Below are 115,343 nucleotides of genomic sequence, written 5' to 3'. Positions count from 1 at the left end.
TCGTCCTCGTCCTGGCCCTGGGCGAACAGGAGGACCGAGAGCGCGACGACGGACGCCACGAGCAGCATCAGCGAGGAGAGCCGGTCAGCGACCAGGGCTATGCCGAGCGGGTTCCAGCCCCCCACCCAGAACGCGATCGCGCCGTCGGCGTCGGTGCGGAACATCAGGATGGCGGCGACCACCAAGACGGCGGTGAGGCTGAGGATCGAGACGGAACGCTGCAGCCGGGGCTTCTTGGGCAGCGCCAGCGCCAGCGCCGCTCCGAGCAGCGGCAGCAGCACCGGGAGGGTCAACAGGTTGATCATTCGCTCACCACCGCATCCTCGCCCGCGTCGGTGAACACGGTCTCCTCGTAGGACTCGGAGGCCTCGTCGAGGGCAGCGAGCTCTCGGATTCGGGCGTCCTCGAGGTCATCGGCCACCTCGTCGTTGCCGTGGAGCTGGAAGCTCCGGTAGGCCATGGTCAGCACGAAGGCCGCGGTCGCGAGCGTGATGACGATGGCGGTCAGCACCATCGCCTCGGGCAGGGCGTCGGCCATCTGGTCCTCGGGGGCGTCGCCGATGATCGGCGGGCCTCCGGAGCCGCCGGAGGCGACGAGGAACAGCAGGTTCACACCGTTGCTGGCGAGCATCACGCCCAGCAGGATGCGCGTCAACGAGCGCTCCAGCAGCAGGTAGACGCCGCACGCGACGAGGGTGCCTGCGAGGATGGCGAGGGTCAGGTTGGCGCTCATGCATTGCTCCTGCCACGGGCCGGGAGTGCCTTCGCCGAGAGCGGGAGCGGCGTGGGGGCGTCGTCGGTCTCCTGCTGGATGTCGATGCCGGAGCCGAGGCTGCGCACGAGGTCCAGCATGACGCCGACGACGACGAGGTAGACACCGATGTCGAAGAGCGTTGAACTGACAAGGTGCAGTTCGCCGAACAGCGGTACCTCGGCGCCCCACGGAGCCAGCCACACGTCGGGGCCCGGAAGGTTGAGGGTGAGCTCGTAGCTCTGCAGGACGACGCCACCGAAGAACAGGGGCGTGATCGCCGCGAGCAGCGCGAACAACAGGCCGGCGCCCAGCAGGCGCCCGGCGTCGAACGGGACCGCCTCGTCGAGCTCGTGGCGGCCGGCGGCCAGGTAACGCAGGAACAGCGCCATGCCGGCCACCAGCCCGCCCGCGAAGCCACCGCCCGGACGGTTGTGCCCGGCGAACAACAGGTAGACCGACACGACGAGCACGACGCCGAACAGTACGCGGACGATGACCTCGAACACGAGCGAGCGGACGGCAGGGTTGAGGGTCTGCCCGGCGCGTAGCCAGACGCCCGGCGACGAGTCCGCCTGGACCTCCTGGTCGCGCGCCTTCAGCGCGTCGGCGGTACTGGTGACCGTGCCGACCCGGGAGCGGAGGAAGATCAGCGAGGCGACGCCGATGGCCGCGATCACCAGCACGGAGATCTCGCCCAGGGTGTCCCAGGCTCGGATGTCCACGAGCGCGACGTTGACGATGTTCTTGCCGTAGCCGTACTCGTAGGCGGCCTCGGGCCACAGGTCGGAGATGGGCTCGGAGACGCGCGCCCCGATCCCCACCAGCGCGGTCAGGGTGACCGTCAGGCCGGCGAACACGGCCACAACGACGCGCCACCAGCGCGTGGAGGTCAACGGCCGGTTGGTGAAGTAACGCGGCATCTTGCGCAGCACGAGGATGAACACCACGAGCGTGACGGTCTCCACCAGCACCTGCGTGAGGGCGAGGTCGGGGGCCCCGTGCATCGCGAACATCAGGGCGACGCCGTAGCCGGTCACGCCGACGAGCAGCACGGCCCGGATCCGCCCGCGCGACCAAGCGGCGAGCACGCCGGCGGCGACCATGACGGCGGCGACCACCAACTGGGACCAGTTGTCGAAGATGCGGTAGGTGGGCCACACGCGGATCCGCAGCATGGCGTAGAAGGCAAGGCTCACGAGCGTGACGAGGATGGCGCCGAGATAGACCGAGAGGGAGCCGCTCTGCGAGCGGGCGGTGACCTCGACCGCTATCCGGTCCAGGCCGCGCAGGCTCTTGTGGTAGGTCTCCTCGGCGGTCCGGATCTTCGGGAACGTGGCCTGCACGGCCGAGATCTGCTCGCGGAAGACGAAGAACAGGAAGCCCAGCACCACGGCCAGGGCCGTCATCAACAGCGGCGTGCTGAGGCCGTGCCAGAGCGCGAGCCCGTGGCCCGGCACCCCGGTGCTGTGGGTGGCGGCGTAGGGGCGCAGCGCCTCGGTGATCGGCTCGCCGAGGAAGCCGGCGGCCAGTCCGAGGACGGCGAGCGCCACCGGGATGCCGAGCTTCAGCACCGCCGGCGACTTCCACTTCAGCTCGACGCCACCCTGCTTCGAGGCGAACGCACCCCACCACCAGCGCAGCGTGTAGGCCACCGTGACCACCGAGCCGAACACGACGGCGGCGGCGAAGGCCATCCCCGCGAGCGGGGTGACGACGCCGGCGTCGCCGAGCACGAGGTAGACCAGCGACTCGAAGGCCGCCTCCTTGGAGATGAAGCCGATGGTGGGCGGCAGCCCTGCCATGGACATCGCGGCCAGCGCCGCCGCGACGGCGAGCACCGGCGATCGGTAGAACACGCCGTTGAGTTGGTCGATGTCGCGGGTGCCCGCGGACTGGTCGATGATGCCGACGAACAGGAACAGGGACGACTTGAACAGCGCGTGGCTGATCACCACGCCCATTCCCGCCAGGGCTGCGGTCTGGGTCCCGAGCCCGACCAGCAGGATCATGAAGCCGAGCTGGCTGACGGTGCCGTAGGCCAGCAGCAGCTTGAGGTCCTTCTGCCGCAGCGCGCGGAGTCCTCCCAGCGTCATGGTCACCGAGCCGAGCAGCATGATCACGGGTCGCCAGCCGGGCACGGACGCGAACACGGGCGCCAGCAGCGCGACCAGGTAGACGCCCGCCTTCACCATGGCCGCGGCGTGCAGGTAGGCCGAGATCGGCGTCGGTGCCGCCATGGCGCCCGGGAGCCAGAAGTGGAATGGCACCATCGCGGACTTGCTGACGGCTCCCACCAGCATCGCGAGGATGCTCGCCGTGACGAGTGCCCCCGTCGGCGGGTCGGCGAGGATCTCCGAGATGGAGAAGGTGCCCGCCCGGTAACCCAGACCGATCATGCCGAGCAGCATGACCAGGCCGCCGAAGGTGGTGACGATCAGCGCGGTGTGGGCGGCGCCACGGTTGGCGCGACGGGTCGGGTCGTGGCCGATCAGGAGGTAGGACAGGACCGTGGTCAGTTCCCAGTAGACGTAGAGCACCACCAGGTCGTCGGCGGTCACCAGACCGAGCATCGCTCCGGCGAAGGCCAGCAGCAGCGCGGCGCTGCGGGCCGGGATCCGGGAGGAGAAGTAGAAGCGGCAGTAGACCAGCACCAGCGCGCCCACCCAGGACACGATCATGGCGAGGATCCACTGCAGGAGGCCGAGGCGGTGGGTGATGTTGACCCCGAGCGCGGGGATCCAGGAGATCTCCTCCACCACCACTCCCCCGGCGAGCACCGTCGGGGCGACGCTGACCAGCCAGACACCGGCGGCCAGGGGCGCCAGCGCGAGGACGTAGAAGGTGCGGGCCTTCAGCACGCGGGTGATCGCGGGCGTGAGCATGCTGAGGGCCGCATGGACAGCGATCAGCAGGAGCACCGGCGGATTCCCATCGTCGGTTCGGGCAAGGCGGGGTGGGTGGACGCGAACGCCCCGTTATGAACCTTATCGGGTCTGCCAACCCCGAACCGAGGGCGGAGCGACCGCCAATGTCACGGTCCGGTATCAATCCGCGCCCAACCCTTCCCACGGGTGCGCGCGCCGGATACGGTCAGGCTACAGTTTGAAGCGCTTCAAATGACCGGTACGCAGGGCGATCACAGGGGTTCCCCTACGGGCATGTTGAGGCAGGTACCACCGTTGCGGGGTAGCACCGGGGGCCAACAGCGAAAGGAAGTTCAGGATGAAGCAAGGGCGCTTGTTCGGCAAGATCATCGGTGCCGTGGCCGTGGTCAGCCTCGCACTGACCGCGTGCGGCGGCGAGACGGCGGATCCGGGGGACGCTGACACCGGAGCTCCCGCCGACGGCGGTGGCGGCGGCTACACGATCGCCATCGTCCCCAAGGACTCCACGAACCCGTGGTTCGTCCGGATGGAGACCGGCGTCAAGAAGTACGCCGAGGAGCACAGCGACCTCGAGGTCTTCCAGCGCGGCCCCGCCGAGACCGACGCCACCCAGCAGGCCCAGGTCATCCGTGACCTGATCGCCCAGCAGGTGGACGCCATCGGCGTCGTCCCGGTGGATCCGGGCGCGCTCGAGCCGGTGCTCAAGGAGGCCATGGACGCCGGCATCGTCGTCGTGACCCACGAGGGCGCCAGCCAGGAGAACACGATGTACGACATCGAGGCCTTCAACAACACCGACTACGGCGCCTTCATCATGGACAACCTCGCCGAGGCCATGGGCGAGGAGGGTGTCTACACCACGATGGTCGGCCACGTCACCAACGCCTCCCACAACGAGTGGGCCGACGGTGGCGTCGCGCGGGCCCAGGAGGCCTACCCGAACCTGACCCTCCTCGAGGAGAACCCTCGCGTCGAGTCCCAGGACGACGGCGAGACCGCCTACCAGCGCGCCAAGGAACTCCTCACCGCCTACCCGGACCTCAAGGGCATCATGGGCACCTCGTCCTTCGACGCACCCGGTGTGGCACGCGCCATCGAGGAGCTCGGCCTGCAGGGCGAGGTCTTCACTGCGGGCACCGGCATGCCGGCTGACAACAAGGAGATCCTCGAGAAGGGCCTCGTGCACGCGCTCACCCTGTGGGACCCGGCCGACGCCGGCTACGCCATGGCCGAGCTGGCACGCCTCATCCTCGAGGGCGAGGAGATCGGGAACGGCGTGGACCTGGGTGTCCCCGGATACGAGGACATGCAGTTCGCCGAGGGCAGCGACAAGGTGCTCGAGGGCGCCGGCTGGATCGTCATCAACGCGGACAACGTCGACGACTTCGGCTTCTGATCCCGCAGTGGCCGGCCGGGTCCCACGCCCGGCCGGCCGCCAACGGACGTCCAGGCGGGCGGCGGGGGCCCCTGGGTCTCCCGCCGCCCCACTCCCACCGATTCCTTAGGACTGCAGATGGCAGAAGAAAACGTCATCGCCGTGCGCGGCCTCACCAAGTCGTTCGCCGGGGTCAAGGCCCTTGACGGCATCGACCTCGAGATCCGCGCCGGCGAGATCCATTGTCTGGCCGGCGAGAACGGCTCCGGCAAGTCGACCCTCATCAAGATCATCTCGGGCGTCTACCAGCCCGACTCCGGAACCATCGAGATGGGCGGGCGGGTGCACCACAAGCTCACCCCCATCGAGGCGATCGGGAACGGCGTCCAGGTCATCTACCAGGACTTCTCGGTGTTCCCGAACCTCACCGTGATGGAGAACCTGGCTCTGACCACCGAACTCGCCGACAAGCGCCGGCTCGTGAACTGGCGCCGGTTCCGCAAGATCGCCGAGGAGGCGGTCTCCAAGATCAACTTCAAGGTGGACCTCGACGCCGTTGTGGGTGACCTCTCCGTGGCGGACAAGCAGCTCGTGGCAATCTCACGGGCCCTGATGAGCGACACGAAGCTGATCATCATGGACGAGCCCACCACCGCGCTCACCAACAAGGAGGTCGAGGCCCTGTTCCGGGTGATCCTGGACCTGCAGTCGCGCGGCATCGCCATCATGTTCGTCAGCCACAAGCTCGGCGAGGTCTTCGAGATCAGCGAGCGCTTCACCATCCTGCGCAACGGCAAGCAGGTCATCACCACCGTCCCCGACGAGCTCAACGAGAAGAAGTTCGCCGAGTACATGACCGGCCGCGACTTCGAGGAGACCGCCTTCACCGGCGACGACTCCATCGGCGAGCCCGTGCTGGAGGCATCCGGCCTCACCCTCGGCAACGCGTTCTCCGACGTCTCCTTCACCCTTCACAAGGGCGAGATCCTGGGCATCACGGGCCTGCTGGGTTCCGGCCGCACCGAGCTCGCGCTGTCGCTGTTCGGGGTGTTCCCGGCCGAGTCGGGCACCATCAGGGTCGGCGGTGAGCAGGTCCGGATCAACAGCATCGCCGACGCCATCGGCCACGGCATCGCCTACGTCCCCGAGGACCGCCTCACGGAGGGCCTCGCCCTCGAGCGCTCCATCGGGGACAACATCATCATCTCCGAGATCGACCGGCTCTCCGGTCCCCTCAACCTGGCGGACAAGCGCAAGCAGCGCGAGGCCGTCGACCGATGGGTCTCCGAGCTCAAGATCGCGACCCGCAACCCGAACAACCCGGTCAACACCCTCTCCGGCGGCAACCAGCAGCGAGTCGTGCTCGCGAAGTGGCTGGCCACCGAACCGGACGTCCTCATCCTGAACGGCCCCACGGTCGGCGTCGACATCGGCTCCAAGGCCGAGATCCACCGAATCCTGACCGAGCTGGCAGCTGCCGGCATGGGCATCATCGTGATCTCCGACGACATCGGTGAGCTGAAGCAGACGTGCGGCCGCGTGCTGCTGCTGAAGGAGGGCCGCATCGACGGCGAGGTTGACCCACGCACGCAGACCGAGGAGGAGCTTTCCGACATGATCACCGGTGGCCCGCTGGAAGTGGGGACCAACTGATGAAGCCGTTCCTGCAGAAACTGCTCCGCTCCAACGAGTTCTACCTGCTGCTGGTGATCCTCGTGGTCGCAGCCGTCATCGAGGTGCGCAGCGGCCAGTTCTTCACCGCCAACAACATCGTCAACCTCGCAAACGCGATGGTGGTGCCCGGCCTGTTCGCCGTCGGCACCTACATGGTGCTGGTCTCCGGAGGCATCGACGTCTCGTTCCCCGCCCTGGCCTCGCTGGCGGTCTACGCCGTGACGAGCGCTCTGGTGGACAACTCCTGGGCCGGTGGGCTCTGGCTCCCGTTCCTGCTCGTGGTGGCGCTCGGCGCCATCCTGGGCGCGTTCAACGGTGCCTTCGCGGCCCGCCTTGCCGTCCCGACGCTGATCATCACCCTGGGCACCGCCAACGTGTTCAAGGGCATCATGCAGGGGGCCCTCGGCAGCGTGCAGATCCCGACGCTGCCGCCGTCGATGGCCGAGTTCGGCCGTGCGAACCTGTTCGTGGCCACCAACCCCACCTCGGGGCTGACCTCCAGCATGCCGGTGTCCTTCCTGCTGCTGGTGGCGGTCGTGGCCGTGGCGTTCTTCGTCATGCGGTACACGATGTTCGGCCGCGGCGTCTACGCCATCGGCGGCGACGAGGTCTCGGCCGTGCGCGCCGGCTTCAAGGTCCGTCGCATCAAGTTCTGGCTCTACGTCATGGCCGGGGTGATCGCCGCGATCGCCGGTCTGGTGCGCACGTCGATGATGGGCCAGATGCACCCCACCAACCTGCTCGGCATGGAGATCATGGTGATCGCCGCCGTGGTGCTCGGTGGCACCGCCATCACCGGGGGTACCGGCAGCCTGACCGGCGTCATGCTCGGCACGCTGCTGATCGTCATGGTGCAGAACTCGATGATCCTCATCGGCGTTCCCACCTACTGGCAGCGCGTCGCGCTCGGCGTCCTGATCATCGTCGGCACCGGCATCTCCGCCGTACAGCTGACCAGACGTCGCAAGCGCAACCGGATCGTGGCGGCCTGAGAGGGGATTGGAACACATGACTACGACAACTACCCCTGACAAGCAGGGAATCGGCACCCGGTTCCTATCGCTCGCACGCACTGACGCACACGTCACCCGACTGGTGGTGATCCTGCTGGCGCTGCTGGTGATGTTCGCCGCCATCCGTCCCGGCAACTTCGCCAACAGCTACACCTGGATCTCCATGGCGGTCTCCTTCCCGGAGTTCGGCCTGATGGCACTGGGTGTGATGGTGTGCATGGTCACCGGTGGCATCGACCTCTCCGTGGTGGGCATCGCCAACCTCAGCTCCATCATCGCCGCGATGGTGATGCTGGCCCTGGCACCCGGCGGGAGCGGGACGGCCATCGGCGCCGCAATCGCCATCGCCCTCGTGGTGGGCGCCCTCGCCGGCATCCTGAACGGGATCCTGGTGGCGGTCGTCAAGATCCCCGCCATCCTCGCCACGCTCGGCACGCTGGAGCTGTTCATCGGCATCTCGATCGTCCTGACGGCCGGCAGCCCGATCTCCGGCCTGCCCCCCGAGTACAGCGCACTGATGGCCGCGCGCCTCGGCGGCGTCCTCCCGATGCAGTTCGTGGTGTTCCTGGTGGCGGTGGCCCTGGTCGCACTCATCATGGGCCGCACCACCTTCGGCACCAAGATCTACATGCTCGGCACCAACGCGACCAGCGCCAAGTTCAGCGGCCTCAACTCCGTCAGCCTGCTGATCCGCACCTACCTGTTCTCCGGGATCCTCTCCGCGATGGCAGGGCTCGTGATGCTGGCCAACTACAACTCGGCCAAGGCCGACTACGGCGTGGTCTACACGCTGCTGACCGTGCTCATCGTCGTCCTCGGCGGGGTGAACCCCAACGGGGGCAGCGGTCGACTGATCGGCGTCGTGCTGGCCATCGTGATCCTGCAGATCCTCTCGTCGGGGCTGAACCTCTTCCCGGAGATCAGCAACTTCTACCGGGACCTGATCTGGGGCGGCGTGCTGCTGCTGGTGATCGCCACCAGCGAGATCACGGCCAGGAATCCGTTCAAGCGCAAGCAGAAGGAGGTCTCGTGATGAGACTCGTCAAGGACAAGCAGGTGGTGGTGGCGGCGGACTTCGCCGGCTTCCCGCTCAAGGAGTACGTCAAGCGGCACCTGGAGAAGAAGGGCTGGGAGGTCACCGACCTGACACCCGACAAGGAGTCATCGCCCATGTACCACCGGGCGGGCTTCATGGTGGGCGCGCAGATCGCCGAGCGCGAGTTCGAGAAGGGCCTGCTGTTCTGCGGCAGTGGAATGGGCATCCACGTGGCTGCCAGCAAGTGCCCGCACGTGCACTCCGCCGTCGCCGAGAGCGTCGAGGCCGCACGTCGCGCCGCCACCGCCAACAACTGCAACGTGCTCGCGATGGGTGCGTTCTGGGCGGGTCCGCGTCTGGGCGCCGGCATGGCCGACGCCTTCCTGGAGAACTCGCTCGGTGACGGGTACGAGGACTGGGACGGCTTCTACGAGTACCACAAGCTCGGCTACGACGAGACCGAGCAGTTCGACTACGAGGCCTACAAGGCCAACGGCTTCGAGGTGGTGAACCCGGGCACGGTGGAGCTGGGCCCGGAGCCGGCGCGCGTCTCGTTCTGAGGCACACGACCCGACACGCCGCACCGATTCGTCGGAGAGGGGGCCCGTCCCCCCTCCCCCGGGTCCGTGCGGCGTGTCGGGTCCTTGCGTGAGTTGGCGGTTCAGCCGCCGGCACCCTCGGAGGCGGTGGCCGCGGGGCGGTCGGCGTCGCGCTCGGCCTCCTTGGCCTCCGGTATCAACAGGAGCGCCAGCACCACGACCAGCACGAGAACGGCAACGTTGATCAGGATGGTGCGGGTGCGGACGCCTGTCCTGGACTCGTGCACGATGGCTCCTTGCTCTGGCAGCCCGTCCAGGAGGAACGAGCATTCCGTGCGCCCCCGCGGTTTCACCCTAGCGTCGATCGCCCTCGTCGGAGCGGATTCAGAACTCCACCCCGATGTCGGCGACGACGACCCGCCCGCAGCGCCCGGACGCCGGCTGGGTGACATGGCAGGGCTTCAGTGCCGCGAACGTGACGGTCGTCGTCGCGTGGAACGACGGCGGCGACGAGTCCGCCAGCTGCCCCGAGTCGGCATCCAGCCCGCTGGGGAGGTCGACGCTGAGAACGCGGACGCCCCGGTCCTCGCACTCCCGGGCGAGACGCGCGACGTCGCCGCGCAGGCCGGGGCGGCCGCCGATGCCGAGGACGGCGTCGATGACCAGCGGCGAGTCCGCGAGGTGCGCGAGTGCGGCCTCCGCATCGAGCTCCACGACGCCGGCGGCGCGGGCGGCCGCCAGTCCCTCGGGGTGGGAACGCTCGGCGGTCAACCAGATGGAGACGGGGCGCACGACGGCGAGCGCGGCTGCGGCGAAGAGCCCATCGCCGCCGTTGTTGCCCGGCCCGACGGCCACCAGGACCGGCGCGGCGGCACCACCGGCCTCCTCGACGACGGCGGCGGCGGCGCGGGCCATGAGGTCGACGTCCGGGTTCGCGGCGAAGAAGCGCTCCTCCGCGGCACGCATCTGGTGGGCTGTGACGACTCTGTCCATGTCGCGGGTCAGTGGGCGGACCGCACCACGGCGTCGACGGCGCCGCTTGGGGCATCCTCCGTGTCGCCGGAGGGGATCAGCACGACGGCGGCGGCCATGACTGCGACGAGCATGATGACATTGCGGACCAAGGACTTGGCCTGCACACCGCGGGCAACGCTGCGGCGCTGCCGGGAATCATGCATGACGGCTCCTCGTTCATTCTCCAGATACCGGACCAGGTGGGCCGTCCTCCGTGCTGTCCGTGTTACGGAACAGACCTCGGTTGAGCACACACGGTAGCCAGTCGCAATTGCCCGCACAATAGCCGCTGCAAGACAAACGTATGGGGATTCGCGTCCTTTTTCCGGAAGCATGCCGAACCGGCCAATCCGATCCGGGCCAAAGAGAAATCCCCCGGCGGCGCATTTCTGCACCGCCGAGGGATCTGCCCTGTGCGCGAGAGAGGAGTTGAACCTCCACGTCCCGAAGGACACTGGCACCTGAAGCCAGCGCGTCTGCCATTCCGCCACTCGCGCAGTGGGTCACTTGACCCGACGAGAAACATTAGCACGCTCCACCGTGAGAAGCCCAATCGCACTACGCTGGGGGAAAGTTCCCCACAGAAGGAGGAATCAGATGGCTGACTGGCCACTCTGGGTCTGGGTCCTGATCGCAGTGATCGCCCTGATCATCATCGTCGCAATCATCTTTGGAACCAGGCGGACGGACGACGTCGATGCCGGAGGGCCGTTCGCCCGGGAGCAGCCCACGGACGTCGATCCGCTGACGCCACGAAGGGGCGTCGCCGCGGATCCGGTCACCGAGCCGGAGGCCTTCGAGCAGGAGCCGGTCGCGCCCGGACGTCGCGCGGACAAGAGCCTCGTGGACGAGGACGAGGAGACCCTCACGGGGCCCCTCGCCGTTCCGGCCGAGGCCGGCGCCGGCGTCTCGCAGGACACCCCATCGGCGACGCAGGCACCGTCGGACGACCTGCGCGCAGCACCGCAGCCCACCGAGGACTTCGCCGCCGAGGCGGCCACCGAGACCACCGACGGGTTGGGTGGGGCCACCAGGACGCCGGAGCAGGAGTGGACCGGAGACACTGCCGGCGACCCGCCGCCGCAGCGCCTCGAGGACAGCTACGTCCCGGAGGAACCGGTGGTGGCCGCGCCTGACGACAAGGCCACGGAGGAGCCCGAGGCGTATTACGAGACCCCGCAGGGCGACGACGGCACCGAGGTGGAGCCGGAGTCGGTGGCCGACGAGGGCCGCGCCGTCGAGGCAGTGCCGGAGACCGCCCCGGCGCCTGCCACCGAGTCCCCGCAGGAGCGACCCCTGCCGCCGGCCGACATCGGCAGCCCCGACGACAACGACCCGCCCGAGAAGGACTTCGTTCCGCCGAAGCACGCCGACGGCGCTGACTACGGTGACCCGGTCGGGGACGTGGACGCGGATGATAACGTTCCGCGCGACGACCTGGGCCGGCGTCTGGACCCGTACGGCAACCCGGTCGACTGATCATGGACGGCACCGTGCCCCGCTCCCCCAGGGACGGGGCACGGTGCCGTCGTCCGGACACGACAGCTGAGCTGCACCCCGCGTGCGGGACACTGTGCACGTCAAGCGCATCCCGAGGCTCACCCAGGCTAGGAGTGAAATGAGCAACAACACACCAGGCGGTCCCGCTGGCCCCGGTGACCCCGGCGGCCCCCGCGGCAGCCAGACCCCGCCCACCCAGGTGTTCCAGCAGGGGCAGAGCCACCCACAGCAGGGCGGGCGGCCACCGCAGGGGCAGGGATACCCCCCGCAAGGTGGGCAACAGGGATACCCGACGCAGGGCGGGCAGCCCAGCTACGGACCGCAGGGCGGCCAACCCGGCTACGGACCCCAGGGCGGCCAACCCGGCTACGGACCCCAAGGTGGCCAACCCGGCTACGGACCCCAAGGCGGCCAGCCCGGCTATGGACCCCAAGGCGGCCAACCCGGCTACGGACCCCAGGGCGGCTACCAGCAGCAGGGGTTCCAGGGCGGCGGCTACGGCCAGCCGCCCGGCCCCGGCTACCAGCAGGCACCCGAGGGCGGGGGCAAGAGCAACCTGCCCCTGATCATCGTGGCGATCGTGCTGGTGGCGGCGATCGCGGTCGCTGCCTGGTTCTTCTTCCTGCGCGGCGACGACGCGGACACCACGGACGCAACCCCGGACACCACCATCTCCGAGGGCGAGCCGCCCAGCGACGAGGGTGAGGACCCCGGTCAGGGTGCCACCACTCCCGCGGACGAGACGGACGAGCCGGACCCCGGCGCCACCACACCGGCAGAGGAGACGGAGGAGCCGACCTCCGACGCCACCACCCCCGCGGGTGATCCGGTGGAGACTGGCGAGCCGGGCGATCCGCCCGCCGACGCCGAGACCCCGATGATGCCCAGCACCGTCGGCGACTTCGAGTCGATGGGCTCCACCTCATCCGACTACGGCACCTACAGCAACCCGGACAGCGAGATCATCGCCGCGGTCTACTTCGGCGGCATCACGCCCGAGCAGGCCATGTCGGGCTCCACGGACGTGACCGAGCAGGGCGAGTTCCTCTGCGGGAAGTCCGGCGGCACGGACACCTGCGTGGCCGCCGCTTACGAGGGCGTGGTCATCCTCGCCGGTTCACCGACGGCGACGCTGGTCGAGTTCGGCACCGAGTTCCTCAGCCTCTGGAAGTAGCGGGACCCGGACGACGGGTGGGGTCGGCACGTGCCGGCCCCACCCGTCGCTGCTATTTCCAGGCGAACAGGAACTGATCCCCGAAACGCACCGTGGCCGGGATGGACAACTCTCCCCTTGCCACCGAGACGGCGCCGCCGCGGTAGTCGGCCCAGCAGACGGGCTCGTCGTCGGCGGGGCGGGGCAGACAGGCCCACTCACCGCTGGCCTCGAACTCCCGGCCCTCGATCTGCTCCTTGACGCTGGTCTCCTCCCAGGCCACCTGGACCACCGGTTCGCCGTCCGGGCCCTCGTAGGTGCCGGCGGTGGCATCGGGCTCGGTGGTCAGGCTCCAGCCGCCATCGACGCTCGCGGGCAGCGGGGGGAGCGGGATGACTTCGTCGGCGTCGCCGCCGAGGTTGAGCAGGACGACGGCGAGCACGCCGAGCAGGAACACGCCCAGCGCCGCCAGCAGCGGGACGATCGTCGTCGGCTTCTGGGGCCGTTCGGGTTCAGTCACGTCGACGACGATACCGCCGCCGACCCGTCACCTCTCCGACGGGCTCGCCCCGTCACAACCCGTTGGAAGCCAGGCCGAAGTCTGCGATGAGCCGTCGGTCACGCGGACGCGGATCGCGCAGCCGGACCATGCGCGGTCCGGTCCGGCCCGCACCCGTCGAAGATCACGAAACGGTCACAATGCGCCGCACCCCTTTCCAAAACCTGAATCATGTTTCAGTATTGGGTCTCAGGACATCGCCGACGAAGGAGTTGAAGCGTGTCGAAACTGAACCGGAGCGCAACGGACGCGCTCGAGGGCCTGCTGCACACCTACGCCGAACTCGAGTCCCGAATCGCGGCCATGGCGGCCGCGCTGACCGAGGCCGGCTACGGCCCCGGGGACCGGATCGCCACCGTGACCGGCAACTGCGCCACCCACGTCGTGCTGCTGTTCGCCTGCGCCCGGACCGGCATCGCCCTGGCCCCGCTGTCCTGGCGGCTGTCCGGCCCGGAGCTGGCCACGCAGCTGGCCATCGTCGACCCCGTCCTGGTGGTGCACCAGAGCGAGCTGGCCTCCCTGACCGGCTCGGCGACCGAACGACTGCCCGAGCCCCCGCCTTCGGTGCTCACCACCGAGCTCGAGGCCCGGGTACCGCGGCGCGCGCACCGCCTGCCCGCGCAGCTGCCGAGGGCGGCCCGCGACGACGACGCCCTCCTGGTGCTGTTCACCTCCGGCTCCTCGGGCGCACCCAAGGCGGCCGTGCTCACCCACTCCAACTGCTTCTGGACCAACCTGTCCATGTCCCGCACCGTGCCGCTGACGCACGACGACGTGGTGCTGTCGGTGATGCCGCAGTTCCACTCCGGCGGCTGGAACGTGCAGACCCTGCTGGCGCTCTGGGTGGGCGCCACCGTGGTGCTGGAGCGCCACTTCGACGCCCGCCGCACCCTGCGCCTGCTGACGGAGCGCCGCGTCACGGCCATGATGGCCGTGCCAACCCAGTACCACATGGTGGCCAGCTCGCCCGGGTTCGACGGCGCGGATCTGTCCTCCCTGCGGACCGCCGTCGTCGGCGGCGCCCCGATGCCGGCGCCGCTGCTGCGCACTTGGCACAACCGCGGCGTCGCACTGATCCAGGGCTACGGCCTCACTGAGGCCTCCCCCAACGTGCTGTGCCTGCCGGCGGACGAGGCCTACACCCACGCCGGCACCGCGGGGAAGCCGTACCCACACATCGACGTGGTCGTGGCCGACCCCGTCACCGGGGAGCACCTGGCCGGGGAGGCCGAGGGCGAACTGCTGGTCAGCGGTCCGGGCGTCTTCGCCGGCTACCTCGGGGACCCGGAGACCACGGCTGCACGGATGGCGAACGGGTGGCTCCGCACCGGCGACCTGGTCCGCCGCGATTCGGAGGGCTACTACACGATCCTCGAGCGCCTCGACGACCTGATCCTCGTCGGCGGGGAGAACGTGCACCCCAGCGAGGTCGAGCAGGTGCTGCTGCGCCACCCCGCCGTCGTGGCCTGCGGCGTGGTGGGGGTCTCCGACCCGGCGCGCGGCGAGGTGCCGTGGGCATGGGTCGTGCGCAAGGCCGACGTCCCCGTCGACGAGCAGGAGCTCGCCTCCCACTGCCGCCACAACCTGGCGGGCCACAAGGTGCCGCGTCGGTTCATCTGGGCCGACTCCCTGCCCACCGCCACCCTGAGCAAGGTGCAGCGGTCAGCTCTCCGGAAGGAGGCCGAGTCATGGCTCAGCGCACCGACGACCTGACCCAGCCGCAGCGTCCACCCACGCCGAAGGGTCGCAAGACCCGGCAGCGCATCGTCGACGCCGCCACGCAGGTGTTCGCCGAACTCGGATACCACGACGCCTCGATCGTGAAGATCACCGAGGGTGCCGGGATCGCGCTCGGCACGTTCTACCTCTACTTCGAGGGCAAGTTCGAGCTGTTCCGCGAAGTGGTCGAGGACCTCAACCACCGCGTCCGCCGGGCGATGTCCGAGGCCGGGACGGTGGCCCGCGGCCGCTCCGAGATCGAGCGGGCCGGTTTCCGCGCGTTCTTCGAGTTCTCCGCCCACCACCCAGAGCTCCACCGAATCATCCGCCAGGCGGAGTTCGTCGACCCCGGCGCGATGCGCCGCCACTACCAGCAGATCGCCGACGGCTACGTGCGCGGCCTCACCATCGCCCAGCGCAAGGGCGAGATCGGCGAGTTCGACCCCGAGGTCGCAGCCTGGGCCTTCATGGGCATGGGCGAGATCATGGCGATGCGCTGGCTCGTGTGGCCCGCCGACGACGGCGCCCCCACGGACCTGCCCGACCACGTCCTCGACCAGCTGATGCTGCTGGTCGACGGTGCGCTCAACCCGCGTGCCACCCGAGAACAGGAGCAGCGCAATGACTGACGCACTCGCCGGCCGCAAGGCCGTGGTCACCGGTGGCGCGAGCGGGATCGGCGCGGCCATCGCCACCCGCCTGGCCGCCGACGGCGCCCACGTCGTCGTCGCCGACCTCAACGAGGAGGCCGCAAGGGCGCACGCCTCCGAGATCGGAGGTGAGGCCTGGGCGGTGGACCTGTCCGACACCCGCGGCCTGGAGGACCTCCGCCTCGACGCCGACGTCCTGGTCAACTGCGCCGGCATCCAGCAGGTCTCCCCCATCGAGGAATTCGCCCCGGAGCGGTTCCGCCTGATCCTGCGCATCATGCTGGAGGCACCCTTCCTGCTCGTCCGGGCCGCACTGCCGCACATGTACGAGCGCGGGTGGGGACGGGTGGTCAACGTCTCCTCGGTGCACGGGCTGGTCGCCTCTCCGTAAAAGGCCGCCTACGTGTCCGCCAAGCACGGACTCGAGGGCCTGAGCAAGGTGACGGCGCTCGAGGGCGGCGCGCACGGCGTCAGCAGCGTCTGCATCAACCCCGGCTACGTCCGGACCCCGCTGGTCGAGAAGCAGGTGGCCGACCAGATGGCCGTGCACGGCCTGTCCGAGGCGGAGGTCACCGAGAAGGTGTTCCTGCAGATGCCCGCCCGCAAGGAGTTCGTCGAGCCCTCCGACATCGCGGCCCTGGCCTCCTTCCTCGCGGGCCCGCACGGCCACATGGCCACCGGCGCCAGCTACGTCATGGACGGGGGGGTGGACCGCGAGATGAGCACCTACGATCCCAGTCCCCCTGAGGTGCGGGGACGCAGTCGCCGCCTCGAAGGGCAGATGACCCCATGAGCACCTACACCACCTTCGACGCCCCGGGCCTGCTGCACGCCGGCATCTGGGAGCCCGCCGGCGAACCGGCCGGCACCCTCGTCGCGGTGCACGGCATCACGTCGTCCCACAAGGCCTGGGCGGCGCTCGCCCGGGAACTGCCGCAGTGGCGGATCATCGCGCCGGACCTGCGGGGTCGGGGCCTGAGCAACCACCTCGTCGGCCCGTACGGGATGTCGCGCCACGCCGACGACGTCGCCGCGCTGCTGGCGCACCTGGGGGTGGGGCGCGTGCTGCCGGTGGGGCACTCGATGGGCGCGTTCGTCTCCGTGGTGCTCGCGCACCGGCACCCACAGCTGATGGACCGCCTCGTGCTGGTCGACGGCGGGATCCCGCTGCAGCTGCCCGACGGCGTGGACCCGCAGGCGGGCGTCGAGGCAGTCCTGGGCCCGGCGGCCGAGCGACTGCAGCGCACCTATCCGTCGCTCGAGGCGTACGAGGCCGAGTGGCGCAGGCACCCGGCGATGGCCGAGTGGAACGACGACCTCAGCGCCTACGTCGCCTACGACCTCCACGGCGAGCCCCCTCGCATGCACGCCGCCACCCGGTACGGGGCGATGGCTGAGGACACCCTCGACGTGGCGGGCGAGGACACCGACCTCACCCGCGCACTGGACGCGATCGACCTGCCCGTCCTGCTGCTGCGCGCCGAGCGCGGCATGTTCGACCAGTCCGGCGGCCTCTACTCCGACGCGTGGCTCGACGGTTGGCGCGCGCGGGTGCCGTCGCTGACGGTGCGGGAGGTCCCCGGCGTGAACCACTACACGATCGCGATGCTCCCGCGCGGCGCCGCGGTGGTGGCCGACGCCGTCCGCGTCCCCGTGACCCAGTCGTCCTGACCCTGCTGCGAGGGTTGCCAGCGTGTAGCGTCGGGCCATGACCCTGCGCGTCGCGTTCGTCTCCATGCACACCTCCCCCGCCGAGCGGCCGGGAACGGCCGACGCCGGTGGCATGAACGTGCTCATCCACGCCCTGGCGACGGCGCTGGGTCAGCTGGACGTCCACGTCGAGTTCATCACGCGGCGCAGCCATCCCGACCAGCCCGACGCCGTCCCGTTCGCCGACGGCGTCGTCCTGCACCACATCACCGCCGGGCCGACGACGCCGCTGCCCAAGAGCGAGATCCACCACCACGTCGACGAGTTCCGCGCAGGCATGGCCCACCTCGGCCCGTTCGACCTGGTGCACTCCCACCACTGGATGTCCGGGGTCGCCGCCCTGCCGCTGGCACGCGAGTGGGGCGTGCCGCACGTGATGACGTTCCACTCCGTCGCCGCCCACCCCAACTCCTCCCTGCGCGATGGTGAACCGCCCGAGACCCCGGACCGGCTGCCCGGTGAGGTGATCTGCGCGGAGCAGTCCGACCTCGTGATCGCCGTGTCCCACCACGAGGCCGCCGTCGTGATCGGCCGCTGCAACGCGGACCCCGAGCGCGTGGTGATCGTCCGGCCCGGCGTCGACGTCGAGCTGTTCCAACCCGCCAGCGGTGCCGAGGACCACGTCCCGGGCCAACCCAACGTCTCCTGGACGCCGTCGCCGCGCGTGCGCCCCGGCTACGTCGTCTTCGCCGCCCGGCTGCAGCCGCTGAAGGGACCCGACGTCGCCATCCGGGCCCTCGCGGGCGTGCCGGAGGACGAGCGCCCGGACCTGGTCATGGTGGGCCAGACCTCGGCGGACTTCGCGGGCTACGAGCAGGAACTGCACGCGCTGGTCGCCGAACTGGGACTCACCGACCGCGTCACGTTCCTCCCCGGACAGGATCGCCCAGCCCTCGCCCGGGTCATCCGGCACGCGTCGGTGATGCTGGTGCCGTCGCACTCGGAGACGTTCGGGCTGATCGCCCTCGAGGCGTCGGCGTCCGGCGTCCCGGTACTCGCCGCGGCCGCCGGGGGCCTGACCGAGGCAATCTGCAACACCCACACCGGGCTGCTGGTCCCCACCCACGACGCGGACGACTGGGCGCGCGAGCTCACCGGCCTCCTCCGCGACGAAGACCTCCGCGCCAGGCTCGGTGCGACCGGCCGGCAGCGTGCCGAGGACATGACGTGGCCGATCGTCGCCGGGCGCACGCTGGCCGCCTACCGGAGGGTTCTCTGATTCACCGGGTCGACGGCAGGTCCTCAACGTAGGCTGAGCGGCATGGACATCGGGGGACGTTCAATCCGTTGGCTGCTCGCCGCCGCACTGATCGGCGGAGCGGCGGTGCTCGAGTCGGTCGCGGTCGCGCTCGTGTGGCGCCCCTGTGCGGGCCAAATGCTCAACGGCAGCATCCTCGTGGGAGGCGCGTACCCCACCGAGTTCACCGACGCCTGCCTGGCCGCCATGGACGGCGCGCACGTCTTCCCCCTGCTCGCCGCCGGCGAGGACTTCACGTGGGCAGCGGCGTCGGGGACCGCTTCGGCCGCGCTGCTGGCCTCGGCGTGGCTGCTGTTGCTGCCTGCGTTCGCGGTACGGGGCTGGACGTGGCTCATGACAGCGCTGCCGGCGCTGTCCACGCTCGGCGGTGTTGCCGCGGTTGCCGTGTGGTCCCTCGAGGGCAGCAGGGGTGGCTGGTCCACGGGCACCTGGCTGCTGCTGCTCGCCAACCTCTCGGTCCCGGTGGCGCTGCTGGCGCTCCGGCGGGCCGGCCTCGGGGGCACGGTGCTGGTCCGAGCCGCCGTCGTCGCCGTGGCCGCCGCCGCGCCCGGGGTCCTCAGCCGGATCGCGGAGTTCTACCTGTCGGTGATGCTGAGCGACGCCAACTGGGACACCCCGCCCGGCACGGGCTGGTTGACCGCCGCGTTCTGTTGCGCCGCCGCGGTCGGGACCGCCGTCGGTTGGTGGCGCTCCCGTGCGCGAGGGCCCGCCGGCTCGTACGCTGGTGGACAGCCCGAGCGCGAACCCGCACCGAGCTGAGTGCCCGACCACCGGAGGACAGTTGAGCAGGATCACCTTCGTCCACGCCCACCCCGACGACGAGACCATCGCCACCGGGGCCCTGATCGCCCAGCTCGTTGAACGGGGTCACGCAGTCTCCGTGCTGACTGCCACGCGCGGGGAGCTGGGCGACGTCGTGCCCGGGCCGCTGTCCCACCTCGCCGGCACCCCCGAGCTCGTGGCCCACCGCGAGAACGAGCTCGACGCAGCCCTCGCGACGCTGGGCGTGACCGAGCACGCGTTCCTCGGTGACCCGCCCGCCCGCGACGGCATCGGCTCGCGCCACTACCGCGACTCCGGGATGGCGTGGGTCAGCGAGGGCGTGGCCGGGCCCGCCGAGTCCTCGGACGAGCGCTCCTTCTGCGCCGCAGAGGAGGCCGACGTCGTGGCCGACATGATCGCCTGGCTGCGCCACGTCGACGCCGAACTGGTCATCACCTACGACGCCGACGGCGGCTACGGGCACCCCGACCACGTCCGCTGCCACCACCTGGCCCGCACCGCCGCCGACGTCCTCGCGCGCGAGTTCGCCGTCGTGGTCCACGAGCCCGGCGAGGACGTGTTGTGGCTCGACCTGGAGCGCCACCTGCCCGTCGTCATCAGGGCACTGGAGCAACACGCGTCGCAGGTGAGCGTTGATGGCACCACCCTCACGCACAGCGGCGGCCAGAGCGAGCCCGTGCGCACGTCGGTGGGGCTGCGCGGCGACACGGGAAGGATCAGCGCATGACTGGATACCGGCACGTCTTCTGGGACATGGGCGGCACCATCGTCAACACCTACCCCGGGCTGGACGCGATCCTCGCCGGCGTCGTCCGGGCCACTGGCCAACGCGTCAGTCCCGGCGACGTCGCGGCCGCCACCCGCGTCTCCACGGGACACGCCATCGGCACGCTCTCCGAGCGCTACGCCATCCCGGAGGCCGACTTCAGGCAGGCGGAGCGGGAGCTGAAGCAGCGGTGGCGCACCTCGCCGCCGCCGGCGATGCCCGGCGTAAAACAGGTGATGGATCGGGTGAGCGGCCTGAACCTCGTGGTCACCCACCGCGACCGCGCCAGCGCCACCTCCCTGCTCGAGGGACTCGGGATCACCGTCGACGACCTCGTCTGCACCGACGACGGCTTCCCCCGCAAGCCGGACCCGGCGATGTACTCCGAGCTGGTGCGAAGGCACGGGTTGGACGTGTCCGAGTGCGTCGGGATCGGCGACCGGCCCATCGACGCCGAGTCGGCTGCGTCCGCCGGCATGGCGACGGTGATGCTCACGACCCCCGGCGTCGAGGTCCCGGTCGCGGGCGACCACCAGATCGACGAGCTGACGGACCTGCTGGAGTTCCTGGCCTGAGGCCGTCGGTGGCTGGCGGCAGACTTTGCACCTTTCCATGCCCGGGCTGGGTGCTTGTGCTTTATTGAACTCCTCCACTACTCGGAAGGATCCCCGATGAATGCGGTCAACGAAATCCTGAACCGAATCCCCCTGGACCAGTTGGCGGGTGAACTCGGCACCGACGAGGCGACGGCCGAACAGGCGGCCCGCCAGGCAGTCGCAACGCTCATGGGCGGCATGCAGGCCAACGCGGCCAGCAGCCCGGCGGGCGAGGCCTCGCTGGCGGGCGCACTCGACCAGCACAGCTCGTCGCACTTCTACACCGACTCGCGGGTGGACCTGAACCAGGTGGACACCGCGGACGGCGAGAAGATCGTCTCCCACGTCCTCGGCAGCAGCGACGCCCCGCCGGCGGCGCTTGGCGGCCTGCTCGGCAACGAGCAGGTGGGCAAGCTGCTCCGGATGCTCGCGCCGATCGTGCTCGGCTACTTGGCGGGCAAGGTCACCAAGGGCGGCTTCGGCGACATCCTCGGTGGCGTCCTCGGCGGCGACCAGTCCGCAGGCCGCCAACAGACCGGCGGCGGGGGCGGGCTGGGCGACATCCTCGGCCAGATCCTCGGCGGGGGCGGCGGCGGGGCGACCACGACGGGCGAGTCCGTCCAGCAGGGTGAGAGTCCCTTCAACGTCCCGGACTCCGGCGGCTCCACCGACAAGTTCCCGACCGAGGAGTTCCCCACCGGTTCCGAGGAACCGCGGCGCCGGGCAGAGGAGAAGGAGGAGGGCGGCGGTGGCGTGCTGGGAGACATCCTGGGCGGCATCTTCGGCAAGAAGTGACCCTCCCCCAAAGGACTAGCTTTTGAGAATCATTCTCAGTAGTATCGAGCGCGGGGCGACCGGACGAATGCAGCCCGTCCGGTCGACCCCGCCACGTCAGGAGCACCAGTGAAGATCACCGTCGTGGGCGAGGCGAAGGCCTCATTCCAGCCCGAACTCGCCGTCGTCCACCTCAGCCTCGGGCACGAGTCCGGGGACCTTGACCGAGCGGTCGAGAAGGCCTCCGAACTCGCGGACGCCATGAACACCGAGTTCCAGAACCTGAGGGCCAAGGACCCGTGCCCGGTCACCGAGACGGTGCTGCTGGCACTGTCCACCCGCAGTTGGCGCCCCTACGCCCAGGACGGCAGCCAGCTGCCGTACCGGCACCGGGCGTCCAGCCGGGCGAAACTGACGTTCAACAATTTCCGGGAGCTCAGCGCCTTCATCGACACCTGGGGCCGTGAGGATGGCGTCAGCGTCGAGCGCGTGCGGTGGAAGCTCACCGACGAGCGCGAGGAGGCGGAGAAGTCCCGGGTCCTCGCCGACGCCGTCGCCAACGCCCGGGACAGGGCGGAGGTCCTCGCGGAGGCCGCCGGCGCCGGCGCCGTCACGTTCGTGGAGCTCTCCGACGCACCGTTCCCGGACTCCGGCGAGTCCCAGCCCATGGCGTTCGCAGCCGGGGCGATGGCCCGCGGCGCGGCCGGAGGGGGACGCGGCGAGGGCGTCGACCTGACGCCCGAGGACATCGAGGTGCACTCAACCGTGCACGCCCGCTTCACCACCGCCTGACCGTCACAAGGGCTTGGAGGCCAGCACCGCTCCCGCCTCGCGGAGCCAGCGCGCGGGCTCAGCCGACGCGACCTCCGGGGACCCCGCCAGGTCCGTGAGCGAGACCGCCGCGCGGAACCCGGAGGTGTCCGCGTCGTCACCGATCCGCCCGGCCACCAGCACGCACGGCACCCCGGCCTCGGCGGCGAGGGCGGCGACGTGGGCGGGCACCTTGCCCTTGGCGGACTGGGAGTCGTAGCCGCCCTCGCCGGTGACCACCAGGTCCGCGGACGCGATCGCCTCCCGCAGGCCCACCAGGTCTGCCACCTCCCGTGCGCCGGGGACCAGTTGGGCACCCCAGGCGAGCAACGCGAACCCGGTTCCCCCCGCGGCCCCGGCGCCGGGCTCGTAGAACGGCACCTGCATCAGCTTCGCCAGCCGCGCCAACCCTGCCTCCGCCCGTGCGACGCCGTCGGCGTCGAGACCCTTCTGCGGTCCGAACACCGCGGCGGCCCCGACCGGGCCGAGCAGGGGGTTGGTGACGTCGGTGAGTACCTTCACGCCCCCGACGGGTGGGCGTCTGACCCGGTCGAGGTGTGCCGAGGCGAGCCGCTCCAATCCGCGCGCGCCGGGCGCGACCGGTTCGCCGAAGTTGTCCGTGAACTCGCCGCCGAGCGCGCGCAGCATGCCGACGCCGCCGTCGGTGGAGGCGCTGGAGCCGATGCCGAGCAGCAGCCGCGAGACGCCGTGGTCGAGGGCCGCAGCGATGGCCTGCCCGAAGCCGGTGGTGTCGGCGTCGAGGCCGAGCCTGCGCTCGCCGAGCAGCTCGATCCCGGAGGTGGAGGCGAGCTCGACCACCGCGGTGCCGCGCGGGGCGTCGTCGGTCCCGGGCAGCAGCAGCCAGCTGGCCTCGACCGGGCCCCCCGCGGGACCGGTGACCCGGACCGGGTGCCGCTCGGCCCCCGCCACCGCAGTCGCGAACGCCTCGATCGTGCCCTCGCCGCCGTCGGCCATCGGCCGCAGCACGGCGTCGACGGCTCCAGCACTCCCCCAGCCGGCGGCCAGCGCGGCGACCGCGTCGGCCGCCGAGATGGTCCCCTTGAAGCTGTCGAGTGCGACGACGACAGACGGGCTCACAGCTCCACGCCGAGCCCGAGCTCGTCGATGCCCACTGCGCGGCCGGTCGCGAGCGACTGGTTGGCGGCCACGCCGACCGCGACCGCGCGCACACCGTCGAGGTAGCCGGCGGCGCGGCCGAGCGGATCGGGCCCGAGCCGAAGGTCGCGCCGGAAGACGTCCATCAGCAGGATCGCGTCACCACCGCCGTGGCCGCCGATGCCGGCGGGGATGGCGACGTCCCGGGCAGGCTCCCAGTGGCGCTGCACCAGCAGCCGCTCGCCCTCGGGGCGCGACGCCGTCGCGCCGGGGGCCTCGGGGTTGGCGGAGGCGTCCAGCACCACGCGTCCGTCGGGCGCGACCTCCACGGCGCCGCGCTCGACGACGGTGAGCTCCGCCCTTCCCTGCGTCCCGTTGACAGCCACGTTGTACCCCTCCCACGGGGAGTGGGCGTTCAGCGAGTACGACATCCGCGCTCCCCGTCGGTAGTCAACCACGAGCGCCATGTTGTCGTGGATGTCGATGCCAGGGGTGAACACGTCGCGGTCACGCAGGTACCCGTCGTGGTGCTCTGAGTCCAGGTAGAGGGCCTGCAGGCGGGGGTCGCGGGTGAGGTCGAGGGCCCACGGGTCACCGGTGACCCCGGTGCCCCGCTCCGGCCGCTCCCCCAGGCCCCGCTCGGCGGCGTTCTCGTCGCCGTAGAACTGCAGGCCGGCGGAGGCGAACACGCGCGCGGGCGCGTCGTCGAGCCACCAGTTGACCAGGTCGAAGTGGTGCGCCGCCTTGTGGATCAGGAGGCTGCCGGAGTTGCGCTGCCGGCGGTGCCAGCGGCGGAAGTAGTCGGCGCCGTGGACGGTGTCCAGGACCCATTCGAAGTGGACGCTGGTGGGGGTGCCGATGGCGCCGGAGGCGATCACCTCGCGCAGCGACGAGTTCCGGGGCGCGTAGCGGTAGTTGAAGGTCATCGTGAGGTCGCGGCCGGTGGCGGCCACTGACTCGATGATGGTGCGGCAGCCCTCGGCCGTGGTCGCCAGCGGCTTCTCGACGACGACGTCCACCCCGGCCGCCTGCGCCCGTGCCACCAGCTCGGCGTGGGTGAAGTCCGGTGTGGTGACCACGACGGCGTCCACCCGCTGCTCGGCGACCATGCGCTCGAGGTCCTCCGGCCCGTACTGCGGCAGGCCAGCCGGCCCTCCGAGGCCCAGGGCGGCCCCGGCCTCCGCGTCGTAGAAGTCCATCCGGCCCGGGTTGGTGTCGCACCAGGCGACGAGCTCGGCGACGTCGGCGTGGTCGCCGGTGATCGCCGTGACGTACATGCCGGCCCGGTGCCCGGTGCCGACGACGGCGAACCGGGTGCGCGGCCGCCCGGCCGGGACGTCGGCGAAGCTTGGCACCACGCCGGGCCCCCCGGTGGTCGACGAGGACGTCGACGGCCTGGGGGCGGTGGGGTTCTGGTCCGTGAGAGCTGGTTCTGTCATGGTTTCCCTGCAGTCGCTGGAAGGGGTTTCACACGCCTGACCCGGGAGCTCTGGGCCGGCTGCCACCAGCATAGCGGGAAGCGGTTTCCCGGGTGCTCGGAGTCCGGCAGAAAGGGAGGGTGCCCGACGCCGTCGGACACCCTCCCGCCCACCTGAGCGACCCGGTTCACCAGCCGGTGCTGCCCATCGACGGCTCGAGCGGCCAGTGGGAGTTGCGCACCGACGAGGCCGCGGAACGCAGCCGCTGCGCGGCCGTGGCGCGGGCGGCGTCCATGTCGGTGAGCGTCGCGAAGGCGATGGCCGCCACGAGGGCACCGACCACGGCGACCACGAGGCTCACGATCGCGACCACCAGTCCGGCGCCGCCGGACGGGATCGCCAGGACGAGTCCGACGATCGCCACCACGAGTCCGGCGATGGCGATGGCGAGGCTGATGACCGCCACGAGCACGCCTGTGAAGTAGCTGTCGTAGTCGCCCTTGAGATCGGTCATGATCTCGCAGATGTCCTCGACGGCGTCACGGAGGTTCTGCAACTTCGAGGGCAGGGCATGGACCGCGTTGCGGTAGCTCTGGGTGTTGCCCGACTCCCAGTCGTCGCCGTTGGGGCCCAGCTGGTCGTGCCCCACCGAGTCCGCGGCGGCCGCGAAGTCCACGGCGCAGTACTGCGGCGCGGTCGTGGACACCGCCTTGTAGTCGTTGATCTCGCGCAGGATCAGCTCGACGGTGGGGTCCACTTTCGGCGGGATCCGTCGGAACTCGCTGGAGGCCTCCTGCGCCTTGTTCAGGGCCCGGTCCTTGAGGAAGTCCGGGACGTACCACTGGCTGAAGATCTTGTCGACGGCGTCCTGGAGCGCGCCGTCGATCCTGCCGGCGGCGTCGGCCAGGTCCCGGCGGATCTCGCGGATCTTGTTCTCGATCTCGTCCGTGGTTGCGCTGCTCATCAGAGTCCCTCCTGCTCGATCAGTGCCAGGATCTGGGCCGCGTAGGCGGTGTTCTGCGACTCCATCACCAGGTAGTTGCTGCCCGTCGCCCCGATCGCGTCCGCGAGCGAGTCCAGGAGGTCTCCCCCGGCGTCGAGCGAGACCTTCGGCTCGTCCAGCACGGCCGAGCGCAGGTCGTCGTAGGCGGCCTTCACGTCCACCAGGTTGGTGTTGGAGCCGACGTTGAACGCGATGGCCTCGGTGTCGCCGTGGACCGACCGGACCGCTTCCTCCGCGTCCTCCAGGTTCCCCTTCTCCTGCGCGAACCAGTAGAGCTTGGTCCTCAGTTCCTCGAATCCCATGTGTCCCTCATCCCTGGTTGAAGTCGTTGCGGCGTGCGACGATCCCGGCCAACCGTTCGCGGAGTCCGCCCAGCTCACCGACGAACTCGTCCCTCGGGGCCTCGGCAGCCATGGCACGGAAGGCCGCGACGGCGTCCTGCTCGACGTCGGCGAGGTCGGCCTTGCGGAGCCATGGCTCGTCGACCTCGATCTTGTTGGGCACGCCGTTGATCGACTCGATCACGACGTGTCGGTGCCGGTCGCCCACCTCGACCGGTTCCTGCGGTTCGGGCGAGTACGTCGCCAGGCCCTGGAGCATCCTCGAGACGTCGCGTGCGAGGTCGAGCACGTCGTCGCGCAGTTCCCTCGGGTAGCGGACGTCGTCGGGGTCCCCGCCGGCCTCGACGGTGGCGACGCCGGCAGCGGCTGCAGCGTGCTGCTCGGCGTAGGCCAACAGCAGCGCGTAGCCGAAGTCCTCCAGCTCCACGACCCGCGACCACCGGTCAGCGATCGTGAGTCCGGACACGGATCCCGAGCGGTCGAACTCGAAGGTGAACACGCTGTCGGGGGCGGGGGCTTCAGACATGGGTTCCACGGTAACGGAACGTCGGTCCAGCCCCTCGTTGTGAGACGATCGGACGCGTGAGCGAGCGCAACCAGACCCGTGCCCTGTGGCTGATCCTGTACCTCGGCTGCGTGCTCGAGGGCTTCGCACTGGCCGCACTGCAGCTGCCGCTGCCGGAGGCGTTCGCCGGACTGGTGGGATCCATGTTCGCGCTGCTGGTGCTCCTGGGCGCCTTCGTGATCGGCGTCGCGGTGTGGCGGCTGTCCACCCTCGTCACGGGTGCCGCCACGACGGCGCGCTGGGTGTTCCTGACGGCCCTGGTGCTGGCCGGGATGGCGGCGTGGTTCGTCGCCCGGGTCCTGCGCCCGGAACAGTCGGAGTCCCTGTCCCTGGTGTTGTTCGTCCTGGGCCTCGGCGCGGTGCTGAGCACGGTCCTGGCGCTGGCTGCGAGGACGCTGGTGCACATCGTCGCGGCCAACCGGGGAGGCGTCAACCCCTCGCGGTGAGCGCGTCTCGCAGTCGGCCGCCGTGCTCGTCGAGTACCCGCGCGGCGTCTGCCGGTCCGAGGTCCGCGAGCAGCGCCAGCACGGCCCGCTTGACGCTCCAGCCATTGCGGTCGAGCGTCTCAGTGGCGGCCGCGACGTCGACGTCGGCCAGTTCGGAGACCATCCGGGCCGCCCGGGTCCTGAGCTTCTCGTTGCTGGCGCGCATGTCGACCATCCGGTTCCCGAAGACCTTGCCCGCTTTGATCATCGTGATCGTCGAGATCATGTTGAGCACCAGCTTGGTCGCGGTTCCGGCGCGCAGCCGCGTGGAGCCGGCCACCACCTCGGGCCCGACCACCACCTCGATCGGGAGGTCGGCAGCGGCCGAGATCTCGGCGTCGGCGTTGCAGCTGAGCGCAACCGTCGCCGCGCCCACCTCGCGGGCCCGGGCGAGCGCCCCCAGCACGTAGGGGGTGCGGCCGCTGGCGGCGATGCCCACGACGACGTCGGCCGCGGTGACGCCGATGCCGTCGAGGTCGGCGGCGCCCAGCTGCGCGCTGTCCTCCGCCCCCTCGGCGGCGTTGCGCAGCGCGTGCTCCCCGCCGGCGATGAGCCCCACCACCTGTTCGGGTCGGGTGTTGTAGGTGGGCGGGCACTCCGAGGCGTCCAGCACACCGAGCCTGCCGGAGGTGCCGGCGCCCAGGTAGACGATGCGGCCACCGTCGTTGAACCGGCGCGACACCTCCTCGATCGCCGCGGTGATCTGCGGGAGCGCCGCGGCGACGGCGTCCGTGACGCCGGCGTCGGCGTCGTTCATGACGCGCGCCAGCTCCGCGACGTCGCGGGTGTCGAGGTCTGCGAAGCGCGGGTCAACGCCCTCGGTGGCGAGGTTGTTCGGCAGTTCTGTCATGGCTCCATCCTCCCGTGTTTCGACGCCCCCCGCTGCCGCATGGACGCCGGATCCCGGACCGGCGGCCGTAGTGTGGCCCCATGGACGAGAAGCTCACCGAACAGGTGCTGCGGGCGGTTGAGCTGGTGCCACCGGGACGGCTCGTCTCCTACGGCGACGTCGCGGCCCTCGTCGGGACCGGCCCCCGGCAGGTGGGGGCCGTCATGGCCCGCGGCGGGCACGGGGTGCCGTGGTGGCGGGTGACGAACCATGCGGGCGATCTCCCCCTCCACCTGCAGGCCGAGGCTGCGGACCACTGGGCCGCGGAGGGCATCGCGCTGAAGCCGAACGGACGCGGTGCACGCATGGCCGCGTACCGGGCGGACCTGGCCGGGCTCGCCGCCGACTTCGAGGAGGCGACGGCGGACCTGGCCTCCGACTGACCAGGAACCGGGCGGTTCCAATTGTGCCGAAACCACCAAACTCCATTGAAGTGTTGGCTAGTGTCGCTCGAACGCGAACCAGCAACCGGCAGATCCCATGGGAACAGGTGGTCAAGCAGTGAGTCTCATCGACAGCAACCCCGATCTCAGGCCGAACAAGGCCGAGTTGGTCATATCCAAGGGATGGGTGCAGGGCGTCGCCCTCGTCCTCGTGTTCGGCTTCTTCGTCATGGGCTTCCTGGCCTACCGCACCTACTCCGACTCGATGCCGCTGCCGACCCGAGTCACCAGCGAGACGGGCGAGGAGGTGTTCACCGAGGCGGACATCACGTCCGGCCAGGAGATCTTCCTGAGCCGGGGCCTGCAGCAGTACGGCTCCATCGTCGGGCACGGCGCCTACCTCGGACCCGACTACACCGCCGAGTACCTGCGCCTGGCCAGCGAGCACGTGATCCAGTCCCTGACGGACCAGGGCGTCCAGGACCCGGCTCGCGCCACCGTCGAGCTGATGCGCACCAACCGGTACGATCCCGCATCGGGGGTGCTCGTGTTCACGCCGGAGCAGGTGAGCGCCTTCGAGGAGATCCGTGACTACTACGCGGACTTCTTCGGCACCGACACCACCGAGCACGGCCTGCTCCCATCGGTGATCACAGATCCCGATCAGATCCACGACCTGACGGCGTTCTTCGGCTGGACGGCGTGGGCGGCCTCCACTGACCGGCCCAACCAGGACTACTCCTACACCAACAACTGGCCGCCGGAGCCCCGCGTGGACAACCAGCCGACGGCGGACATCCTGGTGTGGTCGGCGATGTCGCTGATCGCGCTGCTCGCAGGCCTCGGCGCCCTGTTCGCGATCTACGGCCGCTGGAGCAAGAAGATCGGCTGGCACAGCAGCGAGGTGCCCAGCCTGGCGTTCAAGCAGCCCGGCCAGGTGGGCATCACCAAGGCGCAGAAGGCCACCGCGTGGTTCTTCCTCGTGGTGTCGCTGCTGTTCCTCGCGCAGGCCACGCTGGGAGGCGCCGTCGAGCACTACCGCGCTGAGCTGTCGAGCTTCTTCGGGCTGGACCTGGCGCAGTTGCTGCCGTTCAACCTCGCCCGCACCTGGCACGTGCAGCTGTCCCTGCTGTGGACGGCCGCCGCCTTCCTCGCGATCGCGATCTTCCTGGCACCGATCATCTCCGGCCGCGAGCCGAGGCGGCAGCACTGGCTGGCCTACGGGCTGCTCGGCGCGCTGGCCGTGGTGGTGCTCGGCACCGTCGTCGGCACAGCCATCAGCACCTTCGGGCCGGAGTGGGCGCGGGGCTCGATCTTCTTCGACCAGCAGTGGGAGTACCTGGACCTGCCCCGGTTCTGGCAGATCCTGCTGGTGGTGGGACTGTTCCTGTGGATCATCATCATCTACCGCGCCATCCGGTCCAGGCTGCGCTCCGAGTCCAAGTTCAACATGCCGTGGCTGTTCTTCTACGCCGGCCTGGCGATCCCCGCGTTCTACGCCGTCGGCCTGCTCGCGACCAACGACACCCACCTCACCGTCGCCGAGTTCTGGCGGTTCTGGGTGGTCCACCTCTGGGTGGAGGACTTCCTGGAGCTGTTCACCACCGTGATGGTGGCCTACATCTTCGTGATGCTCGGGGTGGTGCGACGCAAGATCGCCATCCAGATCATCTTCATGGACGTCATCCTGTACTCCGTGGGCGGCGTGATCGGCACCATGCACCACCTGTACTTCTCGGGCACCCCGGTGGAGCACATGGCGCTGGGTGCGTTCTTCTCGGCGCTCGAGGTGATCCCGCTGACGTTCCTGACGGTCGAGGCCTGGACCTTCCTGCAGCTCGGCGCCCGGCAGGAGTCGCGCAGCAGCGCACCGTTCCCGCACCGCTGGGCCGTGATGTTCCTGGTGGCCGTGGGCTTCTGGAACTTCGTGGGCGCGGGCGTGTTCGGCTTCCTGATCAACCTGCCGATCGTGTCCTACTACCAGATCGGCACCGCGCTGACCGCGAACCACGCCCACGGCTCGATGATGGGCGTCTACGGCATGATGGCCGTCGGCATGGCGCTGTTCGCGCTGCGCTACATCATCCCGCCGCAGAGGTGGCCGGAGAAGCTGGCCAGGTTCTCGTTCTGGTGCCTCAACATCGGGCTGGCCTGGATGGTGTTCGCCACCCTGCTGCCGCTCGGCGTGCTGCAGCTGTGGCACTCGGTCAACGAGGGCTACTTCGAGGCCCGCACGCTCGGCTACATCGCCACCCCCGGCAACGTGATCCTCGAGTGGCTGCGGATGCCCGGTGACGTGGTGTTCATCGCCGGCATCCTCCCGTTCGTCTGGATAGCCTGGCTCGGGGTGCGCCACGGCATCAAGCCCACCGTCACCACGATGGAGCCCGAGACGCTGTTCGTGATCGAGCACGAGGAGGCCCGGGAGGACCGCACCGGCCTGGTCGGCGTCTCGACCACAGGCACCGTCGCCACCGACGAGCTCCCGCCCAGCCGCTACGCCTCGGACCGCAGGCCGCCGGAGGATCCGCCGGGGGCCGGGTCGTGACCCCGGTCGAGCTCCCGGCCTGGCTGGGCGCGGGCTACGGGGTCGTGCTGCTGCTGGTCGCCTACGGCATCGACCGGTTGGCCCGACGCGCCCAGACCAGGCTGCAGGAGCAGCGCAGCGGCGGCTTCGTCTACCACGAGGACCACGACGCCTGGCTGTGCCCCGAGGACCAGTGGCTGTGGCCGAAGTCCTTCGACCCAGAGAACCGCGTGATGCGGTACCGGGGCAGCCCGACGGTGTGCAACTCGTGCCCGGTCAAGGACACCTGCACCTCCTCCGACGACGGGCGCGAGATGCGGCGGCTGGTGGACACTTGGCCCGCGTCCGAGTCGGCGCGGTTCCACCGTGGGATCGCGTGCGCAGTGACGGTGCTCGCGGTGACCTGGCCTGCGGTCACCGCCCTGACAGTGACGGGCTGGACGAGCCAGCTCCTGGTGCTCGCCACCGCGCTCCTGGTGGCGCTCGGCGCCGCGCCACTGTGGGCCCACCTGCGCCGCACCCCGGCCGATCCGAACGGCGCCGTCGTGCGCACCCTGGACGAGTCGCTGCAGGAGCGGGAGGTCGTCGCGGCGGCCGTGACCCGCCGTCGCACCACCTACGCCTCGGACAGGAGGAGCGAGAATGCCGACTGAAGTGATCCTGGTGATACTCGCCGTCGCCCTGCTGCTGGTGTTCGCCTTCGCGTCCATCCGCGTGGTGCGCGAGTACGAGCGTGTGGTGGCCTTCCGCCTGGGCCGACTCCGCGGCCCACTCGGCCCTGGGCTCGTGTTCATGTTCCCGTTCCTGGACAAGATGGTGCGGGTGGACCTGCGCGTGGTCACCCTGACCATCCCGCCGCAGGAGGTGATCACCAAGGACAACGTGACCGCCCGCGTCAACGCCGTCGTGATGTTCCGGGTGGTCGACCCCGTGCACTCGGTGATGTCGGTGGAGAACCACGCCGTCGCGACGTCGCAGTTCGCCCAGACCACTCTGCGCTCGGTCGTCGGTCGGGCGGACCTGGACACGCTCCTGGCCCACCGCGCGGACCTGAACGAGGACCTCGCGCAGTCCATCGCCCAGCAGACGGCGAAGTGGGGCGTAGAGGTGTCCGTGGTGGAGATCAAGGACGTGGAGATCCCGGAGATGATGCAGCGCGCCATGGCGCGGGAGGCGGAGGCCGAGCGGGAGCGCCGCGCCAAGGTGATCAGCGCCCACGGCGAGCTCCAGGCCTCCCAGGAGCTCCGCGACGCCGCCCTGACGCTGAGCGAGGCGCCCGCCTCGCTGCAGCTGCGCTATCTCCAGACCCTCCTGGAACTGGGCGCGGACCAGAACTCCACCGTCGTCTTCCCCCTCCCGATGGACATCATCGGCCCGCTCGTGAGGGCCGTGGAGCAGGTCACGTCCGCCCCGGAGGAGACCAAGCCCGCCGATCCCGTGCGCAAGCCCGGGCTGGCCGTCGTCGACCGTCCCCTGGAAGGTGATTCCCGATGAGCGAAACAGGAACTGACCAAGTCACGATCACCCCGGGCCGCCCAGTGCGGCTCGTGCCCACCGCGCCGGGGTTCTGGATGACCGTGCTCGGGGTCTGCATCGCCGCCCTCTCCCCCCTGCTGGGATTCCTGATCGGCACCATGTCCGGCAGGCCCGACGGGGAGGTCATCCTCGACCCGCTCTACTGGGGCCTGTTCGGCGGAGTGGTGATCGGAGGCATCGGCGTGCTCCTCGCCGTCCTGGGCGGGGTCCGGTTGTGGCGCGGAAGGCGAGCGGCCGAGGCCGACGCCGCGGCGGAAACGGCGGCCTGACATGGCCACCGGCGCCGCTTCGGCGGTCCAGGTCACCCGGACGGCGACCCCGCGCACGTTCGCCTCTGACGGGGTGGCGGACCGCTTCATGCGGCGGCTGTTCGGCATCACAACGATCGACGAGCGAAGTGGGCGCGGCGCACATCGCGCGTTCCGGATCTCGGTGTTCTTCTCCGGGATCCGCTGCCTGATCACCTACCTGCTGATCCCCGTGCTGGTGCCCGTGCTGAGCCTGGCGGGCTGGGTGGCGGCCCCGATCGGGCTGCTGCTGTGCGCGGTGGCCGTCGTCAACGGCGTCGTCAGCGTCCGCCGGTTCTGGCGGGCCGACCACCGGCAGCGCTGGATGTACACCATCTTCATGGGCGTGGTCTTCGTCGTCCTGGCCGTCGCCCTGTTCTCCGACCTGACCCGACTGGGGGCAATCGCATGAGCACCAACACCGAGACCGGCGAGTTCGACGTCGAGCAGTACCAGGCCGAGCACAAACCGCCGAGCGAGACCGAAAGCGCGTTCATCACCATCGCCATGTTCGGCGGTCTGGTGATCTTCGCGGTGGGCTGCTGGGCCCTCGGCGGCTGGGGCTGATCCCCAGCCCGGTCCCGCGCGGCGTCAGTGGCTGGACCGCAGCGCAGCAGGACGCGCGTCGGCGCCGCCGAAGTCCGCCACCCGGTCCCAGAACCAGTCCGCCACGCTGGGCGCGATCTCGACGTCACCGTCGGCGCTGCGCCGGTAGAGGGCACCGCGCGGGCCCTCGATCAGGTAGCTGCCGACGTCGTCGGTGAGCACCTGCAAGTAGTAGGAGCCGTCGGCGTCCCACTGGGGGAACGCCTCCGGGTCCCGCTCGATGGCGTCGTCCATGGCGGCGACCTCTGCGGCCGACAACAGCCGGAAGGTGTTGCCCTCGCCCCACAGAGCACCCGTCCCCGCCTGCTGGCCGTCGTGCCAGGCCGCGACCTCGGGGCTGCCGTGGGACTCCGCGGCGGTTCTCCGGTCCGCCGGCGGGTGCAGGGCTGCGCGCAAGGCGTCGGGGAGAAGATCGTCGAGGGCCGCCAGGGCGTCGGCGAGCGTGGTGCCCGCCTCCTTCGCACGCATGTGTCCCCAGGCCAGCTCCATCAGCCCCTGCTGCCGCAGCAGCTCGACGGTCACCTCGTGCTTCTCGAGCTGGGCCTGCACCGTCCGGGTCATCTTCAACAGCGACGGCGCAATCTCGTCGGTGGGGTCGGCCCGTAGGATGCCCAGCAGGTGCTGCTCGGCGTCGTCCAACCGGTACTCGTGGAGGTAGGCGTAGGCGAGCGCGTGGGTGAGGAACTCGTCCGCGGGGTTGGCCTCGAGCGCCCGCTGCGCGGCGTCCAGGAAGCGCGGCACGGGCGCGTAGGTCACCAACAGGAACAGCGCCCGATGGGTGTAGGCGTAGGGAAGCGAGTCGGGGTCGGTGCGGGCGCACATGTCGACGGCGTCGTCCATCCGCCGCCATCCGGTCTCGAGGTCGGTGGCCAGCGTCGTCGCGACGCCCAGCCGCATGTGGTCGTACCAGTCCTCCTGCTCGTGCCGGAGGACGACCTCGGCCCAGCGGAGCGCCTCGTCGTGGTCGCGCATGGTGATCGCGAGGTCCCGCAGCGCGCGGGCAGCGTTGACGAACTGCTGGTCCTGCCGCCCGGCGAGGTCGAGCAGGACCTCACGCGCGGCGTCGAACTCGTCGAGCGCCTCGTGGTGGCGCGCGAGCAGGATCCGCATCCCGCTGCGCTGGGGACTGGCGGCCAGGACCCGCAGCGCCAGCCGCGGGACCTCGGGATGGGTCGGCAGCGCCTCGTACAGTTCCCAGGCCAGGTCCGCCTCACGCTCCACGTGGTCCATCTCCTCGGTGCTCATCGCAACCCCTTCTTCACCCGGTAGGCGCGCAGCTGCTCGAACGTGCCGTCGTCGACGCCGTACTCCAGGACGGGTGCCACCTGGTCGAACCACGTCGTGGTCGACGGCGTGACCGTCGCCGCCGCCTGCAGCACCGACTCGGTGGTCACCGGGACGATCTCGCCCTTGGCCATCGAGGCCGCCATCGACTTCTGGAGCGCCACCTTCGCGACGTGGGCGACGTCAGCGCCGGAGAACCCATCGGTGGCCGCGGCCACCGCCAGCGGGTCGACCGCCGCGGGCCTGCCCTCGAGCGCACCGCGCAGGATCCCGGCGCGGGCCTCGGCATCGGGCGGCAGCACCAGCACGGTCTTGTCGATCCGGCCCGGCCGACGCAGCGCAGGATCGATGTCCCAAGGGCGGTTCGTGGCGGCCAGGAAGTACACACCGTCGTTGACGCTGGCCACGCCGTCGAGTTCCTCGAGCAGCTGGGTCACGATCATGCGGGTGGCCTGCGACCCGCCACCGCCGGAGCTGCGGCGCCCGCCAAGCGCGTCGAACTCGTCGAAGAAGATCACGCAGGGCGACGCGGCGCGGGCGTCGAGGAAGACGCTCTGGACGGCCTTCTCGCTGTCCCCCAGCCACTTGCTCAGCAGGTCGGCGAGGGTGACGTGGATGAACGCGGCCCCGAGGTCGCCGGCGATGGCCTTGGCGATGTAGGTCTTGCCGCAGCCGGGCGGCCCGTACATCAGCAGCGACCCGCCGGGTTTCTGGCCGAACGCGGCCGCCAGTTCGGGGTTGCGCAGGGGGAGCAGGAAGGTGGAGTCGAGGTGTTGCTTCACCTCGGCGAGCCCTGCGACGTCGGCGAGGGTGACGCTCGGGCGCTCGGCATCCCAGAGGCCCTGCGTGGCGGCAGGATCCCCTGGGTCGGCATCGGAGTCGGACTCGGCCGGGGCGGGCGTCGGGCGGGGGGGCGTCGCGGACCGCGGAGCCGGTGCGGACGGCGATGGCTCCGACGGCGGCACGACGGTCCCACCGCGGAGGCGGGCAGCCATCAGGCGGGCCCTCAGGACCCGCATCCGGGAGGGTTCACCGCCGGCGGCCTCGAGCTCGTCCAGCGCCACCGCGGCACGATCGGGGTCAGCCTGCAACAGCAGCGTGACGAAGTCCTCCCGAAGCGCCAGGTTCCGCGGGTCGGCCCGCACCTCGTTCTCGATCACGTCGAGGAAGTCCTCGTCACCGCTCATTCGCACTCACCCTCCAGATGCACTGCTGGAGAGTCTGGCACAAGCCCCAGTCACCGGACCGGGCCCGAGGTGCGGGGTCGGGGTCGGCGGGGACTACCGGGCGGCGCGGCGCGGACGACCGGGCACCGCCACCACGGCCAGGGCGGCGCACCCGAGTGCGGGCACCACCAGCGGCGTGAGTGCCCAGGTGAGGACGACGACGAACCCGGCGGTGGCCAGCAGGTAGGCGGCGCCGGCGACGTCGTCGCGGACGAGCCCGGGCAGCTGCCGCAGCGCAGACAGCCAGCCGCGCTCGGGCGTCCACCGCCCTGCGGCAGCGAGGAGCGCGACGGCGAGTGCCGCGAGCCCGACCCAGCCGATGACCTCGACCAGCGCGCCGCCGGGCAGGAACCCGGAGCGCGCCAGATCGATGTCCAGCAGCAGGAGCAGGCCCAACAGGACGGCCCCGATGCCGACGCCGGTGCCGGGGAGCGCCGCACGGCGCACGTCTTCCCAGAACAGTCGCATGCTCGCGTCCTCGGCGGCGACGAAGCGGCGCAGGTGGCGGACGCCCGCGGCCAACCCCACGGGGAGGGTCACCACCAGCAGTCCGACGAGGCTGACGAGCACGCCGGTGACGAGCACTTCGCCGAACAGCGCGAACGCACCCCTGGCACCGGGGTTGGCACCGGGATCCCAGCCCTCCGAAGCAGGGCCCGAGCCGCTGTCCTGGGCTCGCCGGGCGGCCCGCAGCTCGCGGCGGCGGGTCCGGTCCCTGGAGCGGGTCGTGGTGGACACAGCTACCCCTTCAGTCCCTGCGTGGCCACGCCGTCGACGAGGAAGCGCTGGAACACGATGAAGAAGATCAGCACCGGCACCAGGGCCACGAACGACGCGGTGACGGTGGCACCGTAGTCGCTGGTGGAGGTCTGGTCGTTGTAGAGGCGCAGCGCGATCGGGAGCGGGTAGTTCTCGGGGCTCGTGAGGTAGAGCAGCGGACCGAGGAAGTCGTTCCAGCTCCAGATGAACGCGAAGATCGCGCAGGTGATGAGCGCCGGTTTGATCAGCGGCAGGATCACCGACCAGAAGATCCGCGCGTGGCCCGCACCATCGATGCGGGCGGCCTCGTCCAACTCGCGGGGCATCTGGCGGACGAACTGCACCAGCAGGAACACGAAGAACGCCTCGGTGGCCAGGAACTTCGGCAGCACGAGCGGCCAGAAGGTGTCCACCATCCCGAGGTTGTTGAACAAGATGTACTGGGGGATGATCACCACGTGGAACGGCAGCAGGAGCGTTCCGATCATGGCCGTGAAGAAAATGGCCACGCCCCTGAACTGGATGCGGGCGAACGCGTATGCGGCCAGCGACGCGGAGAACAGGGTTCCCACCACGGCCAGCGAGGCGAGGATGAACGAGTTCAGGAAGAACCGCCACATCGGCACGCCGCCGATGCCCTCGGCCACCTTGAGGTAGTTGGCGATCGTGGGCGACTCTGGCAGCAGCCCGGGGTTCGAGCCGAACTCGGAGTTCGGCTTGAATGTGGAGACGAACAGCCACACCAGCGGGTAGAGCACGACGGCGGTCAGGACCAGCAGCACCAGCAGCCAGAGGGCGGTCTGCCAGGTCTTGCGCTTGACCCTGCGCTTCGGTGGGGCGGAGATGCCGGGTGTGATCGCGGTGTCGAGGACCTGCGAATCAGTTGAGGAGGTCATCGTGTGTCTCCCGAGTAGTGGACCCAGGAACGCTGCGTCCGGAAGAGGATGAAGGCGATGATGGCGACCACGACGAGCAGGGTCCAGGCCATCGCCGCGGCGTAGCCCATCTGACCGTCCGCGAAACCGCGCTTGTAGAGGTAGACGGTGATGAAGTTCGTCATGCCGGCAGGGCCGCCGGAGCCGCGGGAGATGATGTAGGCCGACGCGAACACCTGGAAGGCGCCGATCAGGCCGAGCAACAGGTTGAAGAAGATCACCGGGGAGAGCATCGGGACGGTGACCGCGCGGAACCTCGCCCACGCGCTGGCGCCGTCCATCTCTGCGGCCTCGTAGAGCTCCCGGGGGATCTGCTTGAGGCCGGCCAGGAAGATCACCATGGTGGCGCCGAACTGCCACACCGCGAGGATGATCAGCGCCGGGAGCACCAGGCTGGGGTTGCCCACCCAGCCGCCGAGGTTGATCCCGATGCTGCTGAGGAAGCCGTCGACCGGGCCGCTGCTGTTGAACATGGCACGCCACACGATGGCCACCGAGACCGAGCCGCCGATCAGCGACGGCGCGTAGAAGGCCGAGCGGAAGAACCCGGCGCCCTTGTCCCGGTAGTTCAGGAGCAGCGCCACGAGCAGCGCGGCGACCAGGGTGATGGGCGTGCCAACGAGCACGTAGATCAGCGTGATCTGGGCCGACTGGATGAACTGCGGGTCGTTGGTGAACAACCGCACGTAGTTGTCGAACCCGATCCAGGCCGGGGGCTGGAAGATGTTGTACCGCGTGAACGACAGGTACAGCGAGTAGATCATCGGGAGCAGGGTCAGCCCGAAGAATCCCAACATCCAGGGAAGAAGGAAGCCGTAGCCGGCCAGCGTTTCCTTGCGTTTGTGGGCGCGTTGCCCGGGGCGTTCGATCGCCGTGGTGCTCACTTGCTCTCCGTTTCGGTCATCCAGCAGGGACAGGGGTCCGGGCGAGACTCGCCCGGACCCCGGCCTTGTCTCACTGGTTGAGGACGACGTCCATCTCGGTGAAGAACTGGCTCACAGCGTCGTCGACGCTGAGGGTGCCGAAGTTCAGCTCCGTACCCAGGAGGCGGAACTTCTCCTCGAGGGTGCCGTATCCCACGATCGGGACCGGCGGGGCGTCACCGAGACGCTCCGAGATGGCCTCCTCGTGGGCTCGGATCTGCTCGCTGAGCGGATCGAGCTCGGCCGCCTCGAGAGCCGTGGTGGAGGCCGGCAGGCCGCGGTTGGTGCCGAAGATCTGGCCCGAGGCCGGCGAGTTGATGAGGAAGTCAACGAGCACTGCCGCCTCGTCCGGGTGTTCGGTGTTGGCGGCGATCACGTGCAGCATCGAGGGCTTCAGGTACAGGTCCTGCGAGCCGGGGACGGTCTCCGGCGGGGCGACGAGGCCGAGCTCGGTGTAGTCCTCACCCAGGTTGCCGAGGTAGCCGGCACCGAAGTTGTCCCAAGTCAGCTCGCTGGCGGTCAGGGCCGAGTCGAAGCCGGAGAGGGGGTAGACCTCCTCCAGTCGCTGCTGGCTGATGACGGCTCCGCTCTCGCGGAGCTCGGCACCCATCTCCCAGAAGGCCTTGAGGTCATCCTCGGTGAAGTTGGGCTGGCCGTCGTCGGAGAACAGGTCCTTGCCGTTGGCGCGCTGCATGATCTCGAAGTTCTGGATGCGGCCGGTGTAGTCCGTACCGCCGAAGACCTCGACGCCCGCGGCGGACGCGGCGTCGGTGACTTCCTTCATCCAGGCGTCGTAGTCCTCCCAGGAGCCGCCGCCCTCGTACGGCTCGACGCCGACCTGCTCGAGGAGCTTGGGGTTGAGGTACATGCCCCACGCGTTGGTGGAGGTGGGGATCGCGACGGTGGTGCCGCCGACGACGCCGATCGAGAGGATCTGGTCGGAGAGCGGCTCGGTGTCGATGGTGCTGCCGAGGTAGGGCTCGAGGTCCAGCAGCAGACCGTTCTCCGCGTACTGGCGGAGGTAGGAGTAGTCGAACTGCATCACGTCGGGCAGGCCACCGCCGGCGGCCTCGGTCTGGCGCTTCTCCCAGAACTCCGGGAAGCCCAGGAACGACACGTTGACCGTGATGTTCGGGTGTTCCTTGTTGAACTCGGCGATGACCTGGTTGTAGAGGTCCGCGCGGACGTCGTTGCCCCAGAACGCGAAGTCCAGCTCCACCGCCTCGCCCGAGTCGGTGCCCTGGGTGGTCTCGTCGGTTCCAGTGGTCTCATCGGTCCCCTGGGTGGCAGCCGTCTCCTGGTCCACGGGCTCCTCGGTGGTGGTGTCGCCACCGCCGCAACCCGCCAGCGCGAGTGCTGCGCTGCTGGCGAGTGCAATGACTCCCAGCGCCTTCTTCCTGCTGAACATCTTCGTCCTTCCTGTGCTTCTCATACCCTGTGTCCCCACCGAACAACCGTTGTCCCGGCGGGTACGCTGTCACCGGTCACGGGAAAGCGCTTTCGCCCAAAGTACCCCTCGCCGGGGCGTTGCGCAACCTTTTTTTGATTCGTTTCATTCCACGACTGATCGGAGCCTCGATGAGCACGAGCCGACGCATCCCGGCACCGCACTGGGCGACTGAGGCCTCACTTGGCATTTTCATCCACTGGGGCCCCTACTCGGTGCCCGCCTGGGCCGAGCCCACCGGCGCCTGGGGCGCGGTCGAGCCGGAGCACTGGTTCGCCCACAACGCGTACGCCGAGTGGTACGCCAACACCATCCGGATCCCGGGCTCCCCGGCCGCCGCCCACCACGCCGCCACCTACGGCGACGCTCCGTACGAGCACTTCCTGGACACCTGGGACCCGGTGCAGTTCGACCCGGAGGCCTGGGCCGAGGTCTTCGCGGCGGCCGGTGCGGACTACGTCGTGCCCGTCACCAAGCACCACGACGGGGTGGCGCTCTGGGACGCGCCGGGCGGCACCCCCTCCACCGTGCACCGCGGCCCGCGACGCGACCTCATCGGTCCGATCGCGGAGGCCGTCCGGGCGCGGGGCATGCGCTTCGGTGTCTACTACTCCGGGGGGCTCGACTGGGCGCACACGAACTTCCCGCCGATCCGGAGCATGGCCGACGTCGACGACCTACGCCCCAACGACCCCTCCTACGCCGCGCTCGCGACGGCCCACGTGCGCGACCTCGTCGACCGCTACCGACCCTCGGTGGTCTGGAACGACATCAACTGGCCCGACGCCGGCAAGCGGGACGGCTCCCTCGCGGAACTCCTCGCCCACTTCCGACGCGTGGTCCCCGACGGGCTGGTCAACGACCGCTGGGGCGCCGACGTGTGGGACTACCGGACCAGCGAGTACGCCCATGACGCCCACCACGAGAACGGCACCGGCTGGGAGCAGACCCGTGGCCTGGGATTCTCCTTCGGCCACAACCGGATGGAGGACGAGTCCCTGACCCTCACCCCACGAGGCCTGGCCGAGCTGTGGGCCGACATCGTCTCGCGCGGCGGCCGGCTCCTGCTCAACGTCGGCCCCGAAGCATCGGGTGCCATCCCGGAGGTCCAGTTGCGCACCCTGCGCGGCTTCGGCGAGTGGATGCGCCTGGTCAAGCCGTTCACGACGTCGCGCGGACCGGCCCCGGCGAACCCGGAGGCGTTGGGCTGGGAGCGGTCCTGGACGTCCGCGGGCCGACTCGTGACGATCACCGCCGACGATTCCACGCCGGCGTCGCTCGATGGCGATCGGATCGTGATCCCGCTGCCGCCGGCCTGACCGTCCGGGCTTGACCGCAGCGCAACAGTGTTGCGCAGGGCGCTGCAGACGACCCCCTCCGCGACAGTGTTGCGCGGGGGCCAGGCGCGGCACGCTCGAAGGGCTAGTCGGCGCCTATTTGAAACGAATCATGGGAAAGTTGGGAAAGCTCTGGCAAGCGCTTGCCGAAGGTGCGACGATGCCGGAATGACTCCAATTCCCCCAATGACGCGGAGAACCTTCGGAAGACTTGCAGGTCTCTCTGCCGTGGCCCTGGCCCCCATCACCGCACTCCCCCTCGACGCCCGCGCGGCCGAACCCCCCGCCGTCCGCGAGACCGACACCGAGATCATCGTCGACAACGGCGTGGTCATCCTGACGCTCAACAAGTCGAACGGTCGGGCGACGTCGCTCGTCCACGATGGCGTGAACGTGGTGGGCCGCGGCAACTACGACATGAACACCACCCGGGAGGGCTCCCGCCTGCCGCTGCCGCCCACCGACAACCACTACACGATCCGGCGAGAGCAGGACTTCGTCGACGTCGCCTTCCACCACTCGCCCTCCGGGGACATGCCGTGCTGGCTGATCCGCCACCACATCGTCCGCGCCGACGAGCCGGGCATCCACCTCGCCTACAGCTACGACCACCCCGCGGAGTTGCACGGCTTCCGCACGGACCAGCACCGCTACGTCTTCTACACCGCCGGCGACACGTTCACCCACGCCTCCGTCGCCGACGACGCCATCGGCGAGCCCTGGCGCGAGCACGCCGCACGGATGCCCACCGAGGGCGAACTCTCCCGGGCGCCCATGGTGATGGACGCCACCTACGACCTCGAAGGCACTGGCTCGTCCTACCCGCGCCGCTACTACACGAAGTACGACTGGGCGGTGTACATGCGCCACCACTCCCTCCACGGGTTGTACGGCAACGGGCACGGCATGTGGGCGGCGCTTCCCAACCTGGAGGCCTTCACCGGTGGTCCCGTGCGCCAGGACCTGATCCTGCACCAGACCTCCGGCGGTCCCGTCCTGCTGGTGGAGCCGCACGCCACCCACTACGGCGCACCGCCGGTGCGTGTCACCGCCGGGCAGGCCTGGCAGAAGACCTACGGCCCCTACTACGTCCATCTCAACAAGGGCGACGACCCCCGCGCACTGCGTCGCGAGGCGGAGCGGTGGGCACGGTGGGAGGCCCACGCCGCCTTCTACGACCGGCTGGCCGTGGAGGGGTGGAGCCCCAGTTCCGAGCGCTCCCGCGTCGGCGGCAAGGCGCACGTTCCGGACCATCCGCAGCTGAGGGGCGCCGTGGCGGTTCTGTCCGACAACAGGACCGATTTCCAGCGCTCGGTGCTCGGGTACAACTACTGGGCCGAGATCGGCAACGGCGGCCAGTTCGAGATCAACAACGTCCGACCGGGCACCTACCGGCTCACCATCCACGGCGACGGGATCTGGGGCGAGTACGTCATCGACGACGTCGTCGTCGGCGCCGGCCAGGACATCCGCCTCGGCCGGATGGTGTGGGAGCCCGAGGCCCACGGCCGCACGGTGTTCCAGATCGGCACCCCGAACCGCACCTCGGTGGAGTACCGAAACGGCGAGGCGTTCCGCCAGTACGGCCTCTGGAAGACCTTCCACGACGACTTCCCCGACGGGGTGACCTATACCGTCGGCGAGAGTGACGACAAGGACTGGAACTACATCCAGTACCAGCGGGCCTACGAGGTGGCCGCCCCTGAGGGCAGCGTGGTCCCTGCGGACACCGAGGGCATTCGCCTGTTCGACTTCGGCAGCGCCACCAGTCCGCTCGCCCCCGGTTATGAGCGCGTGGCCCACACCACCCTGTACACCGCGGGTGGCGGCTTCGGCCTGGACAAGGCGGTCAACTTCCGGGACCGCGGCGCGGACGGCGACCTGCGCAGCGACTTCACCGTCGGTTCCGGCTACACGTTCTCCGTGGACCTGCCCGACGGCGAGTACGAGGTGACCATCGTTTCCGGCGACGCCATTGCCTCGAACAAGTCCACCGCGTCGTTCAACGGCAGCGAGCCGGTGCCGCTCGTCGCGAGCGAGGGCGAGTACGCCGTGCACACCGCAACGGTCGCGGTCGACGCCGGGCGCCTCGATGTGCTCACAGGCGGCGATGGCCGGATCAACGCGCTGGAGATCATCTCAACCGCGGCCGAGGTGCCGCTGCTGGCGGGACTCTCCGTCGACGGCGCGGACCTGGTGCCGTCATTCAGCACGTTCCGCTCCGACTTCGCAGTGGACCTGCCACACGACAAGGCGACCCTGGTCGTCAACGCCACGGGACGCGGCGGGGCGACAGTCATGGTCAACGGGCAGGAAGTGGGCGACGAGGGCGTCACGGTGGCGCTGCAGGGACACCTCACGGTCGTCGAGGTGCTCGTCTCGGGCGATGGCGAGTCCTCCACGTATCGCATCCACGCCACGCGACAGGAGCACCCGTGGCGGATCCTGTTCGACGTGCCGTCGCGATACCGGTCGGGCAGCACCGCGACCCTCTCGGTCTGGTTGGCCGCCTGGTCGATGGGGTCGGCGTTGCCGGTGCCACCGGAGGAGAGCAACCTCACCATCCGGGTCAACGGCCAGCCGTTCGTGTGGGAGTTCCAGCCCGACGACGCTCGCGGCGCCACCTACCGCAGCGGCTGCGGCGGCCGGGTCTACCGCAACGAGATCACCTTCGACCCGGCGCTGCTCAAGCCGGAGGGCAACGAGATCACCCTCCAGATCAACGAGGGTGCGGAGCACCTGTGGAACGAGGCTGCCTACGACTCGATCCGGCTGGAGATCAGCTAGGCATGCAGCACCACGCCGGACGACGGAGACCACGATGACGTACCACCTTGCAGGCGACTCCACCGTCGCACCGATGACCGGAGACGGTCCGATGGCCGGATGGGGCCACTTCCTGCACGAATACGTGGACGCACCCGTGCGCAACCTGGCCTTCGGCGGCGCCACCACGGAGTCGTTCATCGCCTCGGGGTCCTGGGGCGAGCTCATCGCCGGAGCGGGACCCGGAGACACCGTGGTGATCCAGTTCGGGCACAACGACCAGAAGGAGCCCGACCTGCTCGGCTCCCGGGCCGGCTACACCGACCGCCTGCGGCGGTTCGTGGCCGAGACCCGGGAGCGGGGCGCCACCCCGGTGCTGTGCACTTCCTGCGAGCGCCGCTGGTTCGACGGCGGCGCCATCACCCCGACGCACGGCGACTACCCCAACGCGGTCCGCGACCTGGCCCACGAACTGGACACCGGCTTGGTCGACCTGAACGTGTTCACCACCTGGCTGTACGAGGACCTCGGCGACGAGGGCTCCCGCGGCCTGCTGTCCCACTACGCCCCGGGCGAGACGAGGGACTGGCCGGACGGCCTCGTCGACGACACGCACTTCCGGATCGAGGGGGCCCGCAAGGTCGCGTCCTTCGTCGCCCGTTCCCTGCGGGCCCTCGAGCGCCGCGACGGCGACCGCCCGGCCCGGGGCGCCGAAATCACCTGATCCCAAGGATTGAAACGTTTCTGCAGACCATTGTGGCGCGCACCCTGCGCGTGCAATGATGGGGCACGAACGCGGGAATACGCTTTCCGCAATCCGGTTTCCAACCGGCGCCCCACGGTCCGCAACGCTGCGGGCCCACCCCCTTCATGTCCAGAGCTGTCCCAGGAGGAAGAACCATGCGTTTGTTCCCGATAACAGAGACCCCACGCGGGGGCCGTAGCTGGCTCCGCGCCGGAGTGACCGCGTCCGTCGCCGCGGCGCTCGTGGCCACCATGTCCCCCGGCCTTCCGGCCGCAGCGGACCTGCCACCGGGCACGGACGGCGCCTGGCGGTTCGACTTCGGCACTGCCGCCAGCCCCGTCGCCGAGGGCTACCAGCAGGTGCTGACCTCGTCGCTCCACACGGCGGAGACCGGCTGGGGCGTCACGGTGGCCGAGGGCGTCTCGCTCTTCGACAGGGACCGCACGGGCAACCGCACACCTGCTGACCCGGTGGCGGAGGACTTCGTCGCGGGCACCGACTGGGGCTTCCTGCTGGATGGGATCCCCGTCGGGGAGTACGCCGTCACCCTCAGCATCGGGGACGCCCTGGCGGGCACCTCCGGCACCAACGCGACGATGACGTTGGAGGGCGTCGCACAGACGCGGATCACCACGGAGCGGGCCGGGACCACCACCGAGACCTTCACCACGGCCGTGCTGGACGGCCAGCTCACCGTCGGATTCACCGGCTCCGGGCTGGGCGCCTACGTCAACGGGCTGGTGGTCGAGCCGATCGTTCCCACCACGCCCTCCGACCTCGCCGTCCTCGGGACCAACTGGAACTCCGTGGACCTCACCTGGTCGGCCGCTGAGGGCGCGGCCCTCTACCGCGTCCTGCGCGCCGACGTCGTGGCCGACGCCACCGGTACGTTCGCCGAGATCGGCCAGACGGCCGAGACCGGCTTCTCCGACACCACCGTCGAGGTCGGCGGCTCCTACGCGTACGCACTGGAGTCGCTGGGCGCCTACGAGCAGGTGTCGCCCCGCAGCGCGGAGGTGCGCAGCGGCGTCATCCCGGCCCTCGCAGCTCCCGAGTCCCCGACCGACCTGGCCGTACTGCACGTGACCCAGGACGGCGTCAGCCTCGCGTGGTCGCCGGTGGCCAACGGCAGCGAGTACGTCGTCGAGCGCGCAGGCGCGGACGGAGTCTTCGGCCAGCTCGCCGTCGTCACCGCCCCCAACCACACCGACGCCGAGGCCGACACCTCCCAGCCGTGGTCCTACCGGGTGATCGCCCGAAACCAGGCCGGCAGCTCCGAGCCGACGGCACCCGTCGTCTCGACCGTCTACGTCGCACCGCCGGCACTCCCCGACGGCGACGTCGTCACCTTCGACTTCGGCCCGGGAGTCCTGGCCGACGACGCGCTCCTGGTCACGAGCTCCACGGCCTTCGACGAGGCTTGGGGCTACGGCTTCAGCACCGCCCCGACCACCGCCCCCGCCGACGTCGACCGCGGTGGCGCCGACGCCCTGCGCGCTGACTTCGTCGCCGCCTCCGGCAGCACCTTCGAGGTCGCGCTGGGTGCCGGTGACTACAACATCTCCTTGGTGGCCGGCGACCCCGACGCTGCCAGCGACATCGCCATCACCGCCGAGGGCATCGCGAAGGTGCAGCCCACCAGCCGCGCCGCGGGCGAGTTCCTCGAGATGGCGTTCCCGATCGCGCTGGTCGACGGCGTCCTGACCCTGCAGGTCGAGGGCGACGCCGCAGCCCTCAACGCGCTCACCATCACCCGCCAGAGCGAGCGCATGGCGGGCCCCGTCGACACCGTCTACCTCGCGGGTGACTCGACGGTGCAGACCTACGACGTCGGCTACGCACCGCAGGCCGGCTGGGGTCAGATGCTCGAGCGCTTCCTCAGCGACGACGTCGCCGTCAACAACCACGCCATCGGTGGCCGCAGCTCCAAGAACTTCATCACCCAGGGCCGCCTCGACGCCATCCTGCGCGAGATCCGCCCGGGCGACCACCTGTTCGTCCAGTTCGGCCACAACGACGCCACCCAGGGCGTCGACGACCGCTACGCCTCCCCCGAGGACTACAAGGAATACCTGCGCGTCTACGTCGAGGGTGCCCGCCAGCGGGGCGCGACCCCGGTTCTGGTGACGCCCGTGTCCCGCCGCAGCTTCGACGCCGAGACCGGCCTGTTCAACGTCAGCTTCCCCGACTACGTCGCCAAGATGACCGAGCTCGCCGTGGAGGAGGACGTGCTCCTGGTGGACCTCTCGGCCTCCAGCCGTGCCTTCCTCGACGAGATCGGACCGGAGGCGGCCAAGGCCGTGTTCCTCCACGTCGACCCGGGCATCTTCCCCAACCGACCCGCCGGGACCGTCGACGACACCCACTTCCAGGAGTACGGCGCCATCCAGATGGCCCGCCTGGTGGCGCAGGGCGTGGCCCAGCTCGACGACCCGCTGGCCGCCGAGGTGGTCGACGTCGCACCTCCCGCCGAGGTCCCAGTCGCACCCACCGGTCTGGTGGCCGGGTCGGTCTCCAACGCGGGGGCCCTGCTGAAGTGGGACGCCTCCCCCGGCGCCGACATCTACAAGATCTTCCGGCAAGACACCGCCGGCGGCGAGTGGGTGCTGGCCACCACGACCACCCAGCCCAGCGCCATCGTGCAGGGTCTCGAGGAGGGTCGGACGTACTCGTACCGCGTGGTCGCGGTGAACGGTCGGGGTGACTCCGAGCCCAGCGCCGTCGTCACCTTCACCACCAAGCAGGCGAGGTGGAAGTTCGACTTCCAGCTGGCCGGCAACCCCTTGATGCCGGGTTACACGGAGGTCAACCCCGACGACGCCCACGACCCTGCCGTCGGGTGGGGATTCGAGGTCCCGCTGCCGGCCAATGCCGGACGTGACCGCGGCGACGCGGGCGGTGCAGCCGACGAGATCCAGCGCGACTTCGTCCTGCCCGGTGACAGCAGCACCTTCCTGCTGGACGTCCCCAACGGGACCTACTCCGTCAAGACCTACTCGGGCGACTGGATCGGCAGTTCGCGGACCAACTTCGACCTCGAGGGCGTCTCCTTCGGCAGCGGGAACGCCGGCAGGGAGTCCGTCAACGAGACCGTCCGCGGCCCGGTGCTCGTCACCGACGGTCAGCTGACGATCCGGGTCCACGGTGCCGCATCCGGGACCCGCCTCAACGGCATCGAGGTGACCCCGCTGCTGCTCGGCCCGACCGGCCTCACGGTGACCGCGGTCGATCCCACCCCGTCGGCACCCGAGGTCTCCCTGGCCTGGGACGACGAGGACGATCTCACCTGGCGGGTGTTCCGCACGTCGCCGTTCGACCCGCAGCCGCAGTTCGTCGGAACCACCGAGGAGTCGGCGTTCACCGACACCGGGGCCCGCGTTGGCCTGACCTACGGCTACCACGTGACCGCGGTGGACGTGACCGGACTCGAGTCGGTGCCCTCCCAGACTGCGGAGGCGTCGCTGGTCGACGACTCGGTGCAGCCCCCGGCGGCACCGAGGAAGCTCGCCGTCACCGACATCCAGGAGCGCCAGCTCACGCTCGGGTGGAGCAAGGCGAAGGACGCGCTCTACTCCCTGGTGTTCCGCTCCGAGGAGGCTGGCACCCGGGGTGAGCTCGTCGGCATCGCCGACGCGAGCTCCTTCACCGACACCGATGTCCTGACCACCATCCCGTACTTCTACACGGTCGTCGCGGTCAATGCTGGCGGCCCCGGGGAGCCCTCGGGGCAGCTGGAGACCGAGGCCGTCACCACACTGCGGCGGCAGGCCGAGTACCTCGACCGCGCTCCGGTGGCCGTGAACGCCGATGGCGGCGTCCTGGTGAGCTGGAGGCTGCTCGGTGACGACCCGGAGGGAATCGGCTTCCACGTCTACCGCGACGGCGACCTCATCACCGCCGAGCCGGTGACCGACTCCACCAACCTGCTGGACGCGGACGGGACCCAGACCTCCACCTACGTGGTGGCACCCGTCGTCGACGGCAGGGAGACCACCCGCACGGACGCCGTCGGCGTCCAGGACGGCGCGCACCTCTCGGTGCCGCTGAACAAGCCGGCCGACGGCTACACCAAGGACGGCCAGCCCTACACCTACTCCGCCAACGACACCGGCGTCGGTGACCTCGACGGCGACGGCACCTACGAGTTGCTGGTCAAGTGGGACCCGTCGAACGCGCGTGACAACTCGCAGGCGGGCTACACCGGGAACGTGTACGTGGACGCCTACCGGCTCGACGGCACCAGGCTGTGGCGCATCGACCTCGGCGCCAACATCCGCGCCGGTGCCCACTACACCCAGTTCCAGGTCTTCGACTACGACGGTGACGGCCGCGCCGAGATCGTCATGAAGACCGCGGACGGCACAGTCGACGGCACGGGCCAGGTCATCGGCCGAGCCGGCGCGGACCATCGCAACAGCTCCGGCTACGTGCTGGTCGGCCCCGAGTACCTGACCGTCTTCGAAGGGGCCACCGGCGCCGCGATCGACACGGTCGAATACACGCCGCCGCGCGGGGACGTCGGCGCCTGGGGTGACACCTACGGCAACCGGGTGGATCGCTTCCTGGCCGGCACGGCCTACCTCGACGGGGAGACCCCCAGCGTGGTGTTCAGCCGTGGCTACTACACCCGAGCCGTCGTCGCGGCGTACGACTTCGACGGCACCTCGCTGGTGGAGCGCTGGGTGGTGGACTCCAACGATCCGGCGAACGCGGCGCTCTACGGGCAGGGCAACCACAACCTGTCCGTGGCGGACGTCGACGGCGACGCCAAGGACGAGATCGTCTTCGGCTCCGCGACCATCGACGACGACGGCCACGTCCTGTACTCCACGGGACTCGGCCACGGGGACGCGCTCCACCTCGGCGACTTCGATCCGGCCCGTCCCGGGCTGGAGGTGTTCGCGGCCCACGAGGACATGGGCGCCTCCGGCAACCTGGGCGCCACCATGCGCGACGCCGCAACGGGAGAGATCATCTGGTCCATCCCGGCGGCCAGGGACACCGGCCGTGCGGCCATGGGCGACGTCGATCCCCGCCACGCGGGGGCCGAGGGCTGGGCGATCGGCGGCGACGCCGCCTGGAACTCACCGGTCGGCCAGCTCGTCTCGGCAGGCGGCGACGTGATCACCGAGAACATCCCGCCGGCCAACTTCCTGGCCTGGTTCGACGGCGACCCCTTGCGGGAGGTCGTCGACCACGACTGGGACGAGGCCACCTCCACGGGCACACCGATGGTGGGCAAGTGGAACTGGGAGACCGAACAGGTCGACGTCATTCTCAGCGACCCGGGGGCGAGGTCCAACAACTCCACCAAGGGCACTCCCAACCTGCAGGCCGACCTCTTCGGCGACTGGCGGGAGGAGATCATCTGGCGCAGCGCGGACTCCACCGAACTGCGGATCTACTCCACCACCGACGAGACCGACCTGCGCATCCACACCCTGATGCACGACCCGGTCTACCGGCTCGGTGTCGCGTGGCAGAACACCTCCTACAACCAGCCGCCGCACACGAGCTTCTTCCTGGGCCACGGCATGGAGCTACCCCACGCGCCGCTGATCGACGTCGTCGGCGCCCCCGAGCCGGAGCTCCCGGCCTGGGACGCCTCCGTGGTCTACGACACGGGCGACACCGTCACGCACGACGGCTCCGTCCACGTCGCGCAGTGGTGGACGCAGGGTGTCGAGCCGGGCAGCACCAACACCGGCTCCTGGATGGAGCAGGGCGAGCTGGTGCCCGAGGCCGGCGACGGCGTCCGTGCCTGGACCTCGTCGTGGGTCTACACCGGCGGCCAGACCGTCGCCCACGACGGCCACCTGTGGAAGGCCAAGTGGTGGACCCGCAACCAGGAGCCGGGCGACCCGCACGGCCCGTGGCAAGACCTCGGCACCTACTGACCCCCCGCCGTTGCAGCGTGTCGAGACCCTCATCGGTCTCGACACGCTCGCTGCGCGAGCTACTCGACCAGCGGAACCCCTCCCCGTTGGTCGAGTAGCGGCGCGCGAGGAACGAGCCGCCGCGTGTCGAGACCCCCATCGGTCTCGATACGCTCGCTGCGCGACCTACTCGGCCAACGGAACCCCTCCCCGTTGGTCGAGTAGCGGCGCGCGAGGAACGAGCCGCCGCGTGTCGAGACCCCCCACAGGTCTCGGCACGCTCGCGCGCGAGCTACTCGGCCAACGGACCCCCTCCCCGTTGGTCGAGTAGCGGCGCGCGAGGAACGAGCCGCCGCGTGTCGAGACCCCCCACAGGTCTCGGCACGCTCGCGCGCGAGCTACTCGGCCAACGGACGGGTCAGGACTGGCGACCGATGCCGCGCAGGTCCGTCACGGGGCTCGCGAAACCGCGGCGGTGGGTGGGGTGGTGCGCGATGTCCTCGGGGGTGACGACGGCTCCGTCCGCGGCGGCGGAGGCGTAGATCGCAGCCACGAGCTCGAACGAGCGGGCCGGGTCCGCAGCCGTCGGCGGCAGGGGCTCACCCGCGATGAGGGCGTCGAAGACCTCGCGCAGCAGCGGCTCGTGGCCGCTGCGCTCCTCGGCACCGTCGGGCAGCGCCCAGGACTCGGCCTCATCCTCGAAGCCGGGCGCCGGGGTGATGCGCCAGTTCTCGTGGCCGTGGCCGTAGAGGTGGTCGACGGTGATGGTGGCCTTCTGCGTGTCGATGCGCAGTGAGCTGGTCTCGCGCGGGGAGACGGCGCTGGTGACCACCTGCGCCAGCACGCCGTCGGCGAAGGTGATGGTGGCGGTCGAGGCGTCCTCGGTCTGGGTCTCCCGGTCGAGTCGCCACAGGCGGGCCTGCACCCCGGTCCAGTCGCCCAGCAGGTACGACAAGAGGTCGAGCTGGTGAATGGCGTGCCCGAGGGTGGGGCCGCCGCCCTCGGTCTCCCACTTCCCGCGCCACGGCACGGCGAAGTAGTCCGCATTGCGGTACCAGAGGGTGTTGCACAGGGCAACGAGCGGTCGCCCCAGCGTGCCCTCGGCGAGCAGCCGGCGGAAGTGGGCCGTCGCCGTGCCGGTGCGCTGCTGGAACACGACCGCCAGTTCCCGCCCCGCCTCGGCCGCGGCCGAACGCATCTCGTCGAGCTCGTCGAGCGAAGGGGCGGGCGGCTTCTCCACGACGACGTGGGCGCTGGCCGCCAGGGCCGCAACGGCCTGCTCGCGGTGCACCACGGGAGGGGTGCAGATGTGCACGACGTCGGGGTGCTCGGCGGCCAGGAGTTCGTCGAGGGTCCCGTACACGGCGGGCTCACCCCACTGCTCGGCGAAGGCGGCGGCCGCCTCGCCGGAGAGGTCGGTCACGGCGACGAGCCGGGCATGGGGGTGGGCCTCGATGGCGCGAGCGTGGGCGTGGGAGATGGCGCCGGTGCCGACGATGGCACAGCGGAGCGTTTGAGTCATGGGTAAACGCTATCCGATCGTTGCCCGGGACGACAGAGGGCGTCCGCGCCGCGCTCCCAGCCGGAACCCACCCGCTGCAAGCGCTTTCCGATAGGCTCGCCACATGGCTGACGACCTCACCTCACGCTTCCAGATCGGCGAGTCCGACTTCCTCCTCGACGGGCAACCGCACCGCATCATCTCCGGCGCCATCCACTACCCGCGGGTACACCCGGAGCTGTGGCGCGACCGCATCCGCAAGGCGCGGCTGATGGGGCTCAACACCATCGAGACCTACGTCGCCTGGAACGCCCACGAGCCCGTCCGCGGGCAGTGGGACGCCAGCGGCCCGTTGGACCTCGGTCGATTCCTCGACATCGTCGCTGAGGAGGGGATGCACGCCATCGTCCGCCCCGGACCCTACGTCTGCGCGGAGTGGCACAACGGCGGCCTGCCGACGTGGCTGACGGCGGACCCGGACATGCGGCTGCGCTCCTCCGACCCCCGCTACCTCGAGGCCGTGACCTCCTACCTGGAGCGCGTGAACGAGATCCTCGCGCCGCGACAGATCGACCGTGGCGGCAGCGTCGTGCTGGTCCAGATCGAGAACGAGTACGGCGCATACGGCTCCGACAAGGCCTACTTGGGCGAGCTCATCCGCCTCACCCGCGCCGCCGGGATCACCGTACCGCTGACCCAGGTGGACCAGCCCATCGCGCACATGATGGAGGGCGGCGCGCACGAGGGCCTGCACAAGACGGGCTCCTTCGGCTCCCGGATCAGCGAACGCCTCGCCACCCTGCGCGAGCACCAGCCCACGGGCCCGCTGATGTGCATGGAGTTCTGGTGCGGCTGGTTCGACCACTGGGGCGAGAAGCACCACACGACGCCGGCCGAGGACTCCGCCCGCGACCTCGACGAGCTCCTGGCCGCCGGCGCCTCGGTCAACATCTACATGGTCCACGGCGGCACGAACTTCGGCCTGACCGCCGGCGCCAACGACTCGGGCCGCTACCTGCCCATGGTCACCAGCTACGACTACGACTCCCCCATCAGCGAGTCCGGCGACCTCACGCCCAAGTTCCACGCCTTCCGCGAGGTCATCGCCCGGCACGCCCCGGTGCCCGACGAGCCGCTCCCCGAGCCCCTCGCCGCGCCCGAGCTCTCTGTGGACCTCGACGCCGTGGCGGCTCCCCTGGAACTCGTCGCCTCGGACCGTGGCGAGTTCCCCTCGCCGCCGACCCTCGACGAACTCGGCCCCGACCTCGTCCTCGCCGAGTACCGGACCGCCGCCCCGAGCACCGCCGTGGGGGTGCTGGACGCCGAGGTTCGCGACCACGCCTGGGTCCTCCGCGACGATCTGCAGGTCGGCACCCTGCAGCGCGTGCTGGGCGACAACTCCGTGGGGCTGCCGGCCGGCCGGGACCTGACGCTGCTGGTCGAGGAGCTCGGGCGAGTGAACTACGACCAGCGCATCGGCGAGGCCAAGGGCGTCATCGGCACCCCCACGCTCGACGGCGCCCCCCTGCCCGGCCCCTGGTACGTGCGCACCTTCGACGTGCCCGCGCTGGGCGAGGCCGTCGCGGCCGCCGCCGGGACGGAGGGCCTGGTGCGCAGCGGGCGCGCCGTCGGCCCTGTGGGCCTGCGCGGCACGTTCGAACTCGGCGATGCAGCCGACCTGTTCCTCGACACCCGCGGCTGGGGCAAGGGCTACGCGTGGGTCAACGGGTTCTTCCTCGGTCGCTACTGGCGTCGCGGCCCCCAGCGCACGCTCTACGTCCCCGGACCGGCCACCCGGGCGGGAGCGAACACGGTCGTGATCGTGGAGCTGGAGCAGGTCACCGACGCGACGGCGCGCTTCGTCGCACGGCCGGACCTGGGCCACGAGGTGGAGTAGCCCGGGCCGTCGCTGCCCAGCCCGGTGGCGACCACGCTTCGCGACACGCCGGTGCACCGGCCCTGCAGAGCGGCGAAATCGGGAGCCTCGAAGGGGCCTCGCCGCATCAAGCCAGCTGGACCGACCCCGGGACCTCCACGCGCGCGGCGGCGATGTGGCAGCCAGCAGGACGACCGGCGCAGACCAGGACCGGGGCACCGTCGGCCAGGGGCAGGATCTCGATCCGGAGCTCGGCGGCCCCGGCGCGCTCGGCAGCGGTGATCCGCCACTCACGACCGTTGAAGATGGCGTCGCTGACGAGGCGGTCGCCGTCCCACGCGCGGGCGACGTCACCCTCCCACTCCAGGACCAGGGTGCCGGCCTCGGGTGCGGAGATGCTGAACGTGGCTGCGGCCGACCAGTCCGTGGGCACCGTCGCACGGCCGTTGGGCGCGACCTGCGGAGCAGGCGCGACCCCCGCTCCTGACAAGGCGGTCCACGGCACCGGCGTCGCCACACCGGCCGGTGCGGGCAGGACCGGCAGCCAGCCGTCGTCGGTGAGCCGCAGGGTGTAGGTGGCCGGTCCGAATCCGGTGCCGGCCTCACCGAGGTGGTCCACCTCGACCGAATCGGGCTCGAACGACTCGATCCGGTCGGAGGTCACGATCGCGTCGCCTAGGACCACCCGGCCGTCGGTCACCCCGAGGCGCAGGGACTCCGGGTCGGACAGGACGACGACGTGGGCGACGGTCCGGCCGTCCACGGCGACGCTCCACCAGTCGCCGGGGCCGACGACGTCAACCACTTCCATCGTGGCGGCCGTGCCGAACCTGGGCTCGATCCCGTCCACCGCGGCCAGCACCAGCAGGGGCAGGCCCTGCCAGGTGAACTCGGTCACGGGCTGGGCGGTCGCCCATTCGAGCTCGACCCCACCCACCTCGAGGCCGAACGGGAGCACGAAGGCGGAGTCGGCGGGGACGTCGAACTCGGGGAAGGAGATCGTGAGGCCGTCCAGCACCACCTCGAACGCGATGCCCTCGTGTGCCGGGAGCACGTCGGAAGGCTGGTGGTTCACCACGAACAGGAACCCGCGCTCGCCGTCGGATCGCACGGCCCAGCGCAGCGAGGTGACGTCGTGCGGCTCCGGGAATCCCACGGGCAGCACGGCGGGCATGGTCGCCAGGGCGGCGCCCCAACGCTCCAGGAACAGGTGCTGGCGACGCAGCCGGAACCAGGTCTCGCGCGGCACGCCGTCCAGGGTGAGGGCCGCGCCGAAGTCGTAGCCGAGCTCCATGAAGTCGTTGGGCTCGCCGACGGCGTGGCACTCCTGGAGTCCGCGCCGCGGGTTCCTGCCGTCGGCGTACATGTAGTAGCCCTGCCAGATGCTGCCGGATGCCAGCTTCGCCAGGCCGAGCGCCTCGACGTCGCGGCCGGTCACCACGGGGCGACGGTGGTAGGCCGAGACCATGCCACCGCCCAGTTCGCAGGTGGCGAAGGGGTGGTCGTCCTGGATGGGGCCGAGCGGGGCCTCGACACGCTCGCCAGAGCGAGCCACGCGACCGGCGGAGTCGGCAGAGGGCTTGCGGTGGTCGGCGCCGATGCCGTCGTCGTCGCGGACCGGGCTGGGGTAGAAGTTCGTCAGGCTGCGGTCGTCACGCAGGTCCGTGGCCTCGATCCAGAAGGAGTCGGTGTAGCCGCCGTAGAGCGCGAACACGTCCTCGGGCAGCTGCGCCGCACCCCATGCGGTGGCAGTCCACAGTGGCGCCGAGAAGCCGACCCGTTCGGCGATCCGGCGCAGCTCGACGAGGTGGTCGGGCTGGTCGTAGAGCTCGTTGTCCACCTGCACGCCGAACAGGTCCAGGCCCTGCACCTGCGCGAACAGCGCGGCGTACCACTTCTCCACCTCGGCCAGGTAGCCCGGGTCGTTGGTCCGCACCTGCCAGCCGGCGTCGGCGATCCGGTCCGGCAGTCCGCCGTGGCGCGCCTCGGAGTGGACGTACGGGCCGAGCCGCAGCACCAGGCCGAGGCCGTGCCCGACGGCGAGGTCGAGGAAGTGCCGCACGTCGAGGTCCCCGTCGAAGGAGAGCACCCCGTCGGCGTCCTCGTGGTGGTTCCAGAACGCGTAGGCGGCCACGTGGGTGAGTCCGCCGGCGCGGGCCCGGCGCAGCACGTCGTCCCACAGCTCGCGCGGGATCCGGGAGTAGTGGATCTCCCCGGAGACGGGGAACACCGGCTCGCCGTCGACGGAGACGTGGCGCGAGTTCACACTCACCCGCTCGTCACCAAGCGACCCCGGGACGGGCCTTGGGGCGGGTGCGGGGGCGACGCGGATGGTGCGCAGGGATGCCACGGGTACTCCTTCAGGTGCTCGGAAATGCCAGTCTCTCGAATCCTGTAACCGTTTCCAAATCCCCGTGGCCTCACTTGGCGGACCGCGGCGAGACCTACACACCCCCAGACACGCAATACTCGGGGACAGCCGCCCGAACCGCCCGCCAGGAACAGGAGACCCAGACATGATGAACGCCGCCGCAGGACGCCTGTTCGCCGCCTCGACCCTCGGCGTCGTGGACGAGGACCTGTCGAGCACCGCGGCGATGATGGCTCGTCACGGCGTGCGCGCAGTCGAGATTCGGTCCGCGCAGGGAGCGTTCATCCACCCCGGCAGCGATGCCGCCTCCCGCCGGGAGGTCCGCAGGCAGTTCGAGGATGCGGGCATGGAGATCTTCAGCGTCGCCAGCCGCGTCCGGATCATGGCCGAGGGCGACGACGCCGAGGTGGCAGCCGCCCTCGAGGCCGAGCTGCACCTCGCCTCGGATCTGGGCGCGCATCAAGTGCGGGTGTTCCCGGGCGCCCCGACGGTGGGCACCACCCCGTCGGACCGCTCGCCGGAACTGATGGAGCCCGTCGACGAGGCCGACGCCCGCGGTGTGCGTCGACTGCTACTGGCCCTGGACGCTGCCGCCGCCCTCGGCGTCGCGCCCCTGGTCGAGACCCACGACTCCCACCCGCGCGGGGAGGACGTCGCGCGGCTGCTCGCAGCCCTCGACGAGGCCGCCCCGGGCCACCCCGTCGGCGCGATCTGGGACCTCCTCCACCCCTGGCGCGTCGGTGAGGAGCTGGGAGCCACCGCGCAGCACCTCGGCCGCCACGTCCTGGGCGGCCGAGGCTACGTGCAGATCAAGGACGTGGCCGACCGGGCCGACACGTTCCCGGTGCTCCAGGGCGACGGCGCGGCCCCCGGGCCCGAGTTCCTGGCAGTCCTCGACGAGCTGGGATACCGCGGGCCGGTCTCACTGGAATGGGAGCGGTTCTGGGTGCCGACGGCCCCGCCGCTGGAGGCCGCCCTCGCCTCCGCGGCCGCTTTCCTCGCCTCGCACTGACCCATGGGCCCCAACCCGCGGCGGCGGCGACCTCAGGGGGTGCTGGCCCGCAGGAGCACTTCGAGTTGGAGGGCGCCGTCGGCCTGGACCCACTCCTCGTCGACGGCGGCGTGGAACGCCTGGTAGCCAACCTCCTCGAGCGGGATACGCACGGTGGTCAGGGGTGGGGTGACGTCGCGGCCGGTGGGGATGTCGTCGAATCCGGCCAGGGCGATGTCGGAGCCCACTTCGCGGCCGGCCTCCCGGATGGTGGTCATGGCGCCGATCGCCATGACGTCGCTGATCGCGAAGACGACGGTGCCGGTCTCGACGCTGTCGGCCAGCGCCCTGCCCATCCCCTCCATGCCGCCCTCGCGGCTGAACGCGCACCGGTAGACCCGCGGCTCCTCGCCCCCGGAGGCGGTGAAGCCGGCGCGGAAGCCGTCGAGGCGCGAGTCTGAGGTCACCATGCCGTCGGCTGCTGCGAGCACGACGGCGCGCCGGTAGCCGCGCCCCACGAGAGCCTTCGCGAGGGCCTCGGCGCCGCCGCGGTTGTCGATGATCACCGAGCGCACGTCGTCGTCCTGCACGCCCATCGCCACGGCGCGGCCGCCCACGGAGGCCAGCAGCTCCAGCTCGCGGCGCAGCTCCGGCTCCACGCGCGGGGTGGCGCGCGAGGCGGCGAGGATGATGCCTTTGGGCCGCTGGCCCCGCAGGGCCCGCACGAGCCGGACCTCCCGCTCGGCGTCCCTCTCGGTGATGGCGATGTTGACGATCAGGCCGGCCTCGTCGGCCCCGCGGGCGACGCCGGAGGCCAGCTCACCGAAGTACGGGTCGGCGATGTCTGCCACGAGGAGGGCGATGATCGCCGACGTGCCCCGGGCCGTCGCCTGGGCCGAGAGGTTGGCGGTGTAGCCGAGTTCGGCTGCCGCCGCCTCGACTCGCTGCCGGTAGGAGTCGGCGACCCTGCGGTTGGAGCCGTTCAGCGCGCGCGATGCCGTCGCCAGTGAGACCCCCGCCCGCTCCGCCACGTCGTTGAGGGTCGCGGTCTGGGGACCGCCTGCGTTCCGGGATTTCGCCATGGCCGGATTCTAGGCCGTCAAGTGGGGGGACACGGCCGCTGCGAACCCTGCGGCGGTTCTTCGGACGGCTTCCAGCGGATCGGTGGCCCAGATCTGCTCGTTGAAGATCTCCACCTCGACGTCCCGGTCGTAGCCGGAGGCGATGACGGCGCGCGTGATCGGGCCGAAGTCGATGACGCCGTCCCCCGGGTAGTGGCGCCCGAGGAGGACGTCGGCCGGCAGCGGGGTGGCCCAGTCGCAGACCTGGTAGGTCGAGATCCGACCCTCGCGGCCCGCGCGCTCCACCTGCGCCACGACGTCGGGGTCCCACCAGATGTGGAACGTGTCGACGGCGGCACCGACGACGCCCGCGTCGAAGTCCGCGGCGATGTCCAGCGCCTGGCCCAGGGTCGAGACGACGCAGCGGTCCGAGGCGTACATCGGGTGGAGCGGCTCGATGGCGAGTTCGACCCCGGCCGCAGCCGCCTCCGGCGCGAGTTCACCGATCGCGTCGCGGACGCGCTCACGAGCGCCCGCGAGGTCACGGGAGCCCTCGGGCAGCCCGCCGGAGACGAGCACCAGCACCGGCGTGGAGCCCGGCGCACCGGCGGCGGCCAGCGTCGCGGTCTCCTCGATGGCTGCGCGGTTGTTGTCGATGGAGGCCCGGCGCTCCGGCCCCTCGGGGAGGGTGAAGAAACCGCCACGGCAGTGCGAGGAGAACCGCAGGCCGGAGTCGTTCAGCATGCGGGCGGCCTGCGCCAGGCCAACCTCGGCCACCGGTTCGCGCCACAGGCCGATGGCCCCCACCCCGGCCTCAGCGGTGACCCGCAGGGCCGTGGCGAGGTCGGCGTACTTGATGGTGGCCTGGTTGATGGACAGGCGCGGGTCCGCGGCGCTCATGCTTCAGCCCTCCAGGCTCAGTTCGGGCAACTCCACCTTGCGGCCCTCTTCTGCGGACTGCAGGCCGGCTGCGGCGAGCTGGACGCCACGGGCGCCGGCGAGCAGGTCGAACGGGTAGTCGGTGCCGAGCACGTAGGAGTCGAGGAACTCCTCCCACTGCTGCCGGAAGCCGTTGGCGAAGACGTCGTTGGTGGGCACCTCGGCCCAGTCGGCGTCGTAGTCGTGCGTGTCCGCCAGGTCCGGGTTCCAGACGGGCTTGGGGGTGGCGTTGCGGTGCTGGATCTTCGCGCCGAACAGGCCGACGACGGCCGAGCCGTGGGTGCCGTCGACGTGGAACTCGACAAGTTCGTCGCGGTTGACGCGCACGGTCCAGCTGGAGTTGATCTGGGCGACGACGCCGCCGTCGAGCTCGAAGATGCCGTAGGCGGCGTCCTCGGCGGTGGTCTCGTACTTGTCGCCCTGCTCGTCCCAGCGCTCCGGGATGTGGATGGAGGCCTGGGTGTAGACGCTCCTGACCTCACCGAACAGGTTCTCCAGCACGTAGTTCCAGTGGGGGAACATGTCGACGATGATGCCGCCGCCGTCCTCGACGCGGTAGTTCCAGCTGGGTCGCTGCGCGGGCTGCCAGTCGCCCTCGAAGACCCAGTAGCCGAACTCCCCGCGGACGGACAGGATGCGACCGAAGAAGCCGGAGTCGATCAGCCGCTTGAGCTTCCGGAGGCCGGGGAGATAGAGCTTGTCGTGCACGACGCCCGTCTTCACGCCGGCGGCCGCGGCGAGGCGCGCCAGCTCCAGCGCCTCCTCGACGGACTCGGCGGTGGGCTTCTCCGTGTAGATGGTCTTGCCCGCGGCGATCGCCTTGCGCAGTGCGGACGAGCGCGCCTTGGTGACGAGGAAGTCGGCGTAGATCTCCCAGCGCGGGTCCGCGAGGGCGGCGTCGAGGTCGGTGGTCCAGTCCTCGATGCCGTGACGCTTGGCGATCTCGGCCAACTTGGACTCGGTGCGACCCACGAGCAGCGGACGGACAGTGACCTTGGTCCCGTCGGAGAGTTCGATCCCACCTTCGTCGCGGATCGCGAGGATGGAGCGCACCAGGTGCTGGCGGTAGCCCATTCGCCCCGAGACACCGTTCATGATGATGCCGATCTCGCGCACTCCGGAGCTGTTGGTGTTGGTGGTGGTCACTTCAAAATCCTTCGGTCTCGTGTCCCAGCGGTGGGTAAACGCTTTCCTGTATCTTGACATGCGACGGGGCGAATCGCAAGGAGATCTGCAACAAACCTGCGTGTTCCGGCCGCATTCGGGAAAGCGCTTGCCAAAGTGTCCGGGACGGGCAAGAATGGGCCCATGAATCGTGTAGCCATCGTCACCGGGGGAAGTCGCGGCATCGGCCTCGGCATCTCCCAGTCCCTCATTGCAGAGGGCGTCCGCGTCGCCGTCGTCGCCACCCGCCCCGAACCCGAGGGGCTCGTCGATTCCCTCGGCGGCGCCGAGCACGCCGCCTACTTCCGCGCCACCGTCGACGACGTCGACTCGCACGCCGCGCTCGTCGCGGACGTCGTCGCCCGCTTCGGCCGGATCGACGTCCTGATCAACAACGCCGGCGTCGGCCCCACCGAGCGCCTGGACATCCTCGAGGCCACACCCGAGAGCTACGACCGGGTGATGGGGATCAACCTGCGCGGCCCGTACTTCCTGACCCAGGCGGTGGCCAACCAGATGCTCGGCCAGGAGCAGCTCGAGGGCGCCCCGCGCGGCGTCATCGTCAACGTCTCCTCGATCTCGGCCACGACGGTCTCCACCAACCGCGGCGAGTACTGCATCTCGAAGGCCGGCGTGTCCATGGCCACCCGCCTCTGGGCGGCGCGGCTCGCACCGGAGGGCATCCTCGCCTACGAGGTCCGCCCCGGCATCATCGCCACGGACATGACCGCCGGCGTGAAGGACCGCTACGACGCACTCTTCGCCCAGGGCATCTCCCCCATGCCCCGCTGGGGCCAGCCCTCCGACGTCGGGGGCGCCGTCGCCGCGCTGGCCTCCGGCGCCATGCCCTACAGCACCGGAGACGTGATCAACGTCGACGGCGGCATGCACCTGCCCCGACTCTGAGGACCTGCCATGACCCATCTGGACCACATCACCGTCGGCGACCAGCAGGTACCCGTCGTCACCACCACGAGCCTCGTCATCGGGACCGGCTCGGCCGGCTACAACGCCGCCGTGCGGCTGGCCGGCTTCGGCGCCCCCGACGTCGTGATGGCCGCGGACAAGATCCGCGCCGGCGCCTCCCGCAACGCGGGCTCGGACAAGCAGACCTACTACAAGCTCACGCTCTCCGGCAGCGAGCCCGACTCGGTGCGCTCGATGGCCGAGACGCTGTTCAGCGGCGGCTCGATGGACGGCGACAACGCCCTGGCCGAGGCCGCCCTGAGCGCCCGCTGCTTCTACCACCTGATCGAGGCCGGGGTGCCGTTCCCGGCCAACCACTCCGGTGAGTTCGTCGGCTACAAGACCGACCACGACCCCCGCCAGCGCGCCACCTCCGTCGGCCCGTTCACCAGCAAGTCGATGGTGGAGTCGCTCGAGTCCAAGGTCCGCCGGCTCGGCATCCCGGTGATCGGGAACTGCCGCCTGGTGGACGTGCTGGTCGACGACGGCAACGTCCGCGGTGCGCTGTTCCTGCGCACCGACGTCGGCGCCGCCCGGAGCGCCGCCACCGAGGAGGAGATCGTCGAGACCAACGTCGGCGAGGAGCCCTCCCCTGAGCCCACCGGCACGCTCGTCGAGCAGCTCGCCAAGGAACCGTCGCGCTTCCTGCTGGTGCGCGCCACCAACGTGGTCATGGCCACCGGCGGCCCGGCGGGGATGTACTCGGACTCGGTGTTCCCGCACGGCCAGTGGGGCGGCGCCGGGGCCGCGCTCCGAAACGGCGCCCGCGGCCACAACCTCACGGAGTGGCAGTTCGGGTTGGCCTCCATCAAGCCGCGTTGGAACGTGTCGGGCACCTACATGCAGGTGGTGCCGCGGTTCGTGTCCACCGACGCGGAGGGCGGCGACGAGCGCGAGTTCCTTTCCGACGTCATCGATGACCCGAACCTGCTGGCAAGCCTGGTGTTCCTGAAGGGCTACCAGTGGCCCTTCGACATCCGCAAGGCGCGCGACGGGTCCAGCCTGGTGGACCTGCTCGTCTACCGGGAGACGGTGATGCGCGGCCGCCGGGTGTTCCTCGACTTCCGCAGCAACCCCGCCGGGGCGCTGGACGCGGACCAGCTCGACGAGCAGGCGCGCGTCTACCTGGAGCGGGCCGGGGTCGCCGACCTGGCGGGCACCACCCCGATCCAGCGGCTGCGCCACATGAACGAGCCGTCCTACCAGTTCTACCTGGGCCGCAACCCGGGCGTGGACCTGGAGCAGGACATGCTCGAGATCGCGGTCTGCGCACAGCACAACAACGGCGGCATCGCCGTCGACGGCTGGTGGCACTCGTCGGTGGTCGACGGCCTGTTCCCCGTCGGCGAGGCCGCCGGCGCGCATGGCGTCTACCGCCCCGGCGGCGCCGCGTTGAACTCCGGCCAGGTGGGCTCCACCCGGGCCGCGCAGTACATCGCCGCTCACCGGGCCGAGGCTCCCGAGGGTGACGGCTTCGACGCCGTCGCCACCGACGTGTTCGGGCGCGCGGCCACGCTGCTGGCCGATGCCGTCGCGCGCTTCGAGGCGGGCGCCGAGGACAACACCGGCACGCTGATCACCGACGTCACCGAGCTGATGAGCCGCAACGCCGGCCTCGTGCGCTCGCGGGCGTCGGTGCTCGAGGCGCTGGAGCAGGTTACTCAGTGGCTCGAGTCCTACCCGGAGACGGTCGTGGTCGACGACTCGTCGCGCCGCAGCGTGAACCGGCTGTTCCTGATCCACGACATCCTGACCAGCCAGTACGTCTACCTGCACGCGATGAAGGACTACCTGGACCACGGCGGCAACTCCCGCGGGTCGGTGCTCTACACCGACCCAGACGGCGACCTGCCCTGGCCCGACCAGGACCTCGGCCTGCCCGAGGAGTTCCGGTTCGTCCTCGACGCCGGCGCTCTCGACGGCGTCACGCAGGAGGTGGACTGGAACGGCGCGGGCGAGCCCGTCTTCACCTGGCGCGACGTGCGGCCCATCCCCAGCGACGACGACTTCTTCGAGAACGTCTGGCGCAACTTCCGCACCGACAGGGGCGTGCCAGCGCGGCAGTCGTAGCCCTCCCCCCAGAAGCCGTCGCGGCCCCGGTCCCCCGCCGGGGCCGCGACCCTTCTGCTCGTCGGGGTGTGACCAGCGTGCGCGACACGCCGCGCCAGGCTCCTACAGGGCCCCGAAACCGATTTCGCGCGCACTGTGGTCACCACGGGTCCCGGCGGCCCCGGCGCCGGCCTCAGCCGCGGCGGCGGTAGACGGCCAGCGCCGTGCCTCCCAGCACCTGCTCCCGCTCGGCAGCGCTGAGCCGTTGCGCCACCAGGTCGAACCACTCCCCGTAGCCCAGGGCGTGGCCGGTGGCGGCGGAGACGGGGAAGTCGCTGCCCGCCAGCAGCCGCCCGGGCCCGAACGCCTCGAGTGCCGCGTCCAGGAACGGGTCCACCTGCTCTGCCAGCGGCCGGTTCGGGTCGGACTCGGGTGCGAGGCCGGAGAGTTTCGCAAACACGTTGGGTGCACCGGAGAGCTCGCCCAGGTTCCCCACCCACTCCTGAGCGACGGCGCTGCCGAAGCCGGCGGTCACCGGCGGCTTGCCCAGGTGGTCCAGCACGATGGTCACCTCGGGGACCGCCCGGGCCGTGCGCACGAGGGCGGGGAGTTGGTGGTGCCGGATGCAGGCGTCGAACGGCAGGCCGCGCCCGGCCAGTGCCCGCAGCCCTGCCACGAGTTCGGCGGACTCGACCAACTCGACGGGCTCGTCCTGCAGCAACCGCCGCACCCCGACGAGCAGGGGCGACTCCTCCAACTCGTCGAGCACCTCCCCCAGCCCGGGTTCATCGACGGGCGCGTGCGCGACGAGGCCGTGCAGCTGCGGCCACCCGGGCGCGAGTGACTGCACCCAGCGCGCCTCGGCGAGTCCGTCCGCGCAGTCGGCCTGGACGAATACCTGCTTGTCGACGACGTCGGGCTCGACGTCGCCTGGCAGGAACGGCCGCCCCAGCGTCGGCTCGTCGTCGAGCCAGGGGTAGCGCAGCAGGGCGGTGTCCCACACGTGCAGGTGGGCGTCGACGATGGTCATGCCTGCTCCGATCTGATGAAGCCTGCCTCGGCCAGTTCGGCCCAGAGCGCGTCGGGCACCGTGGCGGCGTGGCCGGCCAGCGCGGCAGCACACTGCTGCGGGCTGCGGACGCCGATCACAACGCCCGCGACGACGGGGTGGCGCAGCGGGAACGCGAGGGCCGCCGTCGGCAGCGTGACGCCGTGGGACTCGCAGATGTCGGCAAGGGCGTTGACGCGGTCAAGGAGTTTCGGCGGCGCGGGCCGGTAGTCGTAGTGCGCCCCGGGCGCGGGGCGCGGTGTGGCGAGCAGGCCGGAGTTGAACACTCCTGCCACCACTACGGAGATGCCTCGCTCGGCGGCGAGCGGCAGCAGGTCAGCGGAGGCGGGCTGCTCGAGCAGGGTGTACCGGTTGGCGCACATCACGAGGTCGACGTCGGTGCGGCGCACGAACTCGGTGAGCATTGCGGACTGGTTCATGCCGACGCCGACGGCGTTGATGACCCCCTGCTCGCGGAGCTCGACGAGCGCCGGTACGGCCTCCGACGAGGCCTGCTCCCAGTGGTCGTCGGGGTCGTGGAGGTGCACGATGTCCAGGCGTTCCAGCCCCAGGCGAGCGAGGCTCTCCTCCACCGAGCGCAGCACGCCGTCGCGGCTGAAGTCCCAGCGGCGGCGCAGGGAGGCGGGCACCGCGAATCCCTCGTCGTCCATCTCCCCCGTCCGCGGGTTGGCCTCCAGCAGCCGCCCGACCTTGGTCGAGAGCACGAACTGGTCCCTCCCGACTGGTCGTAGCAGGTCACCCACCCTGACCTCGGACAGGCCCAGGCCGTAGTGGGGTGCGGTGTCGAAGTACCGGATGCCGCCCTCCCAGGCCGTCTGGAAGGTGGCCGCCGCGTCCTCGTCGGTGATGGCCTGCCCGAGGTTGCCCATCTGCGATGTGCCCAGTCCGAGTTCGGTGATCCCCAGCCCCGTGCGCAGCTTCCTGGTCCGCATCGAACCTCCTCGTCAGTCCCGGCTCCGCCCTAGACTGCCACACACCTGCTCCCACCAAGGAAGGCCCCCATGCGTGCACTCGTCGCCAGCGGATCAGGGCGCTACGCCGACCCGTGGCACCCGTTCCCGAAGACCTCCCCACTGCTCGCCGAGATCCTGCGCGGGTCCGGCTTCGAGGTGGATGTCGACGACGACGTCGACGCGTCCATGGGCAGGCTCGACGGGGTGGACCTGCTCGTCGTCAACGCCGCGGACCCGTGGCTCGAATCGGACGAGCGACTGGCCCGGGACTCGGCCGCGCCGCAGCAGTTTGCGGCGGCGCTCGAACGCGGGATGGGCGTGCTGGCCCTCCACTGTGCCCTGGCGTCGCTGCGCGACTACCCGGACTGGGCCGCAGCGCTGGGAGCGATGTGGGTGCCGGGGCAGTCCTGGCATCCCCCACTGGCCACCACCCGAATCACCGGCGCCACCCTGCCCGACGGCACTGCCGTGGCCGACTTCGACGTGGACGACGAGCGCTACCTCAGCCTGCAGCGCATTGGCCGCAGCCACGTCGTCGCTAACTTCGACGGTAGCTCAGGTCCGGAGCCTGCGGCGTGGGTCAGGGAGTACGGCAACTCGCGGATCGCGGTCGACGCGCTCGGCCACGACGAGCGCTCCTACGCCTCGGCGGGCCACCGCGCCCTGGTCTCGGAACTCGCTGTCTGGGCCTCACGGCACCAAACCATGTGGGACGTCTGATCATTTCGGGCAAATCGGCTGAGCCGACGGCGTGGCTCGTAGGCTGCCCACGGGCGGTCTCTCTCACCCCTTGGCACAAAGCACAACCCGAGATCTGGCCCACCCAGACCGCCATCAGGGCGGAGTGTTCGTCACGAAGACGGGTTGGCACTGCAACAACCTCACCTACCTGCCGATGGCCACCCGGGCTGCATGGGGCAGTAACCGCTGGCGGCACCGGTGAGTGGCCTCGGCCAAGGGCAAGAAATGGCGCACCAATTGTGGCACCGCTGCCTCCGGAGGAAACGGTTGCCGCACCTGGATCTGGAGCACCTTCGTCGGCGCAGGGCAGGACAGCGCCGGTGCGTGGAGCTACCACCAGACCGACAGCTGGGTGGGGTACAACATTGTCCGCTTCCACTGACCATCACCTGAAAGCAGTGCGCCCCGCCAACCGGCAGGGCCCACTGTGTCGGGGGATTTCACTAACGAATTTGCCCGGTTTGCTTGACGGCTGCGACGACCCGGGTCGCCAGCTCCCTCAGTGGACGAAGGTGAACTTCACCACCTGCCGTCGCGCTGCGCGGCTCGTCCACGAAACGGGAGAAGCGCAGCAATGCAAGGTACATGGGCCGACCACGCCCTGCCTCCCAACTTGTCCTCGCAACCTGCAGTGCCGCTCGGAGCCTCGGGACTGCTGACGCGCTGATCGACCCCAATTCAATGGCAGACGAGAGCCCAGCCTCCACGGAGGTCAGGGAGTGCGCGAGATCCAACAACTCGAGACGGAAGACCCGCCCGGCCGCGCCATCCGTGTCGAGGGTGATCTCCGTGACATTCCCGGAGATGGATACCGTCACCCCCGGTTCCGCGCTGACCAACTGGATGCCGGGTTCGGACAAACGCAGCGTCAGTGAACTACCCACGAAGGTCGGCTCCGAGATTCCGACGCCGATGGTGCCGTCAGAGCGTCTGGCGAACACGGCCGAGGCCGGACCGTCCGACTCGAACACCCCTGCGTTGGAGCTCGAGAAGAAGTTCAGCATGGTCACACCCAGACCGGTGTGGGTGACGCCCTGCACCGAGGCGTCGTTGGCCAGGATCACCAGCCTCCCATCCTGGTATCCCTCAAGGTCGGGCTCGTCGGCGTTAGGCACGATCGCGTAGGCGAGCGACGTCGGCTGGTCGCCGGCATGCAGGAACGACACGTTGGAGACCACACGGGTCAGGTCCGGACCGGTCACGGAGACAGCACCGGACTCGATGCTGACCGGGCTGGCGTTCAGAAAGACGTAACCCACAGCTCCACCTGCCACCGGCTCGGACCACCTGGCGTACTGCAGGACACTGCCCGTGGTCCCACCCGTCCCGGGAAAGCCGTCGCCGTCCACCCAGTTGAACACGGGACTCGAGCCCGCCGGGCTGATCCTCGTGTCCACGGAGGTGATGAGGTCCCGCCCGGCTGGTTCAGACAGGTCGGCCCCCAGGACGACGATCTCTTCGTCGAACATGTACCAGGACTTCACTCCCTCGGGGTTCAGGTACGTGAGGTTGAACTCGTGGCCGAGCTGCTGACTCGCGGTGCCGTAGCCGTCAACGTCCGCGCCTGCTGAGTGGTCATTGGTCGCCCAGGGACTGTTCCCGGACTGCGCCCGCTCCTCTCCAACTTGTGCCGTCACTCCCGCAAGTTTCGTGGGATGCACAACGTGCAGGTATTCTCCGCCGTAAGCTTGCGTCTGGTCTTGGCCGCTGAGGTAGAGGTAGTAGGCGCCCTCTCCCTGGAACCACGGACGAGGGTTGGCCCCGCTGAGGGTCTCGTACTTGGCGATGCGTGACGAACTCCGCGCGATGGCGAACCGGTACCCCGGTCGGCCGTGCACCGAGCGCTCCATCGAGTTGAAGGGTTTGTGCCCCGACTCGAAGAACGGATCCTCGGGAACCAGGGCCGCATCAGTCATGAGTGCATCGAAGGCTGCGATCGCCAACGGGGAGACAAAGGTTGCGACCTCGATGGTCTCGTCCGACGTCTGGGCAATGTGTTTGATGTAAGCACGCAACGCCTCTCCTTGCGCAGTTGGCAGGCTCGCGGCCAACTGGGTGAACGCTTCCACGAGGATGTGGGCGTCCTCGTAACCGACGTTGGTGCGTGCGGCGATCCTACCCTTCACCAATTCGAGGAGGTGTCCCTCGTAGGTCACGGGCGCGAAACTGTTCTGCACCCAGCCGTGGGCCGCCGACGGCAGCCCACTCACCCCGATGAGGGAGGTCCCGGCCGTGACCGCCACCAACTGGGTCAGTCTGGTGAGCAGGTTCTTGCCGTAAGCACCCGTGTAGGGAACGTCCACGTGCTGGAGGAACGAACCGTCCGGGTAGAAGCCGTCAGTGATCCCGTCCACCGGTGCCACCGGGTCAACGACCTGCGTGACCGTGAGGAATGCCGCGAGCCCCTCCGACACGCGAGGGGCATCAGCTGTCAGTGCGCCCTGGACCAGGTAGTTCAGAGAGATGTCTGCGCGATTCGCCCCGGAGTGGAACCGCGGAACGTAGAGGAGGTGGCTGTCCATCATGGTCACGCACAGGTCGACGAGGCCCGGGTCCACCAACAAGATCCTGTCGTACAGGTGGGCGAGCGTGCGCGTAATCTCGTTCGGGCTGCCGATCTCCCAGTCCCACCAGTCACCGTACGTGTCTCCTGTGCCGGTGTAGGGGTTGCCCTGGGCGGAGTAGTAGTTCTCAACCACCCATCGCAGGGCAGCTATCAACTGGTCTTGTTTAGCCGTGTCGCCGAACCACTGCGCCCCGGGGGCCGCTGTGGCGAGCGCCAGCGTGCAGAGCACCCGGAAGGTGCTGGTGAGCCGTCCGCTGGCCACCGCCCCATTGCTGGAGTTCTCCAGACCCAGCCGGACGTCGTTGATAACCCCTGAATACTGTTCCCACTGCGACGGCGGACGCAGCCGGGAGAGGTAGCGTTCCCCATCTGCCTCGATCAGCGCAATCCTCGGCGCGGCGGCCGCGCTTTGGTTACTGGTGGCCGTGCCGGCGTGCACGCTTCGGAAGTTCTGCAGGAGCAGCGGCAGGTCCCCCGGATCAGCCGCCACCGGACGTGAGAATCGGAGAACGGCATGTCCAACCCCGGCGGCCCCCGCCAGTCCGAACAATGCTCTCCTCGAAAAGCCTGACATGTACTGCCTCCATCCGTTCGGGTGAGCGCCGGGGAGACGGGCTCCCCAGCGCCGGGGGTCAGCTGATTGAATAGTCGAGATCAGACATGAGTTGCTCCAGCTCGGCGCGTGTTCCCGGGTCCACGTGGTCGTTTCGGTTCACTCGACCCAGGTGCTCCAGGAAATGCTCGACGAACTTTCGGCTCTGGTGGCGACGACCGGCACGCAGGTGGCCACCAAGGGCCGCGATGGAGGTCATCACCCTCACGGACAGCGATCCGCTGACGGCGCCGGAGGCAACCGCAGCCTCGAGAACTGCCTCGGCCGATTCCAAGATCCCCAGCGGATCGATGAACTCGACCTCGAAGATCCGTCCCCAGACGTTCAGGGTGTCCACCCTGAGGACACTTGCTGTGTCCCCCTGCTCGGTCGCCACGCCCGCGTCCGATTGGTTGAAGGTCAGCAACGGCCGATTCAACTTCAGGACGAGCTGGCCCCGCTTGAACGTGGGCTCGGAGACGGCCAGGCGAGAGGTTCCGTCGCTGCTGCTCCGGAGCACGACTGCAGCCGCTCCGTCTGATTCGAGGAAGGCCGAGCTGCCGGCGGCGAAGAAGTTCGCCATCCGCACGCCAGCATCGTGGTCCTTCAGCGCCTGCACCACAGTGTCATTGTCCAAGACCTCGATGTTTCGGCGGGTGTGGTCCTTGAGTGCTGCCACCGACGCGTTGGGCACCAGTGCGTAGGCGAGGGCCGTCTCCTGCGTGCCGGGGTGTGAGTAGTAGATGCTGGAGACCGTCTGCGTCACCCGCGGGTTGCCAACCACGCCCGTGACGTTGGCGGACTTCAGGCCCACCTCCAGCCCTGGATCGGACAGAAGTACGTAGCCGACGGCGGCACCGATGCTCGGGTCGGACCACCGGACCCAGGCCAGGTCTGTGCGCGCTGTCTCGCCCGAAGACGCCTCCCCGGACCGCGTTCCCCACTCGAAGACAGGGTTGCTGCCCACCTCGCTGGTCCGGCTGTCGATGGTAGTGGTCAGGGGTCGTCCCTGCGGATCACGCAGCCCGGCGGCGAGCACAACCACCTGGTCATCGAGCATGAACCAGGACTTGTTTCCATCAGGGTTCTGGTAGGCGACGACGTCGTCGGGCAGCAGTCCGGCCTGTACGTCACGCCAAGTGACGTCAGAACTAAGGACCATGCCCGCGGTGCCATAGCCGTCAATCGCGGCGCCGCCCGAGTGCTCGTTGAGCCCCAGAGGATAGTAGAAGTACTGGTTCTGCAAGGGCGAGGAAGACGTGAACCCCAACTCCGGATTGTCGTACCAGCGTTGCCCGTACAGTTCCTCGATGGTGAGGCGCTCCTCGTCGGGTGCGGTCGCACCAGCCCACTTGCGCCAGTCAACGGTGTGGATGTGCTCGCCCGAGTAGGTCTCGTTCTGCTTCTGGCCGGCGAGATGGATGAAGTAGCCGCCTTCGCCCTGCAGCCACGGCCTCGGGTTGGCCCCGCTCATGGTTTCGTACTTGCTGATGCGCTCCGAGCTCCGGGCGAGGCTGAACGCCCAGCCGTCACGGACGTGGATGTTGCGCTCCATTGTGTTGAAGCTGCGGTGCCCGGTGGGCATGTAGGGGTTCGTGGCGACGACATCTGCGTCACCGAGGATGCCGTGGTAAAGCACGGACGAGCCCGGCGATGCGAAGTCGTTGGTGTCGATGACAGCCTCCGTCGCGGTGCCCAAGTACTTCACGAAGGAGCGCACCTTCTGTTGTTCATCACCGCGGGCATAGCGTGACATGTCACTGAAGGCTTCGGCGACGATGACGGTGTCGACGTAGTCGACGTCGAGCCGGGCGGAGATCCTGCCCTTGACGACTTCCAGCATCCAGCCCTCGTACATGACGGGGGCGAAGCTGTCCACGAGCCAGGACAGCACCACTCCGGCGAGTTGGCCGTCGGCGACGTAGCCGGAACCATCGAGGATCTTGGTGGCCTCGATGACGCGAACCAGCAGGTTCTTGCCGTAGGACCCCGTATAGGCCACAGAATCGTGGTGGATGAAGGAGCCATCCTCGTAGAACCCATTGGTGATGCCGTCGACTGGGTTGACCGGGTCGATGTAGTCAGCCACCGTGAGGTGCCACTGGATACCCTCGGCGATCCGTGCGTCGTCGCCGATCAGTGCGCCCAGCACGAAGTGGTTGATCGTCATGTCACCCCGGTTGGCACCGGTGTGGAACCGTGGCTCGAAGTCCTGGTGGCTGTCGATCACCCTGACGTAGTCCCCGATGAGACTCGGATCGACGGTCGGGATCCTGTCCCGCATGAACACGAGCGCCTTGGTGAGGTGCGTCGGTACACCAATCTCCCAGTTGAACCAGTCCCCATAGACATCTCCCGTGCCCTCGTAAATATTGCCCTCGAGGTCGTAGTGGTTGGCCAGGAGCCACCGGAGTGCCGCGATCACCGCGTCCTGGATTGCGGTGTCACCGTAGGAGGCTGCACCCGGGGTAACCGTGGCCAGTACGATTCTCGTCAACGCCGAGTAGGTGTTGGCGAGGGAGTTGCTGGCCGAGGCCGCCGTGGGCCAGTGCTCCACGCCGAGCCTGATGTCGTCGATCACTCCGTCAAACCTGTCCCAGTCCGCGGGTGGACGAAGCCTGCGGAACAGGTTCGCCGAGTCTCGTTGGATGGCGTCGACCTTGGACAGCACGGATGGGTGCGCGTTGACTTCGGCTGTGCCCGCGAAGATCTCTGTGAAGTTCGCCAGGATCGTGTCTCGTCCCGCTGCGTGCGCCGGGACCGTGGCGACCGGAAGACTGGCCAGGGCCGCTGCAATGCCGACACCCCCGGTGGCCTGCAACAACTTGCGCCTCGACAACTCGAACATGGGTATTTCCTCTCCGTTGAGTAGTGGCCCGCCTCTTCGCGAACCCGCAGGACCCATCACAATCGGCTCCGGAGGGATGAATCAAGCATGCCTGCGAACCAATCACTCTTATGGTCAGGCAGAGCGGGCGAACTTCTCCGCACTCACCAGGTGCAGCATCGGTTTGCCTGCGAGATACCGCTGGACCTCGGATACCGCACCCGCCCCCAGGGCGGCGAGTTCGGGGCCGACGGCACCAGCCATGTGAGGTGTGAGCAGGACGTTCGGCCGATCCCAAAGAGCAGAGTCCGGAGAGGGGACGAGCGGGTCAGTGACGTCCAGGATCGCCCGGATCCTGCCGCTGACCAGCTCAGCCTCGAGGGCCTCACCATCGACGACGGAGCCGCGGGCGGTGTTCACAAGGGTCGTCCCATCCCGCATGAGCGCCAGGAGCTCAGCAGTGACCATGCCCTTGGTTTCCTCGGTTCCGGGCACGTGCAGGGTCACGACGTCACTGCTGGCGAACAGTTCGGGGAGGTCCACCTCGGTCGCTCCCAACGCCTCGGCATCGTTGCAGTAAGGGTCGTACACCAAGATCCGCAGTCTCGAGGATCGCAGTCTGGCGATGACACTGCGGCCGATCCTGGAGGCACCCACCACACCCACGGTGGGTTCGTGAGAGGCCGCAACGCGATACCTGTCGTAGACCTCGATCCGCTTGCGCTCGCTGCGGTAGTCCTCCGCCGAGCGGAACACGCCCTTGAGGCTCAGTGTCACCATGGCGTGCGTGTAGTCAGCGACGGGTTCGGCGTTGGTTCCAGCCTGTGTCGAGACGAGCAGTCCACCCTCGAGCACCTCGGATGTCACCACTTTCCGGACGCTGCCGCCGGTGTGAACCACAGCTCGCAGGTTAGGCATCCGTTGCATGAGATCGAGGTCGACCTGCTGCGTCCCCCAGCCCGTCACCAACACCTCCGCCCGGGTCAGGATGTCGTTCGGCAGCGCGCCCAGCGACCCAGGGTTGGCCACTGGGTAGAGCGTCGCTTGGCGCGCGATGGCCTTGAGCACAGCGGACCGAAAGATCTGGTCGAACAACTCGGGCGCAACGGCCAATAGGACGAGCGGTCTGGGACTGGCATTTCGATGGCTACTTGGTTGCGCCACTGGTGAGGCCCTCCATGATTCGACGGCCAACCCACAGGTACAGAACCAGCACGGGATAGATGAGGATGACGATGCCGGCGAACAGGCCTCCCCAGTTCGAGTTGTACTGCATCGTTCCGTAGAGCCTCAGCAACGCGGCCGGCAGGGTCTGCTGGGATGGGTCAGGGATCAGGACCAGCACCAACAGGGTCTCGTTCCACATGTTCAGCGCATTGAGCACGAGGGCCGATTTGATCCCCGGCCAAGCTACGGGAACCATAATCCGCGCGAACGTGTCGAGGGGGCTGGCCCCATCCATCTCGGCCGCCTCGTTCAGTGACGTCGGCAGCGAGGCGAAAGCCGCTGTCAGCAGGAACACGCTGAATGGCAACGACGTTGCGATGTAGATGAACACCAAGGTGATGCGGTCGTCCCACCAGCCGAACAGGTACTCGATGGCGAACGCGCGCACCTCGCTGCGCGCGATGAACAACGGTACGAGGATGGTCTGCACGGGAAGCGCCACACACAGGGCGACGTAGGTCTTCGCGAGGGCCGCAAGCCTGCGGTGGCTACGGCTGATCACGTACGCTGCTGGCGCGGCGATCGCGATGGTGAGCACCGCACTGAGTGCGACGACGACCGCCGAGTTCAGTGCCGCTCCACCGAATCCCGAGAGCGACCAGGCAGTGACGAAGTTGTCCCACTGGGGCGATGCCGGCAACCCGAAGGGGGCGCCGAAGATCTCGCGGTCAGTCTTGAGCGCGTTGAGACCCACCCAGACGGCCATGAAGATGTTGAACACCACCCAGATCCACAGAAGCATCTTGATCGGGTTCGGCATCGCGAATGAGCCAGGCCTCGCGGTCCAACGGCGTGGGCGTCGGGTGGGCGGCGGGGCGTCGTCCGAAATTGCCTGCACCGGGATGGTGGCCGTCATGAGAGCTCGATCCGTTCTCGTCGCATCACGCGCTGCAGGATCAGCACGAGCACGGTTGTGACCACGAAGATCGCGATTCCGACGGCGGCGGCGCGGCCGAGCTGGGGAACGCCCTCGGGTCCACCGGTGGTAGCCAGGTACTGCTGCACCGCCGCGGTGCGTGCCTGCAGCGGTGGGGAGCTCTGGGAGCCCACGAACGCGATCACGATCTCGAACGTCTTCATCCCGGTGATGATCCACAATGTCGAGGCCACACTGACCGACTCCCAGGAGAGTGGGACGGTGATCAGCCAGAACTGCTTCCAACGTGAGGCGCCGGCTAGTTCAGCCTCCTCATAGAGATAGGGCGGGATCTGATCAGTACCCGTGGCGACGATGGCGATGTAGAAGCCGCTGACGCTCCAAACCAGTCCGATGACGATCATCTGGAAGACCATCTCCGGCGCCAGCCAAGCGCGCTGCAACCTTTCCAGCCCCACGGTGTCGAGCAGCGTGTTCAGGCCACCCTGCGGATTGAGCAGGAAGCCAAGCGCCGCACCGATCGCGATGGGCGAGATGATGTAGGGCACGAAGATCACCGATCGGATGAACCCCGCCCCCCGCATGCCCCGCAACACCATCAGTGAGAAGAACACCACTGCGAAGATCCCGGCACCACCCAGGAACACCAGGACCAAGGTGTTGGTGAAGGAGACCCGGAAGGCCCGCGACGTCCACAAGCTCGTGTAGTTGTCGATGCCCACCCATTCCATGGGTGCGCCCGGCCCGCGCCAGTCGACGAGGGAGAGGAGGACCGTGAAAGCGGACGGGAACACCAGCACCAACGTCATCAGGGCGATGGCCGGCGCGAGGAACGGGATGAGGACGCGGTCCACCCCCCGGTGACCGGCACGTCGCGTACCTGCCACCGGGATATCGGACATCTCGTGGACCTGGGTCATGCTCAGCCGTCGGACCCGAGGAACGTGGCCGTGTCCTCCTTGCCACGGGCGATGAAGGCCTCGGCGGTGAGTTCGCCGCTGAACAGCGCGTCGTTGGCGGGCAGGAAGATGTCGTTCCACCACTGCGGATGCGTCGCAGCGGCGAGGTCGTGTGCCCCGGTCACCTGGTCCGGGTCCGCCTGCTGGATGTGCTCGTAGAGGCTGATGAGTGAGGCCGGGGGTTCGACGTCGGAGCGCGCCCCGATGAACCCTGCCTCAGTGGACCACAAGGTCTGGTGGTCGCTCTTGGCGGCGTATGACAGGAAGTCGAGGGCAGCATCCATCTCTTCGGTGTCAGCGCTCACGGCCAAGCCGTTCGCGGTGACCTCGATGACCTGATTGTCACCCTCGCCCGGGAACAGGAAGGTGTCGGCCTCAAAGCCCTCCGCCTGCTGATCGGTCGTCTCACCACCCATGTAGCTGCCGTTGAGCATGAACGAGTACTCATCGTTGGCCCAGCGGTTCTGGGCGTCCGGGTACTTGCTGCCCATGTAGGTGTCATCCAGGTAGCCACCCTCGACGAGTTGCTGGACGCGCTTCGCTGCCTCCAGTACCTCGGGGGCGTCCCAGTTGGCCGTGTCCTCGGCCAGTTCCCGCATGGTTCCAGGTCCGCCGAGCTGGACCAGGCTCTGGAAGATCCAGAAGACGTTGTAGCCCGAGACGGTGCCGTCAGCACCTATGGGGACGAGGCCCTGTGCCTTGTGCTCGTCGAAGAGTGCGATCAGTTCGTCCCAGGTCTGCGGCGGCGTTTCCCGCAACTCCGGGAAGCGGCCCGCGTTGAACCAGATGGCGTTGGAGTTGATGTAGGTGGGCAGGATAGCGAGCTTGCCGTCGGCTTGGGAGGACTCGATCACGGAGTCTGCGATGGTCTCGGAGACGGGAACTCCCTCACCGGGTACCTCGCGATCCAGGAGCGGATCGAGATCCGCGAGAAAACCGCGGGCCTGGAAGTCCATGATGTTGCGAGTGCCGGCGTCGAACAGGTCAGGTCCCTCCCCCGTGGCGAGGGCGTTGATCAGGCTCTGGGTCACCTGTCGACCCATGTACTGGACGTCGACCTCAACTCCAGTTTCTGCCGTGAAGTCCTCGATGATCGCGTCCATGATCACCTGCTGCGGCTCGCCCTCGCTCCAAGCTGCCCAGTAGGTGAGTGTCACGTCCTGCTGGACGGTCGGGTCATCCCCGGCGTCGTCCTGGAACCGCGTACCGCAACCAGACAGCGCCAGCACACCCGCGAGGGCCACAACGGCCCCCGTCAAACCAATTCTGCTCTTTCTGAACATTTTGGGTTTCCCTTCTCCCAGCCACTTTGCTGGGACTACTCCGGCCCCATCACCGTCACCCTGAAGGGGTGTACTGATCAGTAGATGGGACTCAAAGAGCATGCATCAAGAATGAATCTGGAATATGCGTCAGACACCGGCCCCGTTTTCCGCACCGCACGACTCGCGGATCACAATCCTGGGCTTGAGGAAGATCTGGTGCACGGGTGCCTCGTTTCCTTCCCGCAGCCGAGTCAGCAACAGTTCGGCAGCCAGCCGGCCCATCCGGTACTTGGACGGTGCGACGGCGGTCAACGGGATCGGCGCAGACTCTGCTGACTCGTCGTCGTAGGAGACAAATGCCAGTTCACCGGGCACGGCCATCCCACGCCGAAGCGCTGCGGCTTCGAGGATGGCGGCCTCGCGGTCACCGAAAACCAGTGCAGCCGTGACCCCCTGCTGATGGAACGTGTCCAGCACTTCGGCAGCCTTTGCCGGCCCCCATTCGTCCCAAGTGGCGGTGACCACGACACTGGCATCCAACCCCAAAATCCCCATCGCCTCCTCGTACCCGAGTCTGATGGGCAGTCCGGTGCGCGAGTGCTCCCGCAGACACAGCGCAATCCGGGTGTGGCCGAGGGCGTGCAGGTGCTGGACAGCATCGAAAGCTCCTGCAGTGTGATGGGAGCAAACAAACTCTGTGGGGTCTCCCGACCCGAGTTCCTCGAACCGGCGTTCGATCAACACTACCGGTTTCCCGAGCTTGCGCAGCGACGCGATTCGCTCGCCAGCCGCCCGGCCCCGGGCTTCACTGGGAACCAGGAGGAGTCCGTCAACCCCCGAGCGGATCAACTGCTCGAGCGCCTCCGACTCTCGGCCGGGGTCATATTGATAAGTGGACAGGACCAGACTGATGTCCGCTGCCTCGAGCGTGTCCTTGATTCCCTCAAGCACCTTGGGGAAGTAGAGACGCAGGTCCGGCAGCAGCACCCCGACGGATGCCTCACGGTTCTGGCTGCGGGGCTTCAAGAGCACGAACATGCCCGCTCCCTGGCGAACCTCGAGGAGCCCTTCGGCGACGAGTTCCTCAACCGCCCGCCGAACGGTGTTGATCGAGTATCCGGTGGCCTCGGCGAGCTCCCGCTCGGTGGGAAGCTTGCTCCCCACCACCCAGGTGCCAGCGTCAATGCTCCGGCGCAGGTACTCCGCCAGCGCGTGGAACTTGAGTTGTCCCCCGGGTAGTCGCGTTGTCTGCATCAGGACTCCTTCCCGTAGGCCCTGATCGCGACGACGTGGGCGCTGGCGGCACCGTTGGTCCGGGAGATGAGTACGCGAGTTGCCGTGATGTTCCGGGACCGGATCTGGTGAACACGGTGACGGCGTCGATTGCCCTCCTTCCGCTCGACCCGCTGCCAGGTCCCGTCGCGCAGCACTTCGACGTCGTAGTCGGCAACGAGTTCGGGCACCACTCGGAAGGGCCAGCGCTTGTAGTGGAGGTTGTTCGCATACTGGTTAACGTCGTCGTTGAACACGAGGCTGAGGGTATCGACATCCACAGGGTTGTCCCAGCGCAGTTCGAGCCACTCCGGCTCGTCCGCCATCGGCGCCGAGACCCATGCCTGTGGCCCATCGTGGGGGCGCAGGTGCGAAGAAGCGGCACGCTCGGGTGTGTAGGCGGAACCCGGGTGGGCGATCGCGAGCGTCGTCCGGTTCAGTGACTTGATGTCCCACCGGACGACGTCGTTGGGCGCGGACGCCTCCAAGTGCAGGTCGATCTCCTCGGCCACCCCGCCGTCGCCCTTCAACTTCATCGACAACTGCCCGAACCGGTACTCCCCGGCAACGCCCCACGAGACGTCCGGCTGTGCATGCAGCACGAGCGCCAGGTTCCGCTCCCCGTCTCCGGGCGGCAGGGGCACCTCCACCAACTGCACGCCACCGACACCGACGGCCGCCTCCCCCTCGGAGATGGTCTCGGCCGGTGTGAAAGCCAGGGCGTCGGGGGTGGTGCGGACGCTCCAGCGCACCGTCGTCGGGGAGTCGGCGCGCAGGGCCGCTCGCACCCACGTCGTCACCGCCGTTTGGGGGAACAGGACGGCGGTGTCGCTCTCGAGCCGCACCCAGTCGACGGGATCTGGCCCGACGGTGGTGTCGAGCGTGCTGCTGGCCGCCACCTTCGCGTACGGGGCGAGGTCCGTCGGATCATGCAGGGCCAGACCAGCCAGCGCGGCGTCGGCCCGCAGGAGGCGCTCCTGCAGGGGACGCACATCGGCCGCCAACTCCGCCGGGAGAAGGCCCCGGTCCCGGCACACCGCGGCGGCGGTGCCCGCGGCCTCACCCATGACGCCGCACGTGGCCATCACCCGCAGCGAACCGAACGCGACGTGGGATGCGCTCACGTTGCGGCCAGCCATCAACAAGTTGTCGACGCCGCGGGCGTGCAGGATTCCGAAGGGGATGTCGTAGATCCCGGGCGGGTAGATCTGCTGGGCGGCACCCTTGGGCTCGTAGACGCCCTTGGAGGGGTGCAGGTCGATGGACCAACCACCGAAGCCGATGGCATCCGACTTCCGCCGGTTGACTTCTACGTCGCTCTGGGTCATCACGTAACTCCCAAGGATCCGCCGGTATTCTCGCTTACCAGGGATAGATCCGACCCATTCCAAAGTGAGGGTGTCGGCATCGAAGTTTCCTGAGTTCTTGATGTAGTCCCAGATCCCGTAGATGACGGCCCAGAGTTCATCACGGATCCGTTCGTTGTCGCCTACCACGTCCAGTTCCCCGCCCCACTCGATCCACCAGTAGGCCGCCCCGTTGTCCCCGGTACGCAGGATTCGGGACTCGAGGATGGATGTCTGGGCGACGTCGATCGCGAACGAAGGTGCCACGAAAGGTACGGGTTCGGATTCCTCCTTCGTGTAGAAGAGAATCGTGCTGCCGAGCGTGGTGTCATCCGCCACTTCGGGCGCCCAACCCTCGTCGAACTCGCCGCGCGCCTCTCGTCCCAGCATGAACTCCGCACCTGCCCTGGCCGCCACGAAGCCGTCGCCGGTACAGTCGATGAAATAGTCAGCCCGGATGCAAAGGTCGCGCTCGGATCCCAGGACGTGGGCGCTGATGGCATCAACGGTACTGCCCGATACGTGGACGTCGTGGATATGGGTGTTCAGGAAGAGCCGAATCCTGGGCTCGGCGTTCACTGCCTCCAGCAGGACCAGATCCCAGTAGGCCGGGTTGCCCAACGGGTTGACGAACTCGTTCTGCAGGTAGAGCTCACCGACGATGCCAGTTTCCCGGGCATAGCGCTGGTGCCCCGTCGCCGTTGCACCGCAGACCCAGACGCGGACCTCGCTGCTCGAGTTCCCACCGAGCACTGGACGGTTCTGCACCAAGACCACATCCAACCCCTGCCGTGCGGCGGCAATCGCCGCACAGATCCCCGCCATCCCACCCCCCGCCACTACGACGTCGGCGTCCAGATCCTCGAGACCCATAGTCACTCCTTCGTGTCGGGGCCATCCTGCCCTCACTCGCAGGAATGAATCCAGAAGGACTCAGGAAAGAGTCGCACCCGTGGTGGCCCCACGACCACCACACGCCCGCTCGTTCCTCACCGGCACTACTCGACCAGCGGAACTCGGGCCAACACTTTCCTCACCACGCAATGGTGCGGCGCCCGACGCGCCGATGCTCGACAGACTCGCCGACGCTCCCTGCTCAACGCAAGGGTCGCCAGCGACCTACTCGCGAACGGGGACGTGGCGAAACTGGGGGTCAGGCGCGGCGGGCCGCTGCCGTCGCGGAGACCTCGTGGCGCAGCGGCTCCCCGGTGAGGTGGCGCTCGAGCTCTTCGACAGCGGCCGCGCCCAGCGCGACGGCCTCGGACCCGATCGCCCCGGCGACGTGGCCTGTGAGCTGCACGTTGGGCAGCTCCCAGAGCGGGGACTCGGGCACGGGCGGCTCGGGCCAGGTGACGTCCAGCACCGCGCACACGTCCGGGCGCTGCTGCAGCAGCGCCACCAGCGCCGGCTCGTCGATGATCGCGCCGCGGGAGGTGTTGACGAGGGTGGCGCCGGGCCGCAGCAACGCGAGCTGGTCCGCACCGACGAGGCCCTCGGTGACGCCGGGGATCAGGGGTGAGTGGATGCTGACCACCAGGCAGGTCCGGAACAGCTCGTCGAGGTCGGCGGCGCGGCGGACGTCGTCGCGGGCGAGGTCCTCGTCGCTGACGTACGGGTCCCAGGTCCAGATCTCGACGTCGAGGGCGCGCAGGACGGCGCGGACGTGCCTGGCGATGGAGCCGTAGGAGACCAGCCCGATGCGCTGTCCCAGCGTGCCCGGGGCGCCGATCGGCCGGGGCAGTGCGTGGTTGCGTCGGCCGTGGGCGACGACGTGGTGGGCGCCCTTGAGCGCCAGCAGCACCTGGGCCGCGGTGTACTCGGCGACGAACCGGTTGTTGGTCTCCGCTGCCGTGGTGACTCGGGCCCCCCGCTCCCAGACCTCCCGGGACACGATGCCGCGGACGCTGCCGCCGGTGTGCGCCACGATCTCGAGGTCGGGGAGCCGCTCCAGCAGCTCGGCAGAGACCTCGGGCGTTCCCCAGCCGGTCACGATCGCACGGACCCCGGCGGGCAGTTCGACGTCGTCCCACTCGCGGCCGTCGGTCCCGACGACCTCGCCGAGTTCGGCCAGCCGGTCCAGCGTGGCGTCGGAGAGGACCATCTCCCTCACCTCGGGCCTCACGGCCAACAGCACGACGGGACGGCTCTGCTCCTGGGCAGCGGTGGTGGTCATGGCCCCCATTCTGGGTGGCCGCAACGCAGTTGACCAGTCGGGCCCCGCGCTCAGGCGGACTGGCGGACCACCAGCTGGGTGTCCATGATGGTGACCTTCTCCGCCGGCCTGTTCTCGATGAGCCGCACCAGCACGCGCGCCATCTCCGCGCCCATCTCCACCACCGGCTGCCGCACGGTGGTCAGCGGCGGCTCGGCGGAGGCGCTGAACGAGGCGTCGTCGAAGCCGACCACCGCCACGTCGTCGGGGACGCGCAGCCCGGCGGCACGCAATGGCCCGTAGGCGGCCACGGCCATCTCGTCGGAGGCGATGAAGACACCGTCGAAGGCCTCCCCGCGGGCGAGGAGCCGCTGCATCGCCTCGCGACCGGAGTCTGCGCTGTAGCGGCCGTGCTCGATCGGGCCCGGCTCGAGCCCGGCAGCGGCGAGTTCCTCCTCCCAGCCGCGCAGGCGGTCCTGGGCGCCCGGCATGGTGGGCGGCCCGGAGATCGTGGCGATGCGTCGACAGTCCCGCTCCACGAGGTGCCGCACCGCCCGGCGCGCTCCGGCGACGTTGTCCACGTCGACGAAGTAGCTGCGGTCCTGCAACTCGTCCAGGGGTCGGCCGCCGAAGACGACCGGCAGCGACTCGGCGATGTCGGCCCAGGAGTGGTCGCCGGTCTGGTGCGAGACCACGAGTGCGCCGTCGACGTTGCCGCCGAGCAGGTAGCGCATCGTCTTTGCCACCTGGTCCTCGGACTCGATGATCATGTTGAGCGTGTAGTCAGTAGGTGCCAGCTCGAGGGCCGCGCCCTGGACGACGGCGCCGAAGAACGGGTCGGCGAAGAATCGGGCGGTGCTCTCGGGGACCACGAGCGCGATGGCGAAGGCGCGCCTGCTCGCGAGTGAGCGGGCGGCCCGGTTCGGGACGTAGTTCAGCGCGGCGATGGAGCGTTGCACCGTCTCGACGACGGCGGGGTCCACGGTCGGGGTGCCGTTGACCACTCGTGAGACGGTGGCGCGCGACACCCCCGCGTGCGCCGCCACCATCTCGAGCGTTGGGGCCTTCTGCCTTGACATTCCTTGCCCTCCGAAACCGTTTCGTGTCCAGCCTAGGGGCTGTGACCGTTGTTGGGCCCGATCAGCCGACCGGGGCCGGCTCGCGCGTCGCGACGATCAACTGGCTGTAGCGCAGCGCGCTCAGCTTGGGGGTGCGCTCCATGGTCTCGTAGTCCACGTGGACGATGCCGAAGCGCTTGTCGTAGCCCCACGCCCACTCGAAGTTGTCGATGAACGTCCAGGCGAAGTAGCCGCGGACGTCGGCACCCTCCTCGATGGCGTCGGCGACGGCCCACAGGTGCGCCCGGATGTAGTCCCAGCGTTCGACGTCGTCGATCCGCCCGTCCACCACGACGTCGTCGTAGGCGGCGCCGTTCTCGGTGATGTAGAGCGGGGGCAGGTTGTCGTAGGTGCGGGTGAGCCTCACCAGCAGCTCGCGCAACCCGTCCGGGTTCACCTCCCAACCCATCGCGGTCTGCGGCAGGCCGCGCGTCGGCGACGTCACGTGCTCGGAGCCGACGAACCACGACCGTCCCTGCCTCGCCGTGGGCGCCTTGCCCGGCGGGTGCCCCTCCGGCAGCGGATGACCGCTGAAGTTGTCGTCGTGGTAGTGGTTCACGCCGAGGAAGTCGATGGGCGCCGAGATGGTCTCCAGGTCGCCGTCATGGACGAGTCGCTCGAAGTCGTACTCGCGCAGGTCCTCCAGCACGTCGGCCGGGTAGGCGCCCAGCAGCAGCGGCTCGAGGTACATCCGGTTCCACAGGCCGTCGAGCCGGCGGGCGGCGTCGATGTCGACGGGGTCCGTGGGGTTGTTCGGGACGGCGTTGGTGAGGTTGAGCGTGATGCCCACCTGGAGGTCGTCGGAGAGCTCGCGCAGCTGCCGGGTGGCCAGCCCGTGGGCGAGGTGCTGGTGGTGCAGGGCCGCGAGTCCGGCGTAGGGATCGGTGAGACCGGGGGCGTGCTCGCCGCCGACGTAACCGATCAGGGAGCTGCACAGCGGCTCGTTGAAGGTGGTCCAGTGCCGCACGCGGTCACCGAGCTTCTCGTGCACGGCGACGGCGTAGTCGACGAATCGGAACGCCGTGTCCCGGTTCGCCCAGCCGCCCAGCTCCTGGAGCGCCTGTGGGAGGTCCCAGTGGTAGAGGGTCAGCCACGGCAGGATGTCCGCCTCCAGCAGCTCGTCGACGAGGCGGCTGTAGAAGTCCAGCCCCTCGGCGTTGACGAACCGGTCACCCGGCTTCACGCGCGCCCAGCTCGTGGAGAAGCGGTAGGACTGCAGCCCGAGCTCCTTCATCAGGGCGACGTCGGCTGGCATCCGGTGGTAGTGGTCGACAGCCACGGCGGGGGTGTCCCCGTTCGCGATCGCCAGCGGCTGCCGGGCGAAGTGGTCCCAGATGGAGTCCTCCTTGCCGCCCTCAGCCGCCGCGCCCTCGATCTGAGCCGCTGCGGCGGCCGATCCCCAGATGAATCCATCGGGGAACCGGCCTTCGAGACGTGTTGCCATCAGCCCTTCACTGCTCCTGCCATGATTCCGGAAACCAACTGCTTGCCCGCGATGACGAACAACACCAGCAGCGGCAGCGTCGCGAGCACCGCTCCTGCGAGGACGATCGAGTAGTCCACGTACTTGGCCGACTGCAACTGGCTCAGCGCCACCTGCAGAGTCGGGTTCTGCGGCACCACCAGCAGCGGCCACAGGTAGTCGGTCCAGGCCGTCATGAACGTGAACAGGCCGAGGATCGCCATGGCGGGCCGGGCCGCCGGGAGTCCGACGTTGAGGAACGTGCGGATCATGCTGGCACCGTCGACGCGGGCGGCCTCGACGAGCTCGTCGGGGATGACGTCGACCAAGTACTGGCGCATGAAGAACACGCCGAAGGCCGTCACCAGGGTGGGGACGATCACCGCACCGAGGCTTCCGGTCCAGCCGAACTCCTTCATCAGCATGAACAGCGGGATGATGCCCAGCTGGGTGGGGACTGCGAGGGTGGCGATCACGAACACCATCAGGCCCTCGCGGCCCCGGAAGCGGAGTTTGGCGAACGCGTAGCCCGCCAGCGTCGAGAAGAACACCACCGAGATCGTGATCACCGAGGACACGATCATCGAGTTGCCCAGGGACTTCCAGAACGGGACGGTGGCGAACACCTCCGAGACGTTGGCCCAGAACTGGCTGCCGGGAAGCAGCGGCGGGAACATCTCCACCAGGGCGGTCTTGTCCGAGCTGCCCATCACGAACGACCAGTACAGCGGGTAGGTGCTGCCGACGAAGAGGGCGCCGAGCATCGCGTAGACGAACCAGCGGGGGCCGGTCTGGATGCCTGCGCCGCTGCGTCGACGGCGACGGCGGACCGGGGCGGTGGCCGCGGTCGGTGGGGCTGTGGTGGTCATGGCTTCTCCTTGCGGCGGCGCTTCTGCCTGCCCGGCCCGGAGCCGGCGATGCTGCGCGAGAGCTGGAAATTGATGAGCCCGATGGCGACGATGATCAGGAACAGGAGCCACGCGACGGCGGATGCCCGCCCGAACTCCTGCCGGTTGAACGCCAGGTCCCACAGGTAGAGCACCGTCGTCTGGTACTCGCGGCCGGGGCCTCCGGGGATGCTGGCGCTGGCGTCGAACAGCTTGGGCTCGGTGAAGATCTGCAGCCCGCCGATGGTGGCGGTGATGACCACGAAGATCATGGTGGGGCGGATGCTCGGGATGGTGATCGCGAAGAACCGCTTCACGGCGCCGGCGCCGTCGATGGCGGCCGATTCGTAGAGTTCCCGCGGCACGGCCTGCATGGCGGCCAGCAGGATCAGGGCGTTGTAGCCGGTCCAGCGCCAGTTCACCATGGCGGCGATGGCCAGGTGGCTGGGCAGGGTCTCGCTCTTCCACATCACCGGGTCCATGCCGATGGTGCTCAGCACGTTGTTGATGAGGCCGTAGCGCTCACCGAACATGTTGCCGAAGATCAGCGTCACGGCCACCGGGGTGACCACGTAGGGCACGATCACCGACAGCCGCCAGAAGGTCTTCGCGCGGAGGTTCTGGTCCAGGATCGCCGCGATGGCCGTGGCGGCGATCAGCTGCGGGATGGCCGAGAGCAGGAAGATGCTGAACGTGTTGAAGATGGAGTTCCAGAACAGCTTGTCGGTCAGTTCGCGCTGGAAGTTCGCCAGCCCGACCCATTCACCGGGTCCGGTCAGGAGGTTCCAGTCGTTCAGTGCGACGACGAAGGTGTAGCCGAGCGGGAACAGGCCCACCACCGCGAACAGGATGAAGAACGGTGCGACGTAGGCGTAGGGCGAGTATCGGACGTCAGCGCGGCTGAGGCGCTGGCGCCAGGTCAGACGCGTCGGCGGTGACTGCGCGGTGGTGGTGTGCATGGCGTGGGCTTTCCTTCGGTCGGGTCGGCGCGGAACCGTTGGTCGAGTAGCCCGCGAGGTACGAGCGGCGCGTGTCGAGACTCCCCGTGGCCCGAGGGTCTCGACACGCTCGCTGGGCGAGCTACTCGACCAACGAATTTCAGCGCAAGTCAGCCGACGATCGTGTCGAGCAGCTCGACGGCGGTGTTCCAGGAGGCCTCGGCGTCGGTCTCGCCGGCGTCGATCTCCTTGACGGCAGCTCCGAAGACCTGTTCCTGGATCACGGAGTCGTCCGGACCCTTGAACTGGGCGTGGACACCCTCGGCGCGGGAGCCGAGGATCTCACCGACGGGGGCGTCGTTGAACGTTGCCGTCAGTTCGCTCTGGCCGGTGACACCGGGGTCCTGCTGTGCCTCGAGGTTGCTCGGGAAGGTGCCGGCGGCCTGGAAGGCTGCGACCTGCTGCTCCGCGGCGGTCAGCCACTCGGCCAGCGCTGCGGCCTCGGCCGGGTGCTCCGAGGTGGTGGGCACGGTCAGGAAGGTGCCGCCCCAGTTGGCGGGGCCGCCGGGGAAGACGTCGGCGAAGTCCCAGCCGGTGGAGGCGTCGCCGCCGCCGGCCTCGATCTGGCCCTTGATGACACCGAGCATCCAGCCGGGGCAAACGGCGACGGCGAAGGAGCCGTCGACGAAGGCCTGGCCGCCGCCCCAGTCCCACTGGGTCTGGTTGTCCGAGAGGCCGTCGGCCGCGGCGTTGGCCAGCAGCGTCCAGCGGTCCTTCAGTTCCTGGTTGTCGACGATGTTCAGCTCGCCGTCGGCGGTGTAGTAGCCCTCCTCGAGCTGGTTGACCATGGCGTTCCAGACGAAGCCGGACTGGTCGTACCAGGACTTGCCGGTGGCCTCGTGGTACTGGCGACCGACGTCGAAGAAGTTCTCCCAGGTGGCGTCGTCGCCGCCGAGGAGCTCTGCGAAGCCCTCACGGTCCGAGGCCAGGCCGGCCTCTTCGAGCAGCGAGCCGTTGAAGCACAGGCCCTGCGGGCCGATGTCGGTGCCGTAGCCGATGATGCGGCCCTCGGCGTCGGTGGCCTGGGCGACCTTCCAGTCCACCCAGTTGCCGGAGATGTCGTCGGCGCCGTACTCGCGCAGGTCGGTGAAGGAGTCGCTGACGGTCATGACCTTCGACAGCCAACCCTCCTCGACGGCCTGGACGTCGGGGAGACCCGCGCCCGAGGCCTGCTTGGTCTGCCAGTCGGTCAGCGCGTTGCCGCCGGTGTCGATGTTGGTGGCCTCGATCTTGATGCCGGGGTTGGCCTCCTCGTACTGCGCGTAGAGGTCATCGAGGCCCATGGTGCCGAACGTGGTGACGGTGAGGGTGATCTCCTCGCCCGTCCCGCCGTTCTCGCCGGTGGTGGTGTTGGTGTCGTTGGGTTCCTCGGTCTCGCCGGCGGCCGGGCCTGAGCAGGCCGAGACGAGGAGAGAGAGGGCCGCTAGTCCGGAGACGGCAGCGGCGAAACGTGTGCGTCGGTTGGTGTTCACGTCACTTCCTTGTGGTGCTGGACGAATGCGAGAGAGCGCTCCCTCACGCTGCACGAACCGTAACCCGAACATCACTGCATCGTCAAGAGAGCGCTCTCACGACGTTATGCAATCGTTACCCGGCCGTCGCTCGGCCATGGCCGAGGCGCCGGCAACCGGCTAGCCGACGGAGGGGCGTCGGACCGGCTCGGAGGGCTCGACGCCGGCGGCCACCCACGTCCGGGCCAGCTCCGCGACCACCGAGATCGCGATCACCGCCGGCGCCTTGCCCTCGATCCCGGGCAGGCCCATCGGACACCGGATCCGGTCGACGGCGACGGCGGGGTGGCCCGCCTGCTGCAGGCGCATCCGGAACCTGGCCCACTTCGCGGTCGACCCGATCAGGCCGACGCTGCCCCACCCCGGGCGGCGCAGCACAGCGTCGCAGATGGCCATGTCCTCGGCGTGGTCATGGGTGAGCACCACCAGGTGGCTGCCGGCGGGCAGGAGCTCGAGCACGGCCTCCGGCACCAGCGGCTGGTGCCGCCAGATCCGGGCCGGGCCCGTTCGCAGGTCTGCCTCCTGCTCCGCGGTGAGCACGCCGGAGCGGGTGTCGACCAGGTGGAGCTGCACGTCCAGCCGGGAGACGATCCGGGCCACCTCGTAGCCTACGTGGCCCAGCCCGAAGACGGCCACCGTCGGGCGCACCGGCACGGGCTCCAGCAGCAGTTGCACCCTGCCGCCGCAGCACTGCCGGCCGTGGACGGTGGGGACGTGCTCGTTCAGCCCGAACTCGAGGAACTCCGGCCGGGTCAGCCCTTCGCGGAGCATCGCCTCGGCCCGGGCGACGGCGCCGGCCTCGAGGTTGCCGCCACCGACGCTGCCCCACCGGCCGATGGCGGAGACCACGAGCTTGGCGCCCGGATCCCGCGGGGCGTGGCCGTGGACGTCGGTGAGGGTGACCAGGACGGCCGGGTGGCCCTGGTCCCGGAGCGTGTCGAGGGCCCTGATCCAGTCCATCACGCACCGCCGGAGTTGCGGGCGGCCTCGATCGCCCAGAAGACCGCCTCCGGGGTGGAGGGGCAGCCGAGGTCCACCGTCGTGCCGTCTGGACCGAAGGCCGCGCACGCCTGCCGCAGCGCCTCCCGGACGCTGAACGCGAGCATCAGCGGCGGCTCCCCCACCGCCTTGGAGCCGTGGACGACGGCGGGCTCGGCGGCATCCGCGTGGAAGTCGACGTTGAACACCTCCGGCAGTTCGGAGAAGCTCGGCAGCTTGTAGGTGCTGGCCGCCTGCGTGGTCAGTCGGCCCCGGCCGGGTCCGTCCGAGGTGTCCCAGCGCAACTCCTCCAGGGTCAGCCACCCGACCCCCTGCACGAACCCGCCCTCGACCTGCCCACGGTCCACCAGCGGCGAGAGGCTGTTCCCGACGTCGTGGAGCACGTCCACGCGCAGCACCCGGTTGGCGCCGGTGAAGCCGTCCACCTCCACCTCCGCGACGGCGGCGCCATAGGCGAAGTACTTGAACGGGTTGCCGTGCACGCGGGTGGTGTCCCAGTGGAGTCCCTCGGTGCGGTGGAAGCCGGTGGCCGAGAGCTGGACGCGGCGGACGTAGGCCTGGGCGACGACGTCGGCGAAGGTGAGCGCGGGCCGGTGGTCGGCGTCCGTGCTGACGGCGCCGTCGACGAAGCGCACCTCCGCGGGGCGGGTGCCGAGCATGTCGGCGGCCACTACGGCGAGGCGCTCGCGCAGGTCGGTGCAGGCGTTCTGGACCGCGGCACCGTTGAGGTCGGAGCCGGAACTGGCGGCCGTGGCTGAGGTGTTGGGCACCTTGTCGGTGCGGGTGGGCGCGAGCCGGATCGTCGCCAGCGGCACGCCGAGGGCACTGGCTGCGACCTGCCGCATCTTGGTGTGCAGGCCCTGGCCCATCTCGGTGCCGCCGTGGTTGACCAGCACGGAGCCGTCCTTGTAGACCAGCACCAGCGCGCCGGCCTGGTTGTAGGTGGTGAGGGTGAAGGAGATCCCGAACTTCACCGGCGTGATCGCTATCCCTCGCTTGCGGTGCGGCTCGGCGGCGTTGAAGGCGGCCACCTCGGCCTGTCGCGCGGCGAGGTCGCTGGTGCTCGCGAGGGTGTCCCAGATCTGGGACATCCGGTGGGCGTGCCGGACCTCCTGCCCGTAGGGCGTGGTCTGGCCGTCGGAGTACAGGTTCCGACGACGCACGACGTCGGGGCGGAGCCCGAGCCGGGGCGCGACCCGTCCGATGACGTCCTCGAGCACCAGCATCCCCTGCGGCCCGCCGAAGCCGCGGAAGGCGGTCTGGGAGGTCTTGTTGGTGCGCGCGATGCGCCCGTGCACGCGGATGTCGGGCACGAAGTAGGCGTTGTCGACGTGGCACATCGCGCGCAGCAGGACGGGCTCGGACAGGTCGAGGCTTCAGCCGCCGTCCGAGGTGAGCGTGGCCTCGAGGGCGAGGATGCGGCCGTCGTCGTCGAAGCCGGCCTCCCACGTGGCGTGGAACGGGTGCCGCTTGCCGGTCATCGTGATGTCCTGGGTGCGGTTCAGCCGCACCCTCACGGGCCTGCCGGTGAGCCGGGCGCCGAGCGCCGCGACGGCGGCGAAGCCGTGGGGCTGCATCTCCTTCCCGCCGAACCCGCCGCCCATCCGCAGGCACTGCACGGTCACCTCGTGCGAACGCAGCCCCAGCACGTGCGCGACGATCTCCTGTGTCTCCGACGGGTGCTGCGTGCTGCACTGGACGAAGACCTGCCCCGCCTCGTCGACGACGGCGAGGCTCACCTGCGTCTCCAGGTAGAAGTGCTCCTGTCCACCGAAGGAGAACTCGCCGCGGAACACGTGCGGGCTGGCGGCGAGGGCGGCCGCGGCGTCGCCCCGCTGCATGACGGGTTGGGCGCCCTGGAAGCTGTCCGCGGTGATGGCCTCCTCGATGGTCACCAGCGACGGCAGCGCGACGTAGTCCACCACCACCGCCTCCGCGCCCCGGCGGGCGGCCTCGAGGGTCTCGCCGAGCACCCAGGCAACCGCCTGCGAGTGGTACATCACCTCGTCGGGGAACAGGGGCTCGTCCCCCTTGGTCCCCGAGTCGTTGCTGCCCGGGACGTCGGCGGCCGTGAGGACCCTGACCACGCCGGGGACGACGGTGGCGGGCGTGGTGTCGAGGCCGGTCACCCGGGCGTGGGCGTGGGGCGCCTGCACGGGCCAGGCGTGCAGGACGTCGCGCAGGCGGCCGACGAGGTCGTCGGTGAACAGGGCCGCCCCGGTGACGTGGCCGACGGCGCTCTCGTGCGGCACCGCAGCGCCGACGCCGTCGTGGCCCGTGCGCCCCAGGGTGGCGGTCATGGTCGTTCCCCCGACGGGTGGGCGGCGTGGAACCGGAGCAGGGCCTGGCGCAGCATGGCGCTGCGGTAGTGCGAGCTGGCGCGGTGGTCGTCGAGCGGTGTCCCCTCTCCGGCCATCAACTCTGCCGCCGCCCGCACCGTCGTGGCGTCCCAGGGTCGGCCCGTGAGGTGGTCCTCGACGGTGGTGGCCCTGATGGGGGTGGCTGCCACCCCGCCCAGTCCGATCCTTACCCGGGACACCTTCCCGTTGCTGAAGTCCGCGCCGATCGCGACGGCCACCGAGGAGATGTCGTCGAAGCGGCGCTTGGCCACCTTCAGGAACATGGTGGCGGCGGGCTGCGGCTGCGGCACCCGCACGGCCCGGATCAGCTCTCCCTTCCGCAGGACGGTCTCGCGGTAGCCGGTGAAGTACTCGGCGAGCGGGACCTGCCGCTCACCGTCGCGCGCGGCCAGCACCAGCGTCGCGTCGAGGGCCAGCAGCGCCGGGGCGGCGTCGCCGATCGGGGAGGCGGTGCCGAGGTTCCCGCCGAGGGTGGCGGCGTTGCGGATGAGGCGGGAGGCGAACTGTGGGAAAACCTCGGCCAGCAGCGGCACGGCGCCGGCCAGGCCGCGTTCGACGTCGGACAGGCTGAGCGCCGCCCCGATCTCTATCCAGTCGTCCCGCACCGTCAGCCTGCGCAGCTCGGGCAGGTGGTCGAGGGCGAGCAGCACCGGGGCGCGGCTGTGGCGCAGGTTGACCTCGACTCCCCAGTCGGTTGCTCCGGCGACGACGCGGGCGTCCGGCCGCTCGGCGAGCAGTTCGAGCGCCTCGGTCAGGCTCTGGGGACGGACGTACTCGCCCTGTTCGCCGCTGTGCCTGCCGGTGCTCGTCGGCGGCGCCGGGAGTGCGCGACGCTGCGCGAGGGGGTCGTCGGCGGACGGGAAGCCCAGCGCGTCCGCGGCCTCGCGGATCGGCCGGTAGCCGGTGCAACGGCACAGGTTGCCGCCGAGTGCGTGCAGGTCGAAGCCGTTCGGGCCGGTCTCGGCGTCCGGGTTCGACGTCGGTTCGCGGTCGGTGCGGTAGTACTCGGCGGCCATGGAGCACACGAAGCCCGGCGTGCAGAAGCCGCACTGCGAACCGCCCCGAGTCGCCAGCTCGCGCTGGGTCGGGTGGAGGGCGTCGGGCGCGCCGAGGCCCTCGGCGGTGACGACCTCCTGGCCCTCGAGCGCCAGGACCGGCACCAGGCAGGAGTTGACGGCGGTCCAGCGCGTGCCGCCATCGCCGTCGGGTCGGGCCACCAGGACGGCGCAGGCGCCGCACTCCCCCTCGGCGCAGCCCTCCTTCGCGGCCGTCAGTCCCAGCCCCCGGAGCCATTCGAGGGCGCTGGTGTGCGGATACGCGTCGGCTGCGGTCCTGCGTCGGCCGTTGACGAGGACCTCGACGCCCGTCTGCGTCATAGTCACCGAGACTACGCGTGCCCGCCCGATCCCGGAAGGAATCCGGTGACTCCCGCTTGCCGCCGCTGGCTAGGCTTGGAGCCATGCGACTCATCCTCATCCGCCACGGGGAGACCCAGGCCAACGTTGACAGACTGCTGGACACCGCCGTTCCGGGGCTGCCGCTGACCGAGCGCGGGGTGGAGCAGGCGCACGCCCTCGCCGAGGCGATCGCGCACGAGGAGATCGACGCCGTGTTCGTCTCCACCCTCACCCGGGCCCAGCAGACGGCCGAGCCCCTGGTCGGGCGGCGCGGGCTGCAGGTCTCGGTGCTCGACGGCATCCACGAGATCTCCGCGGGAGTGCACGAGATGAGCCCGGACTGGACCACCTACGTCGGCATGCTGGAGAGCTGGTCGCCGGAGAACCTCGACGCCAAGCTCGAGGGCGGCGAGTCCGCCCGCGAGTTCCTGCACCGCTTCGACACCGCGATCGCACAGATCGAGGAGGAGGGACACGAGCGCGTCGCCGTCGTCAGCCACGGCGCCGCCCTGCGCGTGTGGGCCATCACCCAGGACCCCAACTGGAGCCGCGAGACTGCCCCGGCACTGGCGAACACCCAGTGGATCACCATGACCGGGTCCACCTCGGACGGTTGGCGCATCGAGCGCTGGGGCGACCACGTCGCCGACTGGTTCTGACGCCTCGCCCGCATCCCCGCTGGTCGAGACCGCGGCCCGCATCCCCGCTGGTCGAGACCGCGGCCGGCATCCCCGCTGGTCGAGTAGGGCGCCCCGCGCCCGTGTCGAGACCACGACCCACTCCTCAGGTCTCGACACGCTCGCCAGCGCGAGCTACTCGACCAACGGAGTTCGGTCTCGACACGCTCGCCAGAGCGAGCTACTCGACCAACAGGGTTACGCTCGCCAGAGCGAGCTACTCGACCAACGGAGTCTGACTCGACCAACCGTGGTTCCGTCCCGCATACCATTGGTGGATGGCCAACGCATCGACCATCCTCAAGGCCGCCGGAGCCGTCGTCGCCACCACGGTGACGATCCTCGGCGCGCTGCGGGACAACCCCCAACTCTCCGACGGTCTGAACGCCACCATCAACAAGATCAAGACCGCCACCAACTCCGAGAACCCCAAGATCCGGTTCGACGGGAAGCTGACGGCGATCGAGGCGTGCGCGGACGCCGTCGAGGAGAACTTCCCCGACGCGTCGGAGCCCGACTCGTGGCGCGCCCTGACCAAGACGCTACGCATGCGCGGGGAGCTCGCGTGGTCGGCCAACGACGGGGCCTCCCGGAAGAAGGCGATGAAGGCCCTCACCGCAGAGGCCACCGAGGTGCTGCGCCAGGTGAACGAACACCTGGTCTCACTCGCCAAGCCGCCCAGCCTTTCAGATGGGGGCGGCACGCAGGCCTAGACGCTCCAGTCCAGGCGGGGCGTGTCCGGGCCGCGGTACGGCTCGTCGCCGTACTCAGCCTGGAGCTCGGCCAGCCGACGGCGAAGGTCCGCGAGCACGTCGACGTAGGCGGGGTCGTCGGCGACGTTGACCAGTTCCGCAGGATCCGCCACCAGGTCGTAGAGCTCGAACTCCTCCGGCATTATGCGATCCGACGACCCGGGTGAGCCCAACCCGTCGTTGTAGTAGTGGATGTACTTGTGGGTGCGCGTGCGGATCCCGTAGTGGGCGGGGGCGGCGTGGTTGGGGTCGTCGTGTTCCCAGTAGCGGTAGTAGACCGCGTCGCGCCAGCCGTCGACGTCCTCGCCCCGCAGCAGCGGCCGGAAGCTCGTGCCCTGGTTCGCGGGCAGCTCGGCCGAGACGTCGAGCCCGCACATGTCCAGGAACGTCGCCGCGAAGTCGACGTTGGTGATCATCGCGTCCACGCGGGTGCCGGCGGGTACCTCGGCGGGCCACCGCAGCAGCATCGGCATGGTCAGCGACTCGTCGAACATGAGGCGCTTGTCGAACCAGCCGTGGTCCCCCAGGAAGAAGCCCTGGTCAGAGGCGTAGACGACGATGGTGTCCTCAGCCAGGCCCTCGGCTTCGAGGTGGTCGAGCAGCCGGCCGACGTTGTCGTCGATCGACTGGATGGTCTGCAGGTAGTCACGCATGTAGCGCTGGTACTTCCAGGACGCGCGTTCGCGCCGCTTGTCCTCCCCGAGCAGGTCGGCGGGCACGGTCTCCTTGATGTCGGTCTCGGTGAGGTCGTCAGCGATTGTCATCCGCACGCCCTTGACCACGTCGGACATCGACTCGTGCGTGTCCCACATCGTCTCCGGCTCCGGGATGGATCCAACGGGGTAGAGCTCCGAGTGCTTCGGGTCCGGCACCCACGGCCGGTGCGGCGCCTTGTGGTGCACCAGCAGCGCGAACGGCCGCTCAGGGTCCCGGTTGTCGAGGAAGTCGATGCCGAGGTCGGTGATGATGTCGGTGGCGTAGCCCCGGATCCGACGTCGCCCGCCGGGCCCGTAGAACTCCGGGTCCACGTACTCACCCTGGCCGGGCACGATCAGCCAGTCGTCGAAGCCCTGCGGGTTGGCCTTCTCCTTCTCACCCAGGTGCCACTTGCCGTACAGCGCGGTCTGGTATCCGCTGCGGTGCAGCACCTGGGTGAAGGTATCCACCCGGTAGTCGAAGTTCGAGAAGATCGAGCTGGCTCCGTTGACGTGGCTGTAGGTGCCGGTGAGGATGCTCGCTCGCGACGGAGTGCAGATCGAGTTCGTGCAGTACACGGCGTCGAGTCGGGCACCCTCCGTGGCCAACCGGTCCAGGTGTGGTGTCCGGTTCACACGGCTGCCGTAGGCCGAGATGGCGTGGGCGGCGTGGTCGTCGGACAGGATGAAGACCAGGTTGGGTCCGGTCATGCGATCTCAGGGCTCCTTCGGGTTCAGCGGGATCTTTCAGCGGTCGAACTCAGGCCTGCTCGTACTCCGTGGCGAGCCAGTAGTCGGCCACCGGCACGACCTCCTCGAGCTTCGCGGCCTCGACGAAGTGCTCGTTGAGCGTGGTGAACCAGTCCTCGAGGGTGCCGTCGGAGATCATCTCCGAGACGCGGTCCGGCGACAGCACGTCGACGAACTCCTGCTCGGAGGCGATGGATTCCTCGGGAATGTCCAGGAACTCGGCAAGTTGGGTGTTCAGTTCCTCGCGGTTGTCGACGGCCCATGCGTAGGCGTCCTTCTGGACCGCCTGGAACTTGGCGAGCAGCTCGGGACGGTCGGTGATGTCCGGGGCGGCCACCTGACAGGCCGGGAACGCCAGTTCCGGGAAGTCCGCGGACTTCACGAGCTCGACGGTGTCCGGCTTCTGGTCGAGGATCGTCTGGACGTGGGGGTACCAGATTCCGACGGCGTCGACCTGCCCGGAGATGAACGCGCTGACCGCGGTGGGGGGATCCATGACGACACGCTCGATGTCGTCCACGGTCATGCCCGCGGACTCCAGGGCGAGTGTGAGCAGGATGTCGCCGGAGGTGCCCTCGGGTACGCCGACGGTCTTGCCACGCAGGTCCTCGACCGACGAGATGCCCGCCTGCGCCAGGACACGGTCCGCCTGACCGTTGGAGTTCACGGTGACCACCTTGGCCTCGCCGGACATGGGCAGCCAAAGGGCACCGAAGCCGATGTAGCCGAAGTCGATGTCGCCCGTGCCGAGCGCCTGGATCTGCAGCGGGCCGTTGGTGAACACCACGGTCTCGGCCTCGAGGCCATGCTTGGCCCACAGGCCCTGCTGTTCGGCAATGCTGACGAGCATGGCGCCGTTGCCGTCGGCGATGTAGCCGACCTTGACGGGTTCGGTCTCCACGGCGGCGCCCGTGGTCTCCTCACCACCCGCGTCGGGGATGGCACTCTCCTCGTCGGAGGCGCAGGCGGTGAGCACTCCCACGCCGAGGATCCCGGCGGACCCGATGAGCATCTGACGGCGAGTGAAGGCAGACATTGGTTTCTCCTGTTGGTGGTTGAACGGTCAGGGACCGGGGTTGTGATGACGGGTGGGACTCCAGATCCCCTTGTTGATCTGGTCGCCCTCCCCGCCCGGGTCGTCGGGAGGGTCGTGCTGAGCCGGCGCCCCCGCCTCCGGGGGCGGGTCCTGGTGGTAGACGGAGTTCCAGACCTCGTTGCGGATGGCGGTGAACTCCGGCGAGGTGCGGAGGTCCTCCGTACGCTCGGCGGGGAGGTCGACGTCGATGATCCGGTGGATGCGTCCGGGGCGCGCGGCCATCACGATCACCCGGTTGGCCAGGAACACGGCCTCGTCGACGTCGTGGGTGATGAACATGACGGTGCGTTTCTCCTGGCGCCAGGTTTCGAGCAACTGGCTCTGCATGTGGACACGCGTGAGCGCATCCAACGCGCCGAACGGCTCGTCCATCAGCAGGATGGACGGGTCCGCCGCGTAGGCGCGGGCGATGGCGCAGCGCTGCTTCATGCCACCCGACAAAGTCTTGGGCAGTGCGTCGGCGAACGGGGTGAGCCCCGTCAGTTCCAGTTGCCTCTCGACGACCTCGTTGCGCTGCGCCCTCGAGATCTTCTTCAGCTTCAGTCCGAACTCGACGTTCTGGCGGACGGTCAGCCAGGGGAACAGCGCATACTGCTGGAAGATGACGCCGCGTTCGGGGCCGGGTCCCTTCACTGGCCGGTCGTCCACGCGCACCTCCCCACCGGAGGGGATCAGCAGCCCGGCAGCCATGTTCATGATGGTGGACTTGCCGCACCCCGAGGGTCCGACGACGGTGACGAACTCGTTGTCCGCAATGGTCAGTGAGAGGTCCTTGACGGCGTGGAACGGCTGCCCGTTGACCTCGAAGGTCGCCGTGACCCGGTCGAAGACGATCTTGTCGGTGCTCATCGGCGCTCCTGCCAGCTGGTGAGAACGGAGTCGGCCCACAGCAGCACCCGGTCCATCACCAGACCGAGCAGGCCGATGATCACGACTCCGACGAAGATGGTGGGCAGGTCGTAGTAGATCTGTGCGCGTTGCATCATGAACCCCAGACCCAGCTGGGCCGCGATCAGCTCGGCCGCCACCACCGTGGCCCACGCGGACCCGAGTCCCTGCCGCAGGCCGACCATGATGAACGGCGTCGAGGCGGGGATGACGATGCTGCGGAAGATGACCAGGTCCGAGGCGCCCAGGACCCGGCCCGCGTTGATCAGGGTCTTGTCGACGTTCAGCACACCCTGGAAGGTGGCGACGATGGACACCAGGAACGCCGCGAGGGAGATGACAGCGACCTTCGGCACCTCGCCGATGCCGAGCAGCACGATCATCAACGGGATCAGGGCAAGGGGCGGGATGGTGCGGAAGAACTGGGTCCAGGGCTCGAGGATGGCCCGGAAGGGCTTGTACCAGCCCATCAGGAACCCGAGCGGGATCGCCAAGCCGGAGCCGATCACGAATCCGAGCAGCACCCGCTGCAGCGAGGCGAGCAGGTGCTCCTGGAGGGTTCCATCCAGGAAGAGTTCACCCGCTCGCGCGGCCACGTCCACCGGTCCGGGCAGGGTCGTCGGGTTCAGCACTGAGGCGAGCCACCAGAGACCCAGGCCTCCGATGACCGAGGCGACCCCCAGCGCGTGGTACCAGTAGTTCACCGGACGCCGGGTCCGGCTCGAGCGGGCTGCCATCAACGGCCGCTGCCTTCCGTGTCATCCTGCTCGTCCTGCTCCGCCAACAGTTCCGCAAGTCGGCGCTCGGTGGTCTCGAGCCAGCCGATGTAGAGGGAGGTGGACTGCCAGCCCCTGTCGTGCGTGATCACGTCGATGTAGGTGAGCCACTCCGGGTCGATCTCACTGATGGGCTCGGCGTCCGCGCTGGGCAGCGTCGGGTAGCCCTCCTCGGCGCGCTGCTTGAGCCGGTACTCCAGCTCGGTTCGCACGATCCGCAGCGCATGCTCGGGGCCGAACTGACCGGCGAAGTTGAGTCGCACCATGAAGTCGGGGGACATCGGGCGCGCAGAAGGCACGTACTCGGAGTTGGCCCACTCCAGGAGTGCGTTGCGCCCCTGCTCGGTGAGGGAGTAGACCTTCGCGGCCGCCTCGGGGACGTCGGAGGGTGTCTGGACCCAGCCGAGCTCGACGAACTCGCCGATGGCACGGTAGACGGGGGTCATGGAGCGGGTGCGTCCCAGGAACACTCCTTCGGAACGCAGCCACTTGCCCAGTTCGTAGCCGCTCGCAGGTTTGCGCGCCAGCAGCCCCAACAACGGGTAATCGGGCTTCATCAGGCCACCTCCTTGTGTTGCCAATGGGTACACCTTGCCTGTCGTCGTACGCGTGGTCAAGACATGGACAGACTGGACTTGGTAACAATCACGCCACGATCATGGCTGGGCGCTAGCACACCACCGGTCATCGGCTATCGGGACCCCGCCGGAAATGACGCACCGCCCTGCGGTTAGGGTTTCAACACACCGAAGATTCCGAATGGATTCGCTGGACGGAGAACGATGAACGAGGTAGCAGGAAACACTGCTCGTCTGACGCTCGCGGCCGACTTCGACACACCCTCCCGGCAGGACTGGGAGCGCGAGGTACTGAAGGTCCTGAACCGCCGCCGCCCCGAGGGCAAGGAGTTGGGGATCGACCAGGCCTACAAGCGCCTGACGAGCCACACCGTGGACGGTCTCGAGACCAAGCCGCTGTACACGCACGCCGACGGCACGGAGGCACTGGGCTTCCCGGGCGTGGCTCCCTTCACGCGCGGCACCACGATCCGCAGCGGGGAGCTCGACGGCGGCTGGCAGATCGCACAGCTCCACGAGGATCCCGACGCCGCCACCACCCGCACAGCGGTCCTGACCGACCTCGAGCGCGGCGGCAGCGCCGTTTGGGTCCGGGTGGATCCCGACGCCGTCGCCCCTGACGACCTGGCCAAGGTCCTCGCCGACGTCCTGCTGGACCTCGCACCCGTGCACGTCTCCAGCCGCACCGACCAGTTCGCCGCGGCGCGGGCCCTCGTGGCGGTCCTGGAGACCTCGGACAAGGACGCGCTGTCCTTCACAGGCAGTCTCGGCATCGACCCGATCGGCTTCGCGGCACAGCACGGCACCGCCCCCGACATGGCCGCGGTTGCAGAGGCCCTCGCCCTCGCGAAGCCCTACCCCGGAATCCGGCCCATCGTCGTCGACTCCGGCATGTTCCACAACGCGGGCGCCGGCGACGTGCAGGAACTCGCCTGGGCCCTGGCCGCCGGCGTCGAGTACGTACGCGCGCTCACGGACGCGGGACTCAGCGTCGACGAGGCCTTCGACAAGATCCTCTTCCGCGTCTCCGCCACCACCGAGCAGTTCATCACCATCTCGAGGCTGCGCGCGCTGCGCACGCTGTGGTCACGGGTGGGCGAGGAACTCGGCGTCACCCCGGCCCGCCGCGGCGCGGTCCAGCACGCGGTGACCTCGCTGCGGCAGGTCTCCCGTGACGACGCCTACGTCAACGTGCTGCGCGGCACCATCTCCTGCTTCGCCGCCTCCGCCGGCGGCGCCGAGACGATCACGGTGCTGCCACTCGACGCAGCGATCGGCCTCCCGAACGAGTTGAGCCGACGCATCGCCCGCAACATCCAGGTGGTGCTGGCCGAGGAGTCCAACCTCGGACGTGTGAACGACCCGGCCGGCGGCTCCTGGTACGTCGAGTCGATGACCCGCCAGCTCTGCGAGCGCGCCTGGGAGCTGTTCGGCGCCGTGGACGAGGAGGGCTTCGCCGCCGCCGTCGCCGACGGCACGGTCGCCTCCGAGCTCGCCGCCACCAACGCGGCCCGGGCCAAGCTCCTTGCCACCCGCAAACTGCCCCTCACCGGCGTCTCGATGTTCCCGGACGCGAACGAGGAACGGCTGCAGCGCAAGCCGCGCCCCGAGGCCCCGCAGCTGGCGGGCATCGTCCCGGTGCGCGATGCCCAGGTCTTCGAGGACCTGCGCGACCGCAGCGCGGGCATGGCCGCGGCCGGCGACCCGCCCCGCGTGCTGCTGGCCTGCCTCGGCACCCGCCGCGACTTCGGCGCCCGAGAGGGCTTCACCTCGAACCTCTACCACGTGGCCGGCATCGAGACCATGCTCGCCGAAGGCAGTACGCCCGAGGACTTCGCCCGGCAGCTTGCGGAGGCCGGCACCACCATCGCGGTGCTGTGCTCCTCGGCCAAGGTGTACGCCGCCCAGGGCAGCGCCGTCGCGAAGGCACTCCGCGACGCGGGCGCCACCGAGATCCGCGTCGCCGGACAGCTCAAGGAGCTCGGCCCGGACCTTGACGAAGGACTCATCGACGGCAACGTCTTCGACGGCATGGACGTGGTCGAGCTGCTCGGCAACACCCTCTCCCGACTGGAGGCAGGAAAGTGACCTCAATCCCCCGTTTCGGTTCGGTCCCACTCGGCGACCTCGGAGTCCCCTCCGACGCCACCGCCCAGTTCGACGCCATCACCCATGCCGTCGGCCACAGCGCCGGCTGGCAGACGCCCGAGCACATCCTCGTGCCTCCGCTGTTCGGCGACGCGGACCTGCAGGGCCTCGACTTCCTGGAGACGGCCCCGGGGATCCCACCCTTCCTGCGCGGCCCGTACCCCACCATGTACGTGAACCAGCCGTGGACCGTCCGCCAGTACGCCGGGTTCTCGACGGCCGAGGAGTCGAACGCCTTCTACCGCCGCAACCTCGCCGCGGGCCAGAAGGGCCTCTCGATCGCCTTCGACCTCGCGACCCACCGCGGCTACGACTCGGACCACCCCCGCGTGTCGGGCGACGTGGGCATGGCCGGCGTGGCCGTCGACTCGATCCTGGACATGCGCCAGCTCTTCGACGGCATCCCGCTGGACCAGATGAGCGTCTCCATGACGATGAACGGCGCGGTGCTGCCGATCCTGGCGCTCTACGTCGTCGCCGCCGAGGAGCAGGGCGTGGCGCCCGAGCAGCTCGCAGGGACCATCCAGAACGACATCCTCAAGGAGTTCATGGTCCGCAACACCTACATCTACCCACCGCTGCCATCGATGCGGATCATCGCGGACATCTTCGCCTTCACGAGCGCGCACATGCCGCGGTTCAACTCGATCTCCATCTCCGGCTACCACATGCAGGAGGCCGGGGCGACAGCCGACATCGAGATGGCCTACACCCTCGCCGACGGCATCGAGTACATCCGCGCGGGTGAGAGCGTCGGCCTGAACGTCGACCAGTTCGCACCCCGGCTGTCGTTCTTCTGGGCGATCGGCATGAACTTCTACATGGAGGTGGCCAAGATGCGCGCCGCCCGCCTCCTGTGGGCGCGGCTGGTGCGCGAGTTCGGGCCGAAGAACCCGAAGTCCATGAGCCTGCGCACGCACTCGCAGACCTCCGGCTGGTCCCTGACCGCGCAGGACGTCTACAACAACGTCGCCCGCACCACCATCGAGGCGATGGCCGCCACCCAGGGCCACACCCAGTCGCTGCACACCAACGCCCTCGACGAGGCGATCGCCCTGCCGACCGACTTCTCCGCCCGGATCGCACGCAACACCCAGCTGTTCCTGCAGCAGGAGTCCGGCACCACGCGCACGGTCGACCCCTGGGCCGGCTCCGCGTACGTCGAGAAGCTCACCGAGCAACTCGCCAACAAGGCGTGGGAGCGGATCCGGGAGGTGGAGGAGGCCGGCGGCATGGCCAAGGCCATCGAGCAGGGCATCCCCAAGATGCGCATCGAGGAGGCCGCTGCCCGCACCCAGGCCCGCATCGACTCGGGCCGCCAACCTGTGATCGGCGTCAACAAGTTCCGCCTCGACGAGGAGGAGCAGCTCGACGTGCTCAAGGTGGACAACAAGTCCGTGCGCGAGCAGCAGATCGCCAAGCTGGAGCGCCTCCGTGCCGAGCGCGACGAGGAGGCCACGCAGGCCGCCCTCGAGCGCCTCAGCTGGGCAGCCGCCAACGCGGACGCCACCGATCCCGAACGCAACCTGCTGAAGCTCGCCATCGACGCGGCCCGGGCGAAGGCCTCCGTCGGGGAGATCTCGGACGCGCTGGAGCGCACCTTCGGCCGCTACACGGCCCAGATCCGTACCATCACAGGTGTGTACAACCAGGAGACCGGATCCACCGAGTCGACCGCCCGCGCCCGCAAGCTGGTCGAGGAGTTCGAGGCGCAGGAGGGTCGTCGCCCGCGAATCCTCGTGGCCAAGATGGGCCAGGACGGGCACGACCGTGGCCAGAAGGTGATCGCGACGGCCTACGCCGACCTCGGCATGGACGTTGACGTCGGCCCGCTATTCCAGACGCCGGAGGAGGTGGCCCGGCAGGCCGTCGAGTCCGACGTCCACGTCGTCGGGGTCTCGTCCCTGGCGGCCGGCCACCTGACGCTCGTGCCTGCGCTGCGGGCTGAGCTGGACCGACTGGGCCGAGAGGACCTGATGATCGTCGTCGGCGGAGTGATCCCGAGCCAGGACTTCGACGAGCTGCGCGCCAACGGCGCCGACGCCATCTACCCACCCGGCACCATCATCCCGGAGGCCGCCATCGACCTCCTCGAGATCCTGGGCAGACGCCTCCACGAGGAGGCCTGACCCAGCCCATGGACCCCGGGTCGGACAGACCTGCTCCTGCTCCGGCCCGGGCTTGACTCCGGCCCGCCCTTCCCCCCGAAGGGCGGGCCGGTCACATTCCGGCGCGCCTGTCGGCGGGTCAGTCGCGCGGCTGGGTGTCGGTGCGAGGGTCGGTACCGGTGTTCGGGTGCGGGCGCCGCCCCTCCCCCACGGTCAGCGACGCGTCGCCCGAGGCGGTGTGCCGCGGGTTCGGGGGTCCGGGTCTCTGGATGTGCCCCGGCTCGAGCGTGCGGGTGACGTCGGCCGCGGTGACGTGCGTCTCCTCCTCCGACAGGCCGGTCGCCGCGTCCCACCACTCGGTCAGGGCGGGGTCGTCGGTGTCGATGCCCGCGCCGGCCCCCTCGTCGGGCCCGACCTCCATGGAGTTGAAGACGAAGTCGTCGCCGTGCTCCTCGATGCCGCGCCGCACACCCTGCGCGATCGCAGCCCTCGCGAACCTGTGGCGCAGCATGTACGGGTCGTGGCGCAGCTCCTTGGCCCAGGACAGCAGCACGCCGCACACGATGAGGGCGAACGGCAGGGCCGTCACGATCATGATGGCCTGCAGGCCTGAGAGGGCCTCCTCGCCACCGGCCAGGAGGAGTGCCATGGCCGCCGCACCGAGCAGCAGGCCCCACATGATGGTGATCGAGGTGGCGGGCTCGGGCCGCCCGCGCTGGCTCATGGAGCCCATCACGATCGAGGCCGAGTCCGCGGACGTCACGAAGAACAGGATGATCGAGATCATCGCCGCGACCGACAGCACGCCGGCGATCGGGACCTGGAAGCCTCCGATGACCAGATTGCTCTGCAGCGCCTCGAAGACCGCGAACAGCACGCCCTCGTTGCCGTCGGCCGCGCGTACGGCGGAGATGCCGCCGTCGGACTGCTGGTCGTAGAGCATCGTCGTGCCGCCCATGATGCCGAACCACACGATGCAGACCACCGACGGCACGATGATGACCACCGTGACGAACTCCCGCAGCGTGCGACCGCGGGAGATCTTGGCGATGAACATCCCCACGAACGGTGTCCAGGAGATCCACCACGCCCAGTAGTAGTTGGTCCAGCCGGCCATGAAGGCGGCGGCCGCCTCGCCCTGTCCGGGGTTGCGCGCCAGCATCATGCCGAGCTCGCCGAAGAAGCTCGCCACACTCGCCGGGACCATGTTCAGCAGGAACAGGGTGGGGCCACCGATGAACACCAGGAGCCCGATGCCGCCTGCGACGACCATGTTTATGTTGGACAGCAGCCGGATGCCGCGCTTGATGCCGGAGACGGCCGAGACCACGAAGGCCGCCGTCAGCACCGTGATGATGACCACGAGAGCGCTGTTTCCGAGAGGTCCCAGCCCTGACACGACCTCCACGCCCGCCGCCACCTGGAGCGCACCCATTCCGAGGGTGACCGCCGTCCCGAACAGGGTCACGATGATGGCGAAGGTGTCGATGATCGAACCGATCCAGCCCTCGGTGCGCTCCTTGAAGATCGGGTGGAAGATCGCCGAGATCAGCGGCGCCCGGCCCCGGCGGTAGGCGGCATAGGCGATGGCACCGCCGACGAGGGCGTAGAAGCCCCAGGCCATCGGGCCCCAGTGCAGGATGGCCTGCGCCAGCGCCGCGAGCATCGCGTCGCGGGTGCCGGGCTCGGCGTCGAACCCGTAGGGCACGTCGACGAAGTAGACCAGGGGTTCGCTCGGCCCCCAGAACAGCAGGCCGATGCCCATGCCGGCGGAGAACAGCATCGCCACCCAGGCCGCCGTGGAGAACTCGGGCTGCTCGTCATCGGCGCCCAGCCGGACGCCGCCGGTGCGGCCGTAGCCGACCACCAGCATGAAGGTCAGGGTCACCACCGCGAGCAGCGAGAACAGCCAGCCGAAGTTCTTCGTGGTCCAGTTCCGGGCGTTGACACCGATCTCGCTGATCGTGGCCGGGCTGACGAATCCCCAGACCACGACGGCCACCACCGCGATCCCCGCGACGGCGATGACGGTCCAGTTCGTCCTGAACTCGCGTCCGGTGTCCTCGACGCCGACTCCGGGGATCAACGCCGGGTGGGTCACCTCGCGGACGAGGTCCCGTACCGGCTCGATCCCCTTGTGGGGGCGGTCCTCGGGTGGCTTGTCGACCATCTGTTCACTCCAGGGTTGGGTGGTGTCCTTGATCTCGGCCAACCTACCCGCGAGCGCCTGCGACGGCAGGAGTTCCACCGCATTCCCGTCGCCCGGGCGGAGACTCGCGCCGTCAGGAACGCCTGGCCGAGGTGCCGTAGCGGCCGCCGTGGCGGCTGGGCTCGACGTCGCCGCGGCACACCGCGATGGCGTCGGCGGCGCGGATCAGTCCCAGGTGGCTGAACGCCTGCGGGTAGTTGCCGAGCATGCGCCCGGCTGCCGGGTCGTACTCCTCGGCGAGCAGCCCCAGCCCGCCCATGGCGCCCACCAGCTTCGCCATCAGCGCCTCCGCGTCATCGAGGCGTCCCGAGTGCGCGTACTGCTCCACCAGCCAGAACGAGCAGATCATGAACGACGACTCCCCGCCGGGCAACCCGTCGACGCCGCCGTGGGTGCGGTACCGGTGCACGAGGCCGTGGGAGTCGAGCAACTCGGACTCGATCCGGGCGACGGTGGCCAGCATGCGAGGGTCGTCGTACTCCACGAACCCGCTCTGCGGGAGCTGCAGCAGCGAGGCGTCCACCTCGTCGCTGCCGTAGGCCTGCCGGAACGCGCCGTCCGGGCCGACTCCCTTCTCGAAGATCTCCGCCCGCAGCGCGTCGCGGAGTTCGCGCCAGGTGCCCACGTCGCCGGGCAGCCCGTACTCGTCGACGGCTCGGATGGCCTGGTCGTAGGCCGCCCACATCATGGCGCGGCCGTGGGTGAAGAACATCTCGTCGCCGCGCATCTCCCAGATGCCGTGGTCGGGCTCGTTGAAGCGGCGGGTCTGCAGGTCCAGCATCGCCTGCTGCAGTCCCCAGGAGAACGAGTCCTCCCCCTCTCCCGCGTCGCGGAGCTGACCCAGCGCGATCATGACCTCGCCCACCACGTCGGCCTGGTACTGGCCGACGGCCCCGTTGCCGATCCGCACGGGCCGCGATTCGGCGTAGCCGCGCAGGTGCGGCAGCTCGCGCTCCGCCAGGTCGCGCTCACCACCCAGCCCGTACATGATGAGCAGGTCCTCCGGGTCGCCCGCCACCGCGCGCAACAGCCAGCGCCGCCAGGCGGCCGCCCCGCCGTCGAAGCCGTGGGCCATCATCGCCTCCAGCGTGAGGGCGGAGTCCCGCAGCCAGGTGAAGCGGTAGTCCCAGTTGCGGCTGCCCCCCAGGTCCTCCGGCAGCGACGTCGTCGCCGCCGCGACGATCCCCCCGGTGTCACGGTGCGTCAGCGCCCGCAGCACCATCAGCGACCGGCGCACGTGCTGCGCCCACTCGCCCTTGGCCTCGATCGGCGCTGCCCACTGGCGCCAGTCGGCGAGCGTCTCCCGGAGCGCGAGGTCGGCGTCGATCATCGGCGGCACCTCCCGCCAGGAGTCCAGGCCTGTGAGGACCCAGGTCAGCTCCTGGCCCTCCTGGAGCGTGTGCACCTTGCGATGCAGCTTCTCCCCGGGGACAGGGTCGGGCAGCGGCCCGTGGAGGGCGAGCGCGGCCGGGCCGCCCACCGCCCACAGCACCTGCTCGGACTGTCCGCCGGGCCGCTCCACGGTGCGACGGTGCACCCACGGCACGATGCTCCCGTAGGAGAAGCGCATGCACAGCTCGTGCACCACGCGCACCCTGCCGGAAGTGCAGCGGATCCGGCGCACGACGTCGGAGCGTTCAGGCTCGACCGGCATCCAGTCGAGCACCTCGGCGGTGCCGTCGGGCCCCTGCCAGGTGGTGCTCAGCACGAACGTGTCGTCCAGCCAGTGGCGCTCGGTGACCGTGCCGTCCTCGACGGCCACGAGCCAGCGGCCGTCGTCGGTGGTCCCGAGCAGGTTGTTGAACACCGACGGAGAGTCGTAGCGGGGAAGGCACAACCAGTCGAGGCTGCCGCCGGGCGAGACGAGGGCGGCCGTCCTCAGGTCCCCGATGAACGCGTACTCGCCGATCGGGACGTCCTGCGGTTCCTCTCCCAGTGGCACGGTCAGCCCCCGAACAGCATCCGGTACTCGGTGGGCGACGGCGGCATCGGTACCTTGACGACCCTCCGGACGCTGGCGAGGACCACCTCCGAGCCCTCCAGGTCGTTGGTCTGCTTCATCTGCTGCTGGCTGAGCGCGTAGGCGCGGCGCAGGTTGTCGGCGGTCTTGCCCTCGACGGGTGCGATCAGCGAGAGGTCGCTGTTGCGCATCTCGTTGACGGACTTCGCGGCCGCGGAGTTGTGGGTGCTGACGAGCGCCTGCCAGGCACCGAGCCGGGTCTGGGGCGTCACGCCGCCGATCTCGTCGATCACCAGGCTCGGACGGTAGGGCCGGCCCTGCCCGGGGAGGTTGTCGATGGAGTGGAGGATGTCGATGGTGCCGCCGCAGGCCCGCACCACGTCGGCCAGCGGGAGCCAGCTCGCCTTGTCCGCGGTGATCACGGAGACGTGCCCGCCCAAGCACATCGCCCGGAACGCCAGCAGCCACTTCACGTAGTCGGGTGCCGAGAGGAACATCCGGGTGGGGCGGGGACGGAACGGTCGGATGGTGACGGGGCCTGCGGGTCCGCGGCCGATCAGGAGGCCCGAAGGTCCGGTGGTCACCAGTGAGGTGCGCTCGGCGCCCCTGGCCTCCCCGAGGGCGAGTTCTGTCACGAGTCCACCTGCCTGCCCAGTGGGATGGTGGCCAGCAGCCCGGGCACCTGGGTGCCGCCGAGCGGGCCGAAGCTGAAGCGCGACCCCATCTCGGCCACGAGTTCCTCGTCGGCCGCGGCCGCCTGCTCCTCGTTGTGGGAGACGTGCCGGATTGCGCCGGCGGCGGGCTGGCCCGGAGAGACGGTGAAGGAGGTGAGCACCATCATGGCCGGGGACTGTGCGACCGAGTCCAGGAGGGCCTGGTAGGCCGCCGTCGGATCCGAGCCGAACGAGCGGATGGCCCGGGTCTCGTGCACGAGCCCGTCGCATGCCCACTGCCGCCAGGTCTCGCGCGTGCGCTCCTCGGGGGCGTCGTCGGAGGCGCCGCTGGTCAGCCCGAGCACCTCGGAGATGGCGATCGGGTCGAGCGCCTCGGCGCTGACGCCCTGCCGCTTGAGGGTCGCCTGGGCGCGGTGCAGGCCGAAGCGCAACGTCGCGAAGACGCCTACCTGGCCGCTGCCCCTGCGCGCCACCGCCTCCAGGCAGAGCCTCGGGTCGAGGCGCAGCGCCACCCACGTGCGGCGCACCGCCGGCGGGGTGCTCTCCTCCCCGACGATCTCCAGGTAGGACTGCAGCGCGGGCGAGCCGGGGGTGATCATGGCCTGTGTGGGGCCGGGGACAGTGAGGGTGACCACCTGGATGCCCGCGAAGACGACGTCGTCCTGGCTGATCAGGGCGCCGAGGACCTCGAGGTCGAGTTCCGAGCCGCGGTCGGAGATCAGGTTGTCGTCGGAGCTGATCTCCAGCAGGCCGGACCAGGACTCGCCGTCGCCGACCACCCCGATCTCGCCGCCGTAGACGTTCCTGGTCTCGGTCACGTGCAGGTGCGGCAGCCACTGGCCCAGGGGCACGAGTGCCGCGGGCTGGTCCGGCTCGGCCACCAGGTTGCGCCTTCGGCTGCTGTAGGCGGCCCGGACCCGCAGCGTCGAGAACAGGGAGCGGCCGTTGACGGGCAGCGTCAGCAGCATCGCCAGCAGCACCACCGCGCCGGCCACCACCAGTCCGGTCGCCGTGCGCTGCACCGCGAACAGCAGCGCCACGACCACCACCACCTGCCAGAACAGGGCCATCGGGAGGTACCGGGTCGAACGGGCACGAAGCGGCAGGCGCGCGCCGCTCAGCTGTGCGGTCCGTGCCATTCGTCCTCCTCGGGTGCTCGTCGGTGACGGCGTCGCGCCCAACTCTAGGGGGTCCGTGGCGCACCGGACGGCCCTCCGGAACGGTCCCCAGCACAACACTGTCGCGCGCGGCCCCGGCTGCCGCGCCCTGCGCGACACCGTCGCGCTGGGGCCAACCCGCTGCGGCGACGACGGCAGTTGGCCGGGGCGTGGATAGAGTTGCCCCGAACCAGACCCCCAGCCGGAGGACCCGAATGGCCACTCGCAAGGACCTGCTGAAGGCGCAGTCCTTCACCTCGCGGCGGATGGTCGCGGCCTTCGTGGACCGTGATCCCGACGACCCGACGCCGCCGCTGCGCCGTGTCGGGATGGCCACGTTCGTCTCGGTCCTGCTGGGCATCATCCTCCTGGCCGGCACGGCCCTGTTCGGGCTGATCCGCCCGGGCGGCGGCGACGCCTGGAGGGAGGAGGGCGTGATCATCTCCGACACGGTCGCCGGCATGCAGTTCGTCTACTCCGGCAACCGGCTGGTCCCGATGGCCAACGTCGCCTCCGCCCACCTGCAGGCGGCCGGCGAGGACCCCGACGGCCCGCCGCGCGTCGTCAACGTCAAGACCGAGACCCTCAAGGGCACCGAGCAGGGCCCGATGATGGGCATCGAGAACGCCCCGCGCCAGTTGCCCGCGCCGGAGGACATGGACGTCTACCCGCTGCGGACCTGCTCCTCCGCGCCGAACACGGCCGGCGACCGGTTCCTCAGCATCGAGTTCAACTCCGACGCCGCGGCGGACTCGCGGATGTCCATCGTCGCCCGCGCCTCCGACGGCGAGGAGTACATGATCCTGGGCGGCCAGGCGCACCGACTGTGGCGCAAGCAGGGACAGACCTCGCCGTTGGTCGAGGACCTGCCCATCGTCGAGCCCGGCAACGCGTGGCTCTCGGCCATCCCCGTCGGCCAGCCGCTGGAGCCGCTGGAGGTCCCCGGGATGGGTGGCACCCCGTCGAAGAACATGCTCAACATGTCCATCGGCCAGCTCGCGAAGGTGGAGGGCGCCGAGGGGGCGACCCGCTACTACGTCCAACTGGACCAGGGCCTTTCCCAGATCTCCTACCTCGACATGCGCCTGCTGGTGGAGGCCAAGGGCATGCCGCCGGCGCGCACGATCTCCGAGTCCGAGCTCGCCTCCGCCCGCAACGACGTCGTCCCCGACTCCGCCACCACCGGGATCCCCTACGAGAAGCCCGACGGACCGGACGGGTTCGGCACCCTGCAGGACGTCTCCGTGTGCGCCACCTTCACGCTGGAGAACCCGGACCGTGTGGTGCTGAGCGTCGACCAGCAGACGCCCCAGATGCCGTCGGGCCACCTGAAGCCCTACGGCAACATCGTCGACCTGGTGGAGATGGAGCCCCTCTCGGGCGGTCTGATGAAGAACGCGAACAACCCCAGCGACGACGCGGCGACGTTCCTGATCATCGCGGGCAAGAGCTACCCGATCCCGGACATGGCCTCCCGCAGGGCCCTCGGCTACGGCGACCTGACCCCTGCGCCAGTGCCTCCGCAGCTGCTGTCGCTGATCCCTCCGGGCCTTGCCGCCAACACGAATCTCTCGCGTGCGAGCATCCGCCAGCTGGAGCAGTGAGTAGGCGGCCAGCACCCTCTTGAGCAGGGTCTAGGTACTGCTACTTGTTTCCGGCATGGGGACTGGGAAGTGACCCCCTCGGCCACCTAGTGTTTCATGTGTCACCAAGGCGGCACCGAAAGCTCGGGGCTCGCTGAACCGAGAGCCGCAGGCTCAACCGTTGAAGGGAATGAACCATGGGCAACAAGTCCGTTGATCGCGCTCAGATGGCCAAGGCTGCGCAGCAGATCGAGGCCAAGCACCAGCAGATCCACCAGCTGCAGAGCCGCCTTCAGGGCCAGATGACCGACCTCTCCACCCGCTGGACGGGCCAGGCCTCCGCGATGTTCCAGAGGGGCTACGGCCAGTTCGACACCGAGTTCGAGAAGGTGAAGCAGGGCCTGGACAAGATCCACACCTCACTCGTGGAGACGCAGAAGGAATACGTCCAGCGCGAGGAAGAGAACACCCAGACCGCAAACCAGATCGCCGGCCTCATCGGCTGACCCTGACCAACGACACCGAGAGCATTAGGAGACGCAGATGAACGACGCAACGACTTACTCCCAGTCCGGAATGCAGGAGGGTATCTCGAACCTCTCCGCCGCGCACAAGGAGCTCACCACCCTGCTGGACGACCTGAAGGCCGAGCTCTCGAGCTCCCTCGGTCAGTGGGAGGACAACGCCCGCAACGCCTACATCGAGGTCCAGCGCTCCTGGGACGCCTCCGCTGCCAAGCAGCAGGACATCGTCCAGCGCATGCCCGTCCTGCTGGGCAACATCTCGGACGGCTACGACGCCACCGAGTCGCGCAACACCGGCATCTGGGCCTGACCCACAAGCTGGCAAGGAAGGGTCCCGCCTCGGCGGGGCCCTTCTTGCATCCGGTCCCCGGCGGAGCGGCGGCTACTTCAGCAGCTTCGACATCCGGCGATCGGCCAGGGGCTTGCCACCGGTCTGGCAGCCGGGGCAGTACTGCAGCGACGAGTCGGCGAACGACACCTCGGCGATGGTCGAGCCGCAGACCCCGCACACCTCGCCCGCCCTGCCGTGCACCCGCATGTGGCTGCGCTTGGAGTCCTTCAGTTTGGTGATCGCGACGTCCCGGGTCCCGGCCAGGGCGTCGCCCAGCACCTGGCGGATGTGCCCGTGGAGGGCGGCCACCCCGTCGGCGTCGAGGGAGTTGGCAGGCTTGAACGGGCTCAGCCGGGCGGCGTGCAGGATCTCGTCGGAGTAGGCGTTCCCGATACCGGCGAGCACCTTCTGGTCGCGCAGCACGCCCTTAAGCTGTGCCCTGCCCGCCTCGGAGAGGATCTCGGCGAGGTCCTCGACTGTGAAGTCGTCGGCGAGCGGGTCGGGGCCCAGCGCGGCGATGCCGGGCACGGCCATCGGGTCCTCGACGACGTAGACCGCGAGGTGCCGCTGGGTGCCGGCCTCGGTGAGGCTGAAGCCGGAGCCGTCCTCCACGCCGATCCGCAGCGCCAGCCCGGTCTTGCCCGGCCGGGGCACCGCCGTGGGCACGGCGTCGTGCCAGGTCACCCAGCCGGCGCGGGCAAGGTGGAACACGAGGTGGAGACCCTGGGCGTCGACGTCGATGAACTTCCCGTGTCGCGTCACCCCCGCGACCTCGAGCCCCAGCAGCGCGTCGAGCGGCGGGGTGTAGGTCTTGAGCACGCTGAACGCAACCAGGTGGCCCTGCGTGATGGCCTTCCCGGCGAGCCGCTCGTCGAGTAGGTCGACGACCGCCTGCACCTCAGGCAGTTCTGGCATCCGGTGGTCCCTCCCCCAGGCTGGCGAGCAGTTCTGTGCCAACCATTCTGGACTCTTCTCCCCTTCCCCACATGTTGTTGTGGGGTTCCTCGAGCGACTCGCTGAGCTGGGCCAGGTACTCGTCGCGGTCCAGCACCACGGCCCCGAGCGACTCCAGGTGCGGGGTCAGCCACTGGACGTCGAGCAGCTGCACGTCCATGCGGCGCAGTTCGTGCACCAGACGCAGCAGCGCCACCTTGGACGCGTCGGTGCCGTGCTGCTCGTCGTGGAACATCGACTCCCCGGCGAACATGCCGTTCTGGTGGACGCCGTATAGGCCACCCACGAGTCTGCCCTCGGCGTCCCACGTCTCGACGCTGTGCACGTAGCCCACCTGGTGCAGCACCGTGAAGGCGGTGGAGATGCGGCTGTCGATCCAGCCGTCCGGGCGCGACGGGTCGGCGCACCTGGCCAGCACCTCGCGGTAGGCGAGGTCCACCGTCGTGGTGTAGCGGCGGGCGGACTTGCGCAGGGACCGGGTGACGCGGACCCCGTCCGGCGGGAGTTGTGCCCGCTGCATCGGCGACCACCAGCCCATCTCGCCGCCGAAGCCGCCGCCCCCCAGGGGCATCGGGAACACGCCACAGCGGTAGGCCAGCAGGGCGGTCCCGGGATCGAACTCGTCGGAGAACGCGATCAGGTCCTGGCGGGGCCAGTCCTCAGGCGGTCCGAAGAGGGTCTCGAGCATGGACACCAGTGTGGCAGCCCGGGGAAATTCCGGGTCTTCCCCGGGCGCATTGCTTGACCCGGTGTGTCAGTCTTGAAGCGAACAAGGAGGCACTGATGGCCCAACCAACCGACGTGGTGGCGGTCGCCGAGGGACTCACGTCCGACGCATTCCACCAGATCCTGGACCTCGCCATCGAGGGCAGGGGAAAGCTGCCGGGCGCGAAGATCGCGGCCAAGAACCTGTTGGTCAAGCACCGCAACCCCGACGTGGCCGTCGACAAGGTGGTGACGGAGCACATCGCGCTCGCCGGTGGCCAGGGCTTCGCCACCAACTGGGGCGGCTTCCTGGTGTCGCTGGTCACCATCCCGGCCAACATCGCCGCTGCCTCGTTCGTGCAGGCCCGCATGGTGGCTGCGATCGCGCACCTGCGCGGCTACGAGCTGAAGGATCCGCGCGTGCGCAGCGCCATCCTGATGGTGATGCTGGGCCCGAGCGCCGGGTCGGCCCTGGTGGCACGCGGGCAGCTGCCCTCAACCCCGCTGGCCATCGCCACCGCCCCGGTCTTCGACGCGAAGCTCGACGGCCAGATCAGCAAGGCGCTGTTCGACCGCACCATGAACCAGCTCGGGGGCAAGCGCCTCGGTGTGTTCATCGGCAAGCGGATCCCGTTCGTCGGGGGTGGCGTGGGCGCCGTCGTCGACGGGCTGGCCACGCACGCCATCGCCAAGCACGCGCTGGACTCGTTCCCGAGCCGCCGGCCCAGGCTCAGCAGCTGGACCAAGGACTGAGCCGGCTCAGCCCACGTAGCGGCGCGGGACCCTCGAGGTCACCAGGCAGGTGACCTCGTAGGGGATGGTCCCCATGAGTTCTGCAATCTCGGCCGTCCGGATCTCCTCGCCGCCGTCGCGCCCCACCAGCACGGCCTCGTCGCCCGCAGAGACGCCGCCAGAGTCTGGGCCCAGGTCAAGCATCGTCTGGTCCATGCAGACGCGGCCGACCACCGGGTACGAGCGTCCACCCACGAGCATCCGGCCCCTGTTGGACAGCAGACGGGAGTAGCCGTCGCCGTAGCCGATGCCGACGGTGGCCACCCACGTGTCGCGGGGCGCGGTCCAGGTGCGGCCGTAGCCGACGCTCTCCCCCGCCCGGACCTGCTTCACGAACGCCACCCGTGCGGTCCAGCGCTCCACCGGCCGTAGCTCGCGGGTGTGCGGCGTCTCCGGGTCGGGGTAGGAGCCGTAGACCATGATCCCGGGCCGCACCAGGTTGGTGGAGCCGAGGTCGTGCCCGAGGACCGCCCCCGAGTTGGCCGCGTGCACCCACGGGACGGGACCGACCGCGGCCCGCACGTCGGCCGCGACGGACTCGAAGAGCGCCAACTGGTCACGGGTGAAGTCGACGCCGTCGGGCACGTCGCTCACGGGAAGGTGGGTGTAGAGGCCGTCCAGCGCCAGGTGCTCGTTCTCGGCGACGCGGCGTGCCAGGGCGACGGCGTCGCCGGGCTCCGCGCCGATGCGGCGCATCCCGGTGTCCACCTTGAGGTGCACCGGGGCAACGAGCCCTGCCGACGCCGCGGCCGCGGCGACCGCGTCGATGCCGGGCTGGTCGGCGACGGTGAGCACCAACTGCGCCTCGAGGGCGTCGGCGAGTTCGTCGGGGCATGTCAGGGTGAACTTGAGCACCGGCAGGGTGATCCCGGCGGCGCGAAGTTGCCGGCCCTCGGAGACGAGCGCGACCCCCAGCCACTGGGCCGTTCCGGCCTCCTGGATGCTGCGGGAGACCTCCACCAGGCCGTGCCCGTAGGCGTCGGCCTTGACCGCCGCCAGCACGGCGCGGCCTGCCGCCCGCTCGCCCGCGATCCGGAGGTTCTCGTTGATGGCACCGAGGTCGACCCTCAGCTCAGATGCGCTCGACACCCACTCATCTTCGCGTGCGAACCGCCCCGCACCAAACGCAGGAACGTCGCGGGCGTGGTCCGGACGGGTGGCAGAATGTCGCGCATGTCGAACAATCAGTGGAACAACGGCCAGGCCGACGGCCAGTGGCAGCCCCAGGGGAACCAGGACTGGAACTCCGGCGAGCAGCCACAGGGGAGCGCGACCGACTGGAACGCCGCCCAGGACCAGACGGCCGACTGGAATCCCGGCGCCCAGCCCCAGGGCAGCGCGCAGGAGTGGAACCCGGCCGCTTCCCAGCAGGACTGGAACACCGGCGCCCAGCAGCCGCCGGCCCAGGAGTGGAACGCCCAGCCGCAGGGCGGGACCGACTGGAACCCACAGCCGCAGACGAGCGCCC

At 69.6% G+C, this 115,343-nt stretch carries 95 protein-coding genes, 1 tRNA gene and 3 pseudogenes (2 of these 99 running past the window's edge); 43 read left to right on the top strand and 56 right to left on the bottom strand.

All coding sequences use genetic code 11. From position 1 onward, the window contains the following. The 3 genes in view from FOJ82_RS09670 to FOJ82_RS09660 are tightly spaced (each overlapping or abutting the next) and all read right to left on the bottom strand, a layout consistent with a single transcriptional unit that may run on beyond the window. A protein-coding gene (locus tag FOJ82_RS09670) for a Na+/H+ antiporter subunit D (RefSeq protein WP_143938267.1) crosses the window boundary here: on the bottom strand, window positions 1–305 show its start. The gene continues 1,336 nt to the left of window position 1, outside the view; the window shows 305 of its 1,641 coding nt (coding positions 1–305); its start codon is at window positions 303–305; the stop codon falls past the left edge of the window. After that, a complete protein-coding gene (locus tag FOJ82_RS09665) occupies window positions 302–733 on the bottom strand; it encodes a Na(+)/H(+) antiporter subunit C (protein WP_143938266.1) in 432 nt (143 codons plus the stop codon). The genes FOJ82_RS09670 and FOJ82_RS09665 overlap by 4 nt, the downstream gene beginning before the upstream one ends. Beyond that, on the bottom strand, window positions 730–3,672 hold the full coding sequence (locus FOJ82_RS09660) for a Na+/H+ antiporter subunit A (protein ID WP_143938265.1): 2,943 nt from the start codon (window positions 3,670–3,672) through the stop codon (window positions 730–732). The genes FOJ82_RS09665 and FOJ82_RS09660 overlap by 4 nt, the downstream gene beginning before the upstream one ends. Window positions 3,673–3,976: 304 nt before the next feature. On the opposite strand from FOJ82_RS09660, the gene FOJ82_RS09655 reads away from it, so the two are divergent. From FOJ82_RS09655 to FOJ82_RS09635, 5 genes are all read left to right on the top strand, one after another. Continuing rightward, on the top strand, window positions 3,977–5,035 hold the full coding sequence (locus FOJ82_RS09655; RefSeq protein ID WP_143938264.1) for an autoinducer 2 ABC transporter substrate-binding protein: 1,059 nt from the start codon (window positions 3,977–3,979) through the stop codon (window positions 5,033–5,035). 117 nt (window positions 5,036–5,152) lie between these two features. After that, the gene (locus FOJ82_RS09650) at window positions 5,153–6,667 is read left to right on the top strand and encodes a sugar ABC transporter ATP-binding protein (protein ID WP_143938263.1); all 1,515 of its coding nucleotides are present in this window, start codon (window positions 5,153–5,155) and stop codon (window positions 6,665–6,667) included. Further along, window positions 6,667–7,680, top strand: a complete 1,014-nt coding sequence (locus FOJ82_RS09645; RefSeq protein WP_143938262.1) for an ABC transporter permease — start codon at window positions 6,667–6,669, stop codon at window positions 7,678–7,680. Before FOJ82_RS09650 ends, FOJ82_RS09645 begins: the two co-directional genes overlap by 1 nt. A 16-nt stretch (window positions 7,681–7,696) precedes the next feature. Further along, on the top strand, window positions 7,697–8,734 hold the full coding sequence (locus tag FOJ82_RS09640; RefSeq protein ID WP_143938261.1) for an ABC transporter permease: 1,038 nt from the start codon (window positions 7,697–7,699) through the stop codon (window positions 8,732–8,734). Then, entirely contained in the window at window positions 8,734–9,297 is a 564-nt protein-coding gene (locus tag FOJ82_RS09635) for an RpiB/LacA/LacB family sugar-phosphate isomerase (RefSeq protein ID WP_143938260.1), read from the top strand. Before FOJ82_RS09640 ends, FOJ82_RS09635 begins: the two co-directional genes overlap by 1 nt. Window positions 9,298–9,398: 101 nt before the next feature. Here FOJ82_RS09635 and FOJ82_RS16210 read toward each other — a convergent pair whose 3' ends face one another. The 4 genes from FOJ82_RS16210 to FOJ82_RS09625 all read right to left on the bottom strand — a co-directional run bounded on the left by FOJ82_RS16210 (window position 9,399) and on the right by FOJ82_RS09625 (window position 10,787). Next, entirely contained in the window at window positions 9,399–9,563 is a 165-nt protein-coding gene (locus tag FOJ82_RS16210; protein WP_185975712.1) for a hypothetical protein, read from the bottom strand. 97 nt (window positions 9,564–9,660) lie between these two features. Beyond that, the gene (locus tag FOJ82_RS09630; RefSeq protein ID WP_143938259.1) at window positions 9,661–10,269 is read right to left on the bottom strand and encodes an NAD(P)H-hydrate epimerase; all 609 of its coding nucleotides are present in this window, start codon (window positions 10,267–10,269) and stop codon (window positions 9,661–9,663) included. A gap of 8 nt (window positions 10,270–10,277) precedes the next feature. Next, on the bottom strand, window positions 10,278–10,454 hold the full coding sequence (locus FOJ82_RS16205) for a hypothetical protein (protein ID WP_185975711.1): 177 nt from the start codon (window positions 10,452–10,454) through the stop codon (window positions 10,278–10,280). A 250-nt stretch (window positions 10,455–10,704) separates the two neighbouring features. Beyond that, window positions 10,705–10,787 (bottom strand) — tRNA-Leu (locus FOJ82_RS09625). A gap of 100 nt (window positions 10,788–10,887) precedes the next feature. Between FOJ82_RS09625 and FOJ82_RS09620 the strand changes: the two genes are divergently transcribed. Continuing rightward, window positions 10,888–11,769 (top strand): hypothetical protein, encoded by an 882-nt coding sequence (locus tag FOJ82_RS09620; RefSeq protein WP_143938258.1) that lies wholly within the window; start codon window positions 10,888–10,890, stop codon window positions 11,767–11,769. A gap of 139 nt (window positions 11,770–11,908) precedes the next feature. Further along, window positions 11,909–12,964 carry a hypothetical protein gene (locus tag FOJ82_RS09615; protein WP_143938257.1) on the top strand — a complete coding sequence of 352 codons (1,056 nt, stop codon included), beginning with the start codon at window positions 11,909–11,911 and terminating at the stop codon, window positions 12,962–12,964. 52 nt (window positions 12,965–13,016) lie between these two features. Here FOJ82_RS09615 and FOJ82_RS09610 read toward each other — a convergent pair whose 3' ends face one another. Then, the gene (locus tag FOJ82_RS09610) at window positions 13,017–13,463 is read right to left on the bottom strand and encodes a hypothetical protein (protein WP_143938256.1); all 447 of its coding nucleotides are present in this window, start codon (window positions 13,461–13,463) and stop codon (window positions 13,017–13,019) included. Between the two features lie 258 nt (window positions 13,464–13,721). On the opposite strand from FOJ82_RS09610, the gene FOJ82_RS09605 reads away from it, so the two are divergent. The 10 genes and pseudogenes from FOJ82_RS09605 (at window position 13,722) to FOJ82_RS09560 (ending at window position 22,550) form a co-directional block, all read left to right on the top strand. Beyond that, window positions 13,722–15,215: a class I adenylate-forming enzyme family protein gene (locus tag FOJ82_RS09605; protein WP_221933093.1), complete on the top strand. Its 1,494-nt coding sequence runs from the start codon at window positions 13,722–13,724 to the stop codon at window positions 15,213–15,215. After that, a complete protein-coding gene (locus FOJ82_RS09600; RefSeq protein ID WP_143938255.1) occupies window positions 15,191–15,850 on the top strand; it encodes a TetR/AcrR family transcriptional regulator in 660 nt (219 codons plus the stop codon). Before FOJ82_RS09605 ends, FOJ82_RS09600 begins: the two co-directional genes overlap by 25 nt. After that, a pseudogene (locus tag FOJ82_RS09595) lies at window positions 15,843–16,664 on the top strand (3-hydroxybutyrate dehydrogenase). Before FOJ82_RS09600 ends, FOJ82_RS09595 begins: the two are co-directional and overlap by 8 nt. Then, entirely contained in the window at window positions 16,661–17,542 is an 882-nt protein-coding gene (locus tag FOJ82_RS09590) for an alpha/beta fold hydrolase (RefSeq protein ID WP_143938254.1), read from the top strand. The pseudogene FOJ82_RS09595 and the gene FOJ82_RS09590 overlap by 4 nt, the downstream one beginning before the upstream one ends. A 37-nt stretch (window positions 17,543–17,579) precedes the next feature. Beyond that, window positions 17,580–18,800 carry a glycosyltransferase gene (locus FOJ82_RS09585; RefSeq protein ID WP_143938253.1) on the top strand — a complete coding sequence of 407 codons (1,221 nt, stop codon included), beginning with the start codon at window positions 17,580–17,582 and terminating at the stop codon, window positions 18,798–18,800. Window positions 18,801–18,842: 42 nt separating this feature from the next. Further along, the gene (locus FOJ82_RS09580; RefSeq protein WP_143938252.1) at window positions 18,843–19,598 is read left to right on the top strand and encodes a hypothetical protein; all 756 of its coding nucleotides are present in this window, start codon (window positions 18,843–18,845) and stop codon (window positions 19,596–19,598) included. Between the two features lie 22 nt (window positions 19,599–19,620). Beyond that, window positions 19,621–20,349 carry a PIG-L family deacetylase gene (locus FOJ82_RS09575; RefSeq protein WP_185975710.1) on the top strand — a complete coding sequence of 243 codons (729 nt, stop codon included), beginning with the start codon at window positions 19,621–19,623 and terminating at the stop codon, window positions 20,347–20,349. After that, window positions 20,346–20,963, top strand: a complete 618-nt coding sequence (locus FOJ82_RS09570) for an HAD family hydrolase (RefSeq protein ID WP_143938250.1) — start codon at window positions 20,346–20,348, stop codon at window positions 20,961–20,963. Before FOJ82_RS09575 ends, FOJ82_RS09570 begins: the two co-directional genes overlap by 4 nt. Window positions 20,964–21,059: 96 nt before the next feature. Continuing rightward, a complete protein-coding gene (locus FOJ82_RS09565; RefSeq protein WP_143938249.1) occupies window positions 21,060–21,779 on the top strand; it encodes a DUF937 domain-containing protein in 720 nt (239 codons plus the stop codon). A gap of 108 nt (window positions 21,780–21,887) precedes the next feature. Continuing rightward, a complete protein-coding gene (locus FOJ82_RS09560) occupies window positions 21,888–22,550 on the top strand; it encodes an SIMPL domain-containing protein (protein ID WP_143938248.1) in 663 nt (220 codons plus the stop codon). A gap of 3 nt (window positions 22,551–22,553) precedes the next feature. Here FOJ82_RS09560 and FOJ82_RS09555 read toward each other — a convergent pair whose 3' ends face one another. The 5 genes from FOJ82_RS09555 to FOJ82_RS09535 all read right to left on the bottom strand — a co-directional run bounded on the left by FOJ82_RS09555 (window position 22,554) and on the right by FOJ82_RS09535 (window position 26,972). Beyond that, window positions 22,554–23,666, bottom strand: coding sequence for a glycerate kinase (locus FOJ82_RS09555; RefSeq protein ID WP_143938247.1), 1,113 nt, complete (start codon window positions 23,664–23,666; stop codon window positions 22,554–22,556). Then, a complete protein-coding gene (locus FOJ82_RS09550; RefSeq protein WP_143938246.1) occupies window positions 23,663–25,123 on the bottom strand; it encodes a Gfo/Idh/MocA family protein in 1,461 nt (486 codons plus the stop codon). The genes FOJ82_RS09555 and FOJ82_RS09550 overlap by 4 nt, the downstream gene beginning before the upstream one ends. A 166-nt stretch (window positions 25,124–25,289) precedes the next feature. Further along, entirely contained in the window at window positions 25,290–26,066 is a 777-nt protein-coding gene (locus tag FOJ82_RS09545; RefSeq protein ID WP_143938245.1) for a hypothetical protein, read from the bottom strand. Further along, a complete protein-coding gene (locus tag FOJ82_RS09540) occupies window positions 26,066–26,407 on the bottom strand; it encodes a hypothetical protein (RefSeq protein WP_143938244.1) in 342 nt (113 codons plus the stop codon). Before FOJ82_RS09540 ends, FOJ82_RS09545 begins: the two co-directional genes overlap by 1 nt. A gap of 7 nt (window positions 26,408–26,414) precedes the next feature. Further along, on the bottom strand, window positions 26,415–26,972 hold the full coding sequence (locus tag FOJ82_RS09535) for a hypothetical protein (RefSeq protein WP_143938243.1): 558 nt from the start codon (window positions 26,970–26,972) through the stop codon (window positions 26,415–26,417). A 56-nt stretch (window positions 26,973–27,028) separates the two neighbouring features. Here FOJ82_RS09535 and FOJ82_RS09530 point away from each other — a divergent pair, with 56 nt between their 5' ends. Then, window positions 27,029–27,457 carry a hypothetical protein gene (locus tag FOJ82_RS09530; protein WP_143938242.1) on the top strand — a complete coding sequence of 143 codons (429 nt, stop codon included), beginning with the start codon at window positions 27,029–27,031 and terminating at the stop codon, window positions 27,455–27,457. Here the strand turns inward: FOJ82_RS09530 and murQ are convergent. After that, complete coding sequence (gene murQ / locus FOJ82_RS09525) at window positions 27,441–28,346, bottom strand: N-acetylmuramic acid 6-phosphate etherase (protein ID WP_143938241.1); 906 nt, start codon at window positions 28,344–28,346, stop codon at window positions 27,441–27,443. The genes FOJ82_RS09530 and murQ overlap by 17 nt on opposite strands. Before the next feature lie 80 nt (window positions 28,347–28,426). On the opposite strand from murQ, the gene FOJ82_RS09520 reads away from it, so the two are divergent. From FOJ82_RS09520 to FOJ82_RS16200, 7 genes and pseudogenes are all read left to right on the top strand, one after another. Continuing rightward, entirely contained in the window at window positions 28,427–28,768 is a 342-nt protein-coding gene (locus FOJ82_RS09520; protein WP_143938240.1) for an MGMT family protein, read from the top strand. A 97-nt stretch (window positions 28,769–28,865) separates the two neighbouring features. Continuing rightward, a pseudogene (locus FOJ82_RS09515) lies at window positions 28,866–31,178 on the top strand (nitric-oxide reductase large subunit); the annotation flags it as partial. Between the two features lie 134 nt (window positions 31,179–31,312). Further along, a complete protein-coding gene (locus FOJ82_RS09510; protein ID WP_143938238.1) occupies window positions 31,313–31,948 on the top strand; it encodes a hypothetical protein in 636 nt (211 codons plus the stop codon). Then, window positions 31,938–32,789 carry an SPFH domain-containing protein gene (locus tag FOJ82_RS09505; RefSeq protein ID WP_143938237.1) on the top strand — a complete coding sequence of 284 codons (852 nt, stop codon included), beginning with the start codon at window positions 31,938–31,940 and terminating at the stop codon, window positions 32,787–32,789. Before FOJ82_RS09510 ends, FOJ82_RS09505 begins: the two co-directional genes overlap by 11 nt. Then, window positions 32,786–33,100 carry a hypothetical protein gene (locus tag FOJ82_RS09500; RefSeq protein ID WP_221933092.1) on the top strand — a complete coding sequence of 105 codons (315 nt, stop codon included), beginning with the start codon at window positions 32,786–32,788 and terminating at the stop codon, window positions 33,098–33,100. Before FOJ82_RS09505 ends, FOJ82_RS09500 begins: the two co-directional genes overlap by 4 nt. Window position 33,101: 1 nt before the next feature. Continuing rightward, a complete protein-coding gene (locus tag FOJ82_RS09495; protein ID WP_221933091.1) occupies window positions 33,102–33,530 on the top strand; it encodes a hypothetical protein in 429 nt (142 codons plus the stop codon). Further along, a complete protein-coding gene (locus FOJ82_RS16200) occupies window positions 33,527–33,685 on the top strand; it encodes a hypothetical protein (protein ID WP_185975709.1) in 159 nt (52 codons plus the stop codon). The genes FOJ82_RS09495 and FOJ82_RS16200 overlap by 4 nt, the downstream gene beginning before the upstream one ends. Window positions 33,686–33,709: 24 nt before the next feature. On the opposite strand, the gene FOJ82_RS09490 is transcribed toward FOJ82_RS16200, so the two are convergent. From FOJ82_RS09490 to FOJ82_RS09465, 6 genes are all read right to left on the bottom strand, one after another. Beyond that, window positions 33,710–34,969, bottom strand: a complete 1,260-nt coding sequence (locus tag FOJ82_RS09490; RefSeq protein WP_143938236.1) for a tetratricopeptide repeat protein — start codon at window positions 34,967–34,969, stop codon at window positions 33,710–33,712. Continuing rightward, complete coding sequence (locus tag FOJ82_RS09485) at window positions 34,966–36,195, bottom strand: ATP-binding protein (protein ID WP_143938235.1); 1,230 nt, start codon at window positions 36,193–36,195, stop codon at window positions 34,966–34,968. The genes FOJ82_RS09490 and FOJ82_RS09485 overlap by 4 nt, the downstream gene beginning before the upstream one ends. Before the next feature lie 93 nt (window positions 36,196–36,288). Further along, window positions 36,289–36,972, bottom strand: a complete 684-nt coding sequence (locus FOJ82_RS09480) for a hypothetical protein (protein ID WP_221933090.1) — start codon at window positions 36,970–36,972, stop codon at window positions 36,289–36,291. Window positions 36,973–36,974: 2 nt separating this feature from the next. Then, complete coding sequence (locus FOJ82_RS09475; RefSeq protein ID WP_143938234.1) at window positions 36,975–37,889, bottom strand: carbohydrate ABC transporter permease; 915 nt, start codon at window positions 37,887–37,889, stop codon at window positions 36,975–36,977. Then, window positions 37,886–38,812: a carbohydrate ABC transporter permease gene (locus tag FOJ82_RS09470; RefSeq protein WP_246099824.1), complete on the bottom strand. Its 927-nt coding sequence runs from the start codon at window positions 38,810–38,812 to the stop codon at window positions 37,886–37,888. Before FOJ82_RS09470 ends, FOJ82_RS09475 begins: the two co-directional genes overlap by 4 nt. Window positions 38,813–38,882: 70 nt before the next feature. Further along, window positions 38,883–40,259: an ABC transporter substrate-binding protein gene (locus FOJ82_RS09465; protein WP_143938232.1), complete on the bottom strand. Its 1,377-nt coding sequence runs from the start codon at window positions 40,257–40,259 to the stop codon at window positions 38,883–38,885. A gap of 170 nt (window positions 40,260–40,429) precedes the next feature. On the opposite strand from FOJ82_RS09465, the gene FOJ82_RS09460 reads away from it, so the two are divergent. The 4 genes from FOJ82_RS09460 (at window position 40,430) to FOJ82_RS16475 (ending at window position 51,043) form a co-directional block, all read left to right on the top strand. Continuing rightward, a complete protein-coding gene (locus tag FOJ82_RS09460; RefSeq protein WP_143938231.1) occupies window positions 40,430–41,617 on the top strand; it encodes an alpha-L-fucosidase in 1,188 nt (395 codons plus the stop codon). Window positions 41,618–41,821: 204 nt separating this feature from the next. Beyond that, the gene (locus tag FOJ82_RS09455) at window positions 41,822–44,422 is read left to right on the top strand and encodes a polysaccharide lyase family protein (protein WP_185975708.1); all 2,601 of its coding nucleotides are present in this window, start codon (window positions 41,822–41,824) and stop codon (window positions 44,420–44,422) included. Window positions 44,423–44,456: 34 nt separating this feature from the next. Continuing rightward, on the top strand, window positions 44,457–45,125 hold the full coding sequence (locus FOJ82_RS09450) for a rhamnogalacturonan acetylesterase (RefSeq protein ID WP_143938229.1): 669 nt from the start codon (window positions 44,457–44,459) through the stop codon (window positions 45,123–45,125). Between the two features lie 236 nt (window positions 45,126–45,361). Next, a complete protein-coding gene (locus tag FOJ82_RS16475) occupies window positions 45,362–51,043 on the top strand; it encodes a rhamnogalacturonan lyase family protein (RefSeq protein WP_143938228.1) in 5,682 nt (1,893 codons plus the stop codon). 397 nt (window positions 51,044–51,440) lie between these two features. Here FOJ82_RS16475 and FOJ82_RS09440 read toward each other — a convergent pair whose 3' ends face one another. Then, window positions 51,441–52,544 carry a Gfo/Idh/MocA family protein gene (locus tag FOJ82_RS09440; protein WP_143938227.1) on the bottom strand — a complete coding sequence of 368 codons (1,104 nt, stop codon included), beginning with the start codon at window positions 52,542–52,544 and terminating at the stop codon, window positions 51,441–51,443. 103 nt (window positions 52,545–52,647) lie between these two features. On the opposite strand from FOJ82_RS09440, the gene FOJ82_RS09435 reads away from it, so the two are divergent. After that, entirely contained in the window at window positions 52,648–54,420 is a 1,773-nt protein-coding gene (locus tag FOJ82_RS09435; RefSeq protein ID WP_143938226.1) for a glycoside hydrolase family 35 protein, read from the top strand. A gap of 106 nt (window positions 54,421–54,526) precedes the next feature. Here FOJ82_RS09435 and FOJ82_RS09430 read toward each other — a convergent pair whose 3' ends face one another. After that, complete coding sequence (locus FOJ82_RS09430) at window positions 54,527–56,749, bottom strand: beta-galactosidase (RefSeq protein WP_185975707.1); 2,223 nt, start codon at window positions 56,747–56,749, stop codon at window positions 54,527–54,529. 166 nt (window positions 56,750–56,915) lie between these two features. On the opposite strand from FOJ82_RS09430, the gene FOJ82_RS09425 reads away from it, so the two are divergent. Then, entirely contained in the window at window positions 56,916–57,782 is an 867-nt protein-coding gene (locus tag FOJ82_RS09425) for a sugar phosphate isomerase/epimerase family protein (protein ID WP_185975706.1), read from the top strand. A 32-nt stretch (window positions 57,783–57,814) separates the two neighbouring features. Here FOJ82_RS09425 and FOJ82_RS09420 read toward each other — a convergent pair whose 3' ends face one another. The 3 genes from FOJ82_RS09420 to FOJ82_RS09410 are packed head-to-tail and all read right to left on the bottom strand — an operon-like array spanning window position 57,815 to window position 60,907. Further along, window positions 57,815–58,843 carry a LacI family DNA-binding transcriptional regulator gene (locus tag FOJ82_RS09420; RefSeq protein ID WP_143938223.1) on the bottom strand — a complete coding sequence of 343 codons (1,029 nt, stop codon included), beginning with the start codon at window positions 58,841–58,843 and terminating at the stop codon, window positions 57,815–57,817. A gap of 9 nt (window positions 58,844–58,852) precedes the next feature. Then, window positions 58,853–59,722, bottom strand: coding sequence for a sugar phosphate isomerase/epimerase family protein (locus tag FOJ82_RS09415; protein WP_143938222.1), 870 nt, complete (start codon window positions 59,720–59,722; stop codon window positions 58,853–58,855). A gap of 3 nt (window positions 59,723–59,725) precedes the next feature. After that, window positions 59,726–60,907: a Gfo/Idh/MocA family protein gene (locus tag FOJ82_RS09410; protein ID WP_246099823.1), complete on the bottom strand. Its 1,182-nt coding sequence runs from the start codon at window positions 60,905–60,907 to the stop codon at window positions 59,726–59,728. Between the two features lie 162 nt (window positions 60,908–61,069). Between FOJ82_RS09410 and FOJ82_RS09405 the strand changes: the two genes are divergently transcribed. After that, window positions 61,070–61,831, top strand: a complete 762-nt coding sequence (locus tag FOJ82_RS09405) for a 3-ketoacyl-ACP reductase (protein WP_143938221.1) — start codon at window positions 61,070–61,072, stop codon at window positions 61,829–61,831. Between the two features lie 9 nt (window positions 61,832–61,840). Further along, a complete protein-coding gene (locus FOJ82_RS09400) occupies window positions 61,841–63,961 on the top strand; it encodes an FAD-binding protein (RefSeq protein WP_143938220.1) in 2,121 nt (706 codons plus the stop codon). A gap of 172 nt (window positions 63,962–64,133) precedes the next feature. Here FOJ82_RS09400 and FOJ82_RS09395 read toward each other — a convergent pair whose 3' ends face one another. Then, window positions 64,134–64,970: an amidohydrolase family protein gene (locus FOJ82_RS09395; RefSeq protein WP_143938219.1), complete on the bottom strand. Its 837-nt coding sequence runs from the start codon at window positions 64,968–64,970 to the stop codon at window positions 64,134–64,136. Then, on the bottom strand, window positions 64,967–65,941 hold the full coding sequence (locus FOJ82_RS09390) for an aldo/keto reductase (protein WP_143938218.1): 975 nt from the start codon (window positions 65,939–65,941) through the stop codon (window positions 64,967–64,969). Before FOJ82_RS09390 ends, FOJ82_RS09395 begins: the two co-directional genes overlap by 4 nt. A gap of 69 nt (window positions 65,942–66,010) precedes the next feature. Here FOJ82_RS09390 and FOJ82_RS09385 point away from each other — a divergent pair, with 69 nt between their 5' ends. Continuing rightward, entirely contained in the window at window positions 66,011–66,682 is a 672-nt protein-coding gene (locus FOJ82_RS09385; protein ID WP_143938217.1) for a ThuA domain-containing protein, read from the top strand. 464 nt (window positions 66,683–67,146) lie between these two features. Here FOJ82_RS09385 and FOJ82_RS09380 read toward each other — a convergent pair whose 3' ends face one another. The 17 genes and pseudogenes from FOJ82_RS09380 to FOJ82_RS09300 all read right to left on the bottom strand — a co-directional run bounded on the left by FOJ82_RS09380 (window position 67,147) and on the right by FOJ82_RS09300 (window position 92,497). Continuing rightward, window positions 67,147–69,759 (bottom strand): polysaccharide lyase family 8 super-sandwich domain-containing protein, encoded by a 2,613-nt coding sequence (locus FOJ82_RS09380; protein WP_185975704.1) that lies wholly within the window; start codon window positions 69,757–69,759, stop codon window positions 67,147–67,149. A 142-nt stretch (window positions 69,760–69,901) separates the two neighbouring features. After that, window positions 69,902–72,709, bottom strand: a complete 2,808-nt coding sequence (locus FOJ82_RS09375; RefSeq protein WP_185975703.1) for a polysaccharide lyase family 8 super-sandwich domain-containing protein — start codon at window positions 72,707–72,709, stop codon at window positions 69,902–69,904. Between the two features lie 114 nt (window positions 72,710–72,823). After that, window positions 72,824–73,717: a hydroxyacid dehydrogenase gene (locus FOJ82_RS09370; protein ID WP_143938214.1), complete on the bottom strand. Its 894-nt coding sequence runs from the start codon at window positions 73,715–73,717 to the stop codon at window positions 72,824–72,826. A 118-nt stretch (window positions 73,718–73,835) separates the two neighbouring features. After that, a complete protein-coding gene (locus FOJ82_RS09365) occupies window positions 73,836–74,675 on the bottom strand; it encodes a carbohydrate ABC transporter permease (RefSeq protein WP_143938213.1) in 840 nt (279 codons plus the stop codon). 92 nt (window positions 74,676–74,767) lie between these two features. Continuing rightward, window positions 74,768–75,712: a carbohydrate ABC transporter permease gene (locus tag FOJ82_RS09360; RefSeq protein WP_143938212.1), complete on the bottom strand. Its 945-nt coding sequence runs from the start codon at window positions 75,710–75,712 to the stop codon at window positions 74,768–74,770. A 2-nt stretch (window positions 75,713–75,714) separates the two neighbouring features. Continuing rightward, the gene (locus tag FOJ82_RS09355) at window positions 75,715–77,010 is read right to left on the bottom strand and encodes an ABC transporter substrate-binding protein (protein ID WP_185975702.1); all 1,296 of its coding nucleotides are present in this window, start codon (window positions 77,008–77,010) and stop codon (window positions 75,715–75,717) included. Window positions 77,011–77,163: 153 nt separating this feature from the next. Further along, complete coding sequence (locus tag FOJ82_RS09350) at window positions 77,164–78,270, bottom strand: LacI family DNA-binding transcriptional regulator (RefSeq protein ID WP_143938210.1); 1,107 nt, start codon at window positions 78,268–78,270, stop codon at window positions 77,164–77,166. After that, window positions 78,270–80,507, bottom strand: coding sequence for an FAD-dependent oxidoreductase (locus FOJ82_RS09345; RefSeq protein ID WP_143938209.1), 2,238 nt, complete (start codon window positions 80,505–80,507; stop codon window positions 78,270–78,272). The genes FOJ82_RS09350 and FOJ82_RS09345 overlap by 1 nt, the downstream gene beginning before the upstream one ends. Window positions 80,508–80,787: 280 nt before the next feature. Continuing rightward, window positions 80,788–81,807: a hydroxyacid dehydrogenase gene (locus FOJ82_RS09340; RefSeq protein WP_185975701.1), complete on the bottom strand. Its 1,020-nt coding sequence runs from the start codon at window positions 81,805–81,807 to the stop codon at window positions 80,788–80,790. Window positions 81,808–81,857: 50 nt separating this feature from the next. After that, window positions 81,858–82,865, bottom strand: a complete 1,008-nt coding sequence (locus FOJ82_RS09335) for a LacI family DNA-binding transcriptional regulator (protein ID WP_143938207.1) — start codon at window positions 82,863–82,865, stop codon at window positions 81,858–81,860. A gap of 61 nt (window positions 82,866–82,926) precedes the next feature. Next, window positions 82,927–84,348 carry a GH1 family beta-glucosidase gene (locus FOJ82_RS09330; RefSeq protein WP_143938206.1) on the bottom strand — a complete coding sequence of 474 codons (1,422 nt, stop codon included), beginning with the start codon at window positions 84,346–84,348 and terminating at the stop codon, window positions 82,927–82,929. After that, window positions 84,348–85,235 carry a carbohydrate ABC transporter permease gene (locus FOJ82_RS09325; protein ID WP_143938205.1) on the bottom strand — a complete coding sequence of 296 codons (888 nt, stop codon included), beginning with the start codon at window positions 85,233–85,235 and terminating at the stop codon, window positions 84,348–84,350. Before FOJ82_RS09325 ends, FOJ82_RS09330 begins: the two co-directional genes overlap by 1 nt. Then, window positions 85,232–86,212, bottom strand: coding sequence for a carbohydrate ABC transporter permease (locus FOJ82_RS09320; protein ID WP_143938204.1), 981 nt, complete (start codon window positions 86,210–86,212; stop codon window positions 85,232–85,234). The genes FOJ82_RS09325 and FOJ82_RS09320 overlap by 4 nt, the downstream gene beginning before the upstream one ends. Before the next feature lie 149 nt (window positions 86,213–86,361). After that, window positions 86,362–87,723, bottom strand: a complete 1,362-nt coding sequence (locus FOJ82_RS09315; protein WP_143938203.1) for an ABC transporter substrate-binding protein — start codon at window positions 87,721–87,723, stop codon at window positions 86,362–86,364. A 159-nt stretch (window positions 87,724–87,882) separates the two neighbouring features. Continuing rightward, window positions 87,883–88,722 (bottom strand): xanthine dehydrogenase accessory protein XdhC, encoded by an 840-nt coding sequence (gene xdhC / locus FOJ82_RS09310; RefSeq protein WP_143938202.1) that lies wholly within the window; start codon window positions 88,720–88,722, stop codon window positions 87,883–87,885. After that, window positions 88,722–91,061: pseudogene (gene xdhB, locus FOJ82_RS09305) on the bottom strand (xanthine dehydrogenase molybdopterin binding subunit). The gene xdhC and the pseudogene xdhB overlap by 1 nt, the downstream one beginning before the upstream one ends. Then, a complete protein-coding gene (locus FOJ82_RS09300) occupies window positions 91,058–92,497 on the bottom strand; it encodes a xanthine dehydrogenase small subunit (protein WP_143938201.1) in 1,440 nt (479 codons plus the stop codon). The pseudogene xdhB and the gene FOJ82_RS09300 overlap by 4 nt, the downstream one beginning before the upstream one ends. Window positions 92,498–92,580: 83 nt before the next feature. On the opposite strand from FOJ82_RS09300, the gene FOJ82_RS09295 reads away from it, so the two are divergent. Continuing rightward, complete coding sequence (locus tag FOJ82_RS09295) at window positions 92,581–93,177, top strand: histidine phosphatase family protein (RefSeq protein WP_143938200.1); 597 nt, start codon at window positions 92,581–92,583, stop codon at window positions 93,175–93,177. A 296-nt stretch (window positions 93,178–93,473) separates the two neighbouring features. Next, window positions 93,474–93,908, top strand: coding sequence for a hypothetical protein (locus FOJ82_RS09290; RefSeq protein WP_143938199.1), 435 nt, complete (start codon window positions 93,474–93,476; stop codon window positions 93,906–93,908). Here the strand turns inward: FOJ82_RS09290 and FOJ82_RS09285 are convergent. Genes FOJ82_RS09285 through FOJ82_RS09265 form a run of 5 tightly spaced genes read right to left on the bottom strand, consistent with a single transcriptional unit; the run spans window position 93,905 to window position 98,709 of the window. Next, the gene (locus FOJ82_RS09285) at window positions 93,905–95,353 is read right to left on the bottom strand and encodes a sulfatase family protein (protein ID WP_143938198.1); all 1,449 of its coding nucleotides are present in this window, start codon (window positions 95,351–95,353) and stop codon (window positions 93,905–93,907) included. The genes FOJ82_RS09290 and FOJ82_RS09285 overlap by 4 nt on opposite strands. A gap of 49 nt (window positions 95,354–95,402) precedes the next feature. Next, complete coding sequence (locus FOJ82_RS09280; RefSeq protein ID WP_221933089.1) at window positions 95,403–96,428, bottom strand: aliphatic sulfonate ABC transporter substrate-binding protein; 1,026 nt, start codon at window positions 96,426–96,428, stop codon at window positions 95,403–95,405. A 27-nt stretch (window positions 96,429–96,455) separates the two neighbouring features. Further along, window positions 96,456–97,337, bottom strand: coding sequence for an ABC transporter ATP-binding protein (locus FOJ82_RS09275; RefSeq protein ID WP_143938197.1), 882 nt, complete (start codon window positions 97,335–97,337; stop codon window positions 96,456–96,458). Beyond that, window positions 97,334–98,113 carry an ABC transporter permease gene (locus FOJ82_RS09270; RefSeq protein WP_143938196.1) on the bottom strand — a complete coding sequence of 260 codons (780 nt, stop codon included), beginning with the start codon at window positions 98,111–98,113 and terminating at the stop codon, window positions 97,334–97,336. The genes FOJ82_RS09275 and FOJ82_RS09270 overlap by 4 nt, the downstream gene beginning before the upstream one ends. Next, a complete protein-coding gene (locus FOJ82_RS09265) occupies window positions 98,113–98,709 on the bottom strand; it encodes a PadR family transcriptional regulator (RefSeq protein WP_143938195.1) in 597 nt (198 codons plus the stop codon). Before FOJ82_RS09265 ends, FOJ82_RS09270 begins: the two co-directional genes overlap by 1 nt. A gap of 225 nt (window positions 98,710–98,934) precedes the next feature. Here FOJ82_RS09265 and mutA point away from each other — a divergent pair, with 225 nt between their 5' ends. Both mutA and scpA read left to right on the top strand, forming a co-directional pair. Then, complete coding sequence (mutA, locus tag FOJ82_RS09260) at window positions 98,935–100,818, top strand: methylmalonyl-CoA mutase small subunit (RefSeq protein WP_143938194.1); 1,884 nt, start codon at window positions 98,935–98,937, stop codon at window positions 100,816–100,818. Continuing rightward, on the top strand, window positions 100,815–103,007 hold the full coding sequence (gene scpA / locus FOJ82_RS09255) for a methylmalonyl-CoA mutase (protein ID WP_143938193.1): 2,193 nt from the start codon (window positions 100,815–100,817) through the stop codon (window positions 103,005–103,007). Before mutA ends, scpA begins: the two co-directional genes overlap by 4 nt. A 118-nt stretch (window positions 103,008–103,125) precedes the next feature. Here the strand turns inward: scpA and FOJ82_RS09250 are convergent, their stop codons facing one another. From FOJ82_RS09250 to eccE, 4 genes are read right to left on the bottom strand one after another with little or no spacing between them, the layout of a single operon-like run. Continuing rightward, on the bottom strand, window positions 103,126–105,234 hold the full coding sequence (locus tag FOJ82_RS09250; RefSeq protein ID WP_221933088.1) for a BCCT family transporter: 2,109 nt from the start codon (window positions 105,232–105,234) through the stop codon (window positions 103,126–103,128). Between the two features lie 34 nt (window positions 105,235–105,268). Next, on the bottom strand, window positions 105,269–107,137 hold the full coding sequence (locus tag FOJ82_RS09245) for a glycoside hydrolase family 15 protein (RefSeq protein WP_246099821.1): 1,869 nt from the start codon (window positions 107,135–107,137) through the stop codon (window positions 105,269–105,271). Window positions 107,138–107,139: 2 nt separating this feature from the next. Continuing rightward, window positions 107,140–107,790, bottom strand: a complete 651-nt coding sequence (locus FOJ82_RS09240; protein WP_143938192.1) for a hypothetical protein — start codon at window positions 107,788–107,790, stop codon at window positions 107,140–107,142. After that, window positions 107,787–108,968: a type VII secretion protein EccE gene (gene eccE / locus FOJ82_RS09235; RefSeq protein WP_143938191.1), complete on the bottom strand. Its 1,182-nt coding sequence runs from the start codon at window positions 108,966–108,968 to the stop codon at window positions 107,787–107,789. Before eccE ends, FOJ82_RS09240 begins: the two co-directional genes overlap by 4 nt. A 233-nt stretch (window positions 108,969–109,201) precedes the next feature. Between eccE and eccB the strand changes: the two genes are divergently transcribed. From eccB to FOJ82_RS09220, 3 genes are all read left to right on the top strand, one after another. Then, window positions 109,202–110,590 (top strand): type VII secretion protein EccB, encoded by a 1,389-nt coding sequence (gene eccB, locus FOJ82_RS09230; protein WP_143938190.1) that lies wholly within the window; start codon window positions 109,202–109,204, stop codon window positions 110,588–110,590. A 176-nt stretch (window positions 110,591–110,766) separates the two neighbouring features. Then, window positions 110,767–111,075: a WXG100 family type VII secretion target gene (locus tag FOJ82_RS09225; RefSeq protein WP_143938189.1), complete on the top strand. Its 309-nt coding sequence runs from the start codon at window positions 110,767–110,769 to the stop codon at window positions 111,073–111,075. Window positions 111,076–111,112: 37 nt separating this feature from the next. Next, complete coding sequence (locus FOJ82_RS09220) at window positions 111,113–111,403, top strand: WXG100 family type VII secretion target (protein ID WP_143938188.1); 291 nt, start codon at window positions 111,113–111,115, stop codon at window positions 111,401–111,403. A gap of 72 nt (window positions 111,404–111,475) precedes the next feature. On the opposite strand, the gene FOJ82_RS09215 is transcribed toward FOJ82_RS09220, so the two are convergent. Beyond that, entirely contained in the window at window positions 111,476–112,339 is an 864-nt protein-coding gene (locus FOJ82_RS09215; protein ID WP_143938187.1) for an Fpg/Nei family DNA glycosylase, read from the bottom strand. Continuing rightward, window positions 112,323–113,066, bottom strand: a complete 744-nt coding sequence (gene aat / locus FOJ82_RS09210; RefSeq protein ID WP_143938186.1) for a leucyl/phenylalanyl-tRNA--protein transferase — start codon at window positions 113,064–113,066, stop codon at window positions 112,323–112,325. Before aat ends, FOJ82_RS09215 begins: the two co-directional genes overlap by 17 nt. A 95-nt stretch (window positions 113,067–113,161) precedes the next feature. Here aat and FOJ82_RS09205 point away from each other — a divergent pair, with 95 nt between their 5' ends. Beyond that, the gene (locus FOJ82_RS09205) at window positions 113,162–113,836 is read left to right on the top strand and encodes an EcsC family protein (RefSeq protein WP_143938185.1); all 675 of its coding nucleotides are present in this window, start codon (window positions 113,162–113,164) and stop codon (window positions 113,834–113,836) included. 6 nt (window positions 113,837–113,842) lie between these two features. On the opposite strand, the gene alr is transcribed toward FOJ82_RS09205, so the two are convergent. After that, window positions 113,843–114,964 (bottom strand): alanine racemase, encoded by a 1,122-nt coding sequence (alr, locus tag FOJ82_RS09200; RefSeq protein ID WP_143938184.1) that lies wholly within the window; start codon window positions 114,962–114,964, stop codon window positions 113,843–113,845. A gap of 84 nt (window positions 114,965–115,048) precedes the next feature. On the opposite strand from alr, the gene FOJ82_RS09195 reads away from it, so the two are divergent. Continuing rightward, window positions 115,049–115,343, top strand: partial view of a DUF4282 domain-containing protein gene (locus FOJ82_RS09195; protein ID WP_143938183.1) — the 5' portion only. Its footprint extends 542 nt past the window's final position; only the first 295 of its 837 coding nucleotides appear in the window; it begins with the start codon at window positions 115,049–115,051; its stop codon lies beyond the right edge, outside the window.

It is taken from the genome of Tessaracoccus rhinocerotis (assembly GCF_007197885.1).
Classification (GTDB): domain Bacteria; phylum Actinomycetota; class Actinomycetes; order Propionibacteriales; family Propionibacteriaceae; genus Arachnia; species Arachnia rhinocerotis.
Note: the sequence above shows the minus strand (reverse complement) of the source record. Positions and strands in the feature narration are given on the sequence as shown.

Bases quoted from the DNA above. Each gene is read 5' to 3' on its own strand.
- FOJ82_RS09205 (WP_143938185.1), top strand. From the start codon at position 113,162: ATGGCCCAACCAACCGACGTGGTGGCGGTCGCCGAGGGACTCACGTCC.
- FOJ82_RS09270 (WP_143938196.1), bottom strand. From the start codon at position 98,113: ATGGCAGCCCGCTCGAGCCGGACCCGGCGTCCGGTGAACTACTGGTAC.
- murQ (WP_143938241.1), bottom strand. From the start codon at position 28,346: ATGACAGAACTGCCGAACAACCTCGCCACCGAGGGCGTTGACCCGCGC.
- FOJ82_RS09280 (WP_221933089.1), bottom strand. From the start codon at position 96,428: ATGTCTGCCTTCACTCGCCGTCAGATGCTCATCGGGTCCGCCGGGATC.
- FOJ82_RS09435 (WP_143938226.1), top strand. From the start codon at position 52,648: ATGGCTGACGACCTCACCTCACGCTTCCAGATCGGCGAGTCCGACTTC.
- FOJ82_RS09400 (WP_143938220.1), top strand. From the start codon at position 61,841: ATGACCCATCTGGACCACATCACCGTCGGCGACCAGCAGGTACCCGTC.
- FOJ82_RS09360 (WP_143938212.1), bottom strand. From the start codon at position 75,712: ATGACCCAGGTCCACGAGATGTCCGATATCCCGGTGGCAGGTACGCGA.
- eccE (WP_143938191.1), bottom strand. From the start codon at position 108,968: ATGGCACGGACCGCACAGCTGAGCGGCGCGCGCCTGCCGCTTCGTGCC.
- FOJ82_RS09590 (WP_143938254.1), top strand. From the start codon at position 16,661: ATGAGCACCTACACCACCTTCGACGCCCCGGGCCTGCTGCACGCCGGC.
- FOJ82_RS09630 (WP_143938259.1), bottom strand. From the start codon at position 10,269: ATGGACAGAGTCGTCACAGCCCACCAGATGCGTGCCGCGGAGGAGCGC.
- FOJ82_RS09385 (WP_143938217.1), top strand. From the start codon at position 66,011: ATGCGTGCACTCGTCGCCAGCGGATCAGGGCGCTACGCCGACCCGTGG.
- FOJ82_RS09285 (WP_143938198.1), bottom strand. From the start codon at position 95,353: ATGACCGGACCCAACCTGGTCTTCATCCTGTCCGACGACCACGCCGCC.
- FOJ82_RS09485 (WP_143938235.1), bottom strand. From the start codon at position 36,195: ATGAGCGGTGACGAGGACTTCCTCGACGTGATCGAGAACGAGGTGCGG.
- FOJ82_RS09450 (WP_143938229.1), top strand. From the start codon at position 44,457: ATGACGTACCACCTTGCAGGCGACTCCACCGTCGCACCGATGACCGGA.
- FOJ82_RS09520 (WP_143938240.1), top strand. From the start codon at position 28,427: ATGGACGAGAAGCTCACCGAACAGGTGCTGCGGGCGGTTGAGCTGGTG.
- FOJ82_RS09550 (WP_143938246.1), bottom strand. From the start codon at position 25,123: ATGACAGAACCAGCTCTCACGGACCAGAACCCCACCGCCCCCAGGCCG.
- FOJ82_RS09225 (WP_143938189.1), top strand. From the start codon at position 110,767: ATGGGCAACAAGTCCGTTGATCGCGCTCAGATGGCCAAGGCTGCGCAG.
- FOJ82_RS09420 (WP_143938223.1), bottom strand. From the start codon at position 58,843: ATGGCGAAATCCCGGAACGCAGGCGGTCCCCAGACCGCGACCCTCAAC.
- FOJ82_RS09215 (WP_143938187.1), bottom strand. From the start codon at position 112,339: ATGCCAGAACTGCCTGAGGTGCAGGCGGTCGTCGACCTACTCGACGAG.
- FOJ82_RS09545 (WP_143938245.1), bottom strand. From the start codon at position 26,066: ATGAGCAGCGCAACCACGGACGAGATCGAGAACAAGATCCGCGAGATC.
- FOJ82_RS09330 (WP_143938206.1), bottom strand. From the start codon at position 84,348: ATGGCAACACGTCTCGAAGGCCGGTTCCCCGATGGATTCATCTGGGGA.
- FOJ82_RS09425 (WP_185975706.1), top strand. From the start codon at position 56,916: ATGATGAACGCCGCCGCAGGACGCCTGTTCGCCGCCTCGACCCTCGGC.
- FOJ82_RS09365 (WP_143938213.1), bottom strand. From the start codon at position 74,675: ATGCCGAACCCGATCAAGATGCTTCTGTGGATCTGGGTGGTGTTCAAC.
- FOJ82_RS09300 (WP_143938201.1), bottom strand. From the start codon at position 92,497: ATGACGCAGACGGGCGTCGAGGTCCTCGTCAACGGCCGACGCAGGACC.
- FOJ82_RS09540 (WP_143938244.1), bottom strand. From the start codon at position 26,407: ATGGGATTCGAGGAACTGAGGACCAAGCTCTACTGGTTCGCGCAGGAG.
- FOJ82_RS09340 (WP_185975701.1), bottom strand. From the start codon at position 81,807: ATGACCACCACCGCTGCCCAGGAGCAGAGCCGTCCCGTCGTGCTGTTG.
- FOJ82_RS09655 (WP_143938264.1), top strand. From the start codon at position 3,977: ATGAAGCAAGGGCGCTTGTTCGGCAAGATCATCGGTGCCGTGGCCGTG.
- FOJ82_RS09585 (WP_143938253.1), top strand. From the start codon at position 17,580: ATGACCCTGCGCGTCGCGTTCGTCTCCATGCACACCTCCCCCGCCGAG.
- FOJ82_RS09220 (WP_143938188.1), top strand. From the start codon at position 111,113: ATGAACGACGCAACGACTTACTCCCAGTCCGGAATGCAGGAGGGTATC.
- FOJ82_RS16205 (WP_185975711.1), bottom strand. From the start codon at position 10,454: ATGCATGATTCCCGGCAGCGCCGCAGCGTTGCCCGCGGTGTGCAGGCC.
- FOJ82_RS09320 (WP_143938204.1), bottom strand. From the start codon at position 86,212: ATGCACACCACCACCGCGCAGTCACCGCCGACGCGTCTGACCTGGCGC.
- FOJ82_RS09350 (WP_143938210.1), bottom strand. From the start codon at position 78,270: ATGCAGACAACGCGACTACCCGGGGGACAACTCAAGTTCCACGCGCTG.
- FOJ82_RS09615 (WP_143938257.1), top strand. From the start codon at position 11,909: ATGAGCAACAACACACCAGGCGGTCCCGCTGGCCCCGGTGACCCCGGC.
- FOJ82_RS09345 (WP_143938209.1), bottom strand. From the start codon at position 80,507: ATGGGTCTCGAGGATCTGGACGCCGACGTCGTAGTGGCGGGGGGTGGG.
- FOJ82_RS09440 (WP_143938227.1), bottom strand. From the start codon at position 52,544: ATGACTCAAACGCTCCGCTGTGCCATCGTCGGCACCGGCGCCATCTCC.
- FOJ82_RS09465 (WP_143938232.1), bottom strand. From the start codon at position 40,259: ATGTTCAGCAGGAAGAAGGCGCTGGGAGTCATTGCACTCGCCAGCAGC.
- FOJ82_RS09335 (WP_143938207.1), bottom strand. From the start codon at position 82,865: ATGTCAAGGCAGAAGGCCCCAACGCTCGAGATGGTGGCGGCGCACGCG.
- FOJ82_RS09265 (WP_143938195.1), bottom strand. From the start codon at position 98,709: ATGAAGCCCGATTACCCGTTGTTGGGGCTGCTGGCGCGCAAACCTGCG.
- FOJ82_RS09290 (WP_143938199.1), top strand. From the start codon at position 93,474: ATGGCCAACGCATCGACCATCCTCAAGGCCGCCGGAGCCGTCGTCGCC.
- FOJ82_RS09475 (WP_143938234.1), bottom strand. From the start codon at position 37,889: ATGACCTCCTCAACTGATTCGCAGGTCCTCGACACCGCGATCACACCC.
- FOJ82_RS09395 (WP_143938219.1), bottom strand. From the start codon at position 64,970: ATGACCATCGTCGACGCCCACCTGCACGTGTGGGACACCGCCCTGCTG.
- FOJ82_RS09665 (WP_143938266.1), bottom strand. From the start codon at position 733: ATGAGCGCCAACCTGACCCTCGCCATCCTCGCAGGCACCCTCGTCGCG.
- FOJ82_RS09495 (WP_221933091.1), top strand. From the start codon at position 33,102: ATGGCCACCGGCGCCGCTTCGGCGGTCCAGGTCACCCGGACGGCGACC.
- FOJ82_RS09650 (WP_143938263.1), top strand. From the start codon at position 5,153: ATGGCAGAAGAAAACGTCATCGCCGTGCGCGGCCTCACCAAGTCGTTC.
- FOJ82_RS09620 (WP_143938258.1), top strand. From the start codon at position 10,888: ATGGCTGACTGGCCACTCTGGGTCTGGGTCCTGATCGCAGTGATCGCC.
- FOJ82_RS09600 (WP_143938255.1), top strand. From the start codon at position 15,191: ATGGCTCAGCGCACCGACGACCTGACCCAGCCGCAGCGTCCACCCACG.
- FOJ82_RS09295 (WP_143938200.1), top strand. From the start codon at position 92,581: ATGCGACTCATCCTCATCCGCCACGGGGAGACCCAGGCCAACGTTGAC.
- FOJ82_RS09640 (WP_143938261.1), top strand. From the start codon at position 7,697: ATGACTACGACAACTACCCCTGACAAGCAGGGAATCGGCACCCGGTTC.
- FOJ82_RS09490 (WP_143938236.1), bottom strand. From the start codon at position 34,969: ATGAGCACCGAGGAGATGGACCACGTGGAGCGTGAGGCGGACCTGGCC.
- xdhC (WP_143938202.1), bottom strand. From the start codon at position 88,722: ATGGACTGGATCAGGGCCCTCGACACGCTCCGGGACCAGGGCCACCCG.
- mutA (WP_143938194.1), top strand. From the start codon at position 98,935: ATGAACGAGGTAGCAGGAAACACTGCTCGTCTGACGCTCGCGGCCGAC.
- FOJ82_RS09325 (WP_143938205.1), bottom strand. From the start codon at position 85,235: ATGACCACCACAGCCCCACCGACCGCGGCCACCGCCCCGGTCCGCCGT.
- FOJ82_RS16200 (WP_185975709.1), top strand. From the start codon at position 33,527: ATGAGCACCAACACCGAGACCGGCGAGTTCGACGTCGAGCAGTACCAG.
- FOJ82_RS09645 (WP_143938262.1), top strand. From the start codon at position 6,667: ATGAAGCCGTTCCTGCAGAAACTGCTCCGCTCCAACGAGTTCTACCTG.
- FOJ82_RS09405 (WP_143938221.1), top strand. From the start codon at position 61,070: ATGAATCGTGTAGCCATCGTCACCGGGGGAAGTCGCGGCATCGGCCTC.
- FOJ82_RS09415 (WP_143938222.1), bottom strand. From the start codon at position 59,722: ATGAGCGCCGCGGACCCGCGCCTGTCCATCAACCAGGCCACCATCAAG.
- FOJ82_RS09535 (WP_143938243.1), bottom strand. From the start codon at position 26,972: ATGTCTGAAGCCCCCGCCCCCGACAGCGTGTTCACCTTCGAGTTCGAC.
- FOJ82_RS09390 (WP_143938218.1), bottom strand. From the start codon at position 65,941: ATGCGGACCAGGAAGCTGCGCACGGGGCTGGGGATCACCGAACTCGGA.
- FOJ82_RS09500 (WP_221933092.1), top strand. From the start codon at position 32,786: ATGAGCGAAACAGGAACTGACCAAGTCACGATCACCCCGGGCCGCCCA.
- FOJ82_RS09505 (WP_143938237.1), top strand. From the start codon at position 31,938: ATGCCGACTGAAGTGATCCTGGTGATACTCGCCGTCGCCCTGCTGCTG.
- eccB (WP_143938190.1), top strand. From the start codon at position 109,202: ATGGCCACTCGCAAGGACCTGCTGAAGGCGCAGTCCTTCACCTCGCGG.
- FOJ82_RS09635 (WP_143938260.1), top strand. From the start codon at position 8,734: ATGAGACTCGTCAAGGACAAGCAGGTGGTGGTGGCGGCGGACTTCGCC.
- FOJ82_RS09455 (WP_185975708.1), top strand. From the start codon at position 41,822: ATGACGCGGAGAACCTTCGGAAGACTTGCAGGTCTCTCTGCCGTGGCC.
- aat (WP_143938186.1), bottom strand. From the start codon at position 113,066: ATGCTCGAGACCCTCTTCGGACCGCCTGAGGACTGGCCCCGCCAGGAC.
- FOJ82_RS09275 (WP_143938197.1), bottom strand. From the start codon at position 97,337: ATGAGCACCGACAAGATCGTCTTCGACCGGGTCACGGCGACCTTCGAG.
- FOJ82_RS09375 (WP_185975703.1), bottom strand. From the start codon at position 72,709: ATGTTCGAGTTGTCGAGGCGCAAGTTGTTGCAGGCCACCGGGGGTGTC.
- FOJ82_RS09565 (WP_143938249.1), top strand. From the start codon at position 21,060: ATGAATGCGGTCAACGAAATCCTGAACCGAATCCCCCTGGACCAGTTG.
- FOJ82_RS09570 (WP_143938250.1), top strand. From the start codon at position 20,346: ATGACTGGATACCGGCACGTCTTCTGGGACATGGGCGGCACCATCGTC.
- FOJ82_RS09580 (WP_143938252.1), top strand. From the start codon at position 18,843: ATGGACATCGGGGGACGTTCAATCCGTTGGCTGCTCGCCGCCGCACTG.
- FOJ82_RS09460 (WP_143938231.1), top strand. From the start codon at position 40,430: ATGAGCACGAGCCGACGCATCCCGGCACCGCACTGGGCGACTGAGGCC.